This window comes from Runella zeae DSM 19591, from assembly GCF_000423565.1.
Classification (GTDB): domain Bacteria; phylum Bacteroidota; class Bacteroidia; order Cytophagales; family Spirosomataceae; genus Runella; species Runella zeae.
In genome coordinates this window covers 1-100,719 of record NZ_AUIF01000044.1, presented here as the reverse complement: position 1 = coordinate 100,719, position 100,719 = coordinate 1, and the positions used below count along the sequence as shown (strand labels likewise).

Genomic DNA, 100,719 nt, shown 5'->3' with positions numbered 1-100,719 from the left:
CGCCTCCATAAAATTGTACTACTCGCTGATACTGCGATGGATTAATTTTAACATTTGTAAAGCGTGTGAAGGTATTGGCAGCATCTTTGTACACACTCTGTTGAGCAAGATGAAGCATATCCTCTTGAACAAGAGCAGAATAGCCGAACGGGGTGTCTTTCATGGAATAAATAGAATCATGCAAAACATCAATCTCCCCGCTGCGTGTCAGTATCTTTTTTTTTTCGACGATCATTACACGCACCGGTTTGGCTCTGTAGCAGGGCTTGACCAACCTTCTGCTTGATCATTTCAACCCTTACTTCTAAATCGTACAATGTGTGGCCCAAGGGCATTGATTCAAGTTTATCGTACTCGCAATCTATTAGTTTATGTAACTCTTCTCGTGTCATAGTTAAAAGAATGTAAATTACTAAGTTAAACGACAATTTGCAATGCACCCTTTGGGAAGGAGGTTTTCAACAACCAATAGTTGTTTTTTTGGGACAGCCTCATAGTTTGACTTATTGACCCTATTTTGCCGCTTTTGAGTAATAGATGCGCCTAAATGTATAGAATCTGATTTTATAATAAGATAATAGACTTAAGCTACTATGGCAGATTTACAAAATTTTGGTCACACACTTTGCAAAATACGGCTTGAAAAGAGCCTAAGTCTCGACACTATCGCCGATGATTTGGGCATAAGCAGAGAAGCCTATCGTAAAACAGAAAAACCAATCCACTATCGACCTAATAGAACCCGAACGGGACTTTAAGATAGATTGGATTGAATATCATAGCGACAAGTGTAAAATGTAGTAAAAGATAAGGCCACTGATACCAACAATGCCACGATAGAGCATTATGACCTATCCCCGAATAGCAACAGATGGTGATAGTGCAATAGTCAGCAAAGGTTGTAGCCACCTTCATTATGCAAGTTGGATTTATGTATATTAGCAATGTCTATTCCTTCCCCTATAGTTTTATCTTTTATGAATGAGAAGGGAAAATACAAACAAAAATACAGGCTTCATGGGAAAATATACCGTGGATATCCCCTCATAATAGGGGTTTTTTCCCCTATTATGAGAATTCCCAATAATATAATTTTGCAGTGTCAGATAGTTGATGTATAATTAAATCTAAACCCTATTGGTATGGCACAGAATAAATATGAAAAAATCTACGAGGCTATTACAGAAACAATAGCTTATCTTGAAAGTAGAGGCGAAGCTCTCAAAACATTAGATGCCAAACCCCCTATTTTGGATATTGAGTTCTTAACTGACTTACAAGGTGTGATAGAGATGGTAAGCACTTTAGGTACTTCTACAAGAACTGGAGGGGCGCTAATTGATATAGTTACTGCTAGGCGTTATCGGAAAAATTTTACTGATAAGTATGGAATACCAGAAGACCCTACCGCAAGATTTCAAAAGCGTATGGTAAAGGTTTCTGCTCCTCTTTTAAGGCAAGTTTTAGAACAAAAGGACGAGCAGGGCGCAAATTTAAATATTGATTTTATTCAGATATACCCCATCTTAAAAGATGATAAGAGCTCTTTCTCGTTACTACTTGTGGCAGAGGCAGGAGGTAGTCCTGTTATTCGTTCTAGAAGACACCCTCAAGGTGAACTGAATATATTAGAAGAATTAGAACCTTGTCCTCAACCTCCTTGCCCTGAGTTATAGAATGCCACTTTATTATGTTGTTTATGTATCTCTCTTATTAATAGGTCTTCTAGTTGGAGGGATAAAATTTGATAAACTTTCCCAAAGTAGCAGGTCTCTGTACTTGCTACTTTGGGTTACGTTGTTTACAGAAATTGTTGCTAAAGTATTTGCAAATATTTATAAAAATAATTTGATTGTATATCATTTTTTTACACCTATACAATATATACTTATTTCATTTTCTTTTAGTAAAGAATTGAGAATAAGCCCCAGATTACTAGGATTCAGTATAGGAGTTGTTTTGCTAATGAGTATTGTTTCTTTTCTTTACATGAAAGACTCTTATCCTTCCTACCCTAAAATTTTTTCCAATCTATTTGTGATTGCTTGGTGCATTTATTATTTATATAGTTTGTTGAAATATGCAGATGTTTATCCTTTTGTTCAATATCCCTTATTTTGGATAAGCATAGGGTTTTCTTTATATGCGATTACAACTTTGTTTAATTTGGGTGCTTTTAATTATATATCCACGTATGGCAACGAACTTGTATTTGCTATTTTTCGTTATACAAGGCTTATAGTAAACTACATTTTGTATAGTATATTTATCATTGTTTTCTTGATACCTCAACGGACTCTTGACAAAGAACAATAATGTGAATAGTAATATTGAAATAATTGCTTCTGCGATTGCAATATCTATTGTATTGATTGGGTTATTAATAGCAATCGTTGTTTTTGCTTCACTTTTCCAACGCCGCCAAACCCAAAACCGTCAAGAAAAACTAGCTATTCACGCCCAGTACCAGCAAGAAATCCTTCAGGCGCAGATTGAAATCCAGAATCAGACCCTAGCCCATGTGGGTAAAGAACTTCATGACAATATCGGTCAACTCCTCTCGGTAGCGCGGCTGCAACTCAATATCCTAGAATCAGAAGAAACACCTACACTTACTCAAGTAAAAGAAGTAAACGATGTAATAGCGCAGACTATTGATGAGCTACGCGCCCTCAGCAAAAGCCTTGACGGCGATTTTGTCAAAGATTTTGGCTTGGTCGAAAGTCTTTCACATGAACTAGGAAGGATTCGGCAAACCGGCAAATACCTCACCGAAATCATCCAACAAGGCGAACCTTATCGCTTAGAAGGTAAAAAAGAAATGGTAGTTTTTAGGGTAGTGCAAGAAATACTGAATAATATCCTCAAACACGCCGCCGCCAAAAATATCAAAATACTACTCCAATATCAGCCCGAAACGTTTGTGCTGATTGTACAGGACGATGGTCGGGGATTTGACAAAGCCCAAGTACTAGACAAAACCTTGGAGGTATCAGGGGCGGGGCTACGCAATATCCAACGCCGTACGGAGCTGCTAGGGGGCAATTGCCTGATTGAATCTACGCCGGGACTAGGTACCAAAGTACAGCTGCTGCTGCCTTCTCCCAAACCAATACCGTAAAAATCCCCTACTAAAACGGGAAATTTCCCCTTGGGATTCAAGCCTCTCCATTCTACTTTCGCTGTATCTGAAAAAGCTAGCTACTTTCACCTTTCTAGGGGCATTGTTTTGGCCACACCATTTTTGGCATTTTACAAATTTTGCTAGTTTTTGAGTGTTTTGAAGTGCCCACTATCCGTTCATAATTTTAATTGATTTTTTCGTTATCAACACCCCCCACAAGAAAAAGCAGTGGCTGATGCTACTTGGCTTTATTGTAGTATTTTATTAATATTGAAATACATTGTGAGACAACAACTAAATCGTCGGCCTAAGAATATTATTCTGATGAACAATTTCCAGCAGGAAGTACTAGAGGCGCAAGTGGAAATACAAAAACAGGCCTTTGAGCGTGTAGGCGCAGAACTCTACGACAATATCGGGCAGATGCTGTCGGTGGCTAAGTTGTATCTATACGCACTTGAAGATAGTCCACTTGATGACCAACAACAAGCCTATGTGAAGCAAACCAATGACATTGTAGGACAGTCGATTACGGATTTGAGGGCCTTGATTAGAAATTTGGAGTCTTACTTGGTTCAAGATTTTGATTTAAGTAGTAGTCTTGCATTAGAAATACAGCGCATCCGTAAAATAGACCAAAAAGAAATAGAATTGGTAGTGAAAGGGGGCGTTTATTCTTTAGGGTATGACAAAGAAATTGTGCTTTTTAGGAGCATTCAGCAATTGTTGTTTGTGGTTTGTGCCGCTTGTGAGCGTGCTCCATTGGCGATTTTATTACATTATAAGCCAGCCAAACTTGAGATTAGTATACAGGCAGAGCTTTGTGCTGATGCGCAAATAGAAAATTCAAAAGAGTGGACTCACATCCGACAACGTTTGGGATTGATTGAGGGGGTATGTAAGTTCGAAAATGTTGACGGTAAATCAGCCCTATTAGAGATGAAGATCTCAGTAGATGTTCTGTAAATTCAACGAAGAAACAACTCATAACCATAAAAAAGCTATACTACACCCTTTACTCCTTATGAAAACCACTCTTGCTATTGTAGACGACCACGAACTAATGGCCAAAGCGCTATCGGGATTGATACAAAAATACGAGGATTATGACGTAATGTATGAAGTGACCAACGGTCGCGAATTGCTCAATCGTATCAAACTCAAAATGATACCAGAAATAGTGCTCTTGGATATTAGCATGCCCGAAATGGACGGTTTTGAAACGGCTCTTTGGCTCAAAAACAATCACCCCGAAGTGCGGGTATTGGCACTTTCGATGAACGACAAAGAAGAATCAATCGTGGGGATGCTGCGCAATGGCGCGCGGGGCTATCTTCTGAAAGGCTGTAAACCTTTCGAACTCAAGCAAGCATTGGATGCTATAGTTCAAAAAGGATATTACTATACCGAATTTGTGACGGGACAATTGATTAAAAACTTAAATCCTGAACAAAACAGCAGCCCCGCCGCCAGCTTGGGTCTCAACGACCGTGAGATGGAGTTTATTAAATGGGCCTGTAGCGAACTTACTTACCAAGAAATTGCGGATAAGATGTGCGTAAGTCCCCGCACGGTAGATGGCTATCGGGAGGCGGTATTTCAAAAAATGGGGGTGAAAAGCCGCGTAGGAATGGTGATAGTGGCCATACGGCTCAAGCTAGTCGACATGTAACATAACTTCAAAAAACTAGTAAACCCTTCTAAATTTCAAATTCGGAAGGGCTTACTAGCCTGATGATTCCTATTTTTTGCGTTTTTGAAAATAACTTTCGATTTCGGTCAGTGAAAGGGCATTGAAAGTCATGGACTTGGTAAGCCCTCCTTTGCGTGCTACTCCTACGCCATAGTGCATATCATAATACCCTTCTTTTTCGTGGGCATCAGGGTTGATACTGAGCATAACGCCTTTTTCCATACAATAACGTATCCAGCGCCAATCTAAGTCTAGCCGCCAAGGGCTTGCATTGATTTCAATCACTACGCCATGTTGGGCACAAGAATCAATGATGGTTTTATGATCGATAGGATAACCCTCCCGAGCCAATAAGAGTCGCCCAGTGGGATGCCCCAAAATAGTGGTAAAGGGATTTTCGATAGCAGTAAGCAAGCGGCTCGTGGCTTTTTCGATACCCATATTGAGATTGCTATGTACAGAGGCTACTACATAGTCGAAGGTAGCAAGGATTTCTGAAGGATAATCGAGCGAACCGTCTCCCAAAATATCCGATTCTATACCTTTCAATATCTTGAAAGGTGCAAGTTTGTGGTTGAGGTGGTCTATTTCTTCGTGTTGAATTCGGATACGATCTTCGCGGAGGCCATTGGCATAAGCAGCTGATTGAGAGTGGTCGGCAATACCTAGATACTCAAAACCAAGTTCTTTACAAAATCTTGCCATCGTTTCGAGGCTATGTTTACCATCGGAGTAGGTACTATGATTGTGCAAGATACCTTTCAAGTCGTTCCAGGTAATAAGCTCGTCATTTTGATGTTGGGCGAGCCATTCCAATTCACCCCAGCCTTCGCGCATTTCGGGTACTACATAGGGTAGGTTGGCCTTTTGATAAATCGCCTCCACATTTTCTACGCTATCGCTATTGGCTATTTGGAAGAGTGTATGGCCAGAGGAGGTAACAAGTGCCAAATGTGCTTCGCTACTTTCAAAAATAAAACGGTCGTTTTCAAACTTTTCAGGGGCTGTAAATATAATTTCAACGTGAGCCTCTATGGTCTTTTTTACTTCGATTTCTTCGCCCTGTGGGGGAAGTTCGTCAGTAGAGGCAGTGCGGTCTCGTAAGGTGCCTCGCCATACAAAAGGAGAAGATTCTTTAGGATGCTGTACGAGCCATCCAAGTTGATTGATGGTATGCGCAGCCGCTACCGGAGACTCCGTCGCTACCAGAAGTTGGATGGTCTCGACAATTTCATTTTTGCGGGCTACATCTCCTGTAATCCCAACTTTGCTAAAATGTTTTTGCAATTCTTCCAAAACAATAGCCGCCAATGCTTCTCCTTTGTCCATACGAAGTTTGCCAGCTTGACTCTCCATGAATGCCAAAGAATCCAATATTTTTTGCTGCGTACCTGCCCCAAACCCTTTCAGTTTTGCGATTTGACCATTTTCGCACGCTTCTTTTAGGGCTTGGATAGATTCTATCCCCAAGTCACGCCAAATAGTACCAATTTTTTTGGGGCCAATACCCTTAATTTTGAACATTTCAAGTACACCTGCCGGCGTTTGGGCAATCAGTTCATCTAGTTCGGGCAAATGGCCTGTTTGGACTAATTGTACAATCTTCTGAGCCATGCTTTTACCGACTCCTTGGATTTTTACCAATTCTTCAACTGGTAACTCAGCCAAATTGGCGGTTTTGAAGCGATCTAAATTGAATGTAGCATTGGCAAGCGTGCGAGTTTTGAAAGTATCGGCATTATGAAGCTCCATAAGCTTCACGGTAAGTTCAAGGATTTCTACTATTTGGTCGTTTGACATGGCTTCTGACTCAAGTTAGGATGGAAATAGCCGTGAAGTTACGTCACAAAAGTTTGCGTTTAAAATCTTTCGACAAGCTTATACAAAAAAAAGCAGAGCGTTGAGATATGACAAACGAGCGCTAATTATACTAAATGAGAGTGTATTTGCTCGTTTTGGGAAAAAAGCTCTACATATTTATTGCTGAACTACCCTAGAATCAGGGTGGAACAGCTTTTTTTGAATAATGGCAGAACCATCCTAATTGATAATTTATAGATGACTCATTGCTTTACTTTCTATTTAACTCATGTTTCACTAATCAAACAATTACAATTATGGAAAGCAACCAGCAAAACAAGGGCACATTCGCTTGGGTAGGATTGGTTATTATGACGTTGGCCGCGGGGGCTTTTGGCTTTATGTATTTCGATAAGAAAGAGCTAGCTGAGAGCAAAGAGGTAGTCATCATGGAAAAAGCAAAAGAACTTGCTTTTACACAAACCAGATTAGATTCTGTCTCACGTTCACTAGATGCTAAAATTGCAGAAATTCAGCAACTAGGCGGTAATATCGAAGAGTTGACCAAGATGAAAGCCAAACTTGAAGCAGACAAAGCCTCTTTGCGAAAAAGTAATAAGTTTGAAATCGCCAAATACAACACAAAAATCAAAGAATATGAGCAGTTTTTGGCTGATAAAGACGTAGAAATAGCCAAGCTAAGAGAGGAAAATACGATGTTGGCTACCTCAAATCAAACTTTGACCAGCGAAAATACTACCCTAAAAACTGAGAAAGAGACATTGTCGCAAGAAAAACTTGCTTTGACCGATTCCGTAACGACTTATAATAGTCGTAACCGGGAATTGAGTGAAAAAGTGGCGATTGGAGCTGCTCTAAAAGCTGAAAACATTAAAGTGTTGGCCGTAACTCCTAAAGGAAAAGTGAAAGACAATGATTCTTATCGTGCCAAAAGAGTGGATAAAATCAAATTGCAGTTCACACTTCCACCCAATCCACTTACTGTACCTGAAGAAAAAGAAATCATTGTTAGAGTTCTTGACCCAGAAGGAGCTGTTATTTCGGATGAAGCCATGGGTTCAGGCAAATTCTCATGGAAAGGACAAGAAATGGTGTTTACTACCAAAGACCGTGTAGCTTATCAAAACACCAACCAGACCGTAGAAATGACTTATGACAATGCTCAACGCTTCCGTCCTGGGAAATATAGCGTAGAAGTATATGCAGAAGGATTCCGGATTGGTTCTAGCAACTTCACCATCAAGTAGATAAACTTGACTCTCCGATTTAGGGGATTCATCTATCAAAAAACGAATTCTATCAAAATGCGGTTGGGTATCCCCCAACCGCATTTTATTTTTGAATCATCAAACAACAGCCATCTTAATTGAACCAAAACAAAACCCTAAACTATCTTATTCACATGGAAACACCACGCGATCCCCAGCTTTGGAAAATGGCCAAAAAAAGAGCCGCTTTCAAGACGCATTTACTCATTTATTTGTTAGTCAATACGGGCCTCTGGACACTCTGGGCCGTAGGCGTATACATCAGAGGCGAAAGTTCTTATCCTTGGCCTATTTGGAGTTCGTTGGGGTGGGGAATCGGGCTAGTGTCTCACTACCTTAGTACTTACGCTCTCAACGAAAAAGAGATGATAGAGCGAGAGTATCAGAAATTACTTAACAAACAATAAACCTAGGCACAAATATGGACTCTCGGGACGAAAAACTTTGGAAAATAGCCCGCCGTCGCGCGCATTTTCAACGTGATTTGGTGTCTTATTTGTTTACAAATGCTATTTTGATTGTTATTTGGTATCTCACTAGTGGTTCTCATGGTTATTTTTGGCCAATCTGGGTTTTGGCTTTTTGGGGCATAGGAATACTGACTCAATACTACTGGGCCTATATCAAGCCTAGCGATTTGGACTTGGCCGAGAGAGAGTACCAAAAGCTAGTAGACCAACAAGACAGAGACAGAAATGGGAAATAATGCTCTCTTGTTTCTTCATACGTTTTACCACTCAATTTCGCTTAAGCCCTTGCTTTTTAGATAATGGTTGGTTTGACTAAAGTGTTTGTTGCCAAACCAACCTCCAGCATTGGCCGACATAGGAGAGGGGTGCTTTGATTTCAAAACAAAGTGCTTTTTAGGGTCAATAATGCGGCCTTTGTCTTGGGCATATTTCCCCCACAACAAAAACACCAAACCTTCTTTATTGTCATTTAATCGTTGAATGACCGCATCCGTAAATCGCTCCCAGCCGCGTCCTTGGTGCGAGCCTGGACTTGCTTCTCTCACCGTAAGGGTGGCGTTCAGTAAAAGCACTCCTTGTTCGGCCCAGCGTTCGAGATTACCAGTTTTAGGAAAAGGCTTTTCAAGGTCATTCTGAATTTCTTTAAAAATATTGATAAGCGACGGCGGCATCGGGATACCATCATTTACCGAAAAGCACAAGCCATTGGCTTGACCGCGCCCATGATAGGGATCTTGGCCTAGTATTACTACTTTTACTTGGTCAAAGGGACACTTGTCAAAGGCATTGAAGATAAGCTTTCCCGGAGGATAAACCTGCTGAGTCTTATATTGTTGTTTGACAAAGTCGATAAGTTCGGCAAAATAAGGCTGCTCAAATTCGGTTTGTAGGAGGGCTTTCCAGGAAGTTTCAATTTTAACGTCCATTTTTTCTATTTTTTGCGAAAAGTATTGGTTTTTTTAACTTATACAACCTAATTTTGGTTGTAAAGTTAGGAAAAGCCTTAGAAAACATGACATCAGCGATTACAGAAGGCGTACGAGTAAGCGTATTGACGCAATATCAGCCCGAATATTCGAGCCCGATGCAGGCCCATTTTGTGTTTACCTACCGTATCACCATCGAAAACCACAGTGAGCACACCATTCAGCTGTTGCGGCGGCATTGGTTTATTCATGATTCCAATGGTACTATGAGGGAAGTAGAAGGAGAAGGAGTAGTAGGTCAGCAGCCAATTCTTGAACCTGGCGAGGTGCATGAGTATGTATCGGGTTGTAATCTTCGGACTAGCATAGGAAAAATGGCCGGAACCTATCTCATGGAGCGTGTGATGGATGGTAAGCAGTTTAGAGTTACTATTCCTGAGTTTATGATGATTACGCCTTATCGTCTCAACTAAAATCCTTTCTTATTCATTTGTTATTGATCTTCCATTTTGCTTATTAGGTCTGCCTTCCGCTATTTTTTGAGTGCCCAAAACGAACACGGTTTGCATTCTCCTTTTGTGTTCGATTTGTATCTAAATACTATCAAAAAAGATCCCATTGATGCTGAGTTTGAGGTGATAGAGTCGATTCGGCAGCAGATGCTTCAAAGTCGACAGCAGCTTCGTATTACTGATTATGGCGCTGGCTCTAAAGTCAACGTTTCGCCTATTAGGGAGGTAAGAGATATTGCCCAAAACTCCAAAAAATCGGCCAAATTAGGACGGTTATTTTATCGACTAATAAAGCGATTTGACTACCAGCACATTTTTGATTTAGGAACGTCGCTGGGACTGACTACGCTTTATATGGCCGCCGCTAATCCTGACGCTCATATTACTACCTTTGAAGGCTGTCCCGAAACGGCAAAAGTAGCGGAACAAAACTTTCGGCGAGCACAGGAGGCTTACCAGACCACAAAACATGACATCGCCACTGATATTCGCATCATTACTGGAAATCTAGATTTATCACTCAAGTCACAGGTGGAAGCTTATTCTAAAATAGATTTTGCATTTTTTGATGCCAATCATCGCTACGAACCTACAATAAAATACTTTGAAACCTGCCTCACCAAAGCACATGAAAACAGCCTGTTTGTTTTTGATGATATTCACTGGTCCACCGAGATGGAAGCCGCTTGGGAATACATCAAAGCTCATCCTTCGGTTACGGTCACTATCGATTTGCTAGCGGTGGGTTTGGTTTTTTTTCGAAAAAAACAACCAAAACAAAATTTCATTTTGCGATGGGGATTTTGGCAATAGGTTTTGCTGCTTTTAAAAATCCTACGTTATTTTGTAAAACAATTATTAGCAGGCTAAAGCTTGCCATACAGCGACCCACATATTTGCTAAACCAATGACACATCCTTCCGACTCTCGGGCGTATTTTTTTAAGATTGATACCACTATCAAGAAAATCCGAAACGTTTTACAAAAGCGTTTTAATGAATCTGGCTTTGACTTAACGGTAGATCAATGGGTGCTGATTGACCACGTGGCTCGCAATCAGGGTATTAGTCAGAATACACTCGCAGAGCTTACTACCAAAGACGCTCCCACTGTAACTCGCATTTTGGATTTACTGGTCAAAAAAGGCCTTGTTGAGCGCCGTATGTCGGAAGAAGACAGGCGTAAGTTCAATATTTACCTTCAGCCAGAAGGAATTAAAACTTTTGAGACGGTATTGCCAGTAGTAAAAGAAATCCGCCGACAAGGCTGGGGAAGTCTCAATGAAGAAGACTACGCCCACTTTGTCAGAATTATGGATTCTATTTATCAAAACTTTAGTGAATACTAGGTGATTTTGCGGCTCAGGAGGAGCATCACGCTAAACAAACCCACCACAAAAAAAAGCGCAAATCGCAATCCTTGCCAATCTGCCAAGAAACCAATAACAGGGGGACCAAACAAAAATCCAAAATAACCTAATGTAGTGACCATCGCTAGCCCTACTCCATTGGGAAGAGATGGATGGTGACCTGCTTGGCTATACACTACCGGAATGATAGTCGAAAGCCCTAATCCCACTGCAAAAAGCCCTACAATAACGCCCCAAACCGACGAAAACGACAAGGCTACGATGAGTCCTAAAGTAGCAAGGAGAGAATTGAGAAAAATGAGTTTTCGATCGCCTAGCCAAGAGCGTACTTTATCTCCCCCAAATCTACCGAGTGTCATAGCCGCTGAGAAGGAAGACAAGCCCAGAGGAGCTAAAGCGTCGGTGGTGTTGATGACATTTTTGAGGTAGTTTGTACTCCAATCAGCCATAGCCCCTTCGCCTAGCATGGCACAAAAAGCAATAATTCCCATCAATAGGAGTGCCTTGCCGGGCCATACTAGTTTAAAACCTTCATCGGTAGGCTCGGTGGCGTCTTTGACCAAATAAGGAATACAAGCGATAGTGAGTACTAAGCAGGCACCAGAGACAATAAAAAAATGCGAATAAATGTCGTATTGTACAAAGAATGAGCTTGTAAGAGCTCCAAGCATCATCCCAATGCTAAAAATAGCATGAAACGACGACATCATAGGTTGAGCGGCGCGTTGCTCCAAGGCCACTGCTTGGGCATTCATAGCTACATCTAATGCTCCCGTAAAAAAACCAACAACATAAAAGAAAATACTAAGTTGCCAAGTATTGTGGGCTAAGGGAAATAGAAACAATGTCCCGCAAAACAATAATGCCGAAAGTGTAGTCGAAAACTTACTACCTCGCTGAGCCACGAGCCATCCTGTCAGGGGCATAGAAGTCAAAGATCCAATAGCGACACATAGCAATACAAGTCCCAAAGTGCTATTGGAAAGGTCAAATTGAGTTTGGATATGCGGCAGCCGGGTGCTCCAATTGGTATAAATATAACCACACACCAAAAAAATCAGACTAATGGCTAATCGGTGACGTATCATAGAGGAGATGATAATGAAAAAATGAAACTGCTTAATTGAGGGTAAATATACTTAGAGTTAGTGACTAGAAGGGAGTTTGGCACCGCGTAAAAACTCCTCGATTCCCATTCTTTTTTTACCTTCAAGTTGTAAATCTTCAATGGCTAGCCAACCATCGGAGGTTTTGAAATGAAGAAAAGTCTTGTGGTCGGTTTTCCATTGAAGTTCAGAAGGCTCTGTAGAAGTAGCAGCCACTGTGGCTCGAAAAATCTTGCAGGTTTTGCCGTTTAGGTAAGTCCATGCCGCTGGATAAGGCGACAGCCCTCTGATAAAATTGCGAATAGCTTCAGTCGATTGGTTCCAGTTGATTTCGCAGGTTTCCTTAAATATTTTGGGCGCATTTTTGATAACCTCCAAGTGGGGTTGGGGGACTTGGGGATAATCTCCCTCTTCGATGGCTCGCACGGTGCGTACTACCAACTCCCCGCCTTTGCGCATGAGTCGTTGGTAGAGAGTTCCCACATTGTCGTCAGGGTGAATCGGCTCGGTTTCTTGAAAAATGATTTTTCCAGTATCAATCTCATGTTCAAGAAAAAAAGTAGTGACACCGGTCTGTGTCTCACCATTGATAATAGCCCAATTGATAGGGGCGGCGCCACGGTATTGCGGGAGTAGGGAGGCATGCAAGTTGAAAGTGCCTTTGGGGGGCATATCCCACACTGCCTCAGGTAGCATTCTGAAGGCCACTACTACCTGTAAATCAGCATGGTAGCTTTTTAGTTCCTCCAAAAATTGCGGGTTTTTAAGGCGTTCGGGTTGGAGTATAGGGATTCCCTTTGAAAGGGCATACGCTTTGACGGGTGAGGGGGTGAGTTGGAGGCCACGTCCGGCGGGTTTGTCGGGAGCAGTCACTACTGCCACTACGTGGTAGTCGTTTTCAATAAGATTTTGTAAGCTCTCGACAGCAAATTCGGGAGTCCCCATGAAAATAATTCTGAGTTTTGCCATGTTTATTAGATTATCGGGATGTTTTTTTGGACGCAACCGTTATGAGTATTGATTTCGATTGCAAATATTGCTATTTTTGTCTTTCAAATTTCGACCATGAACCGACACACAAAATACTTTTCGGTCTTAAGGAAGAAGTGACAGATTCTACAATCACTTTGGTAGAGCGGTCATTTCACCGTTCTTTTTTTTTGCCCTAAAGTGAAGAAAATATTGCTACTATTACATAAAACCATTAACAATTAACGTATAAGAAAGCAAAATGGCTAAGATACAGTACTACACCGAAGAAGGTCTGAACAAGCTTAAGGCTGAGTTGCAAGACTTAAAAACGCGAGGACGTCAGGAGATAGCAAGGGCGATAGCTGAAGCTCGCGATAAAGGTGATTTGAGCGAAAATGCTGAATATGATGCAGCCAAAGAAGCCCAAGGGTTGCATGAGGCTAAAATTGCGAAGTTAGAGGAGATTTTGGGAAATGCACGAGTACTAGATGAGACATCAATTGACCTATCGCAAGTGTCGATTCTTTCAAAAGTAAAAATCAAAAACCGCAAAAACAACGCGGTAATGTCTTATATGTTGGTAGCAGAAGAAGAAGCCGACCTTAAACAAGGAAAGATTTCGGTAGGGTCTCCTATCGGAAGAGGTTTGCTCGGAAAAAAAGTAGGAGATGCCGCTCAAATCCAAGTTCCGGCAGGAATTATGGAGTTTGAGGTATTAGAAATCTCACGTTAAGACTAGATATATTTTGCAAAAAGTGGGTAGCTTCTTCGGGGAGGCTACCCATTTTTTGTTTTATACTAAAATTGTTTTTATACAATAATTAGTTCTAAAAACGAGCGACTGGAATGATTTTTTAGTGGATATTAATCAAATACTATTCTGACGATACCAATTATTTGTTATTGAAGGTTTTTTTGCTTAAACTTACTCTAAATGCAAACTATGATGTTGCTTTGAATAGTTAAATTTTTTATAAAAAAAATTATGAAATTAGGTATTATACTGCAATTATTGTTGAAATTTTAGCGTTTTAAGTATAAATGCTAAGTATTCCAAAATCAGAACACTAGAAAAAATGAACTATCAACCAACTATATTTCTCACACCCCATCTTTATATGACCAACGAGGAGGTGGCCATAGTAGATGGATTAATTGACCACGATGAAATGCCTCGGCAGTTTGACGCCGACCGGGTGATATCGTATTTTGAGGGTCAAAATTTCTGCCTTGTGCTATATTTCTCTAATCAAAATGATAGAGGATTTCAGAAATATGTAGTCAACGATTTTTCGGTGAATATCGAAGAAATGTATATGCTCTCCAATTCTTTTAGTAAAATGATTGAACAGGGTTACAGTATTCATTTGTTGAGTCAAGCCAAAAATCGTATCGACAATGTCATTCATATGGCAGGCACATTCCGAGCTTTGTTTGGCAAAAAGCAACCCGACGAAATGGCCCAGTGGTAAACGCAATAAAGGCTCAAAAATTCAGATTTTTGAGCCTTTATTGTAAATAGTAATCTTAGTAGATTTAGACGTTGAAACGGAAGTGCATGATATCACCGTCTTGTACTACGTATTCTTTTCCTTCTACCGAAATCTTCCCTGCTTCACGACAACCCGCTTCTGTTTTGTATTGAGCATAGTCAGCGAGCTTAATCACTTCTGCCCGAATAAAACCTCTTTCAAAATCGGTGTGAATGACACCCGCCGCTTGCGGGGCTTTCCAGCCACGTTGGATTGTCCAGGCACGTACTTCTTTGACACCCGCCGTGAAATAAGTAATCAAATTGAGAATGGAGTAAGAAGCTCTAATGAGTTTGTTGAGACCCGACTCGCTCAAACCATATTCTCCCAAAAACATGATTCTTTCGTCGGGGTCTTCCATTTCGGCAATTTGTGATTCTATAGCCGCACACAATACGATTACTTCGGCATTTTCTTCGGCTATGGCAGCTTTGAGCTGCTCTACGTACTCATTGCCGGTGAGGATAGAGTTTTCGTCGACATTGGCCACATAAATCACCGGTTTGATGGTGAGTAGTTGGAGGTCGGCGATAGTGGCTTTTTCTTCTTCTGAGAGTCCAACGGCTCTTACACTTTTGCCCTGTAGTAAGGCGCTTTTGACCCGATTCAGAATATCTAATTCGACTTTGGCTTTGGCATCGCCTACGCGTGCCGCTTTTTCGACACGGCTAAACTTCTTTTCGATTGATTCTAAATCTTTCAATTGAAGTTCTAAATCGATGATTTCTTTGTCACTTACAGGATTGACACGTCCTTCGACGTGAACGATGTTGTCGTCCGAGAAGCAGCGTACTACATGTATGATAGCGTCTACCTCTCGAATATTCGCTAAAAATTGATTACCTAGTCCTTGACCTTTGCTGGCACCTCTCACAAGCCCCGCGATATCCACGATTTCGACGATAGTAGGAACCAGTTTTTGAGGTTTTACTAAGCCCTCTAATACCTGCAAGCGTTCGTCGGGCACCTCTACTACGCCTACGTTGGGTTCGATGGTGCAAAAGGGGTAATTGGCGGCCTCAGCTTTGGCACTAGATAAAGCACTAAAAAGGGTAGATTTGCCGACGTTGGGCAATCCCACAATACCACATTGAAGAGACATTTCTGGATTTAATAGTTTGGAATTTGAGGTTTATACAGATACCTCAAAAGAGTTATGGATGATTGTGATGAAGTAAGGTTGAGTATTGCTTCATCAAAACGCCCGCGAAATTACGATTTTTAGAGATAGCTACAAAATCGAAAGGCCTCTAGTAAGAACTAGAGGCAAGATATATAATTTAATAACTTAGGGATTATTCCCACTTCAAATCGCTCCCAGTGTAATCTTCTTCTTCGCGAACGGCATACTGAGAAAAGTCAACATGAGGCATCAACTCTGATTTGATGTGATCTACAGTTTCTTGGAGAGCATCTACAAACTTGTCAAAATCCTCTTTGTAAAGAAACATCTTATGCTTTTCATAAGCAAATCCGTCTCCTTGAGGAAAACGACGACTCTCTGTGATGGTTAGGTAGTAATCATTAGAACGTGTCGAACGCACATCAAAAAAGTAGGTTCTTTTGCCGGCTTTTACGCGCTTAGAGTAGATTTTTTCTCTGTCTTTATCTTCCACTATCCTTATAAGGTTTTAGGTGTATCCAAACGCTAAAGTACGGTTTTTGTTGCTTGCTATCAAAATTTTCTTAAAATAAAGTTATGGGTTTTTACGTTGTTACTTTTACGCCTTTAAAAGCAAATTTGTAAAAAACATAGATTCTATTACTTTTTTGCTTAATTTTCAGCCCCAATTCCAAAAAGGGGTTGCATTTTTTTGAGTAGGCTTCGAGGGAAAAGCTCAGTGGGAAGACCATTTATTGTAGAATTAAACCCGAAAAAACCTATGTATTCGACTACATTTTATGTACTTTTATTGTTGTCGTTTTTGGGAAACAATCCAGCTTCGGCACAATTATTGGGTAAAGAAGAACAGGGAACAGCATCTTTTTATGCCCAAATGTTTAATGGACGCAAGACCTCCTGCGGCGAAAAATTTAATCATAAAGAATTAACAGCTGCACATCGGTCGCTTCCTTTCAATACCATGATAGAAGTTACCAATCTATCAAACAATCGCTCGGTGATAGTACGCGTCAACGATCGAGGGCCTTATCATCATACAAGGCTGATTGATTTGACCCGTGCCGCTGCCGAACATATCGGTATCCTCAGGTCTGGAATCGCCAACATTAAATTGAGGGTAGTAGGTATGGAAGGTATGGTTTTGTTGGGCAAAAACGAAATCATCACTGACACGGGCGATATTATAGAAAAGGTGTTTTCGCATTAATAATCCTCCAACTAAATCGTTAATCAAAAAACGACTTAGTATTGCACCTTTCAATCTTAACATCACATCATGAGCACCCGTAATTTAGACATCGCAAGCGTAAGACAATACGGAAATTTAGAGTTTTTGGCTCGGCAGCTTGTCGAGGGTTTTATTACGGGGCTTCACAAATCCCCTTTTCATGGATTTTCGGTAGAGTTTGCGGAGCATCGCTTGTACAATACTGGCGAAACTACCCGACACATTGATTGGAAGGTATTTGCCAAAAGCGACCGTCTTTTTGTAAAACGCTACGAAGAAGAAACCAACTTGCGGTGTCATTTGCTAGTGGATACCTCCTCTTCGATGTATTATCCTGAGCCTAATCACGATAAAATCACCTTCAGCGTCATGGCGGCGGCGGGGATTGCCAACTTGCTACAGCGGCAAAAAGATGCTGTTAGTCTCACTACTTTTTCGGAAGGAGTAGAAGTGCAGACTCCTGTCAAATCTACACCATCGCATGTGCACAAGATATTTTTGGAGCTAGAACAAGTGCTCCAAAAACCTAAAACGCAACGTAAAACTACCGTAGCAGACGTACTACACGAAATTGCCGAAAAAATCCATAAACGCTCATTGGTAGTTATTTTTAGTGATATGTTTGAAGATGTCAATCAAGCTGACAAAATCTTTTCGGCGATGCAGCATCTAAGACATAATCTCCACGAAGTACTTTTGTTTCATGTGACTGACCGCCGTACCGAAGAAGAGTTTGCTTTTGATGATCGTCCTTACGAATTCATTGATTTGGAATCGGGCGAACGCGTAAAGATTCAGCCCGGACAAGTCAAAAAACAGTACCAAGAAGCCGTCAAGAAGTATTATCAGGAGCTACGCCTTAAGTGTGGTCAGTATAAAATTGATTTTATTGAAGCTGATGTAGCCAAAGGTTATGACCAGATTTTGTCGGCTTACTTAGTGAAGCGTAACAAGATGAGATGATGAGAAAATAGGCAGGAAATAGAAGAGTTTGTATTTGCCTTTAAATAAGAGAATATTGATTCTGTGATTAATAAAACCAGGATGTCGGCCAATAGTTTTATTATTGCATCATATTACACTGAAATTTTACTCATTTTTTATGAAACATTCGTTTGTTCTGGTCACTTATGTTTTAATCTTTACTTTTATTGGGTGTAAGTCGGCCAAAAAGGCTTTTAAACGAGGAGACTATGAGGAGTCTGTCTTTAGAGCCGCCGAAAAACTTAGAGAAAGCCCCAATAGCTCTTCATCTGCTGATATTCTTAAACAAGCTTATCCTTTGGCTATTCAGCAAAATCTGGACGATATAGCCAAATATCAAAATTCTTCTGAGCCTTTTCATTGGGAACCTGTTGTAAGTGCCTACGACCGTCTCAACAAAATGTATAATGCCTTGCGGCGATGTCCTGCATGTGAGCGATTGATTACGGTACGAAATTTCTCAAATGAAGAACGGACTGCCCGCGATCAAGCTGCGGCCGACCGCTACGAAGCAGGAATGAAAGCCATGAGCAATAAAACTAATCGACAAATGGCCCGCGAGGCTTACAATCATTTTGAGGTTTGTAATAGCTTAGTAGGGGGATTTAGGAATGTACAGCCGCTATTGGAAGAGTCTTATGACTATGCTTCGTTTAAGGTGGTGGTCGAACAGGTGTTGGTTACCTCACGAATGTATCAGCTTAGTAATGAGTTTTTTCAGAATAAGATAAACGAATTTTTAAACACAAATCAACGGCTTAATAAATTTGTGCGGTTTTATGCCCCTCAAGAAGCGTCTAGTATCAAACTCAAACCTGATCATGTGATTAAGCTAGAATTTGATGATTTTGTGGTAGGACAAACCCTTGTACAGTCAAATACCGAAGTAGTAACAAGCAAAGATTCGGTAAAAGTGGGAGAGGCTACCGTAGCAGGAAAGAAAGTACCTGTTTACAATAAAGTAACGGCCAAATTGACCCGTACCCGAAAATCGGTACTTTCGTCAGGACTTTTGGATATGCAAATCATGAATTTTAATAGCAAGACAGTAGTGACGCAAGAGAAGTTTAGAGGAGATTTCAATTGGTTTTGTGAATGGGGTAATTTTAACGGTGACGAGAGAGCTCTTACCGCTGATCAAAAACGTATCTGTAATGCCCAAGAACTCAATCCTCCTCCTCCTCAGCAACTCTTTATCGAATTTAGTAAACCCATCTATGATCGGTTGACAAATAAGATTCGAGATTATTATAAAAACTATTAAACACGAGTCATCCTGAACTTAGATGATTCTTGAAAGACCTTCTGTTTACATTTGAGTAGGTACAGACTCTCAGACATAAACAGAAGGTCTTTTTGTTATAAGATGAGGTTTTTAGGATCATCTATTTGACCACAAACCTTTGACACTTCATAGATGCAGCCTGTTTCGGCTCTCTAACACTCCCAATGACAATGTTTTAGGATTTAATATTGTTATTTGGCAGAAAGGATCTGTTCATAATAATCCAAGAAACCCTCTAGCTGCTCCACGGGAATACGTCGGGCGATAATTTTTTTGTTTTTGTCCAATACATAAATCATCGGGGTATTGTTGACATCATAATCTTTGCGGAAGTTGATTCGGAAGCTATAGTCATAGCCGTGTACCCAATTTTGTACCCCAAAATCACGGATGTATTTTTTCCATTGTTCAGGCGCGCGTGCTACCGATGCCGCGAAGACTTGTAAATCTAAGGTAGTTTTATATTTTTCCTGCAAAGCCTTTAGAGCTGGAGTAGATTGTCGGCAGTGACCGCAATCAGGGTCATAAAAAAACAAAATGACGTATTTGTTTTTTAAATCATTGAGTGAAATAGCTTTGCCAGCGGTATCGGTAAGGGAAAGAGCGGGCATTGTTTTGCCTACTAACACAGGCTTTATCGTATTTACCTTCTCTCGGATGTTTTCGACGGTAGTGGGATCGGTGATAGGCATGAGTCCCCCCAAGTAATATTTGTCGGCTAAATGAACAAAAACCGCATCTCCGCCAATGATAGTGGGGTTTTCGGCCTGATTGGTCAGGTACCAAATACAATAAGCCTGCATTTCTTTGTTACCAGCTTTCAGTGCTTTTTCGATGATAAAATCGGCCGACTGAATCAGCGAATCGGTTTGTTGTAAAGTCAGCTCTTGCATGTAGCGGTCGATTTTGCGCTGAAGGATAGGGGTACGGACTAACCGCTCGTCCGAAAAATCAAAATTATCCCAAAAATGAGCTTTATAATAATGAAACAACCAGGCCGAATCGGGTTTGCCGTCGGGGCGCTTGGGAGGAGTAGGTAATTCTACTTCGGCGCCTGCTCGCATTATTTTTCCCGTAAGACTGTTGCTATTTTCTTGAGCAAATTGTTTGTAATACTCCATCAATTGACGCCGAAGGTTGTTGATTTTGGTCGTCGTCATGAGATCTTGCCTGAATTGTAACTGTCTCTGTAGGAGGTTGATTTCAGAAGTGTATCCTGATACGTGCTGTTGATATTTATAATATAATTCGCTGTCGGGTGAGCCTTTTACTTGCATATGCCCGACGATATTGGCCGTATCGGTACTAAAACTGAAGTGTTGCTCTGCACCAATGATGAGGTCCATTACCCGTTTTTTGGAAGGCGACAAAATCATATAAAGTCCTCCTGGGAGTGCTTTAGCCCCTTCAAAGACCAAGTTGCCGTTGGCGTCGGCTTGGGCAGTATCTTTAGTGATGTATTGACTTGCACCAAAATAATGTGCCAAAGTAAACGCTTCTGGCTTGACGCCTTTGACATTTCCTTTGATATGATAACCCGTTTGCCCCAAAGCAGTAAAGCTTACCCAAAAAGCCAATAGCAAAGAATAAAGTTTGTTCATGATGTAGCCTAGAGAAAGTTCTCAAGGTTTGTCTCTCCCTCAAATTTGAGAGACAAACCTCGTAAGAATGTTATTGACGACTAGCGGTTGAGGGTTTGCGTTCTATAGCTAATCGTTTCTTATAGACATTCAAAAATGGTTCCAAATCTTCAACGCCAAGTCTACGGGCAATGATTTTTTTGTTTTTATCGAGTACATACACCGTGGGAGTGGAAAATACATCGTAATCATTGCGATATACTACCTGGCGCGAAGCTACCATACCATAAGTATTGACAAGATTTTCGAGCTTAAATTCTTTGATAAACTTCCGCCATTCTTCTTCGCTGCCCTCAATAGCAATAGTCATAACTTCGACTCCTTGAGGTTTAAATTTATCATGAAATGCCTTGAGTTTGGGGGCTGATTCGCGACAGTGGCCACAGGTAGGAGAATAAAAAAACACAACTTCGTATTCGGCTTTGGAGCCATGAATGTAATCAAGGCGGTCAGGGGCTCGGTAGCTCATTACGCCCAAGTCAGGGATGATTTTATTAACCAAAAGAGGTTTAAGTACTTTGACTCGCTCTTTGACGTTTTGGAGCGTAGAGCTATCAGAGACAGGCATGATACCCGTGAGGTAATATTTCTCAGCCATGTGTACAAACACCCCGTCGGTACCTACGGTTTTTGGGGTTTCGTACTGATTTGTGATAAACCAAATCGTATACGCGATGATGTCTTTTTGTTTGCCATTGATGGCTTTTGACACCACAAAATCAGCTTCTTTGACCAAAGAGTCTTCGACTTGTACGGTGAGGTCTTTGATGTATCTATCAAGCTTTTGGTGCAAAAAAGGCGTCATCAACATGCGGGCGTCCGAAAAATCAAAATTGTCCCAAAAATGGCTTTTATAATAATTAAATACCCATGCTGAGTCGATTTTGCCGTTGGCTTGCTTAGGGGCTGGGGGGATTTCGGGGTCGGCAGATGCTTTGAAGAGCTTGACGGTAAACGTACCATCATTTTGCTTCATGAAATTGTCATAAAAAGTTTTGCGTTTGTCTTGAAGGTCCTTAAAACGCTGGTTTGTTTCGGGGATTTTTTGCGCTTTTAGTTGCTGATATTCATCTTCCGTTTTTTTCATAAACTGCTGAAATTCGTAGAAAATTTCATTGTCGCGGCTACCTGTTACTTTGGTTTTGCCGATGATATCGGTAGTATCAGCAGAAAAGCTAAAGTCTTGGTCTTCCGTAATTAAGACCCGCAGTAAGGTTTTACGGTCTGGTAATACAATTTCATAAATCCCCTGCGATAGAGGTTTGCTCCCTTCAAATACAAATCGCCCGTTGGCGTCGGCTTGGGCGGTATCTTTAGCATAAATTTGGGTAGCATAATAGTTGGCAAGGAAACAATTGCCACCACTAAGCCCTTTGATTTGTCCTTCGATGCGATAGCCTGCTTGTGCAACTGCATCAGTATAGATAGCTACAATGAAGAAGAAAAGAAGAAGTTTTAATTTCATCGTGTATTTAGTTTTACTCAACCCAAAATTAGAAGATTTATTTTTAGTCATTTAAACGAAAATTTTACGTTTTTAGCGTTCCGATTGACCTTAATCAACTTTAGTTATCAAACACTTTCTATGTTTTTTATATTATCTAAGACCTTTGACGTATTGATGATGCCCTTGACTATGGTATTTGTGGCAGTAATCTATGCGCTTATTACCAAAAACCGTGCCCGAAGTCGTAAGATAATCATAGGTGCTTTGATAGGGCTTTACTTGATGAGCAATGATGTATTGGTAAATGGTCTTTTAAAACGTTGGGAGCCTACGCCTATTTTACCAGCAAAAACCTATGAAGTGGGGGTGATACTTTTGGGCGGAACGGTCAAAAAGTATGATACCTTATCGCACAATTTATGGCTTGGAGAGAGTGGAGACCGAGGTATTCAAGCATTGAATCTTTATAAATCAGGCAAGATAAAAAAGATTATTATCAGTGGTGGCGAAACTTCGCTTATTACGGGTCAGTTGCATTCGTCCGAAAACGACGGAATCCGTCACTTGCTTGTTTCTGCTGGCGTACCCGAAAGTGATATTATTCAGGAAGGAAGGTCTAAAAATACCCGCGAAAATGCGACTTTTTCAGCTCAAATTCTACAACAGCAGTTTGGGCTAAAGCAATGCGTCATCATCACATCGGCATTTCATATGCGGCGTGCCATTGGATGTTTTGAAAAAGCAGGATTGGACGTGATTCCCTTTCCGGCTCACTACTTACAAACCAAATCTGAACTGTGGTTTGACCAGCTTTTTCCTTCCGAAAGATCTCTCGCGATGTTTACGTTGGTTTGGCACGAAATGATAGGGTACGCGGTATACCGAGTAGTAGGGTATATTTAATACTTTCTAAGTCGACTGACTTAGAAAGTATTCCAACAACATACTAGGTACTCAATATTTTTACCATGCGTAGCATATCTTCGTTGATGGGTTTTGGCAATCGAATCGTATCTCTGAAAGGAGTATAAGTGATTTCGTTGTTGATAAGCCCCACCATTACGTTTTTCTCACCATTCATCAGACCTTCTACGGCGCCTAAACCTAGACGGCTAGCCAAGATACGGTCGTAGGCGGTAGGGATTCCTCCGCGCTGAATGTGGCCAAGGGTAGTTACCCTGATGTCCATATCTACTTCCAAACGAGCCTTGATTTTATCGGCTACTTCGGCGGCGTTTCCTTCTTCGTCACCTTCGGCTACCACGATGATAGACGACGATTTGGAGCGATTCCAGCCTTGTTTGAGGGTTTCGACTACTTCGGAGATAGGTGTCAAAACCTCAGGAACCATTACGATTTCGGCGCCCCCCGCTATACCGCATTGGATGGCGATATAGCCTGAGTCACGGCCCATTACTTCAATAAAAAACACACGGTCGTGGGAGTCGGCGGTGTCTCTGATTTTGTCGATAGCTTCGAGGGCTGTATTTACAGCGGTATCGTAGCCGATTGTATAGTCTGTTCCGTAAAGGTCGTTGTCGATAGTGCCCGGAGCACCTACAGTTGGAATTCCAAATTCATCATAGAAGGTAGTAGCGCCCGTAAATGTTCCGTTTCCGCCAATAGCTACTAAACCTTGGATTCCAAATTTTTGAAGTTGTTCGAATGCTTTTTGTCTGCCTTCTTTGGTCATAAATTCTTTGCTACGGGCCGACTTGAGAATGGTACCACCACGTTGAATTATATTACTGACCGAATGAGACGTCATCTGATAGATGTCACCAGCAATCATGCCATTATAACCACGGCGAATGCCAAAGACTTCGATGCCATAGTACATAGAAGTACGAACTACGGCGCGGATGCAAGCGTTCATACCGGGAGCGTCACCGCCAGAGGTAAAAACCGCAATTTTGTTGATCATAAGTTAGGTATTAAGGTGGTTTTTATTTTCATAGGGTACAGTAGAGAAACTACTGATTTCTACTTCAAACACACAAATTTATTTTCTATTTCGATGAAATACCGAATATTTTAAAATTTTCTTAAAAAAATAACCATACTTTAAAATAACATTAGCATAATAGGATAGGTGATTTGCTTCCTATATTTGCAATATGAAAATTGCTGTAAACTTACCAGTAGGTGAGAGGTTTTGGAATGTTATTGCTCTGACTATCAGTTTGTTGGTAGTTGTTTTTTACGCCCTTATTTTGGCGATATATAGTTATAATTTCCCTTTTTATGATGATTATATCGCGGTGCTAGAAGTAGTAGAAAAATGGTTGTCGTCTACTGATGTCTCCGAAAAAATATCGGTCTTATTTGAACAACATAACGAACATCGCATTCTTTATATTCGACTTATCTCTCTTTTTGACTACTATCTACGGGGTAGTGTTCACTTTACTGATTTGATATGGGTCGGAAATGTCAGTTTGCTTGTCTGGTTGTTTCTACTTTTTAAGAGTATCGATTTTTTTCAAAACAATCTAAAGTATTGGGTACTGATTCCGGTGGTTTTGCTGGTATTTCAGTTTCAATCTTGGGACAATACGTTTTGGAGTATGGCGTCGTTGGCTAACTTTGGTATTCATGCTTGGGTAGCGTTGGCGATTTATGGGGCTGTTAGGCCCGGAAAGTGGGCTTGGCTAGGTACTGTCTTTAGCACCCTCATGGCCCTAGGAACGATAGGAAGTGGTCTTTTCCTGATACCCATTGTGTTGGCGGTTTGGGCGGTTCAGAGGCGTTTTAGGGAAATTATTTTTGGGAGTATTTTCATGATTTTGGCGGTGATAGGATATTTTTATGGGTATCATCAGCCGCCCAATTATCCTTCGATTGGGTATACCATAGCGCACGCTCATTGGGGACAATTAGCTCTATTTTGGGCTAGCTTCTTGGGTTCTAATTTTTACCATCCAGCTATTCCTTTTGTAGCTCCCCTAGTAGGAGGTACTGGGATTTTATGGTTTTTGTTTTTGACTTACCAAAAATATTTTTTGAAAAAAACTTATTTATACGCTATTCTGGCATTTTTAGTGCTTACAGCGGTGGTAGTAGCACTCAATAGGTACGGAAGAGGCATAGAAGGAGCTTATCCATCGAGGTATCGGATGAATTCCTCTTTGTTTTTGGCACTCTCGTTTCTGACAGTGGTAGATTGGGTAGCCACTCCGCTCAAAAAGTGGGTGATTGGTCTAGGTATTATTGGTACGGCGGGTCTTTATGCAGTATCTGTAGTAGTGTATTTGCCCCGTATCGAAAACAATAAAGAACTGAGAGTGGCCGACAATTGGCTCTATCAGCATGGGTTGCCGATAGCGGGTAGTTATCGCTTAAAAGATGCCAATGACATGCTGATAAAGTCGGTAAAAGAAGGACTTTTTTTGCCTCCAGCCTTACCAAACTTATTGTCTGAACAAGAAAGTTTAGCCAAAATTGAAAAGGGCATGAAAGTGAGGGCCGATACGATTTTGCAAAATAAGCTTGTAGAATATGATATAGATTGGCTCAAAAACGTTGATAATCAAATCGCTTTACGAGGGTGGGTGAAATTTAATCAACCCGGCGTAGTACTCAAGGAAGTGTGGGTGGTGAGTGGTAATAAAGTGGCTTATTCGACTTTATTCCAAAAACGGTACGATTTATTTGAAAAACATCACCATGTACAATACCAAGATACGGGATTTTTAGGAGTTTTGCCTTCGGGTGTATCGTTACACTCGCCCAACCGCTGGTATTTAGTAGCTGTGGGAAGCAACGGACAGCGTGTAATTTTACCCCCTAAATGATTATTTTTGCCGTTATTGTGAAAATATTAAACATAAAGACTCTTAACAAAACAATTTTTATGACGGCGGTTTTTAGACCGCAGTTGAGCATCACCTAATCTGTAAATACCAATGAAAAAATCCTTTAATCTCAAAGCTTTGTTGCCGCATTTGTTGGTGGTTTTGGGCTTTGCAGTGCTTTCATGGGGGTATATGAGCCCTGTTTTGAAAGGAAAAACGCTAATTCAGAATGACCCATTACAAGCCGCTGCGGCCTCCCATGAAGCGGCTGAGTTTTATAAACAAACGGGTGAATGGACTGGCTGGACCAATAGCACTTTTGGAGGAATGCCTACGTATTTCATCTGGGGGCATCATTCAAAAGGAGCCTTGATTCCGCTCGGGACTTTCGTTAATAAATTTGGACAAGGAGGGTATATTTTCTTCTATCTTATTGGTATTTATATTTTGTTGATGGCGCTAGAGTGTGGTTTGCTTACCAGTGTACTTGGAGCGATTGGCTTTGCTTTTTTTACCTACAATATTCAAATCATTGAAGCAGGGCATATTTCTAAAGTCCATTCTCTGGGGTTTGTTCCGATTATGTTGGCGGGTTTGATATGGGCTTATAAAGGCCGAATGTGGCTTGGAGCAGCGGTTTTTAGTTTGGGATTTGGCCTCAATCTATGGGCAAATCACACTCAGATTACGTATTATACGGGGCTTCTTATTGGGGTATTAGGAATTTTTGAATTGGTAAGAGCAATTCGCCAAAAACAAGCGGCTTCTTTTATAAAAGCAAGTGTGCTTATTGGATTAATGGCCGTAGTAGTAGTAGCAAACGACCTGTCGGTGTTGTGGTCTACTTATGAATATAGTAAGGAGACCATCCGTGGAAAATCTGAACTTAGTCCTAAAGTAGGAGCAGGAGGTGAGAAAAAATCGAGTGGAGGACTAGACCGCGATTATGCTTTTGGGTGGAGCAATGGAAAACTAGAATCATTGACTCTCTTGATTCCGAACTTTGTGGGAGGAGCTTCCAACGGTGAATTAGATGAAAAATCGGAAGTATATAAAGCACTTACGCAACGTTATAATATTCCGGCAGAAACCGCTTTCCAAGTGGCTCGTACTATGCCTTCTTATTGGGGTGATCAGCCTTTTGTAGGGGGCGGAGTGTATGCAGGTGCGATTATTTGTTTTTTGTTTGTGTTAGGACTTTTTATTGCCGACAATCGATACAAGTACCCTTTTGCGTTGGGTGCACTTATTTTCTTGATTATTTCTTGGGGTAAAAATTTCAGTGTAGTCAACTATTTCTTGTTTGATTACTTCCCGATGTTTAACAAGTTTCGGGCGGTAAGTATGGCATTGTCGCTTGTTCAGCTTTGTATGGTAGTGGTGGCAGGACTAGGGCTCAAAAAAATCATCGAAGACCGACCCGAGTGGAAAGTGTTACAGCGCCCGTTTTTAATCAGTTTGGGGCTTACAGGCGGAGTAGCATTGCTATTTAGCTTGGTTCCGGGCGTTTTTGACTTTCGTTCTCCCAACGATGCGGCATTAGTCAATAATTTGACCCAACAGTTTGGCAATAATAGTGTCGCTGCCAATGATATTTATAATGCCTTGCTTTCAGACAGAGTGGGCATGTTGCGTAGTGATTCTTTTCGCACTTTGATATTTATTTTGTTGGGGGCGGGGCTTTTGTGGGCTTATGTTACCAACAAACTCAAAAACGGGGCAGTGGTAGTAGGAGGAATCGCCTTGTTGACTTTGGTAGATATGTGGACTGTCAATAAGCATTACCTCAATGCCGATAGCTTTCAGCCCAAATACTATAGTCACGACGATTTGTTTCAGCCGTCGGCAGTGGATCAACAGATTTTGCAAGACAAAGACCCTAATTATCGCGTGATTGATCTCACTACGAGTCCATTCCAAGATGCGCGTATTTCTTATTTTCACAAATCACTCGGTGGCTATCATGGTGCTACACTTCGGCGCTATCGTGAAGTAGTAGATGCCCATATGACCAAAAACAACATGGCTATTTTTAACATGTTGAACACGCGTTATTTCATCGTGCCCGGTCAAGACGGACAGCCTATGGTACAGCGCAATCCTGAGGCGTTGGGGAATGCTTGGTTTGTGAAAGAGGTAAAGATTGTAAATAATGCTGACGAAGAACTGAACGCATTGGAAAAATTTGACCCGCTTCAGACGGCTTTTGTAGATAAGAGATTTGGGGAACAATTACAAAATGTGAAGCCACAGGCCGACTCAACCAATAAAATCAGATTGACCGACTATAAGCCCAATCATCTTACGTATGAGTCAGATGCCAAAACGCCACAAGTCGCTATTTTTTCGGAGATTTATTATCGTGGCGGAATCGATTGGAAAGCCTATGTTGATGGTCAAGAAACCCCTCATTTTCGGGCCAATTATATCTTGAGAGGTATGGTGGTGCCTGCCGGAAAACACAAAATTGAGTTTAAGTTTGATCCTCCAACCGTCAAAACAGGTCAGCAAATTGATAGGATTGCGGCTATTGCTTGGGTGTTGCTGTTGGTAGGGGCCGTATTTATGGAATATCGCCGTAAATCTTCCGAGTCTTAGTCAAAAAGACATACATCTATCATTTTTTTATGGGAATCGGCATCGAAGTTATTGGATGCCGATTTCTATTTTATGCTCCTTCTTACTTTGAATTTAAGGATGGCAGCGCCGCTTAAACTCTACTGGAGTGAAGCCAGTGATTCGTTTAAAATGGCCAAAGAAATTAGAACGATTGTTGAAACCACATTCAAAACATACTGCTTCTGTAGTCACCGAACTATCTTCTACGAGCAGCCGTTGGGCATGACTGATGCGGATTTCAATCAAGAAATCATGAAATGTTTTTTTGGTGACCATTTTGAAATAACGGCAAAATGAGGTCACACTTAGATTGGCCACAGAGGCGATTTCTTCGAGAGTTAAGTCTTTTTTGTAGTGCGTCAAAGTATAATTATAGACTTTGTTGAGGCGATCAGTTTCTTCTTTATTGGGCTGATAGAGAGCGTCTTTGGTAGAAATAGGATACAATTCTTCACTGCTTGAAAGGGTTTCCAACATGGTAAGAATAAGAATCATTCGATTCAGACCAGTGGTTTTTGCGGATTTAAGCATAAGTGGAATGAGCGCTTCGCGTGCATGACCCGTAATGATTAAGCCTGCTTTAGCTTTATCATACAAACTCAAAATAGCGTCTGCTTCTGATTTTTTTAAGAAATCATTTCCTACAAAATCAGGTAAAAATTGCACTACCACTGCTTCGGCGGAGATAGTAGGGTCTTGCCTGAAATATTCTTCATTGCAGCGCCACATATGAGGGAGGTTTTCGCCCAGCAGCAATAGTTCGCCTGCATTAAAATTGCTAACATTATCTCCTACAAATCGCACCCCTTCACCGCGCACAATGTAGTGCAGTTCCAATTCTGGATGATAATGCCATACCGTACCGAAGTTGGGTAGGGTGTGGTGGCGCGATATGTGCGAACTTCGAATATCTCTGGGGACTAAATAAAATTGCGGTTTCATGGAGCAATCAAGCTAAGTTTCCGAATTGTGTTAGCAAGTTTACTATAATTATATTTTACCTCAAAATACCACAAAAAAACCTGCTTTGCGCTAATAAGGATATTTTTTGGGTAATTATTGCGATTAGAGGTCATAAAAACCCACAATTAGGAATATGATAAAATTCCATTGAAAAGTGATATGATAATTTTGAGGACATAGTGGATAATTAATTGGACGGTGCTTAATGAGCTTTGACGGAACTTTGCAACCACATCTGATTCTAGTTGTTCAAATCCAAACGAAGCTATGTTAAACCCTTTACAATCAAGAGTATTACTTAAACCAATGATAAGGGCAAGTGCCTTATCATTGCTTCTTCTCTGTTCTTTTATGGCTTCTGCTACCGAACGCCTATTGCGCGGAACTGTACGAGATGCAGAAAACAATGCCGCTTTACCGGGTGTCAATCTTATCATCAAGGGCACGCAGCGGGGAGTTATTTCGGACGTCAATGGCAAATACGAACTTCGTATTTCTGACCAAGATGGTCAGTTGGTGGTGAGTTTTGTAGGCTATCTCACTCAAACCATTGAGATTGGTTCTAAGACAGAAATAGACATCAATCTGAAAGTGGATCAGAAAGCCTTAGATGAAGTGGTAGTGGTGGGCTATGGTACCCAATCGAAGCGTTTTGTGACGGGGGCGGTGGCCAAAGTAGAAATGAAACAAACCGAAAACCTGCCCAATACCAATGTAACCCAAGCTTTGCGTGGAAGAGTAGCAGGGGTACAGTTTACAGACAACGGCCGTCCAGGGCAAGGAGGCTCTATTTTAGTGCGCGGGCCTCGGTCGTTGAGTGGGGGGAATAATCCGCTTATCGTATTAGATGGTATCTTTTTTAACGGAAATTTGGCCGATATAAACCCCACAGATATCGAATCTATGGAGGTGTTGAAAGATGCTAGTGCAGCGGCTATCTATGGTTCACGGGCGGCCAATGGGATTATTTTGATTACTTCAAAGAAGGGGACGACCGAAAAACCTACTATTCGTTTTAATATGTTTAGTGGAGTTTCTGATTTTAGTTATAAAGTAAAACTTCTAACGCCAGAAAGATACCTTCAAAAGATATTAGATTATCGTCAAGCTGCGGGACTGACCCACGATCCAGCCCAAATCGAATCGTATTTACAACCTTCTGAATTAGTAAATTACGAAAAAGGGCAAACAATTGACCCGTGGGATTTGGTATCTCAAAATGCAAAAATAAACTCCTACGATTTGAATATATCGGGTCGTACAAACAACACTAACTATTATGTGTCGGCATCATTGACAAACGAAAAAGGGCTGATCTTTAATGATAATCAGAAACGTTTGTCATTCAGAACTAATATTGAAAATAACTTAACAAAATGGCTGACTATTGGGATGAATGCCACGTATGTGCGTCGTGATCTTTCAGGAAGAGAAGCTGATTCTCCGTATAGTGTAAGCCCTTACGGCACTCCTTTTTACGAAGACGGTGAACCCACACAGTGGCTAGTCCCCGAAGACCAAATTTCTGGCAATCCTGTACGCAGTGCGCTCTTGACGACAAACGAAGAAATTTCTAATAATCTCTTTGCAAATTTTTATGTACTCTTTAGTATTCCCAAAGTAGATGGGTTGACGTACCGAATTAATTATTCGCCTAATTATCGATGGCAGCATAATTATAATTTCTTTAGACAAGACAAGTATTTTGCTGGAAATACTACCTCGGCAAGTAAATTTAATCGGGAAGACTCCGATTGGGTACTTGAGAATATTCTTGCTTACAATCATAGATTTAATGAAAATCATGCACTAGATGCGACCTTACTTTATGGTCGAAATCACCTAGGTTTTGAATCAACTACTGCCAATGCTTCGCAATTGTCTTCGGATGCTCTTGGCTGGAACAATTTAGGACTGGGTGGGATTCTGACCAATACCTCGTCGGCGGCTGCTTCTGATGGTGTATCGTCGATGTTTCGTTTGAATTATAGATTCAAAGATAAATACTTGCTTACGCTCACTGCTCGTCGTGATGGAAGCTCAGTCTTTGCTGCTAACAACAAATATGCTACTTTTCCTTCAGGTGCTTTTTCGTGGATTCTTTCAGAAGAAAAGTTCATGGAAAGTATTCCATTCATTGATATGATAAAGCTTAGAGCTTCTTACGGGGCTGTTGGTAATCAAGCTATAAGTCCTTATCAATCACTTAGTCTCTCTGCTACTACTCGCTATGTGTTTGGAGACGGGGGAGCTTCTTCGCTAGGTGTTTATCCGTCTTCTATGGCAAATGCAGATTTGAAGTGGGAAACTACCTACACCTCTAATGTAGCCGTTGATTTTGAGCTTTTTAAAGGGCGATTGGGTGGTACCTTCGAGCTTTATAACATGAATACCAAAAATTTGCTTATGGAGCGCTCTTTACCAACTATGACCGGCTATAATTCTGTCTGGACAAACTTGGGAGCTACCAACAATAAAGGCTTAGAAATTAGTCTCAATTCTACCAACTTCCGCAAAGGAAAATTTGAATGGAATACCAATCTAGTATTTTCTACCAACAAAAATAAGATTGTACACTTATATCAGTCTGATACCAATGGAGATGGTTTAGAAGACGATGACCTTGGCAATAAATGGTTTATTGGACAGCCTGTCAATGTGGCTTATGATTATGTCTTTGATGGCATTTATCAAGAAGGAGACCAAATTCCATCTGGTTTTAAACCTGGCTATGTGAAACTAAAAGACCTGAATGGTGATGGTAAAATAACAGCTGCTGATGACCGCACAATCATAGGACAAATGGGACAACCAAAGGTTCGGTGGGGAATCACCAATACATTTAATTACTATAACTTTTCTCTTTCGGTATTTGTCAATGCGATGCAAGGATGGATTGCTACACTCAACGAACTTGACATAGAATATTTTTTGTCAGGCTCTGGCAATTATCCTAATCGTCCCGTAAATCGTTTGGATGCTGGATGGTGGACTCCCCAAAATAAATCTAATACCCGCCCTTCACTAGGCTATCCTAATCCATTTTTACACAACTATTATCTAAGTCGAAATTTTATACGAATTCAAGATGTGTCTTTGACATATAATGTTCCAAAGTCGATTTTAAATAAAATAAAACTGGCCAATGCTAGAGTTTTTGCCAGTGGAAAGAATCTCGCAACGTTTACTGATTGGTTGGGTACAGACCCTGAAAGTGGTGGTACAGCCAGAGGATTTCCTGTACCTAGAAGCTGGACGCTTGGATTGAATGTTGGATTTTAATAGCTCTCAATAAAATGAAAGATAACATGAAAAATTTTTTGAATAGTCGGTGGAAAACATCTAGATTCTCTCTCTTTATTCTCTTCTTGGTAGGGCTTTCCCTCACTGCTTGTGAAGATAATTTCTTAAACGAAAAACCCTTAGCTTCGTTAAATTCGGAGATTGTGTTGACTTCCAAGGCGGGGTTTGAGACTTATATCACCGCATTGCATATGTCTGCTCGGGAAGAACTTGGGAAGTTTGATTCTTTTGGATGGTATATTAATCAACAAATGGGTACAGACATCGCCTGTAGTGGTGAGAATGCGGCTGCTAATTTTCGTAATTATGACACTTACCTCACACCCGCCACTTTGTGTGTACAACGATACTGGGATTGGGCTTATTCGGATATGCTCTTGAAAGCCAATACGATTATTGTCTATGCGAACAAACCTGAGTTAAGTAAAATTTGGACCAATGAGGCCGAAAAAAACGCTATCATAGCTGAAGCATGTTTTTTTAGAGCCTATACTCACAATTTTTTAGCAAATCTCTACGGTGGTGTACCTATTGTAGATACAATTTATTCGGGTCCAAAAACTGATTTTATTAGAAATACTCGCAATGAAGTATATGAGTCGGCTAAAAAAGATTTGGAATTTGCTTCTAAGTGGCTACCAGCGACAGTCGCTAAAGCAAACGAAGGACGTGTAGTGAAAGCTGCTGCTGACCACTTACTTTCAGAAGTTTATATTAGTTTAAAAGAGTACGACAAAGCCATTGCTAGCGCTTCTGAAGTGATTAATTCTGGACTTTATCAGCTAATGACAACGCGATTTGGTAGCGAAAAAGACCTGCCGGGAGATGTATATTCGGATTTGTTTAAAGACGGAAATCAAAATCGTAGCTCTGGAAATCTGGAGTCCATTTTTAACTGGCAATTTGAAGATCAAACACCAGGAGGCCAGGGAGGGAACAGTGGAAACTACTTGCTCCGAGCTTGGGCTCCTTTCTATATCAATGTGAGAGATCCTGACGGTAAACCTGGGATGATTATCGTGGATAGTTTAGGCCGTGGTGTAGGCTGGGTAAGACCTACGAGTTATTTCTTATATGACCTGTGGGCCAACAATTGGTCAAATGATATTCGTAATTCTAGGCATAATATCCGTCGTGACCATTATTATACAAATCCTGCATCGGCTTATTTCCGTAAAATGGTGGAAAAAAGCCATTATGCCAAACTTGATACCTTCCAGATGCTTTATCCAACACTTAGAAAAGTAGAAGGAAAGGTTGGCAAATCAGGAAATAATACTACTGGACGGACTTTTAAAGATTTTATGGTCTTTCGTTTAGCCGAAACATATCTTCTTCGTGCTGAGGCATATATGTATAAAGGGGACTTGGTAAAAGCAGCTGCCGATATTAATAAAGTACGAGAACGGGCTCAAGCTAAGCCAGTAGTACCTGCCCAAGTTGATTTAGATTATATTTTAGATGAACGTGCCCGAGAACTGATTACAGAAGAACCTCGTCACAGGACATTGGTAAGAACTGGGAAATTGGTCGAAAGAGTACGAAAGTACAATCTACGGGCTGATACGAGAGCTACTATTCAAGAGAAACACGCTTTCTGGCCTATTCCACAAAGTGCTATCGATGCCAACTTTAGTAAAAAATTAGAACAAAATCCAGGTTATTAGTAATGATGAATCATGATGATGAAGAATGACAAATTTTCGCAAAAAAAATATGGAGCATGGGTAGTATTACTCATTGCGATATGGTTTGGAAGGCCAATCGTAGCCCAAGAAATAACCAATGTAGATGCGGCATTAATACCCCCCCCAATAAATACATTACCCCTGCCAATTTATGATTATGATAAATTGGATTATGGGATGACTATTGGCGTCGAACGTACTCCTAAAGGACGTATATGGGCATGTTGGGTTGGGGGAGGAGACAATGATGATGCTTTTTTTGTCCTAAATACTAGCGATGACGCTGGCCAAACATGGTCTAAACCAAAAATGGTAATAGATCCTCACAATCCTTCTTTGAAGGAAAAACGGAGAACGGTCGTGGGGTGTTTATGGCTAGATCCTGATGGGAAACTGTGGCTATTTTTTGACCAATCTATGACTATGTTTGATGGTCGGGATGGAAATTGGTATACCGTGTGTGAAAATCCCGATGCTTCTAATCCTGTATGGTCCGCCCCTGTAAGAATTTCGGATGGATGTACGTTAAATAAACCTATCGTTTTGAGAGATGGCACTTGGCTATTGCCAGTATCGTTGTGGGATCGGACAAAAATCAAAGAGCCGTATAAAGACGCTTTTCATGAGTTGGACTCTCTACGTATGGCCAATGTGTTTATGTCTAATGATCAAGGAAAAACATGGGCTCGTCGGGGGGGAGTTCGTTATCCTCAACCTCAATTTGATGAACACCACATTATAGAACGTAAAGATGGCACCTTGTGGATGACAGCACGAACAGGTAACGGCATGTGGGAAAGTGTGTCAACAGATAAAGGAAAAACGTGGTCAGAACCCCAAAAATATCTAGAACATATTGGTTCTAGGCATTTTATGCGACGTTTACAGTCGGGCCGGATTTTGATGATACGACATGGGGCTATTGATGAAAAGACCAAGTTTCGTTCGAAGCTCACCGCTTATTTGTCGGAAGATGAGGGCAAAACTTGGATAGGAGGATTGATGTTAGATGAGCGTCGAGGTATCTCATACCCTGATGGTTTTCAAGCGCCCGACGGCACCATTTATATCTCTTATGACCGTAATCGGGATTTCGATGGGGAAATATTAATGGCACGTTTTACCGAAAAAGACATTCTGGAAGGTCGATTTGGAGGACGTAAGTCAAAAGCAAAGATAGTAATAAGTAAACCTTTAGGGCTAGACAAATTAGTTGCTCCTTCCGAAATAGCTAAATAATGAATATATACAAATTTTCGGCAATAGGAGCGGGTATTTGCCTGTTTTGGATCCTTATCATGACTTTTCTATACGATAGCAATGCGGCTAGTCCTGCCCTTATTGTCTTCTTTTGCTTTCTCGCTTTTAGCTTCAGAGGCTATGAAGCACTAAAAAGCTATACCTATACGGTGATGATTTTGGGGGCGGTCACTATGGCATTATACTATCCGCACTATTTTCGGGAGTGGGGTGATTTTAAGCTAACACGCCTTATCACTCCGCTCATCCAACTCATCATGTTTGGCATGGGAACCTCTATGAGCCTGCAAGATTTTGTGGGGGTAGTGAAGATGCCTAAAGGAGTGCTAATTGGGGTCACTAGCCATTTTATTATCATGCCTTTGCTGGGTTTTACATTGGCGCGGGTAAGCCCATTGGAGCCAGAAATTGCGGCGGGTATTATCCTGATTGGCTGCTCGCCCAATGGAATGGCTTCCAACGTTATTTCCTATTTGGCCAAAGCCAATTTGGCTTTATCAGTGACAATCACGGCTATTTCTACGCTATTGTCACCCTTCGTGACACCCCTATTGATGAATGCCCTGGCAGGGGCATTTGTCGAAATAGATGCTTGGCATATGATGTGGGATATTATGAAAATGGTGATTTTGCCTATCGGAGCGGGACTGCTTTTCAACCGCTTGTTCAGTGGCAAAATCCAATGGCTTGACGATGCCATGCCGCTTATCTCCATGTTTGGGATTGGGTTTTCGATTGTAGTTATCACTGCTGCGGGACGCGACAATCTGGTGAGCATTGGGCCTATTTTATTGTTGTTGGTATTGATCCACAATTTGACTGGCTACTTTCTAGGCTATTGGTCGGCTCGTTTGTGTAAAATGAATGAACGCGACTGCCGGACTATTGCGATAGAAGTCGGAATGCAGAATGGTGGTTTGGCTTCAGGTATTGCCAAAGAAATGGGCAAAATCGCGACGGTGGGGTTAGCGCCCGCTATTTTCGGACCATTGATGAACGTAACAGGTTCGCTGTTGGCCTCATGGTGGCACAAAAGAACTTCCTAATTCATGAGCATGACAAACCGACAAAGTATTTATTACTGGAAATGTGACCGACCTTCTGCTTTTTTTGCGTTGGAAGAACGCGAAGATATTTTGGAAACGGCCCAAATAGAGACCCTATTACATCCTGTTTTAGCGAAGTATTTTGGAAGTGAAAATGTACGTCTCCGTTCAGGCAATGGGCAAGGAAATCACTTGACATACGTGGCTGAATACAACGGCATACAACGATTTATCCGTATTGAAAACGGTCCCGAAGGGGATGATTTTATGGAAATTGAGGCACATGTTTTGACAGAAATAAAATCCCTTGGCGTGCCTGCTCCTGTTGTTTATGCGGTAGATGCTACTCGTCACCATGTCCCTTTTGCGTATCAAGTATTGGAATATTTGCCTTATCCTGATTTAAACAAAATCCATAAAGCAGGTGAACTAAATTTTTTGGCGGTTGCCCAAAAAATCGGAGAGAATATAGCCCAATGGCAAGCTGTCGAATTAGAGGGTTTTGGACCGTTTGACCCTATTGTATTGAGGAAAACAGGAAAACTCAAAGGGCTGCATCCTACCTACCGCGATTATTTCTTTTTGAATTGGAAAAAGCACCTAGATTTTTTAGTAGCACGCAAGTTTTTAAAAGCCTCCGAGTCGAACGAGATACAGCGGCTAGTGCTTCAATACGAACAATTTCTCAGTGTACCACAGGGGTGTTTAGTACATAAAGACTTGGCATTGTGGAATATCTTAGGAGAGCCTAATGAGATAAAAGCATTTATTGATTGGGATGATACCGTTTCGGGCGATATCTCCGACGATTTGTCCCTTTTAGCTTGTTTTCATACCGGAACAGTGGTAGCAGAGGCTATCAAAGGCTATGAATCTATCAAGCCTTTACCACCTGATTTTTTGCCCCGCTTTTGGTTGCATTTACTTCGTAATATGGTGGTAAAAGCCGTGATTAGAGTAGGTGCTAACTATTTTGATAGAAAGTCGGATTTTTTTCTGATTGGGTCTGATTCAGATGGCGCTGCTTTGAAAACGTTTACACTACAACGTATCAAAATGGCGTGCGTTGGTTTACAAAACAAAATTCAAATCAAAGACTTATGAGTGACTCAAACCTATTGAGCCTTGGCACTTGGTTGTCGATTGGTTCGCCGGTGATTGCGGAGCTGGCTTCAGAGTGTGGTTTTGATTGGTTGTTATTCGATTTAGAGCATGGCTGTATCACTGATGCAGAAGTGCTGGCCAATCTACAAGCAGCCAAACGTGAGGGTATCAAACTCATTGTGAGGGTAGGGAAACTAGATACGGCGTTGATTGCTAAGTTGTTGGATTGGGGTGCTTCGGGTATTATGTTACCTCATGTTTCTACGCCAGAGCAGGCGGAAGCTTGTGTTAAGGCCATGAATTATCCACCTTTGGGGCATCGAGGTTATTCAAGTTCGGCGCGTGTTTTTAAATATGGTCTTGATGTTCGAACTACTTCCGCTCCTTTGTTTTTATGTCAAATTGAAGATTATGAAGGAGTAACAAACGTGGAAGAAGTCGCGGCTGTTGGTGGGGTTGATGTATTGTTTGTAGGGCCTGCCGATTTGAAATTAGACCTTTCGACCCGAAATCCTCACCAAACTATACCCTATGAAGAAGCTCTCAAGAAGGTAAGTAGCGCAGCTGATTTCCACCAAAAGCAAGCGGGAATTTTAATCCGCAATTTCTCAGATATTACGGTGCTGAAGCAAATGGGTTTTTCGTGTCTGGCTTTAGGGTCTGATTTAGGCTTGCTTAGAGAGGGTTTTATGGCTATAAAATCTAAGTTTTTATAAGAGGATTTTCCTCAGGAAACACGAATTCTTCCGAAATTAGATGATTCATAAAAAAACCTTCTGTTTGGTGTTTACTCAAACAGAAGGTTTTTTATGCTTATCATTTGTTTTTTGTGTGGGCTATTAGCTACAAACCTTGTGCCTCTCCGAGGCAGAATATGAGAATGTTGGTGGAGAAGCTCAACCTTTGTAGCATAAGGTTTTGATTTTTACCTCAAACATACAAGTCTTAAGCTTCTCTCTGGCACCTCTTACAGGCTAGCTATGCGCTCCAATCTTTGGAATGATACATTAGTTTTATGTTTAAAAACCCAGACCGACCGTCATACCGTTAATCGTGGGATTGCCAGGAAGGGTGGCTCCACCGGTAGCGGCTCCCGTCGAAAGATTGATGGTATATACTCGAGTAGTACCACCAGAACGTAACAAGGCATAAGCGGTACCGCTCGCTCCCCCAATATCAAATCCATTGGCGCTTTCGACCGTAATTCCTAATGAACCTACTGCTACTAGAGTACCATTGTTGGGTGGGTTTTGCATATAGAGCATGGCATTGCTACCCGCTGGAGTTTCGATGTCATACAAAGCAGTAGTAGCTGTGCCAGCAAAATTGTTGGTGTAAGCGGCTGCCGAAACCACTGCGGCTCCTGGATTGAGATTGGGGTCGGTGGTAGTTACAGCACCCGTTACAGGACTTACGCGTAAGTTTTGTTGCGCATTGCTCACCACTCTAATCAAGTCTGGAACGGGGTTGAAGTCAAACCCAAAATTGGTGCCTGAAAGAGCGGGCGAAAAAGGTCCACTACCGAGTGCTGTAGCGGTGGCAGTAGTATTGCTGTTGACATTGATAGTATAGATTCGGCTCGTGCTTCCCAAAGCATACAATTGACCATTGACAGGCCGCATATCAATCCCGAGTAGCGTTTCGCTAGGTTGTAGCCCCATGATAGTCTTGGTAGTAAGAACTGGATTCATAGGGTTGAAAATATGCAAATTGTTGGAAGCATCGATGGCATAGGCTACAGGTTCAGTTGGAATAGCCAAACCGATGATATTACCCGAAAGTGTACCTAATTTTTGAAGACGGCCCGTATTCAAATCAATTTGATTCAACTCCGATTGACCAAATACCGTAACAGCTGCAATGGCATTTCCGTCGGGAGCAATGTCAAAGCCTCCCGCTGCCGTAATATCTAATCCTAGCGGCCCTACATCTACCAACCCGCCATTGTTAGGTGGGTCTTGTTTGTAAAGACGGTCGGTAGCGGGGTCAATGTCATACAGCGTGGTAGTGGTCACTCCGGCGCGGTTGTTGGTATAGGCAACGGCTGTTATTGTAGCCGCCGAAACGCCATTGATGTTGCCATCGGGGACTACTACGGCGCCCGTTTCAGGGTGCAAGCGTAGGTTTTGGCCCGTATTGGTGACCAATCTGATTCTGTCTACCGTAGGGTTGAAATCCAACGCTACCATTGTACCATTGAGTGCTGGCGAAAAAGGATTTCCAATAGCTCTTGCAGCACCAGTCATGGGATTGATGACATAAATGCGGCTCGTACTACCTACTCCATATAGCTGCCCTGTAGCAGGTCGAAAATCAATGGATAGCATTTGTTCACCTTGTTGAAGGCCACTAATGCTTACAGTAGCTTGTGCGCTACCCAATGAGCGAAGGTTATAGCGTAAAAGTTGATTTCCGTCGGTCAGTGCATAGAAGTTGGCATCAGGGAGTGTAGTAGGGTCGGGTGGAAGACGGTGATCTGTACAAGCATAGAATGTGGATAAGAGTACTAAGAGCAATAGCCCTTTTAAAGAGAGTGTTTTCGCGTAAGACATGACGTTAGTTTTTTAAAAGTGATTCGTGGTGAGATACTTAAAAACTAGCCTTATGTACGGAAAACAAAAGAGCTTTGGATTCGGGCAAAAGAATTATTTAGAAGAAAAAATAAAAAGGCATCCAGCGTGCGTACACTTTGGATGCCTTTTAGGTTTAGTAAACTTCGATGCTCGAAAGTACAGGAGATGCTTTTGAGGCGGTGATATTGACTCGAATCTTTGAAGCTTCGGTAGGTGTGATTTTCAAGATTCTTTTATAGCCAATGGTGGTAGCTTGAGCTACTTTTTGCCAAGCCCCATTTTTCCAGATTTCTACATTAAACTCCTTAACACGTTGGCCGAGTTTGATGTATTCTTTAAGAGTTATATATTTGACTGTCTGCGTTTTACCTAGGTCTATCTCAATGCTGCCCGTATTGGTATCGTCGTTGGTAGCCCAGTAGGTTTCTTTGTCTCCGTCGGTAAGGTTGGAAGGAGCATAATTGGCAGCATTGCCCCGGTATGAAGAAGCAGTAGTTTTGGCTTTGAGGGCCAAGTTAGTCTTAAACTCACGGTCAATCATTGCCTTCCATCCTTTCAAAGATTGAATGTCGTTTTCGTGAATAAGGCCACGGCGGTCGGGGGGCACATTTAGGAGCAATGTGGAGCCTCGCCCTACCGAGGTAAGATAAATATCAAAAAGGTTTTCGGGAGTTCTGACTTTACTGTCTTCTTTGGCGTGATAAAACCAGCCCGGTCTGATAGACACATCTACCTCCGCCGGAATCCAGTGAGTACCATCTTCCGAACCCGTATTCAACAGTTTTTCGATACCTGCTTTACCTGCAAAAAGTGTATCAGGCGTGATGATGTTCCAGTTGGTTTCACCAGCTACACCTCTTTCATTGCCTACCCATCTTACGCCCGGCCCTGCGTCGCTAAAGAAAATGACGTCGGGTTCCATTTTACGTACAATGTCGAGCGTAGTAGGCCAATCATAATATTTGGAGCCGTCGATGCGGCGTTTTTCGCGCGCGCCTCCATAGTAGCCGTCGCCGCCGTTGGCACCGTCAAACCACATTTCAAAAGCTGGGCCGTAGTTGGTGAAGATTTCTTTGAGCTGATTGCGATAATATTCTACATAAGCAGGCTTGCCGTATTCGGGGTGATTGCGATCCCAAGGCGAAAGATAAACGCCGAATTTGAGTCCGTGGCGTTTGCAGGCTTCTGCTACTTCTTTTACGATGTCGCCCTGCCCATTTTTGTAAGGGCTATTTTTGATAGAATGCTCCGTATATTGGCTGGGAAACAGACAAAAGCCGTCGTGATGTTTACAAGTGAGAATTGCACCTTTAAATCCAGCCTCCTTAAGCGTCCGTATCCATTGATCTACGTCTGTTTGGGTAGGATTAAAAATCGAAGGCTTTTCGTCACCATATCCCCATTCCAAATCCGTGAAAGTATTGGTAGTGAAGTGAATAAAAGCATTTTGTTCCATTTCATGCCAAGCCATTTGAGCTTTTGAGGGAAGAGCTCCTACCGATTTGGGAGGCAATACATCCGGGATTCTCAGCACCACATGTTTTACATTTTTACGTAAATCGGTATAAGTAATGTGTACCAGCCCGTCGCTTGTTTGAATCACTGCTGGATAGCTAAATTCACCTTTGGCTTCGTCTTCCAAGGTATATACATCTTGCCAATCAGTACCGTTTTTAGAAACCGCTACTCGAAGTTTATTGCGACCGTTTGACCACTCTTTTCCTTTTTGTAAAGGATTATAAATCAAAACTTGAAGGCCATTTTTGAGCGTAACAGCGTCGGTACCCGAATTGGGGTTGGGGAGGTTGATGGTGCTTAGTGGCCCCCATGTTTTTCCACCGTCGTTAGACCAAGTTTGTACTATGTAGTTTTGGCGGCTACGACATAGCATCTGCAACCGGCCATCTGCATAAGTAAGAATACTGGGCTGAATCACGCCAAATTCCCCGTTGTTGATGTCGATTTTTTGCCAATTATTACCGTTTTTGTCAGTTTTTTCGAGGTGTACGTGCCAAATATTCCCCGTTACACTTTCGGTGCTAGTAGGGTGTAATATATCGCCATTAGGCAGCTGAAAAGATTTGTTTTTGATAGGCCCCAGCATTCCGTTTGGAAGTTTTTCGGGCTTAGACCATGTTTTTCCGTTGTCATTGGAGTTTCGTACCATACCCCACCATTCGCGAGGATTGGGGCCTACTTTGTAATAAAGCATCAATTTGCCCGCTTTGGTTTTAAACAATACAGGATTCCACGCCGGGTAGCGAGTATTGGCGTCTATAATACCATCGGCCATTTGCTTGGGGGCACTCCATTTTCCATTTTTGTATTCCGAAATCCAGATACACACATCGGGTTTTCCTTCGGCAGTTCCTGCAAACCACGTAGCCATCAGGTGCTGATTGCCTAGTTCTACAATGCTAGAAGCATGGCATGAATTAAAAGGTGGGTTTTGGAAGATATGCTCTTCTTTGACCAACAGCACCGCAGGTGTTTGGGCCCAAAGAGACACATACAGCCACGACAACATTAAAATAAAAAGAGGTCTAAGATTCATAGTGAAATCAGGTGTACAGATGTAAAAAAAGATTGAATACCAAAATCACAAGCGAGCTTCGGTAAAAGAAGGCAGGCTTGTGATTTTAGTTTGCAAAAGTAGGAGGTTCAGACTAGGTTTTGAAACAAAAACGAAAAGCTTGTTATCAAGTCAGGAGAGGTACTTTATTTTTTACCAGGAAATGGATACGTAATGGGATACAAAATCGCTCCATCAAACTCCCGAATGTACGTTTTGAATTCGCGTTTCCCTTCTTTTAGTTCAATGATTCGAGCGCCGTGTTTGGTACGCAAATAGGTGTTTTCGCTCCCCGAAAAACAGCCGTAAGTGAGGGCAATGCCATTGTAGTCAACTAGATAGTCGTTGACGTGGTCGTGACCCACAAAAGTGCCCATTACATCGCCCGATTCGAGCATTGCGGTGTACATTCCAGTATTGAGCTGAGGCGCACATTCGTTTTCATATCTTACACCTCTTCTTTTATTTTTGACGTCGTCAAACGCAATTTTGTATTCAGGTAGCGGGATATGAAAAAAAGCCAAGGCAGGCAAAGTGTCTTTGCGGCTTTCTTTGTAAGACGCGCTGGTTTTGCGGAACCATTCTACTTGGTTGTGACTAAACCATCCATAGCCACCTACTCTTTTGTTTTGCGAATAAGCCTGAGAATCCATCGCATATAAAATAGCAGCATTGGCACCGCTTTTTCCTTTGATAGCCACTGCGCCATTGAGATAGCCATCAACACCGCTGATAGAGGCGGTTTTGTTGAGCAAGTAAGGTTTGGTCACTACATAGGCGGCTACTTCGGGGCGTTTGAGTTCTTTTTCGTCGTCATGATTTCCAAAAGTTACTAAATAGGGGATTTTGCGAGAGATAACCACCTCCAATACCTCATCCCAGCCTTTTTTGATAGGATTGCTCACGACCACATCGCCCGTGAAAACGACTAAATCGGGTTTTAGTTCGTCGAGGGTCGCTTGCATCATTGAAATAGATTTTTTGGAAGGCTCAGCTCCAGCTTTGTAGTGAATGTCGGTAAATTGTACAATGCGAAAAGTGCTATCAGAACGAAAACGTAGTTCTTGTGCCATCGCGGCGGTACTCATCCAAAAAAGCAACATAAACAGTGAAAGTAGCTTGTTTTTCATAAGAATTTGTTAAGTGAAATAATGGGATTTGGTGTTATAAATGAATACTCATTGGGGCGTAATGTGTCCTATCAAGAGGATTTACTTTTTTGCCCAAAAGTAAAAAAAGGCATATTAAGCCAATATTATAAAATGTTTAGCATTTCTATACAAACAAACAAAAATATGGCTTGGTTAAAAATTAAGCGTGTTTTACCACTTTTTTTTGAGGCCGAAGAAGCCCGCGTAGGAAGGAGGAAGCAAATCTCCTTGGTCGAAAGCAAAGGAAGCATGGAGTGCGAAGCCCTGCAAGTGAGGCAGTTGCCAGTTTGCACCAATCATATTTGAAAATTGAGAAATGGCAGGGGTGTAAAGATTACTAAAGGAACCTAAATTTTGACTAAAAGAGCTGCGGGTTTGTAAGCTCAAAGTACTTGAAAGCTGCCAAACCGTAGCCAGATATACCATTCGTAATTGATTGTTTGGGAAAAAACCACCCGCTGGAATTTGGGCAAGCGCCGCAGCAAGCGTAGGTCGAGGGGCAATAAAAGGAGTGCCTAAAGTATGCTCTTGATACGACCATCCTTCTTTGTATTGGCCATGATTGAAGTAATTGTCGGTGCCTTGGTAAGTAGCTTGTGGGTCAAAAATCGCCCCGCTTTGGTTGGTGGTACTGAGCCATTCAATCACCAAATGCCGTAGAGAGATTTTTTGGGCAGAGCCTCGACGAAGGAGGCGCAGCCCTGTAAGACCATCGGGGAAGTTCTGAAAAGCAAGTCCTGAAGCATCTTCATAGGGGTGTTGATGATATAACAACACATTCCAGTCCGAATGCTTCCATTCTATCCCAAAGTCATAGCTACCTACGTGATTGCCGATGCGATTGGTCCCATCAAAAACCGTATAGCGGTCGTTGGATAAGTCGTCGGGGTAGTGGCCTGTGAGCACAGAAAGATAATCACGAAAGGTACTAGGAAGTTGACCATTGACGGCAAAGTCGGTGCCAAGCAGATAGTCCGCTTTACCACCCCACTGTACTTGATGATTGAGACCTGCATAGATTTGGAGACGCCAATGCGGTTTGCCAAAACGAGCATATAGGGTTTTTTGGTGGAAAAAAGCATTTTCCATGTACGGAACAGTAAACCATCCGTGGGCAAAACTCCCCTTAAAAGCAATGATACTTTTGAGAAAAGTAAGAGGCACATAATCAATGGTTTGGAGCTGTATTTTGGGAAAAGGAATGGCATTGCCCGACCAGGCCACAAAGCCCGATGAAAGTGTACTGTCGCCAATACCGAAGAGTTCGCGGCGCCTACCGGCAAAGATTTCAAACTTCCCCCATTTACCTTTGGCGTATATCTCTGGCCAAAGAATTTCTTTTTGTTTGGTTGAAAAAACAACATTCAAAACACTTTGTACACCCACTCCCCAATCTAGCTTTTTGGGAGAAGGGCGGCTGCTATCCGCAACAACATAATGCCGAAAAGCCCCTGCGCGAGCTGTCACAAAACTCCCTTCTAAAGGAATGATACCATATTGATTGGATCTGAGCCAAAAAGGAGTTTGCGGGCCGTTTACCACTGCACCCGCTATTTCTGCCTCAGTATTTATGGGGCGTCTCTGTGCTACTCCTTTGAAGGATATGCCACATACCAAAAGAAATAGCCATAAGTAGCGCATTTGCATGAGTCAGGAGAAGGGTTTCTGAAAGACACTGTACATACGCAAAAAAATAATATTTGGACTTTGGGAGGTGATAGAATTAAGGTTTGGAAAAGAGAGACAGTAAAAATAGGAGATAGGATATTATCAAAATGTGAAATTTTTCTTGAGGGTGTATTTTCCCAAGCTATTATCCTTGCTTGGGAAAATACAAAGGAGTAAATAATTAGACCAGAGTAGTCACCCCAAAACGCTCTTCAATCAGGTCTTTGTTGATAGAAGCGCCCGCTTTGGTGCCCGCAGCGACCGCAGCGGATACCGCCCTCATGAAAGAGGTATTGTCGCCGGCGGCATACACACCTTCTACGGTCGTATGAGCTAGTTCATCTACATTAATATGTCCCGACTCTGTAAGTTCGCAGCCTAATTCTTGTGGAATAAGAGAATGTTGTTCAAAAGGGACCCTCGCAAAAAGGGCTGATATATCGTGAGTAGAGCCGTCATTGAAACTGATTTTTTCTAAACGGCCTTCGGTATGCTGCAACGAATGGATAGGTTTTTCAATAATCTCAATATGAGCGGCTTGTAATTTTTGGAATTGTTGTTCTGTAAGAGTTGAAGGACCGTTGGTAAACAGAGTCAGTTTGGGCGACCAATGATGAATCAATTTCGCGAATTCAAATCCCATATCTCCATTGGCCAATACCCCGAGGGTTTGGCCACTTACTTCATAGCCGTGGCAATAAGGGCAATGAAGCACCGAAATCCCCCAACATTCGGCAAAGCCATCTATGGGGAGCAACTGATCTCGGATACCTGTTGCAAAAAGCAGTTTATCGGCAGTGTAGGGTACATTTGAAGCGGTAACTACGCTAAAGTGGTCAGCTTGTCGCTCGGCCTGTTGTACCTTATCATGCAGCAGCATGACCCCCGGATAACTCAACACTTGGTCTTTGGCTTTTTGCGCAATAGCCGAGGGAGTTTCGCCATCTTGGGTGATAAAATTGTGAGAATGAGGTGTTTGTTGGTTGCAAGGCTGCCCACTGTCAATAATCAAAATGTGACGCAAAGAGCGGCCTAGAGCCATCGCAGCTGAAAGTCCAGCATAACTCCCGCCGATGATGATAACGTCGAAATGTGTGTCGGTGCTCATGGTTTTTGAGTTTTTAAGTTGAAAAAATAAAACATCACTTAGAGAAGGAAGTTTTATCGAAAATGCCCCGCTGAGAAGGGGAAAATAGAAGACTTTTATGGTTTGCAACACAGTCGCAAACCATAAAAGTTCATTGTAATGTTTTTTGAGGGAATGAGAAAGAGCGTATTGGAGACTGAGAATGTTGTATTATGGAAAGAAATACTTAAGGTGAAATATCAACTTTGATACCGCCTTAGGTGTTTTGATTTTTAGCGAATTAGGCTTTAAAAAGCGATGTTAGAGCGTAAATAAATTTCGGAGCAAAACGGTGAAAAGTTGTAATTTCTAAATAAATGCTTATTCAAGCCAAGACTTTCCAAGTTTGTGATTTCTTTGGTTATCAACGACATGGGCTTAAAACCGCGTGGCGGATTGTTTGGAAAGTCTCACCTAATTCTGCGTAAGTACTTAAGTAATTGAGCAAAATTAAGCGAGTATAAAGCTAATTCTATTTTAACCCCACGTCACATCGGCGCTCCGACTTTAGGCTGGGGTGGGTAAAAAAGACCACAACGTAGGGCTTTAGCCCTGATTTTTTGACAAAAAGCGTAAAAATCAGGGCTAAAGCCCACGTAAAGCTCTCACATTGTATCCCCAGCCTAAAGGCGTGGGGTTAGAGGAGTCGCATATTGTTGATAATATCCAGTTTAATTTTGCTTAGTTACTTATTAGCCCTACAAAAGAATGTTATTGACAGGTTGAATCGCTGGTGGGACATTGGTTTCGTCGAGCATTTCGCGCAAATCTATCTCGATGGTACGCGTCATAGCCGTAATAGGCACATCGTTAAAACTACCTTCAAAGGGATTTTCGCTGGTTTCGCCTATTTGCTCCATGCTCGAAAATACCCACGATACCAGCATACTAAATGGAATGGTGAGCCATACCATATGTTCGCCTAATTTTTCGAACTCTTTCAACATCCCAAACGGCATAATGAAAACAAAAATCTGAATAAAATACAGGCTGATTGAAGCAAATTGACGAGGATAAGGGAAATTTTTAATCCGTTCACATTTACCTTGTTGGTCATAAAAGTTCACCAACGTATTTTCAAGTTCTACATAATTGAGTGGTTCGATATACCCTGCTTCTTTAAGTTGGCGGAGTCGCTTTGATTGAAGACTGATGAGGTGAGTAGCGCGGTTTTTCTTGCTCAACGCATACGCCAAATCTTCTCCCGAAATAAATTTACTGAGTTCTTCATCAAGTTTTTGTTCTTTTTCAGGAATGCTATAGAAGCGTTTATAATCTTTGTTGTAATGTTTGGAGAGAGTTTCCCACGCTCGTGGCTCTCGAAGCTGAAAGCGCAAAGCCGTCAGCCAAGCGACGTGTCTATAGAGCAATTCTCGATGAATTTCTTTGGTTTCGGCTGAGCTATTTGGATTTTTGATAAAGTCCTTGACCAATATCCCCCACGCTCGACTGCTGTTGATGATAGCGCCCCATATTTGGCGGGCTTCCCAGACTCGGTTGTAGGTTTGGGTATTTTTAAAACCTACAATAAAAGCGGAGGCTGTACCTACAAGCGTAATAGGAACCCACGGAATCGCAATCCAATGCCAATCAAAAACTTGGTATAACACCGTAGGGACGGTCGCGATGATGAGCAAAATGAAGATAGTACGGCGAGTCCAGAGAAGAATCTCAATGACTTTATAGTGATTTCCTGCGTGCATTGTTAAGTAGAGTTTTTAGGTGAGAAAGGGTTGTTGAGTAATGTATGATTGGGTAAAATTTTTTCGGAGAGTATAGCTATAGCACTAGCATTGGAGGCAGGGGCATAGAAAAAAAAGACACATACGTTGAGGTGTTGTGAGCTATGAGCATACGATAAAAAGTAAAGAAGAAGTAGCGGGTTTAGGGCTAATTTCCTTCTAATAATCATAACGTTGTCGATATTCCACCGCTTAAAGCGCAAAGAGCCTTGTCGGGAAATATCATAAATTGAGTAAACTTAAAACAATCTCAAATTTGTTGTAAGTGTTTAATAATAAGTAAAATAAAAAGGTGTTGATGATTGAAAATACCTGTGTTTTATTCCAGTACTTCATAAGCCATCAAAGGATTAGCTTTGTTTTTTAAGATTACTTCGCCGATGGGCGCACATCTAAACGATTCTTTCACCAGTTCATAGGCATGTTGCCCAATCACGATTTGACCCGGTTTCGCAATTCCCTGAAATCGTTGGGCTACATTGACCGTATCTCCAATTACAGTATAGTCGAGGCGGCGCAAGGATACAGAGCCGATATTGCCCGAAATCATCTCGCCCGAATTGATCCCAATCGCCACCCTAGGCAAATAAGTCGTGTGGTCGAGTAAGTTTTCTTGGATAGATTCGATGTGGCTTCTCACGGCCAAAGCAGCCTCAATAGCATGGTCTAGGTGATAGTCACCCCTAAAAACGGCCATCACGGCATCGCCCATAAACTTATCCACATGCCCACCTTGAGCGATGATTTCTTTGACCATGATGTCAAAATACTTGTTGATAAGCCGCACTACCGTATCGGGGTCGGAGTTTTCGGTGATGGCCGTAAAACTACAAATGTCCATAAACACCACCGTAGCTTCTACGGTTTCGTTGACCATGATAGCCGATTCAAACTCTTTGCGACTCATAAAACTCAGCACATTTTCATCCACATACATCCGCAAGATGTTGTTTTCTTTGATGGCTTGGAGCGTTTCGCGAAGTTGGTTGATGTGTTGTAGTGTCTTTTGAACCGTCAATTCTAAATCTTCAAAATTGACGGGCTTACACACAAAATCAAAAGCACCGCGATTCATGGCTGTGCGGATATTTTCCATATCCCCATAAGCCGACACCATAATTACTTTGATAAGTGGGCTAAGCTCGCTGACTTTACTAAGCAGGGTAAGACCATCCATCAAGGGCATATTGATGTCACTTAGTACAAGGTCGATATCGGGTTGTTGTTGAAGTAGTTGAAATGCTTCGACACCATTTGGGGCAAATACAAATTGGTATAAACCCTCGCGGATTTGTCGTCGAAATTTTTGTTTAATCAGCAATTCCAAATCGCTTTCGTCATCTACGACTAGCATTTTGGCTTTATTCATAATGAGTGGGTTAGTTTCTGTTTTAGATTGGCAAAGTCAATAGGCTTGGTCAAAAAATCGTCAGCGCCGTATTTTTTTGCTTGATTAAAGTTTTCATCGTCGTTGTAAGCCGTAATCATCATGACCGTAGGAGGCGCGCTAGGGCGGTCGGTACGTATGCGGCGTAGGAGCTCTATGCCACTCATCCCTGGCATGTTGATATCTGATAAAATCAACACAACTTCCGAAAAATGGGTTTCCAAATACGAAAGAGCTTCTTCTCCAGAATGTGCAAAATCAAAATTTAGTTCACCATTTCTGATTTCACGCCGAAAACGTTGTTGAAACAAGGTTTTAATATCGAGCTCGTCATCGACGACTAAAATTTTCATGAGAAAAAAAGGATAGATGGATGTTTTGAGAATGTAATAATACAAAAAATGTTAGAAACTAAAGTGCAAGCAGAGGAGTTAGTCATCTAAAACTAACCTCATACAAAGTATTTATCATGAATAACTTCCAGTATCACAATCCTGTTCGGATTATTTTTGGGAAAGGACAAATCGCCCAATTGCCGAAGCAAATTCCTGCCTCTGCCAAAATCATGATGACCTATGGTGGCGGGAGTATTCTCAAAAATGGCGTCTATGACCAAGTAAAATCAGCGTTGAAAGAGTATGATTTCTTAGAATTTGGGGGAATCGAACCCAATCCTACTTATGAGACTTTGATGAAGGCCGTGGAGATAGCTCGAAAAGAAGGCGTAAATTTTTTGTTATCGGTAGGAGGAGGTTCGGTATTGGATGGTACTAAGTTTATTGCGGCAGCGATTCCTTTTGAAGCAGAAGACCCGTGGCATATTTTGAGTCAACGGGCCAAAATCAAAAAGGCGATTCCGCTGGGTGCGGTATTGACATTGCCAGCTACGGGCTCGGAGATGAATTATTATGCCGTAATTAGCCGCTCCGAAACCCAAGAAAAAAAGGGAATGGGCAATCCTTTGGTGTACCCTCAGTTTTCGATTCTCGACCCCGAAACCACCTTTTCCTTGCCAGCTCGTCAGATTGCCAATGGTATCGCTGATGCCTTTACGCATGTCATGGAGCAATACATGACCTATCACGTAGGTGCTGAGATACAAGATCGCATGGCCGAAGCGGTATTGCTGACGCTTATTCAAGAAGGCCCTAAAATGATGGACAATCCTACCGACTACGATGCCGCTGCCAATGTGATGTGGGCGGCTACGATGGCTCTCAATGGGCTACTTGCCGCTGGAGTCCCCACCGACTGGGCTACGCATCAGATTGGTCATGAACTTACGGCTTTGCATGGTATCGACCACGCCCGAACGTTGGCGGTGGTATTGCCTCATTTATTGGCATTTAAGAAAGAAACTAAACGAGAAAAACTGGTTCGTTATGCCAAAAACGTATGGCAACTTTCGGGCAGTGAAGAGGAGTTGACAGAGAAGGCGATTCAAAAAACGGCGGATTTTTATGCGTCTTTAGGTATTCCTACCAAAGCCAGTGAATATAACATTGGCAAAGACACCGTCGAGAAGGTAGTGGCGCGTTTTGTTGATAGAGGAATGAACTTTGGCGAGCATGCTGACATTACGCCTGAAGCAGTAGGGCAAATTTTGGCATTGAGTTTGGCGTAATGTTATATGATGTCAAAACTAGGAGAAAATAGCTCATAACAAGTCACTTGCGTAGGTTTGATTTTTGAGGGTCATTTATTAAATTTGAAAAAACTTATACACTAATGGAAGCATTGTCCATAAACAATACTGCGGAGACTTTCCAAATCACCCTAGATAAAAAATTTTTTGATGAAAATTTTTTACGTGAAACAATTGAATATCTACGTACAGAGTATTTAGCGCAAAAACTAGATTTTGCCGACTCTATAGAGGAAATAGGAGAAGAAATAAAACACAGTTGGTGGCAAAAAAATAAAGCTCTTTATATTAAAAGCGAATGAAGGTTATTGTAGATGAGGATGATACTCCGTTTGTTGCATTAGCATTGGAGATGCAAGCATTTTTTTGGACTAGAGACGAAAAGCTCAAAAATCATCTCTATAAAATGGGATTCTCTCATTTTTTCGAACCTACTTAAACGACGCTATTCTAATTTTTTGTAACTATTTTTGAAGCTTACCAATTTTGGTGAGCTTTTACTTTTTTTGATAATGAAGCCAATTCTATTCTTCCGAGCAGTCATTTTGCTTTTTTGTATCTCTACCCACCTCAACGCCCAACAATCGTGGATACGTATCAATCAGCTTGGCTACTTGCCACAATCCACAAAAGTGGCCGTTTGGGTAAGCAAAGAAGAGGTAAAAGTGGCTGATTTCGAGCTATGTGACGCTCTTACCGACCGTGTGGTATTGAAGTCAAAAGCCGTTAAACCTTTCGGAGCTTATGCGGCTTTCAAATCAAGTTATCGACTCAATTTCTCAAATTTTACCAAAGTAGGTGGTTATTATCTCAAAGCTGCGGGAGTACGTTCTCCTGTTTTTAGGATTGAAAAGGATGTATATGACGGAACGGCCGATTTTGTGTTAAAATACATGCGTCAACAGCGGAGTGGTTACAATCCTTTTTTGAAAGACTCTTGTCACCGTCAAGACGGTTATGTGATTTATCATCCTGATTCCACCCAAAATGGCAAGTTTATGGATGCGTCGGGTGGGTGGCATGATGCTTCGGATTATCTTCAATATGTGACCACTTCGGCCAATGCGACTTATCAATTGCTTTTTGCTTATCAACAAAATCCCGAGGCATTTGGCGATAGCCACGATGCCGCAGGTCATCCTACCCCCAATGGCATTCCTGATATTTTGGATGAGGCCAAGTGGGGCTTGGATTGGTTGGTAAAGATGAATCCCGCCAAAGATGTGATGTTTAACCAAATCGCCGATGACCGCGACCACGCAGGTATGCGCTTGCCCACCAAAGATTCGGTGGTGTACAATCGCCAATGGGGCTTGGGAAGGCCCGTGTATATGGTAACAGGGAAGCCACAGGGGCTTTTTAAGTACAAAAACCGCACCACCGGCGTGGCTTCTACAGCCGGAAAATACGCCTCAGCCTTTGCATTAGGAAGTCAACTTTTGTCGAAATATTACCCTGATTTTTCTAAAAAAATACGTCAAAAAGCACTAGACGCTTACGATTTTGGAAAACGGTTTCCGGGAGTATGCCAAACAGCCCCGGGGCGTGCTCCTTATTTTTATGAAGAAGACAATTATGTAGATGACATGGAGCTGGCGGCGGTGCAGTTGTACCAACTCAACTCATCGACCCAAACCTATCTCAATGATGCTATTAGTTTTGGAAAAGCCGAGCCTACTACCCCGTGGATGGGCGCGGATACTGCCAAGCATTATCAATGGTATCCTTTTGTCAATTTGGGACATTATTTGTTGTCAAAAAATAATCCGACTTTTCGTCAATTCATGAAAGACGGGATTGAGAAAGTAAAAACACGTGGACAAAACAACCCTTTCTTGAATGGAATACCTTTCATTTGGTGTTCAAACAACCTGACAGTAGGGATTTTGACTCAGTTGCATCTGTACCGTAGCCTTACCAAAGACCGTCAGTACGAAGAACTGGAGGCTGCCATGCGTGATTGGCTTTTTGGGTGTAATCCGTGGGGTACAAGCATGATTTGTGGCCTTCCCGAAGGGGGCGATTGGCCCGTTGACCCCCATTCTTCTTTTACACATTTGTATCAATATCGCATCGATGGAGGCTTGATAGATGGCCCTATTTATGGAAGTATTTTTGGCAAACTTATTGGCATTACTTTATACAAGCCAGACGAATACGCTGATTTTCAGTCAAAACTGGTAGTGTATCATGATGATTATGGGGACTATTCTACCAACGAGCCTACCATGGATGGCACGGCGAGTTTGAGCTATATACTGTCGGCTTACCAAAAAGAAGGCAATCACTTGCGGGCCAAGCATAAAAAAGAACAAGCAGGAGCAATTATCCAAATGGATACTACCCAAAAGCGGGTGTTTCTCTCTTTTACAGGGCATGAGTTTGCGGAAGGAACAATCAACATCTTAAAAACCCTCAAACAGCATCATGTAAAAGCTTCTTTTTTTCTGACGGGCGATTTTCTACGAAATCCTGCTTATCAATCTTACGTGCAACAAATGCATCGTGAGGGGCATTATGTGGGAATGCACTCCGACAAGCATTTGCTTTATTGTGACTGGAACAAACGCGATTCGTTGCTGATTAGCCAAGAGCAGTTTGAAAAAGATATCCAAGCCAATGCTGCCGAACTAAGACGTGTGGGGATTGAGCCTGCAAAGGCGTCTATTTTTATGCCTCCTTATGAATGGTATAATGCCTCTATCAACGATTGGGCGCGAAATATGGGTTTGAAGCTCGTTAATTTTACCCCAAAGATTGGTACAAACGCCGATTATACTTGGCCCGAATTGCCCAACTATCGCAGTAGCGAGCAACTACTCCAACGTTTTTGGCAGTACGAATCTTCTTCATCTAATAAGCTCAATGGGGCGATTGTATTGATTCATTTGGGTACTGACCCGCGCCGCAAAGATAAGTTTTATGACAAGCTGCCGCAGATTCTACAACAATTGAAGGCAAAAGGCTATCAGTTTGGCAGGTTTTGAAAAGAGTGCAAGAATTTGAAAAAGGTATTTATCGCTATTAAATGATTAACAGCAAAAAAACGCTTCCTGCCTCTCCTCTTTCGATGCCCTCATCACGGCAGAAGGGGAGAAAATAGCGCAGTTTAAATTGCATAAAAAAGGGCTTGATGCAGGGGTTGTAATAAAAATGAGTATAGCACTTGAAATAGCATAGGAGGTAAGAGATGCTAAGAAAAATATCATCCTGATTTATTTTAGATTTTGCCTGCTAGGGATTTTACGGTAAAAAGCTTTGATTTTCCTCTCGCCTTAAATTAAAATAGGCTGATTGCGTTGGTTGCAATCAGCCTATTTTGTGTGCTTTTAGGCTACTGTGATTAAACCAAAAAGCTGACGTGATTAGTTTTTAGGCTTAGAAAAAACGAGACCAAAAAGCAAAATCACCACATAACAAATGATAGGCATAAGGTATGATTGGGCTACGTCGATATCGGCTACTTTTCCCATGATAGGAGGAAAAACGGCGCCACCTACTACCCCCATCACGATATAAGAAGAGGCTTGTGGTTTGAGAGGACCCAAGTTGCGTAAGCCTAGTCCAAAGATAGTGGGGAACATGATACTCATAAAGAAATTGAGCATCATCAAAGCGATAAACGACGTCCAGCCCCAAGTTTGAGAAATAATCAAACACATGACGATGTTGGCACCTGCAAAAATCGCCAAAAGGATATTGGGTTTGATAAACCGCATCAAGAAAGTACCCACTGCGCGTCCTGCCAAGAGCAATACCATGCTGAAAGCAAAGTAATAGCCTGCTTTTTCGTCGGTCATATCAGGAATGTATTTGACGGCGTAATTGATAAAAAACGCCCAAGTTGCTCCTTGTGCTGCTACGTTGAAAAACTGCGCAATCGCCGCCCAAATAAAGTGACGATGAGCAAACAAGCCTTTTTGAGGCATAGCCGAGGCCGCTTCATCGGTTTCTGATGCTTCGGACGTGAGAGGAGGTACTTTAATAAACGAAAAAGAAATCGCTACTGCCGCTACCACCGCGCCAATTACGATATAAAGATACTTGACAGGAGCCAAATCGGCTACTACATCGCCCGTTGGTACATTGCGAAGCATGATATATGAGCCTAATACAGGTCCAATGATGGCACCTACACCATTGAAAGTTTGTGAAAGATTGATACGTTGCTCAGAGGTCTCTTCATGACCGAGGGCGGCAGAGAAAGGGTGAGCGACGGTTTCGAGAGTAGCCAAGCCACAGGCTAGCACAAACAACGCTAAACGGAAAAAATCGAAAGATTGGGCTTCGGCGGCGGGGTAAAACATAAAAGCCCCGATGGCATATAAGGCCAATCCCAAAAGAACGCCGTTTTTATAGCCATATTTTTTCATGAACAATCCTGCTGGAATCCCCATGACAAAATAGGCCCCAAAGATAGAAAACTGAACCAAACCCGAATCGGCAATGGAAACATTCAAGACCGTCTGAAACCGTCGGTTGAGCAAGTCGCCCATGGTGATAGCAACACCCCATAGCAAAAAAAGACTGGTCACAAAGACGTAGGTCGGGACGTATTTGGCGGTAAGTAAAGGCGCTTTTTTCATTATCAAAATGGAAATTTGAAAGGTTTAGGGTTGATTGAAAAGTAGGAGACACAAAGCCTTTCCAAGGTTTCGAGCCTTGGAAAGGAAGGCTAATGTTTGATAATAGACCTATCCAAATGGACATATCCACCATCTACATGAATCAATTGCCCCGTGGTATGGCTTGATTTGCTAGAGAGTAGAAACGTGACCATGTTGGCAATTTCGTCGGGAGAAGTCATGCGGTTTTCAAACGGAATCCGACTATTGATTTCGTTGAGGGTTTCTTCAGGATTGGGAAGGGTTTTAATCCACTTTTCGTAAAGAGGTGTCCAAGATTCGGCCACAATGAGCGCATTGACTCTGATACCATACTTGAGCAATTCGACCGCCCACTCGCGAGTGAGGGCATTGCGAGCGCCGTTGGAAGCAGCATAAGCGGAGGTATTGCCTTGGCCAGTTTCGGCTACTTTGGAGCTTACATTCACGATAGGCCCTTTGGTTTTGATGAGATAAGGCAGGGCGTGATGAGCCAACAAATAATAATGTACCACATTTTTGTGAAGCGAAGCCATGAAAGCCTCGTAGCTACCATTTTCGAGCCCTACACCATCGTTGACACCTGCGTTGTTAACGAGACCGTCGATTCTCCCAAAACGCTCTACGGTAAGGCGAACGGCCTTTTCGCATTCGGCGGGGTCGGTAAGCTCGGCTTCGATACCATACGCCATTCCGCCTAGGGCTTCGATTTTGTCGATAACGACTTGGTTGTCGGCAGCACTACGGCCAATGATGACCGGAATCGCTTCTTCTACGGCCAACGTACGGGCAATCGCTTCGCCAATTCCTTTGGCACCACCCGTCACAATAATTACTTTTTCTCTAAGGTTTAGATTCACTTTTTCAGAAAATATATTGGTTTGAAAAATAACTGTGCTTTACAATTTTATGCCCATACTTGGGTGCCTTCGGTGCAGTTTTTACACATTTCGATTTCGGAGCGTGAGCGTATCAATGATTGTCTAAAATTGCGATAAGCTTCGCTTTGCCAGAGGTGCTGAAAAGAGGTCTCCGAAACATCACCTAAGCGATAATGAGCATCTTTGTCGAAACAGCAAGGTACCACTTTTCCGTCCCAAGTAATGACGCACGAATGCCACATTTTCCAACAATGCCCATCCATGCTATTTTTGATTTGATAGCTTCCGTCGGCTTGTTGGGCGTAGCGAGAATATTTGTCAATGGTCGGAATGAGCGGGTCGCCTTGCTCATAATCATAGATTTGGGCGGTTTTGAGGCCAAGTTCATCTACTCCGATTTCGTTTGCCAATTTTTTTACATCCTCAATTTGGTGCTCATTGGGCCGAACCACCAAAAACTGAAATACCACGTGTGGCGTTTTTGATTTGAGCAATCGCTTCCATTTGATGATATTGCGCGTCCCGTCGAGTACTTTTTCGAGTTTGCCGCCTACTCTATATTGCTGATACACATCTTGCGTAGTACCATCGATTGAGACAATAAGTCGGTCGAGGCCACTTTCTACCGTGCGGCGCGCTATGGCATCGCTGAGGTAGTGGGCGTTGGTAGAAGTAGCAGTGTAGATTCCTTTTTGGGAAGCATATTTTACGAGTTCCAAAAACTTAGGATGTAAGTAAGGCTCGCCTTGAAAATAAAAGATAAGGTACAACAACGAATCGGCTAACTCATTGATAGTTTTCTTGAAAAGTGTTTCTTCGAGCATACCTGTAGGTCGCGTAAAAGAGCGTAGTCCACTGGGGCACTCGGGGCAGCGAAGGTTGCAGGAAGTGGTTGGTTCAAAAGAAATACTCATAGGTAGGCCACGATGAATGGCTTTACCCGTAAATTTTGATTCATAAAAACTATAAATTACTTTGAGGGCATTCCAAATACGCTTGCGAGTGAGTTTGGAAAAAAAATTAAGCCCATCATTAAAGTTTCGATTCATCGGCAGGAGTGGAAATAAAAACTTTCCGAAAGGTAACATATCTTTCGGAAAGTTGGTGATAAGTGGGAGAGTTTAGCCCGTATGATTGTTGAGCGGTTGGCTATCCTAAGTATTGGCGGAGGTAGTTGCGACTGGTCAAAATCGCCGATTTTACATCCTCGATACTTCCTTCGTAAGCTTTGTCTTCTACTTCTATACATACTGGCCCACGGTAGCGTACATCGGTAAGAGCCGCAAAAAATTTACCCCAGTTGACATCGCCAAGGCCAGGTAGCTTAGGGCTGTGGTATTCCAAAGGATTTGCCATGATGCCTACGCGGTTGAGTTTGTCTTTATACACCTTGGCGTCTTTGAGGTGGATATGATGCAGGCGTTCTTTGTAATCATAGATGGGTTTGGCTTCGTCCATCATCTGCCAAATCATGTGCGACGGGTCGTAGTTGAGCCCCAAAGCTCGGCTAGGAATGATTTCAAACATACGGTCCCAAATAGCGGGCGTAGTGGCTAGGTTTTTGCCGCCGGGCCATTCGTCATTGGTAAAAAACATCGGACAGTTTTCGATACCAATTTTGATATTATGCTCTTCGGCTATTTTGATGATGCTAGGCCATACCTCCCCAAAAGTCTTGAGGTTGTCGGTGATATTTTTGGAAGGGTCGCGGCCAATAAAGGTATTGACATTGTGCAATCCCAAGCGAGCTGCTGCTTTGATGAGTTGCTTGATATGTTCTTGATAAAAGCTCGCTTTGTCGGTATCAGGGTCGAGTGGGTTTGGATAATAGCCTAATCCTGAGATAAAAACGCCTTTTTCTTTAGCATAATGTATTAGATAATGAGCATAACTTGTATCCGTCAAAACGCGGTCTACGTCGATGTGAGTAACCCCTGCGTACCGACGAGCATCGGCGTTGTTGGTAGGCCAGCACATGATTTCTACGCAAGAAAATCCATGATTGGCGGCAAAATCTATCACGTGTTCATAGCCAAAATCGGCTAAAATGGCGCTTACAAATCCAAGTTTTAACATGTCTAAGGTTGATTTTTGAATTGGGTTGCAACTTACTAAAAACCGTTTGGAGAAATTGTAATATTCCCGAAAAAACGAAATAAGCATAAGGGAAAAAAATGCATCGATTGTCTTTGGTTTAAAACATACAAGCCATTAACAACAAAACCTATGAAAACAAATACAGCTGCTGCGGCTACGGAGCGTTTATTGATAGTAGATGGTCTACGAGGATTTGCCCTTTTCGGGATTTTGATTGCTCATATTACGTATTGGTTCAATGCCGGCCCTATGCCGGATGGTATCATCCAAAAATTTGACGGTATTCCTTTTCAAATTGCTGCGACTTTCGAAGGGATTTTTGTCTCAGGCAAATTTTATACTTTCTTTTCTTTTTTGTTTGGCTTGAGCTTTGCTCTTCAGATGAAAAGCCGTGATTTTACGATGGTGCGTTTTGGATGGCGGTTGTGTTTATTGGGGCTGATTGGATTGATACACAGTTTGCATTGGAGGGGCGATATTTTGAGTATTTATTTTGTAGTAGGTCTGGTGATGATACCCCTGCGACGACTAACGGACAAATGGCTGGTAGTACTGGCTTTTTTGTTGATACTTAATCTACCAAGCCGTATTCGAGAAGTATATCATTTGACAAAACCTATCGCTGAAGCAAGTCCTCAGCAGCGAAAAATAGAAGAGGCTCAGGCCCGTCAATATTGGGATATGCTAAAAAGCGGAAATTATGGGGAATTGATAAAATCTAATATTCCAGCGATTGCCACCAAGTTTGATTTCCAGTTTGACAGCGGTAGGATCTATATTACCTTAGGCTATTTCTTATTAGGGCTATTGGCGGGGCGTCGCCGATGGTTTGCTGATTTGAATGAGAATCGTTCTTTTTTTAGAAGGTGGCTTAAAATAAGCGGTTGGGCTACTTTGGGGATTATTGCCGTGGCGGTTCCGTTTGGGTTGATGTTTGGACAAGGTCCACCCAAACCTTGGTTCAACATAGTGATGGGTGCCCTTTTTGACGCTCACAGTATGTTTTTGACATTTTTCTATATCACTGGCATGACATTGCTTTTGCAAAAGAAAAGTTGGGCGAGTCTGCTCCAACACTTCTCAGTGATTGGCAAACTCGCCCTTACTTCTTATTTGGGACAAACCTTGATCGGAATTGTGCTTTTCTACGGACTAGGTTTCAATCTTTTAGGAGAAATCAATCCTTGGATATGCTTGCTGTTGACTTTTCCAGTTTATGGCTTGCAAGTGGTGTTTAGCCATTGGTGGCTTTCCAAATTTTACTATGGCCCTGTCGAATGGCTCTGGCGGTCGCTTACTTATGGGCGTTGGCAGCCCATGAGGCGGGTGGCTATATCTTGATTTTTTTGACTGTGAAAGGAAAACAATGCGCCGTCGGACAGAAACACTCCTCAATCACGACGATAGGGCAACAAGTTTCGGTAGGGCATTCCTTTTCGGCGATTTCGACGGTGTATTCGCCAGGGGATGTTACTTCCAGAGAAGCGCTGTTGGCATTTTCTATTCTTTCTCCATCTTTGAACCATTGATAAGTATTGTATCCAGATGGGGCTTGAATCAATACTTTTTCTTGCCGTGCGGTACAAAGTGGAATCGGAATACTGACGCAGGCGGTTGCATAGTCATTTTCGGTTTTAGAAAAATTGCCTGGAGTAGAATTGGGGTCATTGCCGAAAGCACCGATGATTTCGGCTTCATTACAAAGTAATCCATGCGCAAATCCGCCGTTTCCGTTTATCGCCACCGTTAGGGTAAGAGTATCCTGCTGCCCTGCTAGCAGTTTGAGAGGCCCCCAAAGATGTGTAGTAGAGTTGTAAGTACCTTGAGAAGCTACGGCCGAGAGAAGCGTAAAGTTTTGTAGTAAAGTATCGGCCACCATGACACTATCGGCGGTACCTTCTAGGGCATCGTTTCGTACTATCAACTGAAATATTGCAGTATCGCCAATAGCTCTTACACAATTACCCAGAATTATTTTTTGTAGTCCCAAATCAATGTCAGGAATTTCGAGGGCTTTTAAGGTAAGACCAAAATCAATACTGAAATTGGTTTGGGCATTTTCTCCCGTAAAAATCTTTGCTACTATCTGCGACGAATCAGCGTCGTACTCGGCATCGGAGTCTCTTAAGTGGCTCAGGGCATCGCCTTTCACTTTTAGCGGCGCGACGTTGAGGGTATCTTTCAATTTGACAAAATAATTTGCAACGCTAAATGCTTTTAAAGTAGGTGTTGGTGGTGCTGGTGAAAGCAAAGAGGAAGGAATTTCTTGGTTAAGGTCAATCCTTACTTCATATGGATTATTTCTTTTAAGCCCCCCAGCTACGTTTTGGTCGTTGAAATAATACTGACCTCCATTGGAAGTAGTATCTCTAGCTACTTCTACTCCCTCATTTTGCATATCATGTAAGGTAATGATTACGTTGTCGAGTAGTCCTTCGTTGGCTTCTTGAATACCGTCTCCGTTGGTGTCATACCATAATATATTGCCGATTTCGAGCGGTGCACTTTCACAGATTCCGGCCAAATCGCCCACTCCGCCCGATTTTCCTAATGAGCCAGGATTGTTAGCATACACTGCAAAAGCCCTTTTACGTTTTCCTGTTTTGGTATCAAAAGCCACAAAGCCGGTAGCTAGGTAGGTAGCATGTAGTGGGTCAAGAGCTGAAATGAGGACTTCTTGTTGTCCTGCAATTTTGAAAAGCCCCCCATTAGTAATTTCAGCGTGACCTACATCTCCGTTGCCATTGAGCCAATAATCTTCACAAAAGAATTCCCCTCCTCCTGGGCCGGAGTCACTGTCAACTCCACATCCAACGAGGGTTCCAGAATGTGCATTGTTTTCGAGTTCGTAGGAACCATCACCTCGGCGTTGGGCACGTACCAAATCTCCACTCATAAATCCATAATAATCGAGTGTATCATCTACCGCGATACCGGGCTGAGCTTGACCCGTCTGTAGACCAAGTCTATCCATAAAAGCTAAAATGAGGGAGCCATCATCATCAAATTCAATATCGGAAAGGATAGCTTGCGGATAAACAGCAAAAGCAGCCACAGGGTCAGGAGAGCCGTTGGGATAGTTGCACTGTTTAGGGAAAATATTGGTCCAAGGTTTCCACGACTTGATTGTATCACAGCCTTGTGTATTATCAATAGGTCCACGAGGATAACCCAAATCAAACTGGAATATATTTCTATAAGTAGTGGTTTTGGGATTGAACTCATAGACAGCGGCTTTCAAATCTGCTATTTTTTGGGAAGTCTCGGCGGTACATACGACTCCTAAGTACAGCTTTCCGCGATAATATTTGAGTCCCCAAGGCACATATTCATTGTTGGAGCAGTCGGGATGAGGAATATCAAAAGAGGTAGTTTTGGCTTCTTCAGCACTAGCAGGTGCGGCGAGTGGTTTCCCTACCAAAAAACTGTAAAGCTTTTGGTCATAAAGATTGATTACATAAAGGGTATCTTGATTAGCTGAAAATTGGGAGCCACCTATTCCTATTTTTCCCGCTTTATGAAAAGCCAATGAGTCGCGGCTAAATTCGGTTTTGTTAGCTGGTAAAATATTGACACCAGTCGAATCAATATGAGGGTCGGGGCCAGTGTCGATACCGATGGTCTTAACATCTAAAAAATTAGAGACTTGATTGGTTTTAAGGTCAATCGAATAGTATCCTCCTGTACCTAAGGGACCTAGTCCGACGTGTCTTCGAGTAATAGCCGCCACCAACAACAGATTTGAAGAACGCTGATAGGCTGCAATCCAAGTGGCACCGATGGTTTTGGCCGTGGCCAGTTTTTGCATCGACAGGTCATCTTCTCCAGCCAAGCCCGATGCAGTATAATCAAATACCACTAGGGCAGGGTCTGGGCCTGCGGTGCCATCTTTGAGGGGATCTCCCATGGCATAGCAGGCAGTTACGATTTTGACTTCACTGCCTGCACGACAAAATTCATCATCATTGAAGATACCAAGGTCAATCTGGGTAGCGGGAGCTTGTATAAACCTTACCTCTGTACCATTTTGAGGTCCTACGAGCGATACAAAAAAAGTAGGAGGAAAATCAGAGAATTCGATGCGGGCAAGGGTACCAGGGGGAACTTGAGTATCATTAAACTCATAACGCCCACTAGAATCAGTGAAAGCGACGAGAGGAGTAGAATTGCCAACAATAAAGAGTTGGACTTTTACGTCCGAAATTCCCATTTCAATTGGATTTTCGAGGGTGCGGGTTCCACTGGCATCAAAATCGCCATAGACCATTCCAGAAACTTGAGCTTTGATAGAAAGGTGTAGCCCTAAAGAGAGAATGAACAAACATGTGCTAGCCCACACCTTAGGAGAGGCAGAGAGCCATTGTAGAGGTAATCTCATTGCTTTAGATAATTAACGTTTGAGTAATAGGGTTAAGTGCCGCTGGCTAAAATGGCTGGATAAGGTTATTTTTTAACCAGTGCTAATACATTGAACTTTGGTTTATTGTAACTAAATGAAATACTAAGTCTGTATTCGCAGATACAAACCATTCCCATTCCTTGCTTTAGGAAGGTATGTTTAAAAAAGCAAATGTTTTTTAGGCACTACATTAAGTGCAAGTAGGGCAAACTAGCTTGAGAAGATGATATCAGCACGTATAAATACAGATCATCACTCCTTAAATAACTTTAGCAAAATTTTTTCAATCTGTTAGGTTGTCTATTCGACATATATTAAAAGTCAAATATCCTGCCACATACGTTAAATAGTGAGAAATTGAAGTTAAAAAACTGAAGTAATTTGTATGTGCTTGATTTTTAGTGGTTTTTAAGGAAGAAAAAGCGGGAGAGGAATATACTTATAATAAAATAAATATACCAAAAGAAAACAAATATGGCATAATATAGTTATCCTGAAAAGACCACAAAAATGATGCCAATTTTAGTTTTAATGTGTTGATTTTAAACGCGATAATAAAGTTACGTTTAAACTTGAATTAATGAATAGAATTTATAAAACAAAGAAAATAATAAACATAAAGATGCTGTAGAAATACGATTAGTCTAGTAGCGAGATATAATATTTTTTAAGAATTTTATTAAAAAGTGGAAAAGTTTTGTTTGTATTGATTATTAAACTGTTTATGATAAAACAGTTATTTGAAAAGAATCTTACTGTACCTATAAAAGATGTCTAATTTGGTAGTGTTTAATCTCCGTCGCTGGCAACCTGGCGATGAAGCCTCACTCGTAAAATATGCCAATAACTATGATATTTGGCGCAACGTGAGGGATGTATTTCCATATCCTTATACTCACGCAGATGCGCAAGATTGGATACACTTTTGTGAAAAAGAAAAACAGCCAACGGTATTTGCGATAGAGGTGGCGGGGGAGGCCGTGGGAGGTATCGGGATTGTGTTGGGCAAAGATATTTACCGTTGTAATGCTGAGATTGGATATTGGCTTGGGCAGCCTTTTTGGGGAAAGGGTATCATGACCCAAGCCGTCATAGAAGTGACCGCTTACGCTTTCAGACAGTTTCCGGTACAGAGGATATTTGCGGGTATATTTGACTACAATTTGCCTTCTATGAAAGTACTTCAAAAAGCTGGTTATGAAAGAGAGGCTATCTTGAAAAAATCGTTGTGTAAAGAACAAAACTTATACGATGAGCATATATATACTACTTTTAGACCAAAAAAGCCAAAGACCGAACCTACCTCGACTTCTTAATAGTGTCTGAAATTTAGTACCTTTGCAGCCCTTTTGTGAACCTATTTCACCCAAAAACGTTCCCCTGTTTACCTGTAAACCAAGAAGGTAAGAAATGAGTAAAAATATTAATATCAGTAATCGCCGCGCTTCGTTTGAGTACTTTTTTTTGGAGACTTACACGGCAGGCGTTGTATTGACAGGCACCGAAATCAAATCGATTCGTGAAGGAAAAGTTAATTTGACGGATGCTTACTGTATCTTCCAAGATGGGGAGCTGTTAGTCCATCATTTGCATATTTCTCCTTACGAAAAAGGTACATATGCTAATCATAATCCGACTCGTGACCGCAAGCTTTTACTGCAAAAGCGCGAACTCAAAAAACTGGCTTCTAAACTCAAAGACCAGGGGCTGACTATTATTCCGACGCGTCTTTTTATCAATGAGAAAGGCTTAGCCAAAATTGATATAGCCCTTGCCAAAGGTAAAAAACTCTACGACAAACGCGAAACCATCAAAGAACGAGACATCAAACGCAGTCGTGACGAATCGTAGAGGCAGACGTAGGGGCAGGCCTTGCGTCTGCCCCTACGTCTGCCCCAATTTGTGTTTGCCCAACAATGGTGAAAAAAATGTGTTTGGGTCAATCCTCGCGTTTGCCCAAAAATGGTAATAAAAATGCGGTAGGGGCAGGCCTCGCGTCTGCCCCAATTTGCGTTTGCCCACACGTCTGCCCCAATTTGTGTCTACCCGAAAATGGTAATAAAAATGCGGTAGGGGCAGACATAACAATAGGTGTAGGGACAAATGCAAGACTTGGGACAGACGCAAGGCCTGGGCAAATGCAAGGCCTGGGGCAAATGCAAGACTTGGGGCAGACGCAAGGCCTGGGGCAGACGCAAGGCCTGGGACAAATGCAAGGCCTGGGGCAGACGCAAGGCCTGCCCCTACCGTTATTATGTTGTTCTTAATAAAATTTTCCATTCTCCATTCCCATACTATTTTACTAATTTTGCCCCTCAAATTTGATAAAATACATCATGAGTAAAAGATACACCGTCACGGCGGCCTTGATTTATGCCAACGGACCTATTCATATTGGCCATTTGGCGGGATGTTATGTTCCTGCCGATATTTATGTACGGTATTTAAGAGCTAAAGGCGCAGAGGTAGCTTTTGTGAGTGGTACCGATGAGCACGGTGTCCCGATTACGATTCGTGCCAAAAAAGAAGGACTTACCCCTCAAGCCGTAGTTGATAAATACTACACCCAAATCAAACAGTCGTTTGCCGATTTTGGGATTTCTTTTGACGTATATTCTCGAACTAGTTTGCCTGTTCATCATGAGACTTCTCAAGCGTTTTTCAAGACTATTTACGACAAAGACGGTTTTGTAGAAGAAACAAGCGAGCAGTATTATGATGAAGTAGCGCAGCAGTTTTTGGCCGACCGCTACATCATCGGTACTTGCCCCGTCTGTGCTAATCCCAATGCCTATGGCGACCAATGCGAGCGCTGCGGTACTGCTCTTAGTCCATTGGAATTGAAAGAACCTCATTCGACGCTCTCAGGCTCAAAACCTGTACTGAAATCTACCAAAAACTGGTACTTGCCATTGGATAGAATGCAGCCTGAAATTGACAAATATGTAGGTAGCCATACCGAATGGAAAACCAATGTATTTGGACAATGCCAATCGTGGCTCAAAGAAGGCTTGCGTCCTCGCGCCATGACGCGTGACCTAGATTGGGGAATCAAAGTCCCCTTACCCGATACCGACGGCAAAGTGCTTTATGTATGGTTTGAGGCTCCGATTGGATATATTTCGGCTACCAAAGATTGGTTAATCCAGAAAAATGGCACTGATGCGGGCTGGGAAACTTGGTGGAAAGACCAAGATACCGAATTAGTACACTTTATTGGAAAAGACAATATCGTGTTCCATTGCATTATCTTCCCTGCAACACTCATGGCCGAAGGTAGTTATATTTTGCCCTCCAATGTTCCCGCCAACGAGTTTATGAACTTGGAAGGAGATAAAATCTCTACCTCGCGCAATTGGGCGGTGTGGTTGCATGAATATTTGGAAGAACTCCCTGGCAAGCAAGATGTACTGCGGTATGTGCTCACCGCCAATGCTCCCGAAACCAAAGACAGTGAGTTTACGTGGAAAGATTTTCAGACCCGTAACAATAGCGAATTGGTGGCGATATACGGCAATTTTGTCAATCGGGCGGTGGTGTTGACTCACAAATATTGCGATGGTAAAGTGCCGGCGCGTGGCGAATTGACGGAGTTTGACCAAGAAACGCTCGCTAGCCTTGCCGATTTTCCTGCCAAAATCGCCGAAGCCGTCGAAAACTATCGTTTCCGCGAGGGGTTGGCATTGTTGATGGATTTGGCTCGTCTTGGCAACAAATACCTAGCCGAAACCCAACCTTGGCAAGTCATCAAAACCGACGCTGAGCGTGTCAATACCATCATGAACATTGCTTTGCAAATTGCGGCCAATTTGTCGATTGTTTCTGAACCATTTTTGCCTTTTACCGCCGAAAAATTGCAGCAACAATTAGGTCTCAATGCCAATGACAAAGGCGTGTGGCAGAGCGCGGGCAGGGCTGATTTACTACCCGACGGAGCCGTGATTGGAGAAGCTTTTTTATTGTTTGAAAAAATTGAAGATTCGGTTATTGAAAAACAAATTCAGAAACTACACGACGCAAAGAAAATGAACGAATTAGCCACCAAATCGGTACCTGCTTTGAAGCCAACTGTTCAGTTTGATGATTTCTCGAAACTAGATCTGCGGATTGGGACTATTTTGGAAGCTGAAAAAGTGCCTAAAAGTGATAAGTTGTTGAAGTTTTTGGTAGATGATGGCTTCGAAAAACGCACTATCTTGAGTGGTATCGCCAAGCATTTTACACCTGAGGAAATGATAGGCCGTCAAGTGACGTTCATCGCCAATCTCGCACCTCGCAAAATTATGGGGCAAGAATCCAATGGTATGATTTTGATGGCCGAAGACCGCGACGGAAGCTTGTCGCTCTTGCAGCCTCATAAAGAAGTATGGGCGGGTGCTTCAATTTCGTAAATGAAAACATACTCTATATTAAAGTTTACATATACTAAAAAGGGGGATTGGTTAAAAACCAATTTCCCTTTTTTTATTTCTTAAAAAAATTTATTAATTTGCTTGCTCAATGCAATAATTGTCACTTTAGTCTCAGCGATAGCATCGTTGTTACCTGAGTACCAAACCCAATCTAAACTTTCAAACCTTTTTTGCCACACATGAAAAATTTCTTAGAACGCCGTTCATTTCTGAAAGCAACGGCTGCGATTGGTTCAGCTTTAGGGCTGCCTTTTGTTTCTAATGCCCACAACAATTCTATTGAAGCCCAAATACAACGCGCCAACGAAGCCCCAAAACCAGCGGGAAAATCGGTGATTGGGCTTAAAACTCCCCCGATTCCACAAGTGCGAGTGGCTTTTATTGGAGTTGGTAATCGTGGCTCAGGGCACGTCAAGCTTGTACATGCCTGCGGTGCGAAGGCCAAAATCGTGGCCGTTTGCGATATTCAGGAACGTTATACCAGCCGTACCAAGCAGTGGCTTGAGTCAAAAGGTGTCAACGATGTGGCCTACTATCATTCTAAAGTTGATGCGTGGAAAGAAATGTGCCGCCGCGACGACATCGACCTTGTCATTATCGCCACGCCTTGGGAAGACCACGTACCGATGTGTGTCTATGCGATGCAGCAAGGTAAGCACGCTGCTACTGAAGTACCCGCCGCTTACACACTCGAAGACTGTTGGAAATTGGTAAATACGGCCGAGCAAACTCAGAAAAACTGCATGATGCTCGAAAACGTTTGCTATGGCGACGAAGAATTATGGCTTCTTAATATGGCTCAACAAGGTGTTTTTGGAACACTCACTTACGCCGAATGCGGGTATATTCACGATTTGAGAGATTTGTTGTTTTCAAAAACTACTTATTATAACCAATGGCGCATCCGTCATAATCTGACCCGTGACGGAAACCTCTATCCCATGCACGGTTTGGGGCCAGTGTCTCAGTACCTAAACATCGACCGTGGCGACCGCTTCAATCACCTTGTCTCGATGAGTAGCTTGGAAGCAAGCCTCAGCGAAGATTCTACTAGCATGACTGACCCTTCCAACGAATTTCATGGAAAGAAAGGCTTCAAGCACGGTGATATGAACAATACCCTCATCAAAACGCATCTGGGACGTACAATATTGGTACAGCATGATGTAGTTACGGCTCGTCCATACAGTCGTATCAATATGCTTGCAGGTACCAAAGCCTTTCATATGGGCTACCCAAGCCAATTTTCGAAAAAAGGCCAAGGACATGGTTTCTTGAAAGAAGATGAGTACAAGGCTTTGAGGGAGCAATATAAGCACCCTATTTGGAATAAAATGAAGGAGGAAATCGAGAAAAACGGCGGTCATGGAGGTATGGACTTCGTGTTGATTTATCGTCTTATCGATTGCTTCAATCGAGGTACTGCCCTTGATATGGATGTATATGATGCGGCCTCTTGGTCGTCGGTGACGCCACTTTCTGCTCTTTCTATTCAAGGCGGCAACGCGCCTGTCAAGTTTCCAGATTTTACCCGTGGACGTTGGAAAGAAGACCGTAAATTAGGAATTCTGGTAAATGTTTAGCCTTTGTAAAAGGTAAATTTGGTGATTTTCTGCGTTTTATAGTTAAATCACAGTTGTATTGGTACACAATCTGAGGTGTCTATGGTGGTTCATAATTTTATCAACCTTCATAGGCACTTTGTGTTGGTACTTTTTAGAGATACACTCACACCTCCAAAATCATGACTTTCTTAAATAAAGCTTTACTTATAGCTACCGCAGCTCTGGTTTTAGGGTATGGCTACCATACTTTGAGTGGCAATGAGGTGGATTTTAATACCCAAGTCAAGCCCATTATCAACAAAAAATGCATGGCTTGTCACGGTGGGGTCAAAAAAGCAGGAGGCTTTAGCCTTCTTTTTGAAGAAGAGGCTTTGGCCAAAACCAAATCAGGAAAGCCTGCCATTGTACCTGGCGATGCGGATGCCTCAGCCTTTATCACTTGCCTTACCACCTCTGACCCCGACAAAAGAATGCCCAAAAAAGGCGACCCTCTGAGTGAAGAAGAAATAGAAATCTTGACCGATTGGGTCAATCAGGGCGCAAAATGGGGCAAGCATTGGGCCTACGAAACCGTTCAAAAACAAGAAGTCCCCAAGCCTTCTTGGTGGAAAAAACTAACCGGCGATAGTATTTGGGCCAAAACCGACATTGATTATTTTGTGGAAGAAAAATCCAAAAAAGAAGAACTCAAACACGCCCCCGAGGCCGACCGTGCTACTTTATTACGCAGGGTAAGCTTAGATTTGACAGGACTTACCCCTACCGAAAAACAATACAAGCAATTTTTGAACGATAAGTCGCCCAAAGCTTATGAGACCTTCGTCGATTCTTTGCTCAAATCTCCTGCTTTTGGCGAAAAATGGGCGGCGATGTGGTTGGATTTGGCCCGCTATGCCGATTCAAAAGGCTATGAAAAAGACGATGCGCGCAATATTTGGCGCTATCGGGATTGGGTCATCAAGGCGTTTAACAATGATATGCCTTACGACCAATTTATCACCGAACAATTGGCGGGAGATTTGTTGCCCAAACCTACCGAAGATCAACTGATTGCGACGGCCTTTCACCGCAATACCATGAACAATGACGAAGGCGGTACCGACGACGAAGAGTTTAGGGTTTCGGCGGTATTTGACCGGGTAAGTACCAATTGGGTAGCCTTCAATAGTACGACTTTTGCGTGTGTGCAGTGCCACAGTCATCCATACGACCCTTTCAAGCATGAGGAGTTTTATAAATACATGGCGTTTTTCAACAATACGCGCGACGAAGATGTGATGGACGAATCGGGGCATTTGCGTTTTTTTGAAGAAAACGACCAGAAAAAATTAGACGACCTAGCGGCGTGGCTTAAAACCAATGTGTCGGAAAAGAAATCTGAACAGGTGGTGCATTTTCTACGAACCGTCGAGCCACGAATTTATGCGCACCATTTTGATAGTTTTCAGAAAGGCACTTCGGAGCCAAGCTCTTATATGGGAATGCAAAATGGCGGGAGCTGTCGGCTCAAAAACGCGCCCGTAGTAGGTAAAACCCGAATGCTAATTTCGTATGTTACGGCTCAAAAAGGGGGAAGTATTGAAATCAAAACCGACAGTCTGAACGGCCCCACTTTGGCCGTAGTAAAACTTGATACGGCAAGAGGGCGGAATTTTTGGAATGGCCTGACGCTCCTTAAATGGGTTAATCTTCCCACTTTTAATACGCGTAAAGACCTTCATTTTATTTTCCGAAATCCCAACCTAGAAACCGAGACCCAAGATGTATGTTTGATGAATTGGGTGATGTTTTTGGAGGAAGATTTGGCCGGAAAAGGCAAAGAAGGCTATGAGAAACAGCTGCAAAACTTCAATGATTTGCTGTTGGCTAAAACTGAAAATGTACCTATTATGCTCGAAAATCCGGCTGATTTGAAGCGCACTACGCGAATTTTTGAGCGAGGGAGTATGTTTTCGCCCACCAAAGCCGTGGAGCCTGATGTGCCTAAATCATTGCATCCTTTTCCCAAAAATGCCCCGCGCAATCGACTAGGATTAGCGCAGTGGATTACGGACAAACAAAATCCACTTACTGCCCGTACGATGGTAAATCGAGTATGGGAGCAATTGTTTGGGGTGGGGCTAGTCGAAACCCTCGAAGACATGGGAACGCAAGGTTTTGCCCCTACACATCAAGAATTGCTGGACTTTTTGTCGTACCAATTTATGAATGATTTTAAATGGCAACTCAAACCTTTGCTCAAAGAAATCGTCATGTCGGCTACTTACCGTCAAGATTCGCGGGTGAGTGATGAGCTACGCACCAAAGACCCCGCCAATCGGTTTTTGGCACGGGGGCCTCGCGTACGTCTCTCAGGCGAACAAGTGCGCGACCAAGCCTTGATTGTCAGCAATTTGCTAAGTCGTAAAATGTACGGCAAACCCGTAATGCCTTATCAGCCACAAGGTGTATGGCAGGCGGTATATAGCAGTGCGAAGTGGCAACTCAGCTCGGGCGAAGATGCTTATCGTCGGGCGATTTATACTTATATCAGAAGGTCGAGCCCGTATCCGAGTATGCTTACTTTTGATGGCTCCACGCGTGATGTATGTTTGGCGCGGCGTATCCGTACCAATACTCCCTTGCAAGCATTGGTGACGCTCAATGATTCGGCTTTTGTTGAAATATCGCAGCAGTTTGCCCGTAGAATGGAGTTTGAAGGAGGAAAAACGCTTCCCTCACGCCTACAAAAAGGCTATTGGTGGATGACAGGGCGCAGTTTGCCCCACTCAAAGCAACAGATTTTTGAAAAGCTCTACCAAGAAGCGTTGGTGCGATTCCGAAAAGACCCCAAAAAACAGGAAGATTGGATGTGTAATACGGACGCCGAAACGGCGGCTTTGGCAGTAGTCGCCAATATCATGCTCAATATGGATGAGTTTATTACAAAAGAATAGCCTAACCCTGCCAACGTTTTTTTTTGAACGTTGGCAGGGTTTTACGATGGAGTTTATTATGAAAAATAAGCCTAACCCTGCCAACGTTTTTTGGGAACGTTGGCAGGGTTTTATGTTGGAGTTTATTGTGAAAGAATAAGCTCAACCCTGCCAACGTTTTTTTTGGGGAACGTTGGCAGGGTTTTCAACCTTTTAATACTAAGCCATTGTCACCGGCCCATTGAAACAAATCTTTTTTCTGGATAGCGGCTGCCATCAAATCAGGAAACATATCAGGCGTACAGGCAAAAACTGGAATTTCGTGTTTGGCGAAAAACTGGGCATTTTGTGCGTCAAAAGAAGGACTTCCGTCGTCGTTGAGCGCCAACAAACAAATCACTTGCACCCCTGATTCCACCAAGGCTACGGCTCTTTTTCGCATTTCGGCGAGGTTGCCACCTTCGTAGAGGTCGGTTATCAAAACCAAAATGGTATCGTCAGGCTGGCGAATGATTTGCTGGCAATATTGAAGGGCCAAATTGATGTCGGTTCCTCCGCCTAGTTGTACCCCAAAAAGTAAATCCACAGGGTCTTTGAGGTCTTCGGTAAGGTCGGCTACTTGGGTATCAAACACCACCATCTGGGTTTTGACATTGGGCAGAGAAGCCATTACTGCACCAAAAATACCCGAATACACCACCGACGTTCCCATCGAGCCACTTTGGTCGAGGCAGAGCACAATATCTTTTAGCGATCGCCTTGATTTACGTCCGTAGCCGATTCTTACTTCTGGGATAATGGTCTTATATTCAGGTTGATAGTGTTTTAGGTTTTTGCGAATAGTAGTATTCCAGTCGATTTCGTTGTGACGCGGACGACGGTTTCTACTGGAGCGGTTCAAGGCTCCCGTGAGCGCAGCAATGGTTTTTTGTTCTAACTTAGCCATCAATTCCTCCACTACTTTTTCGACTACGCGTCGGGCAGTATCCTTGGTTTTTTCGGGGATGAGTTTTCCCAATTCCATCAGCGTAGCTACCAAGTGTACGTCAGGGGTAGTTTGTTCCAAAATCTCGGGTTCTAGCATCAGTTTTCGTTGCAATTCGGGCTGCTTAAGTGCGTCGTTTTGCATTACTTGTACCACTGTGTTTGGGAAAAAATTGCGAATATCGCCTAACCACCGCGCTACGCCGGGGTTAGAGCCTTCACTGCCGCCTTGTTTTTTACTATCTCCGTAATTAAACTGACGTTTTCGCTCAAAATCGTACAATACCGTCAATGCTTTGTCGATTTGAATATCTTTTTGAGTCAGATTGTAGCCTGTACCGTCGGCTTCGTCACCGCCGAGGATGAGCCGCCACTTTCTGAGTTGCTCTTGGTCTTCGTTCATCTTAATCTTTCAATTGATTGTCTTTAAAAAACTGCATATCGGCCATGACTTCCGAATATACGATAGGAGGAAGTTCGCCAAATGGAATCAGACGGGCATCGTTTGCATTGGAAGGTTCATCATAAACATAGCTCCCAAAACTCACCTGATTTCGTTTGACAAACATTAATTCGCTCAGTTCGGCAGGGGCACTTGGGTCTCCGACGCTCAATTCGCCTTGTTGGGTAATAATAGCGGTAATGTCAGCTTCGGCAAAATCTTTATAAAAACTTGATATCCAGCCTGCATCTACTACCGAACCACGGTACCATCCTAGTTTTTCCATTTTACTCGTAAAACCATAACCGCCGTATTTAACTCCCTTAAATTCGTTAGAAATCACAAGCGGCTTATCGCCTTCGGGCAGGGTGATTACTTTACGATTGAGTTGCGGGAAAATAGGCTCAATATCAGCGTCGTACAGACTGCCGTTCCAATAGTCGATGTGTGCTGGTGAGAGCGAAATAGGGTGAACCATCCCGATGTATAGGTTTTCGTCCAATTCGGTCTCTTCTCCTTCGGCGTTGAGGAGGGTTTGGTCTTGCTCGCAGCGAAAGGTAAATTTTAGGTGACCCTCCGAATCGTAGACTCCCCAAATCAGCCGCACTGCATAGGCAAACATAACGGGATTTTGGAGAAAAAAGGCTTGCCATTTTTCGGTTTCCCACTTTCGTTGAATCACTAGATATTGCTCCAATCGGCTAGACTGTGATTTAACAATATCGCGGATTTCTTTGGTAATTTCTTTAAACTCTTCGGCTAGTTCTTTGGAGATGCCTTTGGGAGGGGATTTCAGGAGGCGATTGTCTTCGTTCAGAAAAACCATTTTGAAATCCGTATTGATAAAAGCCCGATAGGTTTCGCCATCCACCTCAAACTCCCGAAAAAGCCCCTCAAACCCAAAATCAGGAATGATAGAATCGGCTAAGTCGTAAGGCGAAATGCCGAGCTCTTCCGCCGCAATTCCGAAGGCTTCGTGGGCGGCGGCACCGATGTTTTTATACTTATTTTTATATTTTCGGGAGAAAAATTCTACCGCTCGCAGGGCTTTGTTGGAGCCTTGTAAGGCTAGGGCTTTTACGGCATATTCGGCCATTTTTTGGCGTCCGTTATCCGCCCAGTCGTTTACTTTGCGTTTGAGAAGTTCGCTGCTGTCGTCGTCGCCTAGTAAGCCGCCCAAAGTCAAACAAAACTTGTATTTGGCATCGCCACCGTTGTCAAAATACAGTTTGAGCAGGTTTTTGGCAAAAGCCCCGCTGCTTTGGCGGTCGATAAGGGCGACCAAAGGCTTGGCTTCGGGGTCGGTGCGGATGTCTTTAGCGCGACTCATGCGGTAGCATAAAAAGCGAACAACTTCGCTATCAATGCTTTTTGGGGAATCTTGCCAATATAAAGCGGGGAACTGTGTTTCGTCGAGCCACCACTCCAAAGGTTTTTCTAATTTGCCCCTTGTTTTTGCCTTTGCTACTCTTTGCAAAACCGCTTCTTGGGTAACTTGAGATGCCAACCAGCCCACCACGCCTTCGAGCATGGTATCGCGGGCATCGTCGTTTTTTTCGGAATCGATGGCATTCATCAAAACCGCCTGCGCTTGCTCTGAATTGAGCAAGGTTAGAATCAACGCTGCCGTTTGGCGAATTTCAGCCTTCTTGTCGTTGAGTAGCTTTTCGGCCTCAGGAATGATGCGTTCACCTAGTTTTTTTACAATTAGAATACTTGAATGTGTTCTAATGTTCTTATACTTACTTTTTATAGATTCTAATAGATGATTTTTGATAATACTTACTTCAAATGTTTCTAAAGTTTCAAATAAATGTTTTAAGAATGAAGAGGTTTCCCAATAATTGCTACCTACATCTTCAAATGTTGTAAATATAAAGAATAGTGGAACGCTCTCAGTTTTTAATTTTTTGTATAAAAAGTTAACTATACTTGTGTTTGTCTTCCTATATTTGATAAAAAAATCATGGATATAGTTTATGGCGTCTCTTATGGGTAATTGATTGATAATTATATCTAAACATTCAATGATATAAGAGTTGTTATGTTTGTTATTATCCATTATTACCTGATGAAATGGATAAGAGACGGAAGAATAATGACGGTTTGTTTTTAATAAGTTTTCAAAATAGAAGTAAGAAAATTTAACCTTTTTTTCTTCATACTTATCTGGTAAATACTTTCTAAGCCAGTAATGGAGATTTATTGCGTTTTCTAGATAAAAATGCTGATCTAGGAAAAGTTGAGAATTTTCAAGTACAAATAATATTTGTTTTTCATAGTATTTAGCATTAGTTTCTAACAGAAACTGGCAGTAAGGGCCAAGGTTATTTCTAAAGTAAGTAGGATTATAATCATCTTTTATAAAATCTGTAAATCGTGAAGAGATAACTTCTGGTTTGTAACGAGCTATAATCCTAAAAAAGTGAATTTTTTGAATAGTATTAAGTTTAGTATAATTGATAAAATCGTCGGTTTTGTCAATTAAAAATGTTATAAATTCATTGTCTGTGTAATTACCAAGTTGTTCTGTGGATTTATCTAAATGCCAATAACAACTTAACCAATCCCAGACCTCAAACTCTGTAACTCCATAGTTCGAAAGTAAGTTTATCATGGATTCTAGATTAGATTTTTTTTCATAAATCATCCTAGACATCCAATGGTCTAATAAATATTCTAATCGATAAGATTTGTAACCACTGTTAATCCTTATGTAATTTATGAATTTAATTACTTTATCATCAAACTTATCCCACTCTTTTGGAGAAGCTAGTGTCAAATAAATTTCTTTATAGTATTGACAAATTACACTACTATAAATAGGGTGATAAGTGGGTAGATTCGGCTCATATAAAAGATAATCAAATAAATCGTCCCAGACTTGTTGTAGTTTGTTATATTCAGAAACTGGGCTATTAATAATACATGCTCTAAACGCCTCTATTTTCTCTGTTCTTTCTTGTAAAGTCATGATTTTAGCAAGTTTATACATTCCCCATCAGCATCTTCAACACTGGTAAAATCTGCTCGGCGCGTTCGGTGTCTAGGAGGGAGAAGGAAGTGGTTATGTTTGTATTTGTATCAACAATTTGTCCTTTTTTGGCTTTTTCACCGATTTGGCGGCGCTCGGCATATTCAAACTTGGAAAAAGTACGCCGTAAAATCGGCAACAATTCCATGAAAATTTCGGGTGTGAGAGAAGCGACCCACTGATACACCAAATTCCAAAGCTTGTGGTCGTAGATTAATATCATACCACTTCCGCGCAAAAAACCTTCGAGCCAAGCCGCTACGTCGGTGGGGGTGTTGGCGATAGACAATGAGTACGACAAATGTCGATTGGCTTCTTCGTCAGAGAGATGTTGCGCATCGAGCAGTAGCCGACAAGTACAGCCCACAATAAGCGGCGAAATCCCCGTTTTTTCTAAGAGTTTTTTGAGCGTTTCCAACCATACTGCGGACGTTTCGGCGATGTCGGTGAGCAATACCGCCTCATTGACTTGACCTATTTTTATAAACATTTTATCAGCGTTGGCGTCGTCAAGGCCATAGCAGGCGTTGGGCAAGCCGATGCAAATGCGGATGATAAGCCGCTCTACTAGCCCCTGCATTAGGCTAAGGTCAGTTTTGCGGACATTGCCATAGCGACTGATTTGGACCAAAGGAGGGTAGGCCGTCATCAGATCAATGACATCCGATGAGAGGGTGGCAAGGTCGTTGAGTTTGGTAAGAAGCAGCTCCATCACCCCAAACAATTCGGCCGGAATAGCCCGCTGAATCAACAGGGCGATATTGCCTACCGATGTTTCGGTTTCGAGTTGTTGAATCACTACCTGCTGCGTGGCTATCTCGATGGTATTGCCGAGGTAAGCTTTCTCAATCAACGAAATCATCATTTCGGGCTCCCATTCTAGCGTCCAAGATTCCCGAAAAGTACCTTTGCTGCGGCTATCGGCGCGTTTGGGCCAGGTCATCCCCAATAGCTCAAGGCGATGCAGGAAGATGCTTCGTTGGAGGTCATTCTCGTTTCTTAAATCCAAATCATACTGTTTGGCATTGGCTGTGAGCGGAAGGCGTAGGCTTTTGAGCGTGCGCTCAAAGTCTCCTTGCAGCGGTACTTTGGGGACATCGTCGGGTACTTTGCCCAGTTTTTTGCCCACAATTAGCTCTTCCCTCACCAAATTGAGCATGATGCCATCTCCCATGCACATCACGGCCAACACCGCTTCGTTGAGTTCTCCCAAATTAGGATTGGCTTGTTGGCGGAGGGCAGCCAAACTTTCAGCCAATCGACTTGCCTCAATGACGTGCGCCGTGGAAATATCGACTTGTTTTTTGCGAAAAACCGACGCCACCTTGGTGAGCCAACGTAGGTCATATTCGTGGGGTGTTTTCCAGAGATGTTCGGCCCAGCCTGGCGATTCGATTCCCGCACCGTAGCCCGAGGTCAGCGAAAGACGCTTGTTTGTCCACGGAATCCACGTAGCCATTGTTTTTATTTTTGTTTTGGGCAACGACTTCAGAATCTTGCTATCTGCTTTGGCGGTTTTGTCGAGGTCGAGGAGAGCGGGTGCGTGCCATGCCCCACATACTACCACGATGTTTTGGTACAATTCATTTTGCGCTTTTCGCATCAACTCCCGCATGTAAGCTTCTCGATAGTGGTTTTCTTTTTCGAGGACAGAAGGTATTTGCTCATCGCGCAGGGCGGTCATCGCCATTGTTACTGCTTCAAAGTGCTCTGTAGGGTGAAGCGGGAAATGTTGTTTTTCAAAATAATGTTCCCAAAACTGCGACCCTGAACTAAAGCCTGCGATGTCGGCAAGGTAGTGGAGCGGGTCGCGGACAACGATTCCTTCCATAGGTTCCAAAACTTCCTCATTCTCCAGCGGTTCGTTGGGGTTTTCGGCTGCTTCGGAGGCTTCTTTTATTTCGTCATTAGCCATTTGAAAACCAATGGCTGCCGGCAAGTCGATGGCCCGAAGCGGAATGTTGTTTTGGTGGGCATAGGCCGCCGCCACCCATTCGGGTGAATATTCGGCAAAGGGATAAAACACCGATTGTTTGGGATTTTCGGTATTATAAACCATCACCGATACGGGCGGCTTGAGGTCAGGGTGGCCGATGCGTTGGAGGGTGTCGGTGATTTCGGGCGGGCCTTCTACCAAAATCATGTCAGGTTGCAGTAGTTTTAGCTGCTCACGTACATTTTTGGCCGACCCCACTCCGTGGTGACGAATCCCGAGAATATGAATAGGCATGGTTTATCTCAAAATTAAATACTCAATTCCCGACAAGCGCGGTAGATGTCTTTCCACTCTTCACGCGTTTTGACGACGGTTTCGAGGTATTCTTTCCATACCACTTTGTCTTGTACGGGGTCTTTTACTACGGCTCCTACAAGGCCGGCGGCGAGGTCTTGGGCATTGAGCACCCCATCCCCAAAATGAGCCGCTAACGCCAACCCATTGTTGACGACCGAAATCGCCTCGGCAGTACTCATGGTGCCGGTAGGGGTTTTGAGCTTTATTTTGCCGTCTTCGGTAGCGCCGCTGCGCAATTCACGAAAAATCTTTACAATCCGCTGAATCTCCACCAAAGCAGGAGCTTGGGCGGGCAGGTCGAGGGTTTTGGCCATACTTGCTACCCGACGACGTACAATATCGACTTCTTCGTCGGCGGAGTCAGGAACGGGCAGAATGACCGTATTGAAACGACGTTTGAGCGCACCCGACAATTCGTTCACACCCTTGTCGCGGTTGTTGGCAGTGGCAATCACATTAAACCCTTTGATCGCTTGGACTTCGGTGCTGAGTTCGGGAATGGGCATTGATTTTTCTGAAAGAATCGTAATCAGCGTATCTTGCACATCGGCCGAAATACGCGTCAATTCTTCAATACGGGCTATTTTTCCGTCTTTCATGGCAGTCATCATGGGAGTAGTGACTAGCGCGCCTTCGGTGGGGCCTTCGGCGAGCAAGCGGGCATAGTTCCACCCATACCGAATCGCTTCCTCACCCGTGCCTGCCGTTCCTTGGATGAGCAAAGTCGAATCGCCCGACACAGCCGCCGCCAAATGCTCAGACACCCACGATTTGGCCGTACCGGGCAAGCCGTACAGGAGCAAAGCGCGGTCGGTGGTGAGGGTAGCCACGGCAATTTCCATGAGTCGGCGGTCGCCGATGTATTTAGGAGAGACTTCAAAACCATTTTTTAGTTTAGCCCCCATCAAATACATGACGACGGATTGGGGAGAAAGGTGCCAATTGGGTGGCAAGTGTCCCGAATCCTGTTTTTTTAGTTCTTCTATTTCTTCCGAAAATTGTACTTCGGCGTGTTGGCGTAATAAATTCATGAGGTCGTATTGGTTAATTTTTTGAATCTTAGTCTTGATGAGCGAAATTTTCGATGCGCGTGCTGAGGTCGATACATCTGTGGAGGGGGTTTACAAACCACTTTTCCCAGTGACTGACATAGTAATAGTTGTTTGTTTGCGTAGGCGAAGTCTTCAAGTTTTCTAAAAAAGACAGCGACGCAGGGTGCAAGTATCGGGTCATCATCACGCCAATATGCTCTGATAGGTATTTGTTTTTGGTGGTGCTTTCAAGAAAAGCCTCTTGCAAAATATGATGCGAAAATTCGATTGACCACTTAGTGGAGGAATGACCAAAGCAGGCTTCTAGCCACGCGAGATTCAAGGCTTGTTTTTGTTGGATAAGGTAGTTTTCACAAAAAGACGCGGGCAAAATCGTCAATAAACTTGGCTGTTCATTGAAATCAACGACTTTCAGAAGGGCTTCGGCTAAGGCGATATTTTTGAATTTTTGGGCATTAGTGATAAGACTTGTTTTCAAAATCGCCCTGTTTTGTTTTTCTATTTTTACTATAAAAGGCTCAGATAGAAAGTATTGAAGACTTTCTTCCAAATTTTTGGCTAAGTGAGTTGGCCAAAATTCAAAAGGCAGAGTCTCTATCAAACACGCAAGCCAATAAAGGGCATTGGTTGGAAAAATAGCCGCATCAGGAGCTGCCTCAAAACCATAGCTCGAAAGCATTGTTTCGGTATTCCAAAAGGCATCGTCCGACGAAGGAAGTTTGAGAGAAATGGTTTTTAGCCCAAATGCCAAACTTAGAAGACCTTTCCCTTTTTCGGTTTCAAAATAAGGTAGTAAACTTTGCTGAGTTTGTTGGAAAAACGCACTATTTGAGTCGCGCAACAACAGCCGCGCAATAATAGCGCGACATTCTTTTTGACCTTTACGCTCTTTGGGTGTGAATTGAAATTCGGAGTACGTATCCTCCAGAAAAGCAATATCAGAAGGCTGAAAAGAGGCTTCTATTACTTCCAAAAAAGCTTTTTTATCGCCCAATGACTCTTGCGTCCAAGTAGTTTGGAGAAGTTCAATCGCTTTTTGGGGATTGGTTTGGCGAAGATTAGTGAAAAATACGCGCCGTTCGCTTAGTTTTCCTTCTTGCCATACAAGCTCATCAGGAAGCGTTTGCCATGATTCGATATTGGTTTTGTAGGCCAAGATTTGTAGCCCTTTCTTTCCTATGACTTTCAGGATTTTGGGCCTGAATTTTTGAGGCAGCGCACTTTCTAGCATTACTAAAGAGACAAGTTGCGCAGGCTGGATAAGTTGTTCATTAGCAATGAGCTTGTCAAACCAGAGGTCGAGCAAATGATTTCGATAGTAAGTATGTACTTCTATGATTTCTTGAAGCAAAGCCGACAACTTTGGGGGAGCTAAAACGTGCGTTTCTTCCTCAAAAACCGTTGGAAGTGTTCCCGTAAAACGTGGCGGTATTTTGCCACTTTGTTGATAAAAATGAACCAACGCCGCCATTTTCAAAAAATGTCCTTCTTTGTCGTCTGAAGGAAAACTGCCTAGCGTTTGCTGTAAAGTCTCTGGTAAAAGCTTGTCGTCAAAACTCAGCTTGTCGGTGCCGAGTAAGGCGGTATGGATGATTTGTTCCCACATACTGTTTAGAGTAGGATGTATTTATTATGTTGGAAAATACCTAGCGGCAGAAAGCCGTTTTGTCGATAAACACCTGCCATAGTGACAGGTTGAAATCCACTAAAAGCCATCAGATTGAGGAGTTTGGTTTCCTCCCAAGGCGGAACAATGGGATGAAAGAAGCCTTCCTGATCGCACAAAATAGGCTGCTGATTTTCTACCACAAGACGCAGATTTTCAATCACAAAAGATACGTCATTGATAAAGGGAAACTGCCGCAAAAGCTGCGAGCGTTTGGTATATACCTCGTGCCATCCGTCACAAAAATTAAGCTCAAAACTCAACTCCGATACAAAGCCTTTTTGGACTCCTAACGTGGCACGTTGCGGAACTACCGCAGGAAAAAATACTAATTCAGCTTCAATGATAGTTCCGGGCAGGATGGTATTTTCTAATGGCGAAAACGGTGTGCCGAAATTGAGAATCAGGGCAGTACGGTCGGTGGCTGTTCCTAAAAGCCAATTGCGTTGGATGATGATTCCTTCGGCTTCTTCTTGGTGTTGTCCTAATACCATCCAAATGTCCTTGATTCTTTCTGCCTCGGGATTTTGAAGCAATTCTTTGGGCGATTGGCTCCAACCAATCAGGTTTTTGACCGAGAGTTGCCAAAGAGGAGGAAGAGAATCAAGGTTTTTAAAAGCTTCCAGAAGCAAAAATAACTCCGCCGTTATTTCGAGGGCTTTGCGTTGCCAATCGTCGTTTTGGATATAATCCAAATCTCGCAAAGTGCGTACTCTCCCCGCCAATCCCGATGCTTTGGCATCAATCATACGTGCCGCCGTTTGTTCAAAAAAACGCCTTTCTTTTGTCGGGAGTTGAATCAATCCTGTTCTTATCAAATCTTTCAGCCAAAGACGTAGCTCGGCCACCCCACCTTCTACCTGTGAGAGCCGCTCATTTTGGCGTTTTTCTTTGCTTTTTTTCGCTTTTTCCTCATCCGCTGAGGTGTTTTCTTTGGGGGCTTCGCTTTTCGCTTCGGCTTTTTGGGTGCGTTTTTCTATCCACTCTTTGACCCAATCAGGCTCATCGTCGGTTTGGGTAAACGCTTCTTTTTGTTTGGCAAAAGCCAGCATCAGCCCAAGGCCATGTTTGCACGGAAACTTAAACGAAGGACAGGTGCATTTGAAGGCAATATTCTGTAAATCGATTTGGGTGCGGTAAGGTTTGGAACCACTCCCTTTGATTTCACCCCATAGCACGCGTTGATTGTATGAAATAGTAACCCAGCCAGCGGCGTTTGAAAGAGCTTTTCCTGCTTTTAGGGAAGCTGCGTCGGGGGCTAATGTTTCGACAGACTGTTCGGTTAAATTCAAGATAATGGTAGGTGTTGGTTTTTGGAATTGAAAGAAAAGCATACTCTATTATTTTTCCAAATAGTTTAGACTATATAAATAATGTGACTACTTAGCTCTAGGCAATAAAAAGTAGGCTATAAGCAATTTTTAGGCAATCACCCCGGAAACTCATTAAGAGGGTAAAACCTTTTCTAAGTGGGAGCCGCTTCGCGGTTAATCACGGTCTGTTGCGGTAGTTGTTTGTTCAAAATCAATGAATTATGTTCGAGTAAGTACACAAAAATCTTTCGCTTCTGTTTAATTAATTAAGCAGAATTAGACGGGATATTATATATAATATAATGCTCAAACCCCAGGCCTTCAGGCTGGGGCAAGAAGTAACAAGGAGGGTATATGAAGGGATTTAGCCCTGACTTTTTCAAATTGAATAGTTGAAATTCAGGGCTAAAGCCTCGGCGATATTGCCCTATTTTTAGCCCCAGCCTAAAGGCGCGGGGTTTGAGGAGATTCAGGGTAATTTACAATAAAATCTGGTTTGATTTTGCGTATTTGCTTGATTAAACGGCCTATTGCGGAAAGCATATCGCTAGGTAGTTAAAAAATTAAATACTTTGTAGGGCAATTTAAAGACAATACCCATCAAAATTTGCTAACTTGCTTTTTCAAAAACACATCGTTTTTTCTATTAAAACTGAATGAAACTTCAAGAAGAACTTCAAATAGAGTCGGCGCTGTTAGAAACACGGCGGCATTTTCTAAAACAATGCACTTCAGGGCTAGGAATGATGGCCTTGGGGACAATTTTTAGCGGATGTGGATCAGAAAAAAAAGTAAGTGCGCCCATTATTACCAATCCTTTAGATCCTAAAATAACGCAGTTTGCCGCTAAGGCAAAGGCCGTTATTTTCTTACATATGTGCGGCTCACCTTCTCAGTTGGAGCTTTGGGATTACAAACCCGAACTTGCCAAACTCGACGGGAAGCCTTGCCCACCTTCTTTTTTGGAGGGGAAAAAATTTGCTTTTATTCGTGGAGTACCTGATATGCTGGGGTCGGTGGGAGTGTTTAAGCAACACGGCCAATCAGGCGCGTGGATGTCTGATTACTTTACTCACTTGCCAAAAGTCGCCGACGAGATGTCGTTTTTGAAGGCAATGTATACCGATCAGTTCAATCATGCCCCTGCGCAGCTATTTATGCACACAGGTAGTGCGCGGCTAGGACGTCCGTCTATGGGTTCGTGGGTGACGTACGGACTAGGCTCCGAAAACTCAAATTTGCCGGGTTTTGTGGTGCTTACTTCGGGTGGTAAAGCCCCCGATGCTGGAAAGTCAGTGTGGGGTAGTGGGTTTTTGCCTTCGGTGTACCAAGGTGTACAATGCCGCTCCGAAGGCGACCCCGTGCTTTTTTTGAGTGACCCAGGTGGACTAGACCGCGATTTGCGCAAAAAAGCCATTGATGCTTTGTCGGAAGTAAATCGGCAGCAATACGAGGAATTTAAAGACCCCGAGACATTGGCGCGGATTGCGCAGTATGAAATGGCCTTCAAAATGCAAGTATCCGTGCCCGAAGTAATGGATATAAGCAAAGAACCCGCTTACATTCATCAGTTATATGGCACCGAGCCGGGAAAAGCTTCTTTTGCCAACAACTGCCTCCTTGCTCGTAAACTGGTAGAAAAAGGCGTACGTTTTGTACAACTATACGATTGGGGGTGGGATACCCACGGCGACGGAAAAGGTACTTCTTTGGAGTTTGGGCTGCGCGATAAAGTCAATCAAATCGACCAAGCCATGACGGCCTTGTTGTTGGATTTGAAACAACGTGGTATGCTTGATGAAACCTTGGTGGTATGGGGTACCGAATTTGGCCGAACACCCATGCAAGAAAACCGAAATGGCAAAAAAATGCCTTTCAAAGGCCGTGACCATCATACCGATGCTTTTACGTGTTGGATGGCAGGAGGAGGAGTAAAAAGAGGTTTTAGCATGGGCGAAAGCGACGAACTTGGGTACTTTGGAGTTAAAGACCGTACGCATATTCACGATTTACAAGCCACGATTTTGCATCAACTGGGTTTTGACCACGAAAAACTCATCTACGAATTTCAAGGCCGAAATTTCCGGCTGACAGATGTCTCTGGAAAGGTGATTAAAAATGTAATTGCTTGATTTTCTTGTTAATAAAAAAGGCCTTCCTAGAAACTTGGGAAGGCTTTTTTTATGCTGATAGCAATTATTTCCGTAGCTGATTCAGCGTATAATAGATAGCACGATTCATTAGCAGTTGACCATTGGGAGTTTTGAGTTCTCCCATTTTGAGGTCATATACATAGCCAGCTTTGAGTTCAGCCAGTTTTATGCTTACTTTTTTTCCATCGGGAGATACTTTTACTTCTTTTACGGCTACATCAGCAATATCGGTTTTGGGCGAACCATAGGGGCGGTGGTATTTATAATAATAGCGCTGAAATTTGTAAAGTGAAGGGTTGGATGCCACCGCAGCATCGACGGGTAGTGAGAAAGTCAACTCAAAACCGTCGCTGCTAAGGTTCATCGCCATGATGTCGAGCGGTACTTTGCCTTTCCAATGAATACGCGAAAGACCTTCATCGCCTACCCATCCGTGGTCATTGTGACCTACCCATAAGTCACCATTTTTATCAAAAACCAATCGATTGTTTCCTTTCAACAGTCCGGTGCCATCGCCAAATGCAACGCAAGCTCCTTGCATTTGGCCGTTGATTTCTTCAAACAAAAGTCTCACAAGACGTGGATAGTCCATTTCTCCAATGAACATTTGACCCGTAAAAGGTCCAAACTTACCACCCGTATTGTCTAGGAGTGGCTGGGTCACGGAATGGGCAATTTCGGTATGAGGAAAGGCAATAGCCTCACGCGTACGCATACTATCGAGCTTCTCTACCGGTAGTGAAAGTGGCTTGATACGAGGAAAATCCTTTTCCCAAATAAGACTCGCCACATGACCATAAAATTTACCTTTTTCGACATGGTAAAGCGGGCTAGTGCCGCGCCAGTCTCCTTGGTTGTCAGATACATATAGCCGTCCTTTTGCGTCAAATCCTAGGCCATTCGGTGAGCGGAAACCCGAGGCATAAGGCTCTAATTTTTTGGTTTTTACGTTGTATTTCATCACCCAGCCACGGTATGGTACGCACGAATACATCCGACCTTCGCGGCTTAGTGAATCGTAAGTGCCACGGATTTCGGGGCGGATTCCTGCGCCATTGGAGGCTACATTGAGCGCAATGAAGTAATTGCCCTCTTTATCTTTCAAAGGCCCAAACGCAAACTCATGGTAGTTGCCCGACATCCCGAAATCGTCCGTGACGGTTTCGTAGACATCAGCTATGCCGTCACCGTTGGTATCTTTAATACGGGTGAGTTCGGGACGTTGCATGACCAAAATCTCGCTGTTGCTGATAGCTACCACGCCTAGTGGGTCATGAAGACCTTCGGCAAATTTTTTCCAAACTTTCGTTTTGGGATTATAAGTCATAACCTCTCCCAAATGAAAACAAGCTATCAAGCGTCCATCAGGCATAAAATCCAAGCCACCTGTTTCGGCACGGAGGCCCTTGGGAAGTTTTATTTGCTCAGTTTCGTAGTAATTCGTGATGGTATCACGTTGAGCTATGACTACACAGGTAGATGCCGAAACAATAAAAAAAGTAAACAGAAAGTATCTAAGCAAAGAAATTGGTCGGGTCATTTTGAAAAAAAATCTACAAATGAATGAGTCGAGCAAAAAAATAAAAATCTAGTGATGATGAACCGAATGAGTCGCCGTTTGGCGCTTCATGGTGAGCGTAAGTTGAGTGGTACCTTTCGGAATCATCAGTACTCCATTGGTCCACTTGCCGGTAGATGATTTATAAACGATGCCGTCGTCGGTTTGTGTTACAAAATATAAAGTTTGTTGAGTGGGTTTTCCAAACGAAAATGTACGTGATAGCCCGCTATCATCTATCAAGCTTTTTAAGGTTTCTTTGACTGCTACGCCGTCGAGGGTATAGCTGAAAACGGGCAAACGTTTTTGGAGCGAATATCCTTTAAAATGCACTTCGGGGAGCTTATCAGCTTTTCCAATACGCAGTGGATAAGTGACTTTGTCTTTGAAATAAATCATTCCTTTGATAGCAGCAAGCGCGTTGCCGTTGCCTTTCCAATGGGCGGTGTTGTCCACAAATCCCCCCGTCCAAGCATAGCGTAAATAACACTTGCCAGCATCAAAGCAATAAGAATGGTTGGGATTGATAGCCACCGCAATAGCCGCAGGGCCACAGTCTGGCATGAAAGTGCGATAAATGAGAGGATACTCCAGCGGAAACGGATGCGGCGAAACTATTTCGACGGGCGCGTCGATTTGACGCGTAGGAGGAATGTTAGCATCTTTGCTAAGAGGAGGCAATGCCTTAGTAGTCACATACATAGCACCATACATGACATAGCCATGCCCCGGATAAGTACATACATAAGGGTATACTCCCTCTTGGGGAGGAGCCACAAATGAAAACGTTTCGGTTGAATTGGGAATCAATATTTTGCTGGCGGCCAACACTTCGGTAGATGCTGGGACATAGTTGGTAGCTTGGGCTTTATCTCCCATTTTGATGACTGTTTCTACTACGGAGAGGCGTTTGCCGGGCTGGGTAAAAACGAGGTTATGAGCCATATCGTCCACATTTTTGAACACAATAGTGACCTTTTGAGAAGGCTTGACTGCAAATCTGGCGAGGTCATATTGAAGCCCCGTAATGGCTTGTAGCGTAATGGTAGTGTCGGATTGAGCAAAGGTACTAGTAGCAATACAGAACATTAAAAATATAAGAACGCTTCGCATTGGATAAGGGTGGCAAGTGAATGAATACTGACAAATATAAATGGGGAATAAGCTACAAATCTACTGATTCTGGATGCTAATTGTTGGGTTTGATAGAATTAACTTTGGTAAGGGGCTATTTGTTGGCAAAGGATTAATTCCTTTAGATTTGATGTAAAACGTTTGAAAAAACTTTTATTTTTGCGCCCTGATTGCTAAAATTAACATCGCAAAAATCATTACTATCATATGGAATTGTTGAAAGAGATTGCCAATTTTTCGGGCAAAAGCGGTCTTTACCGCATTTTAAAACCTGGTCGTGGAGGTGTAATCGTCGAGAGCTTAGATGACAAACGTGACAAGTCAATGATGGGCGCTTCTGCTAGAGTGTCGGTGTTGAAAGATATTTCTATTTTTATGGCTGACGACCAAAAAGCCACTCCTTTAGCGGATGTGTTTTTGTCAATTCATGCCAAATACAAAGATAAAACATTGGATGCCAAAGCCCTTTCAGACTATCAGTTGGTAGATTTTATGTCGGAGGTTTTGCCAGGCTATGATAGCGACAAAGTGTATTTGTCTGATATGCGTAAGATTATCAACTGGTACAATATCCTTTTGAAATATTTACCAGAGGTATTTGAGGCAGCTACCGAAACCAAAGAGGTAGAGGAAGAAAAATAGTACAACAAAAACACATGCATGAGAGCCGTGGCCCCAAGTCATGGCTCTTTCTCTTTCTGAAGGAATGTGGGCTTTTTTTCAAATATTACGCAACATGGGGCCGCGTTATGCGTGGTTTCGAGTGTGGTATGAAGTACGTCGAAAAACAGGACTACTCAAAGCTGCTTTTCCTACATCACCTCCTTTTGAAAGGTGGATTTCTGTAGAAAAATGGCGTGAGCTACCTGTTTCTTTTTTTTTCGAAAGTAAAAACAGTCTTTTATCCTTCTCTAAGGCAGGCCCTTCGCCTAAACTGCAGCAGCAGATAGCCGAATATCAGTCAGGAAATATCCTGTTTTTTAGTGCCAAATACTATCAAGTTAAAGATTGGTTAGTAAACCCTTCCAATGGCTATCGCTACGACGCTACGCGGCATTGGACCCAAATTCCAGATTTTTCGTCTACGGCAGGAGACATCAAATATGTATGGGAAAAGTCCCGATTTGCGTTTTTGTATCCCCTGATTCGTTATGACTTATCTACTCAAACCGATTTTTCGGAAACTGTTTTTAGCGAGATTGATGGCTGGATTGCGGCCAATCCCGTCAATTGCGGCCCCAACTGGCGTTGCAGTCAAGAAATGTCGCTGAGGGTACTCAATTGGACCTTTGCTCTACATTATTATAAGCATAGCCCAGCTTTGACTACCGAGCGTTTTGAACGCATCATGCACATTGTTTATTGGCAAATGCGGCATGTGGAAGCCAATATTGATTTTTCGAGGATTGCTGTCAGAAACAATCACGCTATTACCGAAACCCTCACGTTGTATTTAGTGGGGGTATTGTACCCTTATTTTCCTGAATCAAAACGCTGGAAGGCAAAAGGTAAAAAATGGTTTGAAGAAGAAGTAGCGTACCAAATCTACGAAGACGGCACTTTTTTGCAGTTTTCGATGAATTATCACCGCGTGGTGGTACAATTGCTCACTTGGGGGATTCGTTTGGCGCATCTCAATCATGAGCGTTTTGATGAAGTATTGTATGAGAGAGCTAGAAAATCGCTAGCATTTTTGGAAGCATGTCAAGATGACATTACGGGTTGGCTGCCCAACTACGGCAACAACGACGGCGCGCTGTTTTTTCCGCTATCAGATGCTCATTTTCGTGATTATCGCCCTCAATTATCCGCTTTGGCGGCAGTACTTGGACAACAGCGTGAAAATACCGACGAAACTTTTTGGTATGGATTAAGCACTTCTCAATTACCCAAAAAAGATGTTTCCCAACTATCTCTTCAGCACTTTGATATTGGAGGATATTATAGTTTTAAAGAAGAAAGTGTACTGACCTTTGTTAGGTGTGGAGCGTACAAAAACCGGCCTTTTCAAGCCGACAATTTGCATTTGGATATCTGGGTCAAAGGAGAAAATATCTTGCGAGATGCAGGTTCGTATTTGTACAATACCGATGAGCAATGGATAAAGTATTTTGCTGGTACAGCTTCGCACAATACCCTCATGCTAGATACTTACGACCAAATGCAAAAAGGGCCACGATTTGTGTGGTATCATTGGGTCAAAAAAGCAGAGGGACAGTGGACAAGTACTGATAGCTCAGTTGTGATTTTTGAAGGATATATACGTGCTTTCGGGCAGTTGGGGAAAAATATCATTCATCGCCGAAGAGTTACCAAAACAAAGGGACAATTGCACTGGATTGTAGAAGATTGGTTAGAGAATGCGCCTGTTGATTTGCCCATGCATCAGATTTGGCATCCTTCTCCTAATTTTACAACCGATTTTTCAATGAAAGTATCTGACGAAAAAGAACAAGAAGTGCGTTTAAGTTTGAGTGAAGGGTGGTATTCGAGCCATTATAGTGAAAAACATAAAGTGGAGAGATGGGTGTATACTACCTATGGACGATACTTGAAGGCCGAGATTGTGGAAGTACCTAAAGTTTCAATACTTGACTAAATCAAATCTTTCATATTGAGTTCCTCTATTTTTTTGCGACCTTTGCCGAAATTTTGTGCCGTATACCACGGATAAACCTAACGCGTAACCAATTAAAAATGGAATTATACCTTGATTCAGCCGACTTAAAAGAAATCGAAAATGCTTTTCAACTCGGTTTTTTAGCGGGTCTTACTACTACCCCTACTTTCATGCACCGCGAAGGCGTTACCGACTTGGATGCCATGATTGTAAAACTTTCCAAAATCGTACCCGTACTTCAGATTGAAGCTCTTGGTGATACTGCCGAAGATATTCTCAAAGATGCAGAGCGTCAGCTAGCGCTCGGGCTTGACCCCACCAAAACGGTCTTTAAAATTCCGGTTTCGCTTGAAGGCGTACGCGCTTGTAAAATGCTCCGCGACCGTGGTATGATGGTCAACGTACACCTTGTATACACCATTCAGCAAGCCTATATGGCTCTGTGCGCGGGTGCTAGCTACATTTGTGTATTGGCGGGGCGAATGCAAGACCAAGGCTATGATGCTATCAAGCTTATTGGAGAGTGTGTAGAAATGGTGAATTTTTATGGTTCGGATTCCAAAGTAATGTTTTCGTCGGTACGCAATGCCGAACATGTGCGCAATGCCATCGATTTGGGATGCCATACTATCACCGTGCCTTGGAAAATCATGAAGACTTTGACCGAGAATAACTTTACGGCTATTGGTACTCAGCAGTTTGTGGAGCATACGCGTTTGATTACGGTATCGGTAGGAGAGGCTATCAATGGTATCAATCCTATCGTATCAGCTGATACTATTTTGGCGGATGCTATCGTCAAAATGACCGAATATGGCTTTGGGTGCGTGACTGTTGTCAATCCTGATGGAAGCGTAAAAGGCGTATTTACAGACGGAGATTTGCGTCGTAAGCTTTCAAATGAGGGCCGTGATGTGTTGAGCAAAACAGTAGGAGAGTTTGAATACAAAATGCCTGTGTCGATTGAAGCCGATGCTCTTTTGGATGCCGCTGCCGCGTTGTTTAAAAAGACAAGTGTCGATACAATCTTAGTCACAGACGGAGGCAAGCCCATCGGAATGTTGGACATTCAAGATTTAAAATAGTCGAGTCATTCATTGACGCATAGAAGCGGATTATGGATCAATACAACAATTTTGTAGAGACGCCCCTGCAAAGGGCGTCTCTACCTGTAATGGAGGCCTTCTATACTTTGCAAGGCGAAGGATTTCACAGTGGCAAGGCGGCTTATTTTATTCGCCTTGGGGGCTGCGATGTGGGCTGTGTATGGTGTGATGTCAAAGATTCGTGGGATGCGGAGGCTCATCCCAAACTAAGTATTGACAATATTGTACAAGAAGCTTTGCAGTATCCTGCTCGTATGGCGGTGGTTACGGGTGGGGAGCCACTGATGTATCCTTTAGAGGAGCTTACAGAAGCTTTGAAAGCGGCTGGTTTTCAGACCAATATCGAAACTTCGGGAGCGCACCCTATGTCGGGGAAGTGGGATTGGGTTTGTTTTTCGCCTAAAAAATTTAAAGCCCCCCACGAAAGTGTCTATGCACAAGCGCACGAATTAAAAGTAATCGTGTACAATAAGTCTGATTTTGAGTTTGCCGAAAAGCATGCTGCCTTGGTCAGTGATAATTGTATTTTGCTTTTACAACCCGAATGGAGCCGTGTACAAGAAATGACGCCCCTTATCGTTGAGTATGTAAAACAGCACCCTCAATGGCGTATTTCATTACAAACTCACAAATACATGGATATTCCTTAGCAAGAAGTGTATCGTTAGGCTGTTTTTGCAAGTATTTTTTCTCTTTTTTCTTCATTTCGCAAGTTTTTGCTCAGCACAAAACCTCCCCAAAAGCATTAAGGCTTTATCAGTCGGCCGAACGAATACTGCCTTTTGATAGCAAACAAGCCTTGGCTTTATACCAACAAGTGGTAGAAATAGATAGTAATTTTGCGGCGCCTTATATGCGCATTGGCCAAATATTATCCCATGAGTTAGATAAAGAAAAGGAGGTATTGAGGTATTTTGAAAGAGCCGTGGCTCTTGATTCTAATGAAATAGCTTTTTCAAATATTTACAAAATACTAGGAGAACATTATCTACAAGAAGGGTCTTATCAGATTGCCCAAAAGTATCTCGAAGACTATCTTAGATTGCACCCTAATGCCGCCAATGCTACTTCAAGAAGCATCAAGCGAAGTTTAAAGCAAAGCTTATTTGCCCAAAAAGAGTGGGAAAAGACCCGCGCTTCGGTTCAAAATTCGCCACTTCCTGTGTTTTTGAATGCAAAGCTTCATCAAAGCTATCCTGTGATGACGGCGGATTTAACTTCGTTGATATTTACGATAAATAACGGTGATGAGGATATTGTGATAAGTGAGCGAACCACATCGGGCTGGACTTCCCCTGTTTCTATCTCTACTAACATCAATTCTTCCCAAAATGAAGGTACCTGTGCAATTTCTGCCGATGGGCGTATGTTGATATTTACTGCCTGTGACCGTAGCGATGGTTATGGCAAATGCGATTTGTACGAAACTCGAAAAACAGGAACCCAATGGTCAACTCCTCGAAATTTAGGAAAAGTCATTAATTCACCCCATTGGGAATCGCAACCTAGTCTTTCGGCTGATGGACATACTTTGTATTTTTCATCAGACCGCCCTGGCGGCCAAGGAGGAAAGGATATTTGGGTAAGTGAAGCAGATGCGGAAGGTTTTTGGCAAATTCCCCAAAACCTAGGTTCTCTAATCAATACTGAATTTGATGAGATTTCCCCTTTTATCCATACCAACAACGTGTCGCTGTTTTTTTCTTCTGATGGGCCCGAAGGTATGGGTGGTTTTGATGTATTTGTTTCAAAAAAAATAAAGGCAAACTGGTCACAACCCGCTCATTTTGGTTACCCTCTCAATGATCATGCTCATCAAATAGGCTTTTATATTTCACCAGATTGCCAAGAAATGCTATATTCTTATCAATATCATGCTACACAACGCATTTACCAAAATTTGCCGCAAACGGTGATTTGTCGTACACCCTTGCCCGATTCCTTGGTAGCATGGTGCCCTGTAGTGATGTTTATAAAAGGAATGGTAAGAGATGGTCAGACATCCGAACCCTTGGGAGCTCGTGTTACAATTCAGAGCATACATGACTCATCAAATCAAGTATCAAATTATACTTCTGATGACTCCACGGGAAAATTTTTGTTTGTTTACCCCAAAAATGTGAAAGTAAACGTTTCTATTGAGAAAGAAGGATATTATCCCCTCCATTGGGAGTTGGAGCTGGATTCATTGTTGAAAAGTGCTTCGCCATCATTAGATGTAGTTTTGTGGAAATGGGAGCAAAATCGGAGTATAAGGATAAAAAATATTCTTTTTTTAAATAATAAAACCGATTTGGATTCTACGTCGTCAGGGGAGCTCAAACAATTGGCTGATTACTTATTGAAATATCCATATTTAAAAATACAGATTGAAGGTCACACCGATGACGTAGGCCAACAAGATAAAAACATGGATTTGTCGTTGAGAAGAGCGCTTACCGTTGTTGATTATCTACAACAAGCGGGAGTAATGCCAACTCGACTACAGGCCAAAGGTTTTGGAAGTACCAAACCTTTAGTTGAAAATATATCAGACGAAAACCGCCGCCAAAATCGTAGGGTAGAATGGCGTATTATTGATTGAAACCACGCATGAAAATAATCTTAGCTTTTGGTTTGTTTATAGTGATAAGTGGGGTACGCCCCTATTTCTGTCAGGCACAGGCTTCGGCTTATGTAAGTTCTTCTTCCAACAAAAAAGCCCTCGAGGCTTTTGAGAAAAGTACTAAGTTTTTTAACGAAAAAGACTTTGGGCGAGCAAGTCAGTGGGTAGATGAAGCCCTCAAATACGACTCTACGCTAGCCGAAGCCCATTTTCGGAAAGGACAGCTTTATGACGTATTTACCCAGCCCGAATTGGCACTTCAATCTTATCGTAAAAGCGTGAATCTTCGGCCCGACGCGCCGCAGTTTGCGTCAGCGTATCAGAAGCTTATCGAATTTCACCTTCGGGCAGGGGAATATGCACAAGCCAAAAAAGATTTAGAACACTATATCGTTTTTTTTAAACCCAACAGTATGGCACTAAAGCGTGCCCAACGACAATTGGCTACTTGTACTTATGCCGAAAAAGAAATTTTGAATGCCTGGGTGATTCATCCTGAAGAGCTATCTGATACAGTCAATCAGTTTATTTTACAATATTTTCCGGCTCTTACTGCCGACGGTGAGACGATGGTTTTTACGGCGCTCAAGCCCGAAAACGACGAAGATTTGTTTGTGACCTCTTACAAAGAAGGTAAATGGGGCATACCTGCATCTATTTCCGAAAAAATCAACACTGCCGACAATGAGGGCACCGCTACGCTCTCAGCTGACGGTAGAACACTGGTTTTTACGGCTTGCAATCGCAACGACGGCTACGGGAGCTGTGATTTGTACATCAGTCACAAATACGGAGAAGATTGGGAAAAGCCAACTAATTTGGGAATGGCTGTCAACTCTCATTATTGGGAGTCGCAGCCTACACTTTCGCCCGATGGTCGAATCCTCTATTTTATTTCGGATAGGCCAGGAGGAGCGGGTGGGCGAGATGTTTGGTTTAGTATGTTAAAAGCAAATAACCAATGGACACCCGCCCAAAATCTCGGAAAAGATATCAACACAGTGGCAGATGAAGCGTCTCCTTTTTTACATGCCAATGGGCATACCTTATTTTTTGCTTCTGAAGGGCATGAAGGTTTTGGTGGATATGATTTATTCTTCTCCGATAGTACGGCTACGGGTTGGAAAACCCCTCGAAATCTAGGTTATCCTATCAATACTTCCGACAATCAGGTTGCGCTCGTCATTACTTCTGATGGCGGGTACGGGTATTATTCTTTAGATACCAAGCGATTGGGAAATCAGCGTGTTTCGAGATTGTATCGTTTCCAATTACCAGAAGAACTCAAGAAACAGTTTAGTGTGGTGAATTTCTTGAAAGGTGCCGTAGCCGATTCCAAAACCAAAAAGCCAATCAAAGCCCTCATCGAATTGGTAGATTTGAAAACCAACAAAATCGTGCAGCGGTTTATGTCAGATGCAAGTACGGGACATTACCTTACGACCTTACCCAATGGATCTGAATGGGGAGTATATGTAAGTGCTCCGGGTTATTTTTACAAGAGTTTGTCTTTTGATTATAGTCAGAAAAGCAAAGCGGAAGGCTACCGATTAGATATTTCATTAGAGCCTTTCAACCTAAACGCTTATGGAATATTAAGCAATATTTATTTTGAAACGGGCAAAGCGGATTTGCAAGACAAATCGCTTACTGAGCTTAACAAGCTGATAGAGCAATTGAAACAACAACCTACACTAAGGATAGAAATAGCCGGTCATACCGACGACGTGGGCGATGCCAAGCAAAATCAGATACTATCACAAAAGCGTGCTCAGAGTGTTGTGGATTATTTGATAAATGGGGGAATAGGTCGAGAGCGTATCAAAGCAGTAGGATTTGGTGAAGAAAAACCCATGGTGCCTAATACCTCAGATGAAAATCGACAGCTTAATAGACGTATAGAATGGCGTATTTGGTAAACTTTGCACAGGGAGAGGAAGAGGGCTTTGATATCAAAAAAAAAATTGCTTAATTTTGCAACCTGTTTGCAAAAACTTGCAGTAAAGTAATGAACGATTTTTAAGATTGGATTGTAAGATTTATTGAATAGCTATTTTAAACATTTCCAATCGGGCCGTTAAGGCCAAACGTTCGTACCTTATAAATATCAATTTCGTAATGTCTTCTGAAAAAGTATCTTGCTTGATTATTGGCTCGGGGCCTGCGGGTTATACCGCTGCCATTTATGCCTCACGTGCCGGATTAAATCCCGTTTTATATACAGGTGGTCAGCCGGGAGGTCAGCTTACCATTACCACAGATGTTGAAAATTACCCAGGATATCCAGAGGGAGTGCAGGGTCCTCAGATGATGATGGATTTCGAAGCTCAAGCACGCCGTTTTGGAGCAGATATCCGTTATGGATTAGCAACAAAAGTAGATTTTTCGGACTCAACTCTTCATAAAGTTTGGATTGACGGAGATCATCTCATCGAATCCCCAACGGTTATTATCGCCACAGGAGCTGCCGCAAAGTGGCTAGGTTTGGAATCGGAGCAGCGCCTCAATGGTCATGGTGTATCAGCTTGTGCTGTTTGTGATGGTTTCTTCTTTAGAAACCAAGAGGTTGCCATTGTAGGAGGTGGCGATACTGCTTGTGAAGAGGCAAGTTACTTAGCAAAGCTGTGTAAAAAAGTATACATGATTGTAAGGCGCGATGAACTTAGAGCTTCGGTGATCATGCAAGAGCGCGTCAAATCTCTACCCAATATCGAAATCCTGTGGAATACCGAAACAGAAGAAGTATTAGGGACTAATGAAGTAGTAGGAGTGAAAGTTAAAAATGTACAGACAGGCGAGTCTACGCAACTAGACGTGACTGGTTTTTTTGTGGCGATTGGTCATAAACCAAACACCGACATTTTTAAAGAATATATTGATATGGATGCGGCTGGGTATATCCAAACCGTAAAAGGAAGTACAAAAACAAATATTACTGGGGTATTTGCTTGTGGCGATGCTCAAGACAATATTTACCGTCAAGCAATCACGGCAGCAGGTACAGGCTGTATGGCTGCCCTCGACGCTGAGCGTTATTTAGCCGAAAAAGGATTACATTGATTTGAAATTTTGGGAATGAATCGTAACCTTTTTCGCAAAAAAAAGTATGATTCATTCTCAAATATATTCGGATTGGCACATCACGGGACTAACCGCCCGTTTTAACTTAAGTTTTATTCCCGGCGATTGAGTGGGCATGGATACGTTCCCCCCGGTCAATGGTCGGCTAAATCAACCACTGATGAAAGCCAAATTTTTTTATCTCCTCATGTTGTCCTCAATTTTTAGTTGGACTTCTACTCAAGCACAAGAAAAAGGATTGTTCAAAAAAAATCCTAAAATCAAAACCAACAAGACAGAAGAAGTAAGTACGCCGGTTATTAAACCTCAAAAAGATGAGTTTGAAGAGTTTGAAACCACTACCCCTCAGATGCGCTTCTCAAGCCAATTTGAACCTGTCAAAGACGTTAATCCTACCGTAGCAGACGACACTACTGGCACCATTGATGAAGGAGAAACGAGTGTTGCCGAAATCATTGATTCTGTACAAGTAGGAGATGATTGGGTACAGGTAGCAGATTATTATGCTATTTGGGATTCTCGTACTATCAATCCTTATAATTTGAGTCCGCTAGAATTTGAAGACAATATCACCTTGCACTTGTATGACCCTAGCAAAGGGCATTTCTGGAATCTCCCCACCAGTGAAACCAAAATAACTTCAAAATTTGGACCTCGATGGGGACGTTGGCACGAAGGAATGGACATCGATCTCAACACAGGAGACCCTGTTTATAGCACTTACGACGGAATCGTCCGCATCGTAGCCTACAACGGAGGCGGGTACGGAAGATTTGTTTTAGTGCGTCATTATAATGGCCTCGAAACTTTATATGGTCACCTTTCTAAAACGACAGTTGAGGTAGGGCAATTGGTAAAAGCCGGAGACATGCTCGGTCTAGGAGGGAATACGGGACGAAGCTACGGAGATCACTTACACTATGAAAATCGTTATGAAGGAAATGCTTTTAGTCCCGAATGGATTTGGGATTTTCCAAAGCAAACAATTCGCGCCGATCGGTTTGTACTTTCATCGCGTGTTTGGGATCATTTAAGAGGTGGCAAACCCTACGAAAGTGAATTTGATATCGAATCTGCCCCTGTAAAACGTACTGTATTGCACCGGGTAAGAAGAGGTGAAACACTTGATTCTATCGCTAATCGTTACGGAATATCTACTTCAGAATTGGCTCAAAAAAATCGCCTACGCTTGAGTTCCCGCCTAAAAATAGGGCAGCGGCTTCGTGTAAAATAAACAAAAAATATGAAACTTGATATATTGGCTATTGCGGCGCATCCCGACGACGTAGAACTAGGGTGTGCAGGAACGCTATTGTCGGCTATTGCCCAAGGACGCAAAGTAGGCATCCTAGATCTTACCAAAGGGGAACTTGGAACGCGGGGTACGCCAGAGTTGAGGCTTCAAGAGGCTGCCGCCGCCGCAGAAGTATTGGGCGTAAGTATTAGAGAAAATGCAGGACTGGCAGATGGGTTTTTTAGGAATGATACAGAAAACCAACTGGCAATCGTACCTTATATAAGGAAATACCAGCCAGATATTGTATTGGCGAATGCCATAGACGACCGTCACCCCGATCATGGAAAAGGAGCTGCACTTATATATGATGCTTGTTTTATCTCGGGACTACGCCGTGTAGAGACCAAAAATGAAGAAGGGTTACTTCAAGCACCTTGGCGTCCAAAATATATATATCATTTTGTACAAGATAGATATATTAAGCCAGATTTTGTGGTAGACATTACATCTTATTGGGATAAGAAAGAAGCGGCTATTAGGGCTTTCAAGAGCCAATTTTATGATCCTAATAGTACAGAACCCAATAGTTATATTTCTTCCCCCGACTTTTTAAACTTCATCAAAGCACGCGCTGAAGAATATGGTCATGCAGCGGGATTCAAATATGGAGAAGGATTTACCGTAAGAAAAATCATTGGAATTAAAGATTTGTGGGCTTTAGAGTAATGCTTTTTAGTATATAATTGTACTATGTCTAGGAATACTTTAGGGATTTGAGGAACTTTTATAAAAGTGTTATTTTTTTTTGGTAATAACTTGTGCAGTATAAAGTGAACTACTACCTTTGCACTCCCAAACAATGAGAGAGGGGCACTGCAAAGAAAAAACTTCGGAAATAATTTTTTGAAAAATAAAAAAGTCAAAAAAAGTTTGGAAGTTAAAAATAAAAGTAAGACCTTTGCAACCCCAAACATAAGGCGAGTCACAAAAGATGTGAAATAAAAGCCAAGTTTGGTTAGCTCTTTGAAATAATGAGTAAGTTAAGGTTCAATAGCGAGTCTTTGTGAATCAGTCAATTTTGATTTTTTAATATTTACGATGGAGAGTTTGATCCTGGCTCAGGATGAACGCTAGCGGCAGGCCTAATACATGCAAGGCGAAGGGGCAGCAATGTCACTGTCGTACGGGTGCGTAACACGTATGCAACCTACCTATCACAGGGGGATAGCCTCTGGAAACAGGGATTAATACCGCATAAAGCAGGGACACCGCATGGTGATATTGCTAAAGATTTATCGGTGATAGATGGGCATGCGTCTGATTAGTTAGTTGGTGAGGTAACGGCTCACCAAGACGATGATCAGTAGGGGGCGTCAGAGCGTGGTCCCCCACACTGGCACTGAGATACGGGCCAGACTCCTACGGGA

The 100,719-nt window shown here is 42.6% G+C and carries 77 protein-coding genes and 1 rRNA gene; 46 read left to right on the top strand and 32 right to left on the bottom strand.

Annotation, left to right across the window (positions count from 1 at the left end; translation table 11 throughout):
- On the bottom strand, window positions 1-235 hold a 235-nt coding region (locus G563_RS38660), incomplete at its 3' end, for a hypothetical protein (RefSeq protein WP_211235272.1).
- Window positions 236-593: 358 nt separating this feature from the next.
- Between G563_RS38660 and G563_RS38055 the strand changes: the two genes are divergently transcribed.
- The 5 genes from G563_RS38055 (at window position 594) to G563_RS0113925 (ending at window position 4,796) form a co-directional block, all read left to right on the top strand.
- Window positions 594-758, top strand: a complete 165-nt coding sequence (locus G563_RS38055; RefSeq protein ID WP_157585319.1) for a hypothetical protein — start codon at window positions 594-596, stop codon at window positions 756-758.
- 384 nt (window positions 759-1,142) lie between these two features.
- The gene (locus G563_RS0113945; protein ID WP_028665855.1) at window positions 1,143-1,676 is read left to right on the top strand and encodes a hypothetical protein; all 534 of its coding nucleotides are present in this window, start codon (window positions 1,143-1,145) and stop codon (window positions 1,674-1,676) included.
- 641 nt (window positions 1,677-2,317) lie between these two features.
- Window positions 2,318-3,121, top strand: a complete 804-nt coding sequence (locus G563_RS0113935) for a sensor histidine kinase (RefSeq protein WP_028665853.1) — start codon at window positions 2,318-2,320, stop codon at window positions 3,119-3,121.
- 285 nt (window positions 3,122-3,406) lie between these two features.
- The gene (locus G563_RS37005; RefSeq protein ID WP_157585317.1) at window positions 3,407-4,090 is read left to right on the top strand and encodes a histidine kinase; all 684 of its coding nucleotides are present in this window, start codon (window positions 3,407-3,409) and stop codon (window positions 4,088-4,090) included.
- Window positions 4,091-4,148: 58 nt separating this feature from the next.
- Window positions 4,149-4,796 carry a response regulator transcription factor gene (locus G563_RS0113925; RefSeq protein WP_028665852.1) on the top strand — a complete coding sequence of 216 codons (648 nt, stop codon included), beginning with the start codon at window positions 4,149-4,151 and terminating at the stop codon, window positions 4,794-4,796.
- A 69-nt stretch (window positions 4,797-4,865) separates the two neighbouring features.
- Here the strand turns inward: G563_RS0113925 and G563_RS0113920 are convergent, their stop codons facing one another.
- Window positions 4,866-6,617 carry a DNA polymerase/3'-5' exonuclease PolX gene (locus G563_RS0113920; RefSeq protein WP_028665851.1) on the bottom strand — a complete coding sequence of 584 codons (1,752 nt, stop codon included), beginning with the start codon at window positions 6,615-6,617 and terminating at the stop codon, window positions 4,866-4,868.
- 317 nt (window positions 6,618-6,934) lie between these two features.
- On the opposite strand from G563_RS0113920, the gene G563_RS0113915 reads away from it, so the two are divergent.
- The 3 genes from G563_RS0113915 to G563_RS0113905 all read left to right on the top strand — a co-directional run bounded on the left by G563_RS0113915 (window position 6,935) and on the right by G563_RS0113905 (window position 8,612).
- Complete coding sequence (locus G563_RS0113915; RefSeq protein ID WP_028665850.1) at window positions 6,935-7,885, top strand: DUF8428 domain-containing protein; 951 nt, start codon at window positions 6,935-6,937, stop codon at window positions 7,883-7,885.
- A 155-nt stretch (window positions 7,886-8,040) separates the two neighbouring features.
- Complete coding sequence (locus tag G563_RS0113910) at window positions 8,041-8,313, top strand: 2TM domain-containing protein (RefSeq protein ID WP_028665849.1); 273 nt, start codon at window positions 8,041-8,043, stop codon at window positions 8,311-8,313.
- Window positions 8,314-8,327: 14 nt separating this feature from the next.
- Window positions 8,328-8,612 (top strand): 2TM domain-containing protein, encoded by a 285-nt coding sequence (locus tag G563_RS0113905; protein ID WP_028665848.1) that lies wholly within the window; start codon window positions 8,328-8,330, stop codon window positions 8,610-8,612.
- Window positions 8,613-8,636: 24 nt separating this feature from the next.
- Here the strand turns inward: G563_RS0113905 and ung are convergent, their stop codons facing one another.
- Window positions 8,637-9,302, bottom strand: a complete 666-nt coding sequence (gene ung, locus G563_RS0113900) for a uracil-DNA glycosylase (protein ID WP_028665847.1) — start codon at window positions 9,300-9,302, stop codon at window positions 8,637-8,639.
- Between the two features lie 86 nt (window positions 9,303-9,388).
- Here ung and apaG point away from each other — a divergent pair, with 86 nt between their 5' ends.
- From apaG to G563_RS0113885, 3 genes are all read left to right on the top strand, one after another.
- Entirely contained in the window at window positions 9,389-9,775 is a 387-nt protein-coding gene (apaG, locus tag G563_RS0113895) for a Co2+/Mg2+ efflux facilitator ApaG/CorD (RefSeq protein ID WP_028665846.1), read from the top strand.
- A 90-nt stretch (window positions 9,776-9,865) separates the two neighbouring features.
- Window positions 9,866-10,627, top strand: a complete 762-nt coding sequence (locus tag G563_RS0113890) for an O-methyltransferase (protein WP_229598506.1) — start codon at window positions 9,866-9,868, stop codon at window positions 10,625-10,627.
- A gap of 94 nt (window positions 10,628-10,721) precedes the next feature.
- A complete protein-coding gene (locus tag G563_RS0113885; RefSeq protein ID WP_028665844.1) occupies window positions 10,722-11,162 on the top strand; it encodes a MarR family winged helix-turn-helix transcriptional regulator in 441 nt (146 codons plus the stop codon).
- Here the strand turns inward: G563_RS0113885 and G563_RS34710 are convergent.
- Window positions 11,159-12,271: an MFS transporter gene (locus G563_RS34710; protein WP_051210971.1), complete on the bottom strand. Its 1,113-nt coding sequence runs from the start codon at window positions 12,269-12,271 to the stop codon at window positions 11,159-11,161. The genes G563_RS0113885 and G563_RS34710 overlap by 4 nt on opposite strands.
- 57 nt (window positions 12,272-12,328) lie before the next feature.
- Entirely contained in the window at window positions 12,329-13,258 is a 930-nt protein-coding gene (gene fmt, locus G563_RS0113875) for a methionyl-tRNA formyltransferase (RefSeq protein ID WP_028665843.1), read from the bottom strand.
- A gap of 262 nt (window positions 13,259-13,520) precedes the next feature.
- On the opposite strand from fmt, the gene greA reads away from it, so the two are divergent.
- Together greA and G563_RS0113865 are read left to right on the top strand one after the other, a co-directional pair.
- Window positions 13,521-13,994 carry a transcription elongation factor GreA gene (gene greA, locus G563_RS0113870; protein WP_028665842.1) on the top strand — a complete coding sequence of 158 codons (474 nt, stop codon included), beginning with the start codon at window positions 13,521-13,523 and terminating at the stop codon, window positions 13,992-13,994.
- A 385-nt stretch (window positions 13,995-14,379) separates the two neighbouring features.
- Window positions 14,380-14,733, top strand: coding sequence for a hypothetical protein (locus tag G563_RS0113865; protein ID WP_028665841.1), 354 nt, complete (start codon window positions 14,380-14,382; stop codon window positions 14,731-14,733).
- Between the two features lie 64 nt (window positions 14,734-14,797).
- Here the strand turns inward: G563_RS0113865 and ychF are convergent, their stop codons facing one another.
- A complete protein-coding gene (ychF, locus tag G563_RS0113860) occupies window positions 14,798-15,895 on the bottom strand; it encodes a redox-regulated ATPase YchF (RefSeq protein WP_028665840.1) in 1,098 nt (365 codons plus the stop codon).
- Window positions 15,896-16,088: 193 nt separating this feature from the next.
- Window positions 16,089-16,409 (bottom strand): DUF3276 family protein, encoded by a 321-nt coding sequence (locus tag G563_RS0113855; RefSeq protein WP_028665839.1) that lies wholly within the window; start codon window positions 16,407-16,409, stop codon window positions 16,089-16,091.
- Window positions 16,410-16,676: 267 nt separating this feature from the next.
- Between G563_RS0113855 and G563_RS0113845 the strand changes: the two genes are divergently transcribed.
- From G563_RS0113845 to G563_RS0113835, 3 genes are all read left to right on the top strand, one after another.
- Window positions 16,677-17,123: a septal ring lytic transglycosylase RlpA family protein gene (locus tag G563_RS0113845; protein ID WP_028665838.1), complete on the top strand. Its 447-nt coding sequence runs from the start codon at window positions 16,677-16,679 to the stop codon at window positions 17,121-17,123.
- Window positions 17,124-17,192: 69 nt separating this feature from the next.
- Window positions 17,193-18,107, top strand: coding sequence for a DUF58 domain-containing protein (locus G563_RS0113840; protein WP_028665837.1), 915 nt, complete (start codon window positions 17,193-17,195; stop codon window positions 18,105-18,107).
- 139 nt (window positions 18,108-18,246) lie between these two features.
- Window positions 18,247-19,392, top strand: coding sequence for a hypothetical protein (locus G563_RS0113835; RefSeq protein ID WP_028665836.1), 1,146 nt, complete (start codon window positions 18,247-18,249; stop codon window positions 19,390-19,392).
- Between the two features lie 212 nt (window positions 19,393-19,604).
- On the opposite strand, the gene G563_RS0113830 is transcribed toward G563_RS0113835, so the two are convergent.
- Complete coding sequence (locus G563_RS0113830; RefSeq protein WP_028665835.1) at window positions 19,605-21,014, bottom strand: TlpA family protein disulfide reductase; 1,410 nt, start codon at window positions 21,012-21,014, stop codon at window positions 19,605-19,607.
- A gap of 70 nt (window positions 21,015-21,084) precedes the next feature.
- The gene (locus G563_RS0113825; protein WP_037326863.1) at window positions 21,085-22,518 is read right to left on the bottom strand and encodes a TlpA family protein disulfide reductase; all 1,434 of its coding nucleotides are present in this window, start codon (window positions 22,516-22,518) and stop codon (window positions 21,085-21,087) included.
- Window positions 22,519-22,638: 120 nt separating this feature from the next.
- Here G563_RS0113825 and G563_RS0113820 point away from each other — a divergent pair, with 120 nt between their 5' ends.
- A complete protein-coding gene (locus tag G563_RS0113820) occupies window positions 22,639-23,403 on the top strand; it encodes a YdcF family protein (RefSeq protein WP_028665833.1) in 765 nt (254 codons plus the stop codon).
- A 43-nt stretch (window positions 23,404-23,446) separates the two neighbouring features.
- On the opposite strand, the gene pfkA is transcribed toward G563_RS0113820, so the two are convergent.
- On the bottom strand, window positions 23,447-24,421 hold the full coding sequence (gene pfkA / locus G563_RS0113815; RefSeq protein WP_028665832.1) for a 6-phosphofructokinase: 975 nt from the start codon (window positions 24,419-24,421) through the stop codon (window positions 23,447-23,449).
- Window positions 24,422-24,617: 196 nt separating this feature from the next.
- Between pfkA and G563_RS0113810 the strand changes: the two genes are divergently transcribed.
- Together G563_RS0113810 and G563_RS0113805 are read left to right on the top strand one after the other, a co-directional pair.
- Window positions 24,618-26,294, top strand: coding sequence for a hypothetical protein (locus G563_RS0113810; protein WP_028665831.1), 1,677 nt, complete (start codon window positions 24,618-24,620; stop codon window positions 26,292-26,294).
- Window positions 26,295-26,405: 111 nt separating this feature from the next.
- Complete coding sequence (locus G563_RS0113805; protein ID WP_028665830.1) at window positions 26,406-28,892, top strand: YfhO family protein; 2,487 nt, start codon at window positions 26,406-26,408, stop codon at window positions 28,890-28,892.
- Window positions 28,893-28,985: 93 nt separating this feature from the next.
- Here the strand turns inward: G563_RS0113805 and G563_RS0113800 are convergent, their stop codons facing one another.
- Window positions 28,986-29,855 (bottom strand): AraC family transcriptional regulator, encoded by an 870-nt coding sequence (locus tag G563_RS0113800; protein WP_028665829.1) that lies wholly within the window; start codon window positions 29,853-29,855, stop codon window positions 28,986-28,988.
- Between the two features lie 288 nt (window positions 29,856-30,143).
- On the opposite strand from G563_RS0113800, the gene G563_RS34705 reads away from it, so the two are divergent.
- The 6 genes from G563_RS34705 to G563_RS0113765 are packed head-to-tail and all read left to right on the top strand — an operon-like array spanning window position 30,144 to window position 38,993.
- Window positions 30,144-33,158 carry a SusC/RagA family TonB-linked outer membrane protein gene (locus G563_RS34705; RefSeq protein WP_084650858.1) on the top strand — a complete coding sequence of 1,005 codons (3,015 nt, stop codon included), beginning with the start codon at window positions 30,144-30,146 and terminating at the stop codon, window positions 33,156-33,158.
- 26 nt (window positions 33,159-33,184) lie between these two features.
- Entirely contained in the window at window positions 33,185-34,846 is a 1,662-nt protein-coding gene (locus G563_RS0113785; RefSeq protein WP_028665828.1) for a RagB/SusD family nutrient uptake outer membrane protein, read from the top strand.
- Between the two features lie 12 nt (window positions 34,847-34,858).
- Complete coding sequence (locus G563_RS34700) at window positions 34,859-36,106, top strand: sialidase family protein (RefSeq protein ID WP_084650857.1); 1,248 nt, start codon at window positions 34,859-34,861, stop codon at window positions 36,104-36,106.
- Window positions 36,106-37,173, top strand: a complete 1,068-nt coding sequence (locus G563_RS0113775; protein WP_028665827.1) for a bile acid:sodium symporter family protein — start codon at window positions 36,106-36,108, stop codon at window positions 37,171-37,173. The genes G563_RS34700 and G563_RS0113775 overlap by 1 nt, the downstream gene beginning before the upstream one ends.
- Window positions 37,174-37,176: 3 nt before the next feature.
- Complete coding sequence (locus tag G563_RS0113770) at window positions 37,177-38,277, top strand: aminoglycoside phosphotransferase family protein (RefSeq protein WP_028665826.1); 1,101 nt, start codon at window positions 37,177-37,179, stop codon at window positions 38,275-38,277.
- Entirely contained in the window at window positions 38,274-38,993 is a 720-nt protein-coding gene (locus tag G563_RS0113765; RefSeq protein WP_028665825.1) for an HpcH/HpaI aldolase family protein, read from the top strand. Before G563_RS0113770 ends, G563_RS0113765 begins: the two co-directional genes overlap by 4 nt.
- A gap of 303 nt (window positions 38,994-39,296) precedes the next feature.
- On the opposite strand, the gene G563_RS0113760 is transcribed toward G563_RS0113765, so the two are convergent.
- The 8 genes from G563_RS0113760 to G563_RS0113720 all read right to left on the bottom strand — a co-directional run bounded on the left by G563_RS0113760 (window position 39,297) and on the right by G563_RS0113720 (window position 50,849).
- Window positions 39,297-40,829 carry a DUF4394 domain-containing protein gene (locus G563_RS0113760; RefSeq protein ID WP_028665824.1) on the bottom strand — a complete coding sequence of 511 codons (1,533 nt, stop codon included), beginning with the start codon at window positions 40,827-40,829 and terminating at the stop codon, window positions 39,297-39,299.
- 154 nt (window positions 40,830-40,983) lie between these two features.
- Entirely contained in the window at window positions 40,984-43,404 is a 2,421-nt protein-coding gene (locus G563_RS38930; RefSeq protein WP_084650856.1) for an exo-alpha-sialidase, read from the bottom strand.
- Between the two features lie 164 nt (window positions 43,405-43,568).
- On the bottom strand, window positions 43,569-44,552 hold the full coding sequence (locus tag G563_RS0113750) for a metallophosphoesterase family protein (protein ID WP_028665822.1): 984 nt from the start codon (window positions 44,550-44,552) through the stop codon (window positions 43,569-43,571).
- Between the two features lie 192 nt (window positions 44,553-44,744).
- The gene (locus G563_RS0113745) at window positions 44,745-46,220 is read right to left on the bottom strand and encodes a capsule assembly Wzi family protein (protein WP_028665821.1); all 1,476 of its coding nucleotides are present in this window, start codon (window positions 46,218-46,220) and stop codon (window positions 44,745-44,747) included.
- Window positions 46,221-46,422: 202 nt separating this feature from the next.
- A complete protein-coding gene (locus tag G563_RS0113735) occupies window positions 46,423-47,349 on the bottom strand; it encodes an NAD(P)/FAD-dependent oxidoreductase (RefSeq protein ID WP_028665819.1) in 927 nt (308 codons plus the stop codon).
- Between the two features lie 716 nt (window positions 47,350-48,065).
- A complete protein-coding gene (locus tag G563_RS0113730) occupies window positions 48,066-49,070 on the bottom strand; it encodes a bestrophin family protein (protein ID WP_028665818.1) in 1,005 nt (334 codons plus the stop codon).
- 358 nt (window positions 49,071-49,428) lie between these two features.
- Entirely contained in the window at window positions 49,429-50,478 is a 1,050-nt protein-coding gene (locus tag G563_RS0113725) for an adenylate/guanylate cyclase domain-containing protein (RefSeq protein WP_028665817.1), read from the bottom strand.
- Entirely contained in the window at window positions 50,475-50,849 is a 375-nt protein-coding gene (locus G563_RS0113720) for a response regulator (protein ID WP_028665816.1), read from the bottom strand. The genes G563_RS0113725 and G563_RS0113720 overlap by 4 nt, the downstream gene beginning before the upstream one ends.
- Before the next feature lie 116 nt (window positions 50,850-50,965).
- Here G563_RS0113720 and G563_RS0113715 point away from each other — a divergent pair, with 116 nt between their 5' ends.
- From G563_RS0113715 to G563_RS0113700, 4 genes are all read left to right on the top strand, one after another.
- Window positions 50,966-52,120, top strand: a complete 1,155-nt coding sequence (locus G563_RS0113715) for an iron-containing alcohol dehydrogenase (protein ID WP_028665815.1) — start codon at window positions 50,966-50,968, stop codon at window positions 52,118-52,120.
- A gap of 104 nt (window positions 52,121-52,224) precedes the next feature.
- Window positions 52,225-52,443: a hypothetical protein gene (locus G563_RS0113710; RefSeq protein ID WP_028665814.1), complete on the top strand. Its 219-nt coding sequence runs from the start codon at window positions 52,225-52,227 to the stop codon at window positions 52,441-52,443.
- Window positions 52,440-52,580 (top strand): PIN domain-containing protein, encoded by a 141-nt coding sequence (locus G563_RS39205; protein WP_084650855.1) that lies wholly within the window; start codon window positions 52,440-52,442, stop codon window positions 52,578-52,580. Before G563_RS0113710 ends, G563_RS39205 begins: the two co-directional genes overlap by 4 nt.
- A gap of 73 nt (window positions 52,581-52,653) precedes the next feature.
- Window positions 52,654-55,128, top strand: a complete 2,475-nt coding sequence (locus G563_RS0113700) for a bifunctional glycoside hydrolase family 9 protein/polysaccharide deacetylase (protein ID WP_028665813.1) — start codon at window positions 52,654-52,656, stop codon at window positions 55,126-55,128.
- A 378-nt stretch (window positions 55,129-55,506) separates the two neighbouring features.
- Here G563_RS0113700 and fucP read toward each other — a convergent pair whose 3' ends face one another.
- From fucP to G563_RS0113680, 4 genes are all read right to left on the bottom strand, one after another.
- Window positions 55,507-56,727: an L-fucose:H+ symporter permease gene (gene fucP / locus G563_RS0113695; RefSeq protein WP_028665812.1), complete on the bottom strand. Its 1,221-nt coding sequence runs from the start codon at window positions 56,725-56,727 to the stop codon at window positions 55,507-55,509.
- 89 nt (window positions 56,728-56,816) lie between these two features.
- The gene (locus G563_RS0113690) at window positions 56,817-57,605 is read right to left on the bottom strand and encodes an L-fucose dehydrogenase (protein ID WP_028665811.1); all 789 of its coding nucleotides are present in this window, start codon (window positions 57,603-57,605) and stop codon (window positions 56,817-56,819) included.
- Window positions 57,606-57,652: 47 nt separating this feature from the next.
- Complete coding sequence (locus G563_RS0113685; RefSeq protein ID WP_028665810.1) at window positions 57,653-58,675, bottom strand: radical SAM/SPASM domain-containing protein; 1,023 nt, start codon at window positions 58,673-58,675, stop codon at window positions 57,653-57,655.
- A gap of 100 nt (window positions 58,676-58,775) precedes the next feature.
- Complete coding sequence (locus tag G563_RS0113680) at window positions 58,776-59,702, bottom strand: sugar phosphate isomerase/epimerase family protein (protein WP_028665809.1); 927 nt, start codon at window positions 59,700-59,702, stop codon at window positions 58,776-58,778.
- A 150-nt stretch (window positions 59,703-59,852) separates the two neighbouring features.
- On the opposite strand from G563_RS0113680, the gene G563_RS34695 reads away from it, so the two are divergent.
- Window positions 59,853-61,064: a DUF418 domain-containing protein gene (locus G563_RS34695; protein WP_037326836.1), complete on the top strand. Its 1,212-nt coding sequence runs from the start codon at window positions 59,853-59,855 to the stop codon at window positions 61,062-61,064.
- Here G563_RS34695 and G563_RS34690 read toward each other — a convergent pair.
- Complete coding sequence (locus tag G563_RS34690) at window positions 61,054-64,101, bottom strand: SdrD B-like domain-containing protein (RefSeq protein ID WP_084650854.1); 3,048 nt, start codon at window positions 64,099-64,101, stop codon at window positions 61,054-61,056. The genes G563_RS34695 and G563_RS34690 overlap by 11 nt on opposite strands.
- 791 nt (window positions 64,102-64,892) lie before the next feature.
- On the opposite strand from G563_RS34690, the gene G563_RS0113665 reads away from it, so the two are divergent.
- From G563_RS0113665 to G563_RS0113635, 5 genes are all read left to right on the top strand, one after another.
- Entirely contained in the window at window positions 64,893-65,438 is a 546-nt protein-coding gene (locus G563_RS0113665; RefSeq protein WP_028665808.1) for a GNAT family N-acetyltransferase, read from the top strand.
- A 94-nt stretch (window positions 65,439-65,532) separates the two neighbouring features.
- Window positions 65,533-65,973: an SsrA-binding protein SmpB gene (smpB, locus tag G563_RS0113660; RefSeq protein ID WP_028665807.1), complete on the top strand. Its 441-nt coding sequence runs from the start codon at window positions 65,533-65,535 to the stop codon at window positions 65,971-65,973.
- Between the two features lie 485 nt (window positions 65,974-66,458).
- Entirely contained in the window at window positions 66,459-68,513 is a 2,055-nt protein-coding gene (gene metG / locus G563_RS0113650; RefSeq protein WP_037326834.1) for a methionine--tRNA ligase, read from the top strand.
- A 200-nt stretch (window positions 68,514-68,713) separates the two neighbouring features.
- Entirely contained in the window at window positions 68,714-70,117 is a 1,404-nt protein-coding gene (locus tag G563_RS0113640) for a Gfo/Idh/MocA family protein (protein ID WP_028665804.1), read from the top strand.
- Window positions 70,118-70,278: 161 nt separating this feature from the next.
- The gene (locus G563_RS0113635; RefSeq protein WP_037326832.1) at window positions 70,279-73,035 is read left to right on the top strand and encodes a DUF1553 domain-containing protein; all 2,757 of its coding nucleotides are present in this window, start codon (window positions 70,279-70,281) and stop codon (window positions 73,033-73,035) included.
- Between the two features lie 184 nt (window positions 73,036-73,219).
- Here G563_RS0113635 and G563_RS0113625 read toward each other — a convergent pair whose 3' ends face one another.
- The 6 genes from G563_RS0113625 to G563_RS0113600 form a co-directional block, all read right to left on the bottom strand.
- The gene (locus G563_RS0113625; RefSeq protein ID WP_028665802.1) at window positions 73,220-74,401 is read right to left on the bottom strand and encodes a VWA domain-containing protein; all 1,182 of its coding nucleotides are present in this window, start codon (window positions 74,399-74,401) and stop codon (window positions 73,220-73,222) included.
- Between the two features lies 1 nt (window position 74,402).
- A complete protein-coding gene (locus G563_RS38440; protein WP_169579756.1) occupies window positions 74,403-76,049 on the bottom strand; it encodes a DUF4132 domain-containing protein in 1,647 nt (548 codons plus the stop codon).
- Window positions 76,050-77,427: 1,378 nt separating this feature from the next.
- Window positions 77,428-79,704, bottom strand: coding sequence for a DUF5682 family protein (locus tag G563_RS0113615; RefSeq protein ID WP_028665800.1), 2,277 nt, complete (start codon window positions 79,702-79,704; stop codon window positions 77,428-77,430).
- A 14-nt stretch (window positions 79,705-79,718) separates the two neighbouring features.
- Entirely contained in the window at window positions 79,719-80,798 is a 1,080-nt protein-coding gene (locus G563_RS0113610) for an ATP-binding protein (protein WP_028665799.1), read from the bottom strand.
- Between the two features lie 28 nt (window positions 80,799-80,826).
- Window positions 80,827-82,425: a DUF5691 domain-containing protein gene (locus G563_RS0113605; RefSeq protein ID WP_028665798.1), complete on the bottom strand. Its 1,599-nt coding sequence runs from the start codon at window positions 82,423-82,425 to the stop codon at window positions 80,827-80,829.
- 5 nt (window positions 82,426-82,430) lie between these two features.
- Window positions 82,431-83,819, bottom strand: coding sequence for an SWIM zinc finger family protein (locus tag G563_RS0113600; protein WP_028665797.1), 1,389 nt, complete (start codon window positions 83,817-83,819; stop codon window positions 82,431-82,433).
- A 635-nt stretch (window positions 83,820-84,454) separates the two neighbouring features.
- On the opposite strand from G563_RS0113600, the gene G563_RS0113590 reads away from it, so the two are divergent.
- Window positions 84,455-85,930, top strand: coding sequence for a DUF1501 domain-containing protein (locus G563_RS0113590; protein WP_028665796.1), 1,476 nt, complete (start codon window positions 84,455-84,457; stop codon window positions 85,928-85,930).
- A gap of 64 nt (window positions 85,931-85,994) precedes the next feature.
- On the opposite strand, the gene G563_RS0113585 is transcribed toward G563_RS0113590, so the two are convergent.
- Both G563_RS0113585 and G563_RS0113580 read right to left on the bottom strand, forming a co-directional pair.
- Window positions 85,995-87,491, bottom strand: a complete 1,497-nt coding sequence (locus G563_RS0113585; protein ID WP_037326830.1) for a DUF7133 domain-containing protein — start codon at window positions 87,489-87,491, stop codon at window positions 85,995-85,997.
- A gap of 48 nt (window positions 87,492-87,539) precedes the next feature.
- Window positions 87,540-88,622, bottom strand: a complete 1,083-nt coding sequence (locus tag G563_RS0113580) for a plastocyanin/azurin family copper-binding protein (RefSeq protein ID WP_063828409.1) — start codon at window positions 88,620-88,622, stop codon at window positions 87,540-87,542.
- Between the two features lie 228 nt (window positions 88,623-88,850).
- Here G563_RS0113580 and G563_RS0113575 point away from each other — a divergent pair, with 228 nt between their 5' ends.
- The 10 genes from G563_RS0113575 to G563_RS0113530 all read left to right on the top strand — a co-directional run.
- Window positions 88,851-89,285 (top strand): DUF5606 family protein, encoded by a 435-nt coding sequence (locus G563_RS0113575; protein ID WP_028665793.1) that lies wholly within the window; start codon window positions 88,851-88,853, stop codon window positions 89,283-89,285.
- A gap of 40 nt (window positions 89,286-89,325) precedes the next feature.
- Window positions 89,326-91,242 (top strand): heparinase II/III family protein, encoded by a 1,917-nt coding sequence (locus G563_RS0113570; protein ID WP_084650853.1) that lies wholly within the window; start codon window positions 89,326-89,328, stop codon window positions 91,240-91,242.
- 98 nt (window positions 91,243-91,340) lie between these two features.
- Entirely contained in the window at window positions 91,341-92,348 is a 1,008-nt protein-coding gene (locus G563_RS0113565) for a transaldolase family protein (RefSeq protein WP_028665791.1), read from the top strand.
- Between the two features lie 32 nt (window positions 92,349-92,380).
- Window positions 92,381-93,019, top strand: coding sequence for a 7-carboxy-7-deazaguanine synthase QueE (locus tag G563_RS0113560; protein WP_051210966.1), 639 nt, complete (start codon window positions 92,381-92,383; stop codon window positions 93,017-93,019).
- A complete protein-coding gene (locus G563_RS0113555; protein ID WP_028665789.1) occupies window positions 92,974-94,953 on the top strand; it encodes an OmpA family protein in 1,980 nt (659 codons plus the stop codon). The genes G563_RS0113560 and G563_RS0113555 overlap by 46 nt, the downstream gene beginning before the upstream one ends.
- Window positions 94,954-94,961: 8 nt before the next feature.
- A complete protein-coding gene (locus tag G563_RS39155) occupies window positions 94,962-96,893 on the top strand; it encodes an OmpA family protein (protein ID WP_063828408.1) in 1,932 nt (643 codons plus the stop codon).
- A 199-nt stretch (window positions 96,894-97,092) separates the two neighbouring features.
- On the top strand, window positions 97,093-98,034 hold the full coding sequence (gene trxB, locus G563_RS0113545; RefSeq protein WP_028665788.1) for a thioredoxin-disulfide reductase: 942 nt from the start codon (window positions 97,093-97,095) through the stop codon (window positions 98,032-98,034).
- A gap of 208 nt (window positions 98,035-98,242) precedes the next feature.
- Window positions 98,243-99,289, top strand: coding sequence for a peptidoglycan DD-metalloendopeptidase family protein (locus G563_RS0113540; RefSeq protein ID WP_229598505.1), 1,047 nt, complete (start codon window positions 98,243-98,245; stop codon window positions 99,287-99,289).
- Between the two features lie 9 nt (window positions 99,290-99,298).
- The gene (bshB1, locus tag G563_RS0113535; RefSeq protein ID WP_028665786.1) at window positions 99,299-100,018 is read left to right on the top strand and encodes a bacillithiol biosynthesis deacetylase BshB1; all 720 of its coding nucleotides are present in this window, start codon (window positions 99,299-99,301) and stop codon (window positions 100,016-100,018) included.
- Window positions 100,019-100,387: 369 nt separating this feature from the next.
- Window positions 100,388-100,719, top strand: a 16S ribosomal RNA gene (locus G563_RS0113530); the annotation flags it as partial.

Bases quoted from the DNA above. Each gene is read 5' to 3' on its own strand.
- G563_RS38055 (WP_157585319.1), top strand. From the start codon at position 594: ATGGCAGATTTACAAAATTTTGGTCACACACTTTGCAAAATACGGCTT.
- G563_RS0113945 (WP_028665855.1), top strand. From the start codon at position 1,143: ATGGCACAGAATAAATATGAAAAAATCTACGAGGCTATTACAGAAACA.
- G563_RS0113925 (WP_028665852.1), top strand. From the start codon at position 4,149: ATGAAAACCACTCTTGCTATTGTAGACGACCACGAACTAATGGCCAAA.
- G563_RS0113920 (WP_028665851.1), bottom strand. From the start codon at position 6,617: ATGTCAAACGACCAAATAGTAGAAATCCTTGAACTTACCGTGAAGCTT.
- G563_RS0113915 (WP_028665850.1), top strand. From the start codon at position 6,935: ATGGAAAGCAACCAGCAAAACAAGGGCACATTCGCTTGGGTAGGATTG.
- G563_RS0113910 (WP_028665849.1), top strand. From the start codon at position 8,041: ATGGAAACACCACGCGATCCCCAGCTTTGGAAAATGGCCAAAAAAAGA.
- G563_RS0113905 (WP_028665848.1), top strand. From the start codon at position 8,328: ATGGACTCTCGGGACGAAAAACTTTGGAAAATAGCCCGCCGTCGCGCG.
- ung (WP_028665847.1), bottom strand. From the start codon at position 9,302: ATGGACGTTAAAATTGAAACTTCCTGGAAAGCCCTCCTACAAACCGAA.
- apaG (WP_028665846.1), top strand. From the start codon at position 9,389: ATGACATCAGCGATTACAGAAGGCGTACGAGTAAGCGTATTGACGCAA.
- G563_RS0113885 (WP_028665844.1), top strand. From the start codon at position 10,722: ATGACACATCCTTCCGACTCTCGGGCGTATTTTTTTAAGATTGATACC.
- G563_RS34710 (WP_051210971.1), bottom strand. From the start codon at position 12,271: ATGATACGTCACCGATTAGCCATTAGTCTGATTTTTTTGGTGTGTGGT.
- fmt (WP_028665843.1), bottom strand. From the start codon at position 13,258: ATGGCAAAACTCAGAATTATTTTCATGGGGACTCCCGAATTTGCTGTC.
- greA (WP_028665842.1), top strand. From the start codon at position 13,521: ATGGCTAAGATACAGTACTACACCGAAGAAGGTCTGAACAAGCTTAAG.
- G563_RS0113865 (WP_028665841.1), top strand. From the start codon at position 14,380: ATGACCAACGAGGAGGTGGCCATAGTAGATGGATTAATTGACCACGAT.
- ychF (WP_028665840.1), bottom strand. From the start codon at position 15,895: ATGTCTCTTCAATGTGGTATTGTGGGATTGCCCAACGTCGGCAAATCT.
- G563_RS0113845 (WP_028665838.1), top strand. From the start codon at position 16,677: ATGTATTCGACTACATTTTATGTACTTTTATTGTTGTCGTTTTTGGGA.
- G563_RS0113840 (WP_028665837.1), top strand. From the start codon at position 17,193: ATGAGCACCCGTAATTTAGACATCGCAAGCGTAAGACAATACGGAAAT.
- G563_RS0113835 (WP_028665836.1), top strand. From the start codon at position 18,247: ATGAAACATTCGTTTGTTCTGGTCACTTATGTTTTAATCTTTACTTTT.
- G563_RS0113830 (WP_028665835.1), bottom strand. From the start codon at position 21,014: ATGAACAAACTTTATTCTTTGCTATTGGCTTTTTGGGTAAGCTTTACT.
- G563_RS0113825 (WP_037326863.1), bottom strand. From the start codon at position 22,518: ATGAAATTAAAACTTCTTCTTTTCTTCTTCATTGTAGCTATCTATACT.
- G563_RS0113820 (WP_028665833.1), top strand. From the start codon at position 22,639: ATGTTTTTTATATTATCTAAGACCTTTGACGTATTGATGATGCCCTTG.
- G563_RS0113810 (WP_028665831.1), top strand. From the start codon at position 24,618: ATGAAAATTGCTGTAAACTTACCAGTAGGTGAGAGGTTTTGGAATGTT.
- G563_RS0113805 (WP_028665830.1), top strand. From the start codon at position 26,406: ATGAAAAAATCCTTTAATCTCAAAGCTTTGTTGCCGCATTTGTTGGTG.
- G563_RS0113800 (WP_028665829.1), bottom strand. From the start codon at position 29,855: ATGAAACCGCAATTTTATTTAGTCCCCAGAGATATTCGAAGTTCGCAC.
- G563_RS34705 (WP_084650858.1), top strand. From the start codon at position 30,144: ATGTTAAACCCTTTACAATCAAGAGTATTACTTAAACCAATGATAAGG.
- G563_RS0113785 (WP_028665828.1), top strand. From the start codon at position 33,185: ATGAAAAATTTTTTGAATAGTCGGTGGAAAACATCTAGATTCTCTCTC.
- G563_RS34700 (WP_084650857.1), top strand. From the start codon at position 34,859: ATGATGATGAAGAATGACAAATTTTCGCAAAAAAAATATGGAGCATGG.
- G563_RS0113775 (WP_028665827.1), top strand. From the start codon at position 36,106: ATGAATATATACAAATTTTCGGCAATAGGAGCGGGTATTTGCCTGTTT.
- G563_RS0113770 (WP_028665826.1), top strand. From the start codon at position 37,177: ATGAGCATGACAAACCGACAAAGTATTTATTACTGGAAATGTGACCGA.
- G563_RS0113765 (WP_028665825.1), top strand. From the start codon at position 38,274: ATGAGTGACTCAAACCTATTGAGCCTTGGCACTTGGTTGTCGATTGGT.
- G563_RS0113760 (WP_028665824.1), bottom strand. From the start codon at position 40,829: ATGTCTTACGCGAAAACACTCTCTTTAAAAGGGCTATTGCTCTTAGTA.
- G563_RS38930 (WP_084650856.1), bottom strand. From the start codon at position 43,404: ATGAATCTTAGACCTCTTTTTATTTTAATGTTGTCGTGGCTGTATGTG.
- G563_RS0113750 (WP_028665822.1), bottom strand. From the start codon at position 44,552: ATGAAAAACAAGCTACTTTCACTGTTTATGTTGCTTTTTTGGATGAGT.
- G563_RS0113745 (WP_028665821.1), bottom strand. From the start codon at position 46,220: ATGCAAATGCGCTACTTATGGCTATTTCTTTTGGTATGTGGCATATCC.
- G563_RS0113735 (WP_028665819.1), bottom strand. From the start codon at position 47,349: ATGAGCACCGACACACATTTCGACGTTATCATCATCGGCGGGAGTTAT.
- G563_RS0113730 (WP_028665818.1), bottom strand. From the start codon at position 49,070: ATGCACGCAGGAAATCACTATAAAGTCATTGAGATTCTTCTCTGGACT.
- G563_RS0113725 (WP_028665817.1), bottom strand. From the start codon at position 50,478: ATGAATAAAGCCAAAATGCTAGTCGTAGATGACGAAAGCGATTTGGAA.
- G563_RS0113720 (WP_028665816.1), bottom strand. From the start codon at position 50,849: ATGAAAATTTTAGTCGTCGATGACGAGCTCGATATTAAAACCTTGTTT.
- G563_RS0113715 (WP_028665815.1), top strand. From the start codon at position 50,966: ATGAATAACTTCCAGTATCACAATCCTGTTCGGATTATTTTTGGGAAA.
- G563_RS0113710 (WP_028665814.1), top strand. From the start codon at position 52,225: ATGGAAGCATTGTCCATAAACAATACTGCGGAGACTTTCCAAATCACC.
- G563_RS39205 (WP_084650855.1), top strand. From the start codon at position 52,440: ATGAAGGTTATTGTAGATGAGGATGATACTCCGTTTGTTGCATTAGCA.
- G563_RS0113700 (WP_028665813.1), top strand. From the start codon at position 52,654: ATGAAGCCAATTCTATTCTTCCGAGCAGTCATTTTGCTTTTTTGTATC.
- fucP (WP_028665812.1), bottom strand. From the start codon at position 56,727: ATGAAAAAAGCGCCTTTACTTACCGCCAAATACGTCCCGACCTACGTC.
- G563_RS0113685 (WP_028665810.1), bottom strand. From the start codon at position 58,675: ATGAATCGAAACTTTAATGATGGGCTTAATTTTTTTTCCAAACTCACT.
- G563_RS0113680 (WP_028665809.1), bottom strand. From the start codon at position 59,702: ATGTTAAAACTTGGATTTGTAAGCGCCATTTTAGCCGATTTTGGCTAT.
- G563_RS34695 (WP_037326836.1), top strand. From the start codon at position 59,853: ATGAAAACAAATACAGCTGCTGCGGCTACGGAGCGTTTATTGATAGTA.
- G563_RS34690 (WP_084650854.1), bottom strand. From the start codon at position 64,101: ATGAGATTACCTCTACAATGGCTCTCTGCCTCTCCTAAGGTGTGGGCT.
- G563_RS0113665 (WP_028665808.1), top strand. From the start codon at position 64,893: ATGTCTAATTTGGTAGTGTTTAATCTCCGTCGCTGGCAACCTGGCGAT.
- smpB (WP_028665807.1), top strand. From the start codon at position 65,533: ATGAGTAAAAATATTAATATCAGTAATCGCCGCGCTTCGTTTGAGTAC.
- metG (WP_037326834.1), top strand. From the start codon at position 66,459: ATGAGTAAAAGATACACCGTCACGGCGGCCTTGATTTATGCCAACGGA.
- G563_RS0113640 (WP_028665804.1), top strand. From the start codon at position 68,714: ATGAAAAATTTCTTAGAACGCCGTTCATTTCTGAAAGCAACGGCTGCG.
- G563_RS0113635 (WP_037326832.1), top strand. From the start codon at position 70,279: ATGACTTTCTTAAATAAAGCTTTACTTATAGCTACCGCAGCTCTGGTT.
- G563_RS0113625 (WP_028665802.1), bottom strand. From the start codon at position 74,401: ATGAACGAAGACCAAGAGCAACTCAGAAAGTGGCGGCTCATCCTCGGC.
- G563_RS0113615 (WP_028665800.1), bottom strand. From the start codon at position 79,704: ATGCCTATTCATATTCTCGGGATTCGTCACCACGGAGTGGGGTCGGCC.
- G563_RS0113610 (WP_028665799.1), bottom strand. From the start codon at position 80,798: ATGAATTTATTACGCCAACACGCCGAAGTACAATTTTCGGAAGAAATA.
- G563_RS0113605 (WP_028665798.1), bottom strand. From the start codon at position 82,425: ATGTGGGAACAAATCATCCATACCGCCTTACTCGGCACCGACAAGCTG.
- G563_RS0113600 (WP_028665797.1), bottom strand. From the start codon at position 83,819: ATGCTTTTCTTTCAATTCCAAAAACCAACACCTACCATTATCTTGAAT.
- G563_RS0113590 (WP_028665796.1), top strand. From the start codon at position 84,455: ATGAAACTTCAAGAAGAACTTCAAATAGAGTCGGCGCTGTTAGAAACA.
- G563_RS0113585 (WP_037326830.1), bottom strand. From the start codon at position 87,491: ATGACCCGACCAATTTCTTTGCTTAGATACTTTCTGTTTACTTTTTTT.
- G563_RS0113580 (WP_063828409.1), bottom strand. From the start codon at position 88,622: ATGCGAAGCGTTCTTATATTTTTAATGTTCTGTATTGCTACTAGTACC.
- G563_RS0113575 (WP_028665793.1), top strand. From the start codon at position 88,851: ATGGAATTGTTGAAAGAGATTGCCAATTTTTCGGGCAAAAGCGGTCTT.
- G563_RS0113570 (WP_084650853.1), top strand. From the start codon at position 89,326: ATGGCTCTTTCTCTTTCTGAAGGAATGTGGGCTTTTTTTCAAATATTA.
- G563_RS0113565 (WP_028665791.1), top strand. From the start codon at position 91,341: ATGGAATTATACCTTGATTCAGCCGACTTAAAAGAAATCGAAAATGCT.
- G563_RS0113560 (WP_051210966.1), top strand. From the start codon at position 92,381: ATGGATCAATACAACAATTTTGTAGAGACGCCCCTGCAAAGGGCGTCT.
- G563_RS0113555 (WP_028665789.1), top strand. From the start codon at position 92,974: ATGGCGTATTTCATTACAAACTCACAAATACATGGATATTCCTTAGCA.
- G563_RS39155 (WP_063828408.1), top strand. From the start codon at position 94,962: ATGAAAATAATCTTAGCTTTTGGTTTGTTTATAGTGATAAGTGGGGTA.
- trxB (WP_028665788.1), top strand. From the start codon at position 97,093: ATGTCTTCTGAAAAAGTATCTTGCTTGATTATTGGCTCGGGGCCTGCG.
- G563_RS0113540 (WP_229598505.1), top strand. From the start codon at position 98,243: ATGTTGTCCTCAATTTTTAGTTGGACTTCTACTCAAGCACAAGAAAAA.
- bshB1 (WP_028665786.1), top strand. From the start codon at position 99,299: ATGAAACTTGATATATTGGCTATTGCGGCGCATCCCGACGACGTAGAA.